This is a genomic window from Tsuneonella sediminis (assembly GCF_051912845.1).
Taxonomy (GTDB): Bacteria; Pseudomonadota; Alphaproteobacteria; order Sphingomonadales; family Sphingomonadaceae; genus Tsuneonella; species Tsuneonella sediminis.
The window spans coordinates 1956651-2067241 of the sequence record NZ_JBNCBU010000001.1 but is presented as its reverse complement, the minus strand read 5'-3'; the positions used below and the strand labels follow the sequence as shown (position 1 = coordinate 2067241).

Sequence of the window (110591 nt, the reverse complement as noted above, 5' to 3'; positions counted from 1 at the left end):
CCACGAACGTCGGCCAGTTGTTCTCGGCACCGTCGATCACTCCCTGAGCCAGGGACTGATAGATTTCACCGAAAGGGATCGGCACCGCGTTGGCGCCCAGCGCGTTGACCATCGCGATGTACAGGTCCGATGCCGGCACGCGGATCTTGAGGCCCTTCATGTCCAAAGGCGTGCGGATCGGCCGCCGGCCATTGTAGAAATTGCGCGCCCCGGAATCGTAGATGGCAAGGCCGACCAGTCCGTGCGGTTCGAGAGCTGCGAGCACCTCGTCGCCAAGTCCGGAGTCGACCGCGCGGCGCATGTGATCGACCGAATCGAAGACGAACGGCAACGAAAACGGCAGCGTCATGGGTTCAACCGAGTTGAGCGGCGCGAAGTTCACCCGGTTGAAGTCGATCCCCCCGAAACTCGTGATCTCAAGGGTGTCGGTCTCGTTGCCGAGCTGCCCTCCCGCAAATACCTTGATGGCGAGCCGGCCATCGGTTCTATCGGCGAGGTACCGTCCCATGAACTCGACCGCGCGCACGGTCGGATAGTCCGCAGGGTGCGCGTCGGCCCCGGTCAGGCGGTCGGATAGGACCGGCTTGCACGCCGGCAGCGCAGCCGCCGCGCCCAGCGACACCGCACCCCGCATCACCCCGCGCCGCGTTGGACTGAAAACCTTCATGAGGTGCATTGCTCCTACCCGATCCTAGAGCGCGGTGAACCGGAAGTCGCGGAACTTCGCCTCGCCCGGTGCCGCAGCGTAAAGTCCCGGCCGGAGCATCAGGAATCCCCCGCGCACGTTATGGTGATACCCCGATACCTCCATGCCGCGATCGAAACGATGCCAGGTCCGCCCCCCGTCGCCACTGGTATCGTAGGTCACGATATGGCGGTCGTTGGTGACCCGCATGCGCATGCGGGACCCGTGCGGATTGACCGGTCGTCCTCGCTCGATGCCATACTGGTGGGTAACGAAGCGCTCGGCATCGAATCCCAGGCCGCAATAGAGCTTGTCGTCGTAGAACAGGATCAGCCCCGCCCGCCCGCCCGGCTCGATCTCGATATCGCACTCGAACCTGTAGCTACGATCGCCCGCTGTCAGCAACAGCGGGGATCCGCTCGATGGTGCATCGCCCCTGCCCGCTAAATGGAGGACTCCGCCCTCGGTCCTGACCCGAGCTGTCTCTTGGTTCGACGGGCGGAAGAACGCCCACTTGCTGCCAAGCGCGAGCGGACCGGAAAAGTCGTCAGTCAGCTTGAGTCCATGCGGCTGCATTTGGCCGCCGCGGGGCTTGGCTATCGGTCGTGACAGATCGCCTCCCGTCATCTCGAACCAGCCGTCCGCGGTGAAGCGGACCGGGTCCAGAAGACATTGCCGGCCCAGCGTCCAGAACCCGTTCTCGAACCCGTGATAGAGCGACCACCAGCTACCGTCGGGCGCCTCCACAAGTGACGCGTGCCCGCGCGACCACCAGGCCTCGTCGATCGATTGGGTTCGTACGATCGGGTTGCCCGGATGATGCTCCCACGGGCCGTGCAGCGATCGCGACCGGGCAGCGATCACCATGTGCCCCGTGGGCGGCCCTGCGGTGCCGCCAACCGCGGTGATCATGTAGAACCAGTCGCCGATCCGGTGAATCTTGGGACCTTCGGGCGAGAATCCCTCGACGATCCAGTCGGACGGGTAGCGCCATGGATCGTAAACGTGCTCGACTTCACCGGCGAGCGACAGATTGTCGTCCGCCAGTCGCACACGGTCCCCGCCCGAAAGGAACAGCCACTTGCTGCCGTCCTCCGCCACCGCGTGGCAGGGATCGATGTGTTCGTGCAGTCCCAGCGGGACGGGATCGCTCCACGGGCCTTCGATTCGCTCGGCCCAGCTGACGAAGATGTCGTTGCGGGGCTGAGACTTGACGGGAATATAGAGCAGGTATCGGCCGCCGTCCTTGTGCAGGCTGGGAGCCCAGACGGAACCGATGTTGCGATGCAGGGCGGGCTTCAGCGGGCGCCAGTTGACGAGGTCGCGCGAATGCCAGATCGTCAGACCGGGATAGGCGTCGAACGTCGAGAACGTGACGAAATAGTCGGCTCCGTCCTTCAGAATCGCGGGGTCGGGCCGGTCACCCGAAATCACTGGGTTGATGAAGGTGCCATCGCCGAGATCCGGGATGCGCTGGTTGTCGAGCCCGCGCCGAGTGGCGATCCCCGATGGTGTCGTGTCAACCATTCCGGTCAGTGGCATCGAGCGGCATGACGCAAGCGATGTAGCGCCTATCGCGCCCGCTCCGGCAATGAGGGTTCGCCTGGTGCTGCGCATCAGCCCAGCCCGGCTCCGCGAGCCCATGCCCGCCAAAGGTCGGGCCAGACCTCGACCGGCTTTCCGATTGCCTTGCGCAGGCCGAAGCCGTGACCGCCATGCTCGAACAGATGCATTTCGACACGGATGCCCCGTGACTTGAGCGCGGCGTGGAGGAGAACACTGTTTTCGGCCGGCACGACATCGTCGTCCTCTGCATGGAGGATGAAGAACGGAGGCGCATTCACGGGCACGTTATGATGGGGCGAGTGTGCCGCTTCGAGTGCGGCCGACGGATTGGCGCCCAGCAGTCGCTCGCGCGAACCGGCATGCGCAGCCGGCCCGTGCATCGAGACGACCGGATAGATCGGCGCTGCGCATACCGGCTTTGCGCTTAATTCGTCGGCATCGTCGACGGGCGCGTAGGTTGCAGCGGCGAACCGGGTGCCGAGGTCGGCGCACAGATGCCCGCCCGCCGAGAAACCCATCGCCGCCACGCGTTCCGGGTCGATGGCGAACTCGCGATGACGGCTGCGGATCAGCCGGATGGCCCGCTGCGCATCGGACAGCGCCACGTTCGGTCCCGCCGACCAGCCGTCGTAGGGCAGCCGGTAGAACAGCACGAATGCGGTGAAGCCACGCGCCGTGAGCCAACGCGCCATCTCGTAGCCTTCCTTGTCGACCACGACGTGGCGATACCCCCCGCCCGGCATCAGCAGGACCGCCGCTCCGTTGGGACGGTCCGGGCGAAACACCGCCATGCGCGGAACCGATATACCGAGGACCGCGCGGTCGGTGACGAGGCTGTCGGTGGAGCGCTCCTCGACGGTCTCGACGGGACGGCGGGGGGGCATGCCGGGCGCGCCGTTCGGCCAGAGATCGATCGTCTCGACCGGCTGGGGCAGGCCCGGCGGCGATGCGCCCGCGACCGATGGCGGCGGTGCCTGGCCGAAGGCGCGACCCGCCCCGATCAGCGACAGGACCAGGCCCCCGCCCAGGATCGACCTGCGGTCACTCCTCATGCAGGGGCCCTTCATCCTAATGCGACCCGATAGCCGTCAGATCTTCACCCTGACGCCGGCCATGATCACCCGCCCGAAGTGGTTGTTCTCGTACCCGCGGGGCGATGGATCGTTGACGAAGCGCTCGCGGTATTCGTCGGTCAGGTTGGTGCCTTCCAGCGAAACCTCGATCTGCTCGGTCAGCTTGTAGCGCAGCGACGCGTCGACGTTGACCGTGCTCGCATACCCCTCGAAGATGTTGAGGTTACCACTAGTGCTGTCGAGGTATCCGTCGCGATAGGCGACCGATACGCGGGCGGAAAACTTCTCGTCCTCGTAGTAGAGCGTGCCGTTGGCGGCCTTCTTGGCGAGATCGAGCAAAGGCCGGGTAAAGACCGTTGCGGGGCCGGACACCGGATTGCCGCTGCTGTTGAGGGCGGCGGCGGGGGTCGCCAGCGTGTAATCGACGTCGCTGTCGACAAACGTCACGTTGCCGAGGATGCCGAAGCGCGAGAGGAATCCGCTTGCGAACGTGTCGAACGGCAATTGCAGCGATACCTCGACGCCCTTGAGGTTCGCACCCGGGCCGTTGACGCTGGTGCGGAACTCGATCGGAACGCTGGGATTGGTGCCGACCACGATCGCGTTGTGGAGCGGCGTGCCAGGCGTGAGGATCGACGTCGGTAGTCCGCTCTGGGCGTAGGTGCCCTGGAACGAGCTGGAGAGCGGGAAGCTGGCGATGTCCTTCTTGAACAATGCCACTGAAGCCAAGGCGCCCGGAGCGAAATACCATTCGAGCGCGGCATCATAGGCGACGGCCCGGAACGGATTCAGGAACGGGTTACCCGACGTAATGCGGAAGTTGAACTGGTCGACCGAGCCGCCCGGCGTGAGGTTGCCGAGCGAGGGACGGGTCATCACCTCGGCAATCGCGCCGCGCAGGATCAGGCTGTCGGTCAGAAAGAGATTGAGGTTACCCGACGGAAGCCAGTCGTCGTAGCTGCGCTCGACGGTCACTTCGGTACCGCTGTTGAAGCCGGTCGAGCTCTGCTCGGTCCGGACGTAACGCGTGCCGACGTTGCCGGTCACACGCATGCCCAGCAGGTCGTAGGTGTCGAAATTGAACTGCAGGTATCCGCCCTTGGTCTTTTCGGTGACCGAGCGGTCCTCTCCGGTCTGTGATACCGCGGGGCGGCGGTAGAGGCCCACCGCTTCGGCGGCCGGCCCGAGCACCGGCACCAGCCAGCTGTTCGAGTTGCCGGCCGGCTGTCCGGCCCGACCGAGATTGAAAATCTCGGAAATCGCGTCCGTAACCGGCAACCCGGTCTGGCCGGGCGCGCAGGTAAATGCACCGCAATAGGTGCTGTCGCGCCGGAAGCCCTGCGTGTCGTAGTCGTACCTGCGGTAGATGCCCCCCGCAGTCACGTTGAATCCGTCGGAAATGTCCCACTCTGCATCGAGACCGACCGTTTCGAACTTGTTCGTCAGGAAGGAAGGGCGGTCGCGGAACTCAGCCAGTTCGAACTGCGAGGGGGTCGAAGCGCCGCCGGGTCCGAAATTGAGCTGCGGCGTGGCCATCTCCCGGTAGTCGAAGGTATAGCCGTTGATCCGGTCGTCGAACAGGATCGTGGTTTCGAGCGGAATGTCCGCGTCCGAACGTGACTTGCCCCCACGCAGCGTGAGCGACAGCGTGTCGGTCACTTCCTGGTCGAGGCGTGCCGAGACCTGCCAGAACTCGGTTTCGCTTTCGCGAGAATAACGCTCCGTGCGCAGGTAGGCGTTGTTCAGGGTCGCGGCGACGAGGTTGTTGTTCGAATCGATGGTAAAGTTGGTGACGTCGATCGTCCGCTCGTTCGAACGGATGAGGATCTCGCCCCAGAATTCGTCGCGAATTTCCTTGAAGTTCGAATAGAGGCCATCGATTGACAGCTTGGTGCGGTCAGTCGGCGCCCACTGGATCGAGCCGGTAGCGCCCAGCCGTTCGCGATCGTGCGCGACGAGGCCGTAGCGCGGAATTCGCGGATGGAAGGCAAGGCCAACCTGGTTGCAGAGTGCGCTGGGCACGTAGGTCGAGCCGGTGAAACACGATGTGCCATTGACCGATCGGAATGCGCCCTGTGTCCAGCGCACCGTGTTGTTGCCCAGTTCGAACGTATCGTACTTCGAATAGGCGACCGAGGCGGCGACGCCGAACGTCTGGTCGATGTTGGTCCACGATACGAGCCCGGCGAGCCGTGGTCCCACGTCCTTCGACAGGTCGTTGTAGCGCGCCTGCGCAGACGCGACGACGTTGAAGCCGGGGTCATAGGCGAGGGGGTTGCCGGTGTTGAGGTCGACCACCGCGCCGAGGGAACCCTCGTCGAGCGAAGCCTCGGCCGTCTTATGGACGACGATCGAGTTGAACAATTCGGACGCGAAAACGTTGAAATCGAATCCGCGGTCGCGATTGGCGCTCGCCCCGTCGGTGGAGGTCGCGATCGCTTCCATGCCGTTGACGCGCACGCGGGTGAACTGCGCGCCGAGGCCGCGCACGGTGATCGCCCGACCTTCGCCGGCGTCCTTCTGGATCGATATGCCCGGAATGCGCTGGAGCGATTCTGCCAGGTTGGTGTCGGGGAACTTGGCGATGTCCTCGGCGACGATCACATCGACCTGCGAAGCGCTGTTCCTCTTCTGCGCGATCGCGGCATTGAGCGATTCGCGGAAACCCGTGACGACAATGACGTTGTCCTCTGGAGCCGCGCCGTCGACGTCCGCTGCATCCTGCGCCCACGCCGCCTGCGGCACGAGCGCGGCGCCGCCGAGCAAAAGAGCAATCTTCATCTGCGAAACCGTACGCACGTGAGCCATGCAAACCTCCCCTAGTCCTTCTGGGTTGGTGACACCGGTTTCCTAAATTGGCCAAGACATGGCCCTTCAGGCAGCATCCGACTCTCCAACCCGATTTTTGGTAACCGGTGTCATTAATCATTGCCTCAGTCGGTGCGCTCTGTCAAGTTGATGGCAACAAGCATGGGAGAGAGAGCCGGTATGCGCAGCGTCCTGACACGCATCATTCTGATTTTCATGGTGTTTGGTGTGGGAAGTGGCAGCCTCAGAGCCCAACCCGCAGACCCGACCGACGGCGGCCGGGGGGGCAAGATCATCCGAGTCACGACGCTCGCGAAGGATGGCCCGGGTAGCCTCGCCGCCGCATTGGCGATCAAGGGCAAGCGCATAGTGGTGTTCGAGGTCGGCGGCGCGATAGACCTTGAGCGATCGACCCTCACGATCGACCAGCCATTCGTCACGATCGCAGGCCAGACCGCGCCCTCTCCCGGGATCACGATCCTGCGCGGCGGCATCGACGTGAAAACGCACGACGTGAAATTGCAGCACCTGCGGATCATCACCGGTGCCGATGGCCAGGCCAAGCGCAGCGGCTGGGAGGCAGACGCCTTTTCGACCGCTGCCGCCTCCCGCGTGCTGGTCGAGAATTGCACATTCCTGTGGGCGATCGACGAGAACATGTCGGCGTCCGGCCCGCGTTTCACCGGCGAGACCGTGGCCGAATGGCGGAAGGGAACGAGCCACGACATCGTTTTCCGCCTCAATCTCGCGGCGGAGGGCCTGGCCGATTCGAGCCACCCCAAGGGCGAGCACTCGAAGGGATCGCTCGTCCACGACAACGCCACCGGGATCGTCTTCGATCGCAACATCTGGGCGCACAACGTTGAGCGCAGCCCGCTGGTAAAGGGCGGCGCGCAGGTACTGATGGTCAACAATTTGATCTACAACCCGCAACACCGCGCGGTGCACTACAACCTGATGGACCTAGAATGGGCGGGCCACGAGCCGGTCACTGGCGAGATCACCGCGATCGGCAACGTCCTGCGCGGCGGGAACGACACCATTCCCGGCCTGCCATTCCTGATGCTGGGCGGCGTGGGCGACCTTGCTTATTACGGAAAGGACAACCGCGCGGTGGATCGCCACGGCAACCCGTTGCCGATGTTCGGTCGCTATGGCGAGACCGGCGCCCGCCTGATCGAGGCAGATGCGCCGCTGGCTAACGTCGAGGGATACGACATCCTGCCAAGCGGGTCGGTGGAGACGACCTTGCTCGCCACTGCGGGCGCGCGCCCGTGGAACCGGGGGTCCGAAGAAATTCGGGTGCTGTTCTTCATCGCCGAAGGCCGCGGCGAAATCATCGACGACGAAAGCGAAGTCGGCGGGTATCCGGAGATCGAGGCGAGTTCGGCCCGCTTCGTGGAAGCCGATTGGGACGTCGCCAGGATGACTCCACGATCGGGCGTTTATCCTGGTCAGAAGCCCGGTGCACAGGAACACCTGTCGCCCCGCGATCGCGCGATGCGAAGCGGAGGACGCTGAGATGATCTGGCCCTTGCTCCTGCTGATGCAGGCACCACCCATGGTCGTGATCGACGAGCAGGACACGATGGTGCGCGAAGCCCCGCCCCACGGCGCACTGGGGATGTCGACGGCCTATCGCATCAGCGACGCGGCCCCCCAGCCGCGCACAATGGAGTTCCGCCGCCGCGTGCTCGATGTTGGCGCGGCGATCGGTGAACATCCGATTGCCCACGACGAGGTGTATTACGTCACCGCGGGCGCGGGCGTGGTGGTATCAGATGGCGTGGAAGCGGAATTGTCCGCGGGCATGGCCGCCTATCTCTACACCGGTGCAATTGTCGGTATCCGGCAAGTGGGAACAGAGCCCCTGTCTATAATCATAGCCTACCCCGTGACTGCCAAACCGGGGACCTAAGGCCGACGACGCTAGCTGCCCGGCTGAATGTAGGGTGCCCTGGACCAGAGCTGGCGCTGCCACCCGCGCGGATCGTTCTCGACCGCGATGCGGTCCTCCGCGACCATCAGGGTGGCGCGTTCGGGCAGCCGATAGGGCCGCCAGTCCGGCAGTCCCGGCACGCCGTGGCGGGCGAGCCCGGCGAACGCCCCCATCATCGCGCTGCTGATCTCGCGGGCGCGTTGGCCGGTTCCCGAGAAGCTACCCTCGGCATCGAGCGTGCCGAACACGTACGGCAGGTCGTCGGTGTGCGCTGCGCCCCGGTTCGGGTCGATCGGGCTTTCCCGATCGAGTTGATAGACCCATGTCTTCTCGGCGCCTGCCTTTGCCCGCTCGTCCGCCTCGATCAGTTGTCCCGGCCAGCTTCGCCCGTCGGTCGAGGCTGCGTAGAACACCTCCTCGGCGGTCCAGCCGGGAAAACGCGCCCGGTACTGGTCGACCACCCACTGGGGATTCAGGTCGATGCGGATCTGCGGACCGAGCCGGTCGGCGATGTTCGTCCAGTCGAGTCCCGTAACGACCGGTCCCGTCGGACTTATGAACGCGCGAGTTTCGTCGGTCGTATTGCCGAGGATCATCGGTATGTGACGCGACTGCGGAGCAGCGTCGGGCCAGAACGGATGGCGTCGCAGGTTCGTCATGTCGAGAGTGGGTCCGAAGTAGATCCCACCGCCGAGCAGCGGATCGCGCGCTTCAAGGCCGTCGAGGAGGCGTTCGGCGGGCAGCCCAAGCAGGCTCTCCACATCGCCGCCCGCGAGCCCGATGTGCTCCATGAACGCCTTCGTTCGCTTCCACGCGTTGCCGGGACCCTGCGCCGTCACCTGCTGCCCGCTCATCGTCGCGGCAGAGGCAAACAGGCCCTCGGCAGCGGGCATTGCCATGAGGGTAGCGATCTTCGCCCCTCCGCCCGACTGGCCGAAGACCATCACCCGCGCCGGGTCGCCGCCGAACGCCCCGATGTGATCGCGGATCCATTCAAGCGCGCAGACCAGGTCGAGCTGGCCCAGGTTGCCGCTGTCGCGGAAGCGCTCTCCGAATGGAGCCAACCAGCCGTAGCCGAAGACGTTGAGGCGGTGGTTGACCGTCACCACCACGACATCCTCCCGCGCAGCGAGATGGGGGCCGTGCGTCACCGGATCGGTGACCGAGCCCCAGTTGTATGCCCCGCCGTGAAAGTAGACCATCACCGGGCGCGCGGCACCGGCGCGGGCTTCGGGCGTCCAGATGTTGAGGAACAGGCAATCCTCGCTGATGTCTGGCGTGATCGGCCGCACTTGGGGGGCCAGCGGACCGAACCGATCCGCCCGCGTGCTTGCTGTCGGCAGCGGCTCGCGCACGGGTGGAGCGAAACGAGCGGCGCGAGCATATCGAATGCCCAGGAACGCGGGCGTACCCCGGTCGACGATTCCGAGCCAGGACAGCGCGCGCGGTTCGCGGGTCCGGGCTGCGAGCGGAACCGAAAGCGCCAGGCCCGCGCTGGCGCTTCCGGTCAGAAGCGAGCGGCGGGAAATACGGTCAGCGGCTGACATCGGATCCGGCCGGATCGAATGCCTCGAGTTCGCCGCGCGTCACGCAGATCGAATCGCCGCCGATGCCGTGCTTCATTACCGCCAGCGCCAGGCCGGTCGTCGCCATGCTCTCCGCGCTACCCCCTGCGATCCAGCGCGAGAGCACCCCCGCTGCGAAGGCGTCGCCGGTCCCGATGCGATCCACCACCGGGTCGATGCGAACCTCTTCCGTTTGCCATTGCTCGTTACGCAGGTCGACGCGGCCCGCCAGCCTCTGGGCCGTCGAGCTGTCGACATGACGCGCGGTCGAGGCGATCACCTGCAGCCGGGGGAACGCCTTGAAGGCTGCTTCCGCTGCCTCGCGTCGCCGATCGGGGCCGTCACCTGAAAACGTCTTGCCGAGCAGCAGCGAAATATCGCGATGGTTGCCGACGAGGACGGTCGCTTCGCCCACCAGGCGCGAGAGGATCTCGCGCGGATTGCTGTCCCACGCGTCCCACAGGTTGGCCCGGTAGTTGCCGTCGAAGCACACCGGCACTTCGGCGTTCCGGGCGGCTGCGACGGCCGCAAGGGCCAGCTCGGATCCCGAAGGGCCAAGCGCCGGCGTGATGCCCGACACGTGCAGCAGGCCAGCCCCTTCGAGTGCATGGGCAAAATCGATGTCGGAAGCGTTTGTGGCGGCGAAGGCGCTTCCCGCGCGGTCATAGGTAACACGCCCGCCGATCGGGCCTGACGGCTGTTCAAAGAAGTAAAGGCCAAGTCGCCCCTCGCCCTTGCGGATGAACCGGGTATCGACGCCTGCCTCTCCAAGCGCCGCGATCGCCCGTCGCCCAAGGGGATTGTCCGGCACGACCGTGAGCATTCGGGTGGAACACCCCAGTCCTGCGAGCGCGACGGCGACGTTCGCCTCCGCCCCGCCGACGGCAAGGTTGAGCGCGCCGGTTCTAGCCAGCGGAACGGCAGGGGGCGGCGAAAGACGCATCAGCATCTCTCCGAAGCAGACGACCGGACCCAGCCCCCTCGCCGCGCTCATCGCGCAAGCCACCCACCGTCGACAGCCAGGATGTGACCCTGGACGTAATCGGCCGCCCGGCTGGCGAGAAACACCGCGGCGCCGCCGATGTCCGCCGGGTCGCCCCAGCGGCCTTCGGGGATGCGCTCCATAATCTGGCGGTTGCGGTTCTCGTCGGCCTGCAACGCGGCCGTGTTGTTGGTCGCAATGTAGCCCGGCGCAATGGCATTGACGTTGATGCCCTTCGCGGCCCATTCGTTGGCGAGGAGCTTGGTCAGGCCTCCTACGCCGCTCTTTGATGCGGTGTAGCTTGGCACGCGGATGCCGCCTTGGAAGGTGAGCATCGATGCAATGTTGACGATCTTGCCTCGCTCGCCCGACTGGCTGGCCCAGCCGACCATGTGGCGTCCGACCGCCTGCGTCAGGAAGAACAGGACCTTGAGGTTCGTATCGACGACCGCGTCCCAGTCCTCCTCCGAAAAGTCGAGCGCGTCCTCGCGCCGGATGATCCCGGCGTTGTTGACGAGGATGTCGATTCTCCCGAGCTCATCGATCGCCTGCGCGACGACGTCCCCTGTGTGAGCTATGGAGGACAGGTCAGCGCGTATCTGGACGGCCTTGCGCCCCTCGCCTTCGATCAGCGCCTGCGTTTCGCTCGCGGTGCTGCGTCCGACGAGAGCGACATCGGCACCTGCCCGCGCCAGGGCAACGGCGATGCCCTGTCCGATGCCGGTGTTCGCGCCAGTCACGACCGCCTTGCGTCCGCTCAGGTCGAATGGATTGCCCGCCATGCCGGCCTCCCCTCGCGATCCGCTCACAACGAGCGCAGGTAGTCGCTGATAGCCGCGTCCTGCGAGTTGGCATAGAAGAGCTCGGAGAACTTCTCTCCCGCGATTGCCGACCGCAGCAGGTCCTGGTCTACGTTCTTGAGAACCGTGAGCATATCCTGGCAGGCAGCCGCCTTGAAATCCTTGAGGATTCCGCGGTTCGTGCGCATGATCTCGGCACGCTCCTTGGGGTAGCCCGCGCCGCCCTCGTTCTCGAAGATCTTGCGATAGCAGTCCTGCAGGTTGAGCTCGGCCGCCCAACCGAAGCCCTTGGCATAGGGCATCGACATGCAATTGCCATCGTTGATCTGGCTGAAAAGGAATGCATCGGTGGGATCGATGACGAGGCCGCAGAAAACGCCGGGCATCGAATTGCACGCGAGCATGGAACCCATGCCGGTGCCGCAACCAGTGACCACGAAATCGGCCGCTCCGGAATTCAGCAGAATCCCGGCCAGCAGGCCGTTCATGACGTAGGTCAGCTGCGCCCCGTCCTCGGCGGTATACATGCCGTAATGGTGCACCTCGTGCCCAAGGGGCTCGGCCACCGCGGTGAGAGCGTCGTGAATGGTGGTGCTCTTAGCGGCCTGGCTGTTCTCTATGACAAGTGCGATCTTCATCGTGCCTCTCTTCGGCTCGGCGAGCCCTTTTCGTTGGATTGGCCTCAGGGCATAAGCGCCCTTAGGAAACCGGTGTCATAAATCGTTCTGCGGCAAAGTCCGGCAAATTTCAACCTTCCTGTTCAGCTTCCGCCGGACGACGGCGGCGCGACCGACAATCGTTTGATCAATTGGGCGGGAAAACGGGAGTCCTGCGCCGCCTCGTCGGCCGGAGCGACCAGCTTGAGTGCTGCCGCCTTGCCCATCTCCCGGATCGGCCATCCGACCGTGGTCATCGGCGGCCAGATATGCGCGGCGATCGGCGAATCGTCGAAGCCGATGATCGACAGATCACCGGGGACTTCGATGCCGCGTTGACGAGCAGCATGCAGCGCTCCGGCGGCCATTTCGTCGTTGCTGCAGAAGATCGCGGTCGGCGGTACCGGGCGGTCGAGCAACCGGCCCGCCGCGGTCAGCCCCGAATCGAAGCGGTAGGTCCCTTGCCCGATGGCATCGGGGGGAACCGACAGCCCGTGCTTTTTCATCGCCGCCATGAACCCTTCGGCGCGCTCGGAAGCGGAGCGGAAGCCGTCGGGCCCCTTTATGATACCGATCCGGCGGTGACCCATCTCGACCAGGTAATCGACCGCGCTCTCGACCACCTCGCGGTCGTTGGAGGCGACCACGTGCTCCTCGTCATCCAGCATTGCCGAGCCCATGCGCACGTACCCGCATCCCATCTCGCGGCACAGTGCGGCGAGATCATCGTTTTCCGAGATCGGCGGCAGGATCAGCACACCGTAAAGGCGCTGCTGCTCGAGGAAGTGACGGATGTCGTCGAGCATGTGCGGGGAATGACGATCCACCGGTCGCACGACCAGCGCGAACTCGGTCGCCTTGATGGCGTTGAGCACCCCCTCCTGGAAATTCAACACGGTCTGCGCGTTGGGATTGTCGTGTAGCAGGCCGAGCAGGAAGTTCCGCCGCAACGCCAGCGCTCTTGCCTGAGGATTGGGCACGTAGCCCAAGTCCGCGATGACCGCCTCGATCCTCTCACGCGTATCCTTCTTGATCAGCGCCGACCGGTTGATAACCCGGCTGACGGTCTTTTTCGACACGCCGGCCGCGCGGGCCACGTCGTTGATCGTTGGTGTTCTGTTCGATCTGGCCATGGCGATTCCTCGCACTGCTGGCAGGAATGCCGGCATCCTGCAATCGGTCTCTCCGCGAAATCCTGAAGCGATTGCGCCCGCTACCGTTCGTGGAATTTCCTTTTTGACACCGGTTTCCTTTTTCGTCAAAATTGCCTTTGGCAGCAAGCAATGGGGATGGACCAGAGTGACAGTTCAAGAGTGCGCGATCGCGCAGGCGTTCGTCGAAGCGCGGCGCAAGGGAACGGCACTCGCCCGCTATCCGGGCAACCGTCCTGAGAGTCTCGCCGCCGCCTACGAGATCCAGGATCGCGCGCTTTCGATATGGGACCGCGCGATCGGCGGCTGGAAGGTGGGCAAGATCAACCCGCCTGACGACGCGCGCCTCGGCGCCAATCGCCTCGCCGGACCGGTGTTCGCGGACCTCATCAATTGGAGCGGCGACGCACCCAGCCGGTTCGACATCTTCCGCGGGGGGTTCGCCGCTGTCGAAGCCGAGTTCATGTTGCGGGTGGGGCCGACCGGCGGGCCGCTGCCCACGAACCGAAAAGACGCAGCCCGATGGATTGATGAAATCCGCATCGGCATCGAGGTCGCCTCGTCTCCCTATGCGGCGATCAATGCCGATGGACCGTGCGTGACCATTTCTGACCACGGCAATAACGCCGGCCTTCTTTTGGGACCGAAGGTGCCACACGACCTCTGGGCGGACCTCGACCAGATAGAGGTCTCGATGGAAATCGACGGTGCGATCGTGGGCCAGGCAACCACTGCGACGATGCTCGATGGTCCGTTTGGCGCAGCTGCGTTCCTCTTCGAAAACTTGCTGGAGCGTGGGATCACGCCGCAGGCAGGTTGGTGGATCTCCAGCGGGGCGATCACGGGTGTTCATCCCGTCTCCGTTGGACAAGTCGCTCGCGCACGCTTTGGTGGGGTCGGAGAAATGGCAGCCTGCATTGACCATTCATGACCAGATACTTCGGGCGGAGTAGAGGATCGTATTCAAATCGTAATTAGCCTCGATATCAGAATAATCCGCGAGCCTCTTTGGCCCCGCTAGCCGTGAAGCCTCGTCCTTCGCCAGATTTCTTGACTTGAAAGATCGCGACCAGATTACAGTTGTATTAGAACTACACCCCCCGGTCGGGAGGCAGGCCGGCGAAAATTGGGCCTTTGGGTTGCAGTACCCTGCTGGGCGCTAGAACCGCCGAAGGCGCGGTCCAGCTCTAAACTTTGGAGTCCTGGCTTCGCGCCGTTAGTATAGATGAGAACGCATAGCTCGCCACGGTGGGCGAGTATCCTATCACGGTCGCGCGGAGCGGACTGCTTGCGATGTCAATCGGCTAACGCCGTGGCACCCTAGTCTCAAAAGCAGGCGTTTTGCGGTCACCTTGATCGGGGTCTCGGGCAGAAAAGGGTCCCGGGGACCCAGATTGAAAACGAAGATGTCCTAACGCGAGCGATCAAACTGGCGATATTATTTCGCGAAATCAGGTGTTTTGCCGACCGTCTGCGGAAAACAAATGGTGCCCAGAAGAGGACTCGAACCTCCACGCCCTTGCGAGCGCCGCCACCTGAAGACGGTGCGTCTACCAATTCCGCCATCTGGGCACCGGATGCACGGGGCAGCAACGCAGCCGCCCGGCAGGTAGGGGCGCGCCGATACGAAGGGGGCGCGCGCTTGTCAACGTGGCAAAACCAAGGACATTGCGATGCGGTCGCGTTTCCGGCAGGGCAAACCGCGCAATTCGGAGAAGCAGGACTACGATGGCCAAGACCCACCCTCTCGACGGCAAACTGGTAACCGTGGTCGGCGGCAGCGGCTTCCTCGGCGATCATGTCGCGCAGGCGCTTCTCTCGCGCGGCGCGCGCGTGCGCATCGCCAGCCGCCATCCGGAGAAGGCATGGCACCTGAAGCCGCTTGCCCAGCTCGGCCAGCTGCAGTTCGCCCGGTGCGACGCCACCAGGCCCGCCAGCGCCGCTGCCGCGGTCGCGGGCGCGGACGCGGTGGTAAACCTCGTCGGTACGTTCGAGGGTGATCTCGTCTCGACCATTGTCGACAGCGCCGAGAACCTTGCCAGGGCCGCGGCCGACAATGCCTGCGCCGCGATGGTGCATGTGAGCGCCATCGGCGCCGACGCCGAGTCGCCTGCGACCTATGCCCGGGCCAAGGCCGAAAGCGAGGACGCGGTGAGGCAGGCCTTTCCCGGGGCGACGATCCTGCGCCCCTCGATCCTGTTTGGCGAGGACGACGGTTTCATCAACATGTTCGCCGGGCTGATCTCGGTGTTTCCCGTGCTGCCGGTGTTCGCGCCGAACGCGCCGATCCAGCCGCTATCGGTCGAGGACGCGGCAAAGGCCGTGGTCGCCGCCCTCGCCGATCCCTCCACGCACGGCGGCAAGACCTACGAAATCGCCGGACCCGAACCCGTTACGATGCGCGCCTTGAACGAGCGGATAGCAAGAGCGCAGAACCGCAGGCGCGGTTTCATCGATGTGCCCGATGGTGTTTCGGCGTTTTTCGCGATGCTTCCCGGCACGCCGATGAACACCGACCAGTGGACCCTGCTCAAGGGGGGCAATCGACCCTCGGGACGATTCCCTGGGATCGAGGATTTCGGCGTCACCCCCCGCCCCCTCGGGCTGTTCCTCGACCGCTGGATGATCCGCTACCGCAAGCACGGTCGGTTCAACGAGAAGCTCGCCAGCTAGCTAGGACGCATCCTTCGGCGGCGCGGTCCCCTCGTCCGACAGGAGCGTGAGCGGCTCGACGATCAGCGTGCCCCCGTCGAAGCCGATGATCCGCACCCGCGCCCCGGCGGCGAGTTCGGGTCCGCGGGCGGACCATTCGCTGTCGCCCTGCCGCACGCGCCCTTCGCCGTGTTCGATCGCCACTGCGACCGTCCCGGTCTGCCCGACGAGTCGCCCCATCCGGTTGTTGAGCAGCGGATCGGTACTGGCGATCGGCTGCTCGGTGAGGATGCGCCGTGCCGCGAACACGATGATCAGCGATAGGAAGACAAAGTTGACGATCTGGAGCGCGATACCCGGATCGAACACGTAGACGAGCGCGCCGGTGGCGAGCGCTGCCAGTGCCAGCCAGATCAGGTAGACGCCGGGCACCACCATCTCGAACCCTGCGAGTACGAGGCCGATGGCGAACCACACCCAGTGCGCGTCGAGGCCCTCGAGCCAGTCCATCGCCCCGTCCTAGGCGTCGCCGCGGCCGGACCGCGGGACCGCGCTGCGCTGGCGCTGGGATGGCAGCGCCATACCCGACTGGCCGGCCTCCTGCGCGGAGGACGGCATGCGCGGCGCCGGCGCGGTCACATCGCCGGGCTTTACCGCCTCGCGGACGAGTTCGCCGATCCCGCCGAGCGAGCCGATGAGCTGGGTCGCCTCGACCGGGAAGAGGATAGTCTTCGCGTTGGGGCTGGTCGCGAACTTGCCGACCGCCTTGGTATATTCCTGCGCGATGAAGTAGTTGATCGCCTGGTTGCCCGACTGCGCGATCGCATCGCTGACGACGCGGGTCGCCTGCGCCTCGGCCTCGGCGGCCCGTTCGCGCGCCTCCGCATCGCGGAAGGCCGCTTCCTTCTTGCCCTCTGCGGACAGGATCGCGGACTGCTTCTCGCCCTCGGCGCGCAGGATGCGGCTCGCGCGCTCGCCTTCCGCCTCGAGGATTTCGGCGCGCTTCAGGCGCTCGGCCTTCATCTGGCGCGCCATCGCCTCGGAGATGTCGAGCGGCGGCCGGATGTCCTTGATCTCCACGCGGGTGATCTTGACGCCCCACGGCGATGTCGCGTGATCGACCACGCCGAGCAGGCGGGCGTTGATCTCGTCGCGCTTCGACAGGGTTTCGTCGAGGTCCATGCTGCCCATCACGGTACGCAGGTTGGTAGTCGTGATCGCCATGATCGCGTTGTAGAGGTTGTGCACCTCGTACGCGGCCTTGCCCGCGTCGAGCACCTGGAAGAACACCACCGCATCCACCCCGACCATGGCGTTGTCACGGGTGATGATTTCCTGTCCGGGAATATCGAGCACCTGCTCCATCATGTTCACCTTCTGGCCGACGCGATCGACGAAGGGGATGATGACGTGCATGCCGGGATCGGCGGCCTTGGTATACTTGCCCAGCCGCTCGATCGTGTAGACGTAGCCCTGCCGCACGACCTTGATCGCCGACATGATGAAGATGAACAATACCGCCACGACGAGCGCGAGCGTGATCAAGGGACCCATTGCATTCCTCCTGCCTCACCGCATCGTAGCGGGCACCCGGCCGCGGGCAAGCGAAACCGGAACGCCGCGACAGCGTCTTCCGGTCGACGGCACCCGCTGCGGAGCGAGGATTTCGAAAGAAGGCGCTTCCTCCTCTTTCCGGGGGGCTGCGCGGATGATCCGTTGCCCCGGACGGCGGCTGCCCCTACCCACAAGGCGATGAAGATCGAAAGACGCGCGCTCGCCGGCAGACCGGTCCGTCCGATAGGTCTTGGCTGCATGAACCTGTCGTGGGCCTATGGCGACCCGCCGCCGCATGCGGACCGGATCCGGCTGCTCGAGCGCGCGATCGAACTTGGCTACGACCATCTCGATACCTCGAACATCTATGGCCTTGGCCGCAACGAGACGCTGATCGGCGAGGCGTTGTCGAGCTGCCGCGATGCCTATCTGCTCGCCAGCAAGACCGGGATCGTCGTGCGCGAGGACGGCAGGCGCGGGATCGACTGCTCGCCCCGTGCCATGACCCGCTCGATCGACGAGAGCCTGGCACGCCTCAAGACCGACCACATCGACCTGTTTTACATGCACCGGCTCGACCGCACCGTGCCGATCGCGGACATGGTCGGGGCGCTTTCGCGCGCGATCGAAGCGGGCAAGATCGGCGGCTACGGCGTGTCGGAGTGGAGCGCCGCGCACATTCGCGAGGCACACGCGGTCCACCCGATGGCCGCGCTGCAAACCGAGTATTCGCTGTGGACCCGTCAGCCCGAGATCGCGGTGCTCGAGACGACGCGCGAACTCGGAATCGCATTCGTCGCCTTCTCGCCGCTTGCGCGGGGCGCGTTCGGCGGCGAACTCGGCGAGGATCCGGGATTTGGCGAGCGCGACATTCGGCGCGACATGCCGCGCTTCACTGGCGAATGCTGGAAGGCCAACAGGGCGCTGATCCTTCGCTTCGAAGCGCTTGCGCAAGCGGCCGGCGTCGCGCCGGCGCAACTGGCGCTCGCGTGGGTGCTTTCACGGGGACCCCACGTCCACGTCATTCCCGGCACGACGAGCATCGCTCACCTCGAGGAGAACTTTGCGACGTTGGCCCTCGACATCCCGTGCGAGACGCTCGCCGCCGCGGGCGCGCTGATCGACCAGGCGACAGTCAGCGGAAACCGTTACAGCCCCGCGATGCAGTCCTCCATCGATACTGAGGATTTCTCCTAGAGCGCCCCCCTGTAGAGCGCGAGCATCCGCGTCCACGCGCGGTCCGCCTGGACCGGGTCGTATGCCGGACTGTCGGGCACGCACCACCCGTGGTCGGCAGGATAGACCTCGATCTCGGCCCGAACGCCTGCCGCGTCGGCGGCCTCGCGCAGGATGGTCTTGGCCTCCGGCTGCTTGGCATCGTCGTTTTGCGCGATCGCGATCAGGTAGCTCGTTCCCTTCTGGAGCACGCGGTGGGGACTCGTCGGCCGGTCGGTCGCGAGGCCGCCCCCGTGAAAACTCGCCGCCGCCTTTATCCGGCCCGGCACCGCGGCCGCGGAGTAGATCGTATAGGGTCCGCCCATGCAGTAGCCCTGGTTGCCGACGCCGCGCCGCCTATCGACGGCATCCTGTCGGTCAAGCCACGCGACGAGCGCCTGCGCATCGCGCTCGACGGCATCGGGCTTGCCGGCTTTCTCGCGCCACGGGCCGACCTTTTCGAACCCCTTTTGCGCCATGAAGTCGGCGAAGTCGGCAAACTGGGGCGCGGCGACGTCGCGGTAATAGGGATTGGCGACCAGCACGGCGTAGCCCTCGCCCGCAAGGCGGCGGGCCATCGCCTTCTTCGCTTCGCGCAAGCCCGCGATATCCGGCCAGAGGATCACCCCCGGCGAAGGCCGGGAAGGGTGGACGAAAAACCCATCCATGGTGCCGTCTGCGGTGGGGACGGTCACCATCGCTTCGCTCAGCGCGGAACCCTCGTCCACACCGCTTTCCATCGACGTGCAGGCGGCAAGTCCGGCAAGGACACCCGTGGCGGCGAACTGCCGCCGATTCACGCCCCGGCGCGCGAAGTCTTCAAGATCGCTCTGGTTGCACATGTGCTCGGCCCTTTTTCGCACTTCCCCTCGTCCGGCAGCCTAGCAGCGGCATGGCGCAGGTCCAGCCGATTGGCGGTATGCCGGTCCGCGCATCGGCGATACAACCGGAGAACGCCGGAACGAGGGAGAGTCTCATGCCAAGGTTGCTGCCTCTAATGGCTGCGCTGGTGCTTGCCGCATGCGGCGGCGCGAAGGACGATGCTGCCGGAAGCTCTGGCGTGGCACCCCCCACCGTCGGCGTGACCGATGCGATGATCGCCGCAGCCGGAGGCGGCGAATGGCTGACCTATGGCCGCGATTACAACGAACAACGCTATTCCCCGCTGAAACAGGTGGACGTCGGCAGCGTCGACAGGCTTGGCCTCGCATGGTTCGCCGATCTCGACACGGCGCGGGGTCAGGAAGCAACGCCGCTGATGCACGACGGCGTGCTCTACATCTCGACCGCGTGGAGCAAGGTGCTCGCATTCGACGCCGCGACCGGCAGGCAGATCTGGGCCTACGATCCAAAGGTTCCCCGCGAAACGCTGGTGCGCGCATGCTGCGATGCGGTGAACCGCGGCGTCGCGCTCTACGGCGACAAAGTGTACGTCGGCACTCTCGACGGACGGCTCGTCGCGCTCGACGCAAAAAGCGGCAGGGTCGCCTGGTCCAAGCTCGTCGTGCCCGACCAGAAAAGCTATACCATCACCGGAGCCCCGCGCGCGGCGAAGGGGCTGGTCCTGATCGGTAGCGGGGGCGCCGAATACAAGGCGCGCGGTTTTCTTGCCGCCTTCGACTGGGCGACCGGCAAGGAGGTCTGGCGTTTCCACGTCGTCCCCGGGGACCCCAGGGACGGTTTCGAAGGCGAAGGCGTCAATGCACGGGCGATGGAAACCGCCGCGAAGACCTGGGGCGGCGAGTGGTGGACGCTGGGCGGCGGCGGCACCGTGTGGGATTCGATCGTCTACGATGCCAAGACCGGCCTGGTGCTGTTCGGCACCGGCAATGCAGAGCCGTGGAACCCGGCCGCAAACGACCGCGGCGAAGGCGACGCCCTGTATACCGCATCGGTGGTCGCGGTCGATGCGAGTACCGGGCAGTACCGCTGGCATTTCCAGGAAACGCCCGAGGACCGCTGGGATTTCGACAGCAACGCACCCATCATGCTCGCCGACCTCGAGATCGGCGGCAAGCTGCGACACGTCGCGCTCCATGCCCCGAAGAACGGCTATTTCTACGTCCTCGATGCCGAGACCGGCGAGTTCCTGGGCGCGAAGCCCTTCGCGACGCAGAACTGGACGACCGGAATCGATCAGAAGACCGGCAAGCCCGCGATCAACCCCGAGGCGCGCTACGAAAAGACCGGCAAGCCGTTCATCGCCCTGCCGAGCGGCATCGGAGCCCATTCGTGGCATCCGATGAGCATGAGCCCGCAGACCGGCCTCGTGTACATCCCGGCGAACGAGGTCGCCTACCCCTACCTTGCGAAGAAGGACTGGAAGGAAAGCGACATCGGCTTCCAGACCGGGCTCGACGGAGCACCGGTTGCCATGCCCGCCGACAAGGCGGTCCGCTCGCAGGCCGCCGCAGCCACGACGGGATCGCTCCTGGCATGGGACCCGGTCAAGCAGGCGAGCGCCTGGGTCGTGCCGATGAAGGGTCCCTGGAACGGGGGAACGCTGGCGACCGCGGGGGGACTTGTGTTCCAGGGCAACGCGGGCGGAGAGTTTGTCGCCTATGAGGCCGGAAACGGCCGCAGGATGTGGTCCTTTCCCGCGCAGACCGGAATCGTCGCAGCGCCGATGAGCTATTCCATGGGCGGTGAGCAGTATATCGCCGTGCTTGCCGGATGGGGCGGCGTCTGGGATCTCGTCGCCGGAACTCTCGCCGGGAAAGCGGGACCCGTTCGCAACATCAGCCGGCTGCTGGTGTTCAAGCTCGGAGCGGACAGGAAGCTTCCCGATCCGCCCCCCTTGTCGGAATCGGTGCTCGATCCGCCTGCGTTCAAGGGCAAGCCCGAACAGGTCGCCCGCGGTGCGGACCTGTATGCACGCTACTGCTCGGTCTGCCATGGCGATGCTGCGGTCGCTGGGGGGCTCGTGCCCGACCTGCGTCACTCGGGGGCGATCGGCTATCCCGACACCATGAAATCCATCGTCATCGACGGTGCGCTGTCGCACAACGGCATGGTCAGTTTCGCAAAGGCCCTGCGCGCCCCCGACGCCGAGGCGATCCGCCATTACGTCGTGAAGCGGGCAAACGAGGACAAGGCGCTCGAGGCGGGCGGCACCTAGCTACGCCGCTTCGGCGATTGCCCTTGGGTTGCCGCGTACCGGCTGTTAGGTTGCCCGACAAAACCGATTCCAATCCGCGGAGAGAGACCCCATGGCCCACACATATCCCTGCCTGATCGACGGCGAACTCGTCACCACCGATGCGACGCTCGAAGTGCTGAACCCCGCCAATGAGCAGGTCGTCGGCCTGGTCCCGGCGTGCGGCGGGGACGAACTCGACCGCGCAGTCGCCGCAGCGCGGCGCGCATTCGGGACCTGGCGCAAGACTTCGCCCGAAGAGCGGCAGAAGGTCGTCCAGGGCATCGCCGCGGCGATCAAGGGCAACGCCGACGAACTCTTCCGCCTCCTGACCACCGAGCAGGGCAAACCGCACGCGCAAGCGCAGCAGGAGATCTACGGCGCGGCCGGGCTCGTCGCGGCGCAGTCGACCCTGACGCTCGACGACGTGATCAACCAGGACGACGACACCCGCCTGTCGCGCACGCGGCGGGTTCCCGTCGGCGTGGTCGGCGGGATCGTGCCGTGGAACTTCCCGGTGATGATGGCGATGCAGAAGATTGCCCCGGCGCTGATCGCTGGCTGCACGATCGTGCTCAAGCCCTCCCCGTTCACCCCGCTGACCACGCTCAGGATCGCCGAGCTGATCAGGGACGTGGTGCCCGCGGGCGTCGTCAACATCATCACCGGCGAGGACAGCCTGGGCCCGCTCATCACCGGGCATCCGGACATCGACAAGATTACCTTCACCGGCAGCACCGCCACCGGCAGGAAGATCATGGAGGGCGCGTCGAAGGACCTCAAGCGCATCACCCTCGAACTCGGCGGCAACGACGCCTCGATCGTGCTGCCCGATGCCGACGTCGAGAAGGTCGCCGAGCAGTTGTTCTGGTCGAGCTTCTCGAACGCCGGACAGGTCTGCATCGCCGCCAAGCGGATCTACATCCACGAGGACATCTACGACGAGCTTAGCCGGGCGATCGCTGAGTACGCGAAGCAGGTGAAGGTCGGCGACGGCAGCCAGCAGGGTACTGGCGTCGGGCCGATTCAGAACAAGAAGCAGTTCGACCGCGTCTGCGAGCTGATCGAGGACGCCAAGGAGAACGGCTACAAGTTCCTCGTCGGCGGCGATGTCGACCCAAGCGGGACCGGCTACTACGTGCCGATCACGATCCTCGACAACCCGCCCGAGGACGCGCGGATTGTCGCCGAGGAACAGTTCGGCCCGGTCATGCCGCTGATGAAGTTCTCGACCACCGAGGAGGCGATCGAGCGCGCCAACAATTCCGAATACGGGCTCGCGGGCGCAGTCTGGACGAGTGATCCCGACAAGGGCGTCGAGATCGCCGAGCAGCTCGAGACGGGCACGGTGTGGGTGAACGAGTTCATGCATCTGTCCCCGTTCGCCCCTTTCGGCGGCCACAAGCAGTCCGGCTTCGGGGCAGAATACGGGATCGAGGGCCTCAAGGAATTCACATATCCGCAGGTGATCACCGTCCGCCGCAATGCCTTTGCCTGACCGGTGGGCAGCGTGCGCGCGGGGCCTTGCGCGCCCGCGCGCCGCGGTTCATCATCCACGCCGGAGGGGGGCCGGTGCATGGCGACCGTTGAAACCGAACCGTTCGAACAATTCGGCGCGCTGGTAGGTTGGACGCACGAGGATTTCGGCGACCGGGTCATGGTCAAGGTGCAGTCGAAACGACCGGGATCCAGCGGCACGCGGGTCGACGAGGTGCGCTATTTCATGACCAAGAACCAGGCGGCGGTCCTCGCGAATTACCTGTTCAGTATCTCCGGCAGGCTGCCCCAGCCTGCCAAGAAGCGCCGCTGGTTCGGCTGACGGAATGGCTTCGATCCTGGGCCTCGGCGGGCTTTTCTTCAAATCGGAAGATCCCGCGGCAACGCGCGAGTGGTATGCCCGCGTCCTGGGCATCGAATTCGACCATTGGGGCGGAACCGTGTTTCTGCCGCAGGTAGCCGCGGCCCAGCCGGGCGCCGGCACCGTGTTCTGCCCCTTCGAGGCGTCGACCGACTACTTCGAGCCGTCGGGCGAACCTTTCATGATCAACCTGATGGTCGACGATCTCGAAGGCATGCTCGAGCGCTGCGCCCGTCACGGCGTCGAGCCGGTCGCGACCATGATGGGCGAGGCGAACGGCGACTTCGCCCACATCATGGACCCCGAAGGGCGCAAGCTCGAGCTCTGGCAGCCCAAGCCGATGGAATGACGCTCAGCGGCGCGAAAGCGCCGCCTCGCTTTCGGCCATCAGTTGCGCGATGATCTCGGCCACCGGCTCCTCCGCCTTGACCATGCCGACCGACTGGCCAGCCATGAGGCTGCCGTTCTCGACATCGCCGTCGATCACCGCGCGGCGCAGCGCGCCTGCCCAGTAATGCTCGATCTGCAGCTGCGCCTCGGCCATCGGCAGGCTCTCGCTGTCGAGCAGGTTCGCGACCTCGCGCTGCTTGGCGCTGAAAGCCTCGGTCCCCTTGTTTCTCAGCGCGCGAACGGGGATTACCGGCAGCCGGGGATCGACTTGCACGCTCGCTACCGCGTCGCGCGCGCCGGCGCGGAAAAAAGCCTTCTTGAAATTCGGGTGCGCGATGCTTTCGGTCGCGCAGGCGAAGCGGGTGCCGAGCTGCACGCCCACCGCGCCCATTTCAAGATAGCCCGCGATCGCCTCGCCGCGGCCGATCCCGCCGGCGACGAAGACGAGGTGATCGGCCGAAAGCTCGGGCAGGAATTCCTGCGCCAGGACGCTGGTGGAAACCGGGCCGATGTGTCCGCCCGCTTCCATGCCTTCGATCACCAGCGCATCGCCGCCCGACCGCAGCAGCTTTTTCGCGAGCGCGAGCGTGGGTGCAAAGACGATTACCCGGGCATCGAAAGCCTTGATCGCCTCGACGCTACCCTTGGGCGGAATGCCGCCCGCCAGCACGACGTGGCCCACGCCGTGCCTGCCGCAGACCTCGATCAGGTCGAACAGCTGGGGGTGCATGGTAATGAGGTTCACCCCGAACGGCCTGTCGGTCATCGCCTTCGTTGCGGCGATCTCGGCGTCGAGCAGCTCGGGCGTCATGGCGCCGCACGCGATCACGCCGAAGCCGCCTGCGTTGCTGATCGCGGAAACGAGGTTGCGCTCCGACACCCAGCTCATCGCGCCGCACAAGATCGCGTATTCGGTGCCGAGGAACTCGCGGCCGCGCGCCATCAGCGCCGAGGTCTTGGGATAGCTGGTCATGGGCGAGGCGCATAGGCGCGCACCCGCCGGGCGGCAAGCGGGCCTAGAACGACTTGCGCAGTTCGAACTGGACCGTTCGCCCCAACGCGTCGCGGCGGATCTTCTGGTACGCCTGCGGCGCGAAACCGTCGGGATCGGTCACGCTCTGCCGGCGATTGAACACGTTGTCGCTCGCCAGCGTGACGCGCGTGCCCTTGGCCAGCTTGCTCTCGCGGAAGAAGTCACCGAGATCGCTGTAGAGCTTCATGTCGAGCGTAGTCAGCTGGCCGAAGTCGAGCAGCTGCGGGTTGGCAAGCGACCCATAGAGCAACCGGCTCGGGCCACGGCGGCGGAAATCCATCCGCGCCCCGGTACCGCCCCGGGTCAGCGCGAAGTTGGCGCTCGTGGTGCCGCGCGGCTGCGCGCCCCCGAAGCCGATCGCGGCGCCGCCCAGCAAGTCGATCACCGGCAGGCCCGGGCGGATGACCGAAGTGTTCGACAGCAGTTCGGTGTGCAGGAGGGAGACCTGCAGCTTGGTCTGCTTGGTGCGATAGGCCGGCCGGCCTTCGCTTGCGGGGACGCGCCGCGGCGGCGCTCCAAGCGGCAGCGTGTAACGCACGCCGAGCCGCAGCCGTTCACTGCGCTCGCGGGTGAGGTTTATCGACCGGCTGTCGACAAGGATGAGCGTGCCCGAGGCATCGCGCACGAACCGGTCCGGAAACGCGGCGAGCACGGCCGGGCTCGGCTCGGGCAGCGCGCCGATCTGGTTGCGCAGGTCATCGACGCTGTATTCGGCGTCGAGCTGCATGTTGTAGGCCTTCCACGGCGTCGCCGTCAGAGCAATGCTGCGGGTGCGGCGGTCCTCGGGCAGGAGCCCGGCGACGCCCCCGAAGATCGCGGTCACGTCGACCGATTCACCGGTCACCGGGTCGAAATAGGGAAGGTCCTCCACCCGCGTCGCCGGGGCCGCCAGCAGGAACGGGCTGATCGCGGATTCGTCGCGGGTCGTCCGGGCCACGAGGCGCAGCCATTGGGCGGGCTGCCAGTTCAGCGACAGCGCGTTGCGGCTGAGCGATCCGAAGCCTTCGAGATCGACGTAGCCGACGTCGATGGCGACGTCGCTGTCACCCAGACCGCCCAGGGCGTTACGGTCACGGGAAGTCAGCGGCAGCGAGAGCCCCCCGCCTACGGTGAACTGGTGCTGGTCGAGCCCCTGGGTTCCGCTGGTGGTCGAGGTGCCCCGGTACGAATCCCACGCGTACGAGGTGGTCGCGCGCGCCTCGAGCGGGCCGGCCCACAGGTCGACGAGCGCGCCGGACGCCTCGGCCGAAATCGATGCCGTGAGGGTACGGCTGCGGTTGCGGCTCTCGGTAAGGGGGATTTGCGCCGCCAGCGTGCCGTCGAACGGGTTGGTCGTATTCGCCAGCGGAGACAGCGGCCCGGCGAAGGCGAACGCCGAGTCCGTTTCGCGCCGGTCGAACCGCGTGTTCAGGCTTCCGCGCCATTGCCCGATGAGCGCGTTGAGCGTCGTCGAGAAGTTCTGCGAGTTCGACTTCGACCGGCTGAGCAGCGGGCGATCGGGATCCTCGAGGTAGAGCGTCACCGGCACGCCGAACGGCGAGAACGCGTTCGCGGCGGGGACCGTTATCCGCGAGCGGACGAGGCCCGTCAGGCTGCGGCTGTCGCTCCAGCTCGCGCCGGCGTTGAACGACAGCGAGAACCGGTCGTCGAGCTGCCGGTTGCCCGACAGCGACAGGTTGATCGGCCGCGAGGCGCCGCGCAGCGAGCGGAAATCGGCGCGGTTGCTGGCATTGAGCGTGTTGGCCCCCGGCACCAGCGCGGCAAGCGTGGGCGCGGCCAGCCCCGCTGGCAGCGCGACCGTGGTCACCGGGCGGCCGGCAAGCGCGCTGAGCGCGGGGGAGACCTCGGCCCGGCCGAATGCGGGCAGAACGTTGCCCGCCGGCGCGTAGTACGTATCCTCGGTGCGAGGCACGAACGGCCGCTCGCTTTCCAGAAGGAAGCCCGAATCGCCACCGGTGAGCGACAGGTTCAGGCGGTTCTGGCCCTCGATGCGGGTCAGCTGCAACGCGCCGCGGACGTTCGACCAGCCGCCGTCGGTGGCGATCTCGTCGCTCGCGGTGACGACCGCGGTGCGCAGCTGGCGCTTCAGCACCACGTTGTAGGCGCGCTGTCCGGGCGCGCCGTTGACGCGCTGCGCGGCGCCGCGCGGCAAGGTCTCTATCCGCTGGATCGCCTCGGGCGGCAGGTCGGAAATGTCGCCGGCATCGGCCACCGGGCGTCCGTTGACGAGGAAGGCGGGGTTCTCGTCGCCGTTCTCCTCGCGGATCGCGTCGAGCACCTCGCCCACCGAGCCGGCCGCATACGAGCCGACGGCATCCTCGTCGTAGGTCTGCTCGACCGCGAAATCCTTGAGACTGGCGATGATCGCCCGGTCCCCGATGACGACGATCGTGCCGGGCGGGTCCGGGTCGGGGTCGGTGGAGGCTGGAGAGGGGGTAGGAGTAGGTGCTGGGGCTTCCTGCGCCACCGCGGGCCCGGCCAGCGCGATCGCGGCCGCCCCAAGCCACAGCGTCAAGGGTGCGCCGCGGCGGCGCCGGTTGCGGGCTTTGCTGTACATCCGCTTCGACCTCTGCCCCTGAAAAGGAACGCCCCGCCGGTTATGCACCGGCGAGGCGTAGTCTTGAAGTTCTTCCTGTCGGTTAACTCACGGGCAGCGAATTCGACGGGATGGGAGTTCCCGGCGGAATCCCGTTGAAGGTCGCAGTCGAGCACGCACCGCCAAGACCACCGTAGCCATTCTGTGCGCGCCATTCGCCGCCCTTCGATCCGGGCGAGATGCACACCACAGCGTGACCCAGCGCATTCGTATCGAAGTAAGTGTGCGGGCCGGCATTCGGATCGAGGAACGGTCCGTAGGTTTCCGGATCCGAAGTCTGCTCGATCGGGGCAAAGGCGCCCACTAGCCCAAGATCGTCCAGGGTGAAGAAGCCAGGCGCTCCCGGGATGGTAGTGTCGACAACACAGTTGCCTCTTGCTTGTCCGTAGTTCGGGTGGTCGAAGTCGTCGTCGAAGCGCGAACAGTCGTCGTTCGCCGGGCTACCGGGCTTCAGCTTGTAGGTGAACCGGGCCGGAGTAGGCGGCGTCCACTCATGCTCCGTGACGTCGCACTGGTACGTGAACGTCGTCGTCACGGTGCCGTCGATATTGTACTCGACCGAATTGTTGCTCCACGTTTCCGAGCTTGCGCGCACGTCGGTCGCGAAGATGTTCGGGCTCTTGCCGTTGCGGCGAAGTTGGGTCGACTGAGACGCATCGGGGCCATTCAGCGTCCGCGCGCTCGTCAGGTCCGGAGTCCAGGTGGTTTCATCGTTTACGCGCGTGGCCGGGTCGAAGACCGGGTCGGCATCGACACCGTCGAAATCGACTTCAAAGGAATAGTACGTGCTGTTGAGACTGGGCGTGATGGGACCGTAATTGGTCGTCACGAAAGCCGCGCAGTTCGCCTGCATGATCGCGGCATTGCTGGGGGTAGGATCGGCCGCATACGCGGGAGTAGTAAAAATCGGCGAGAGCGCGGTGGCGCACACCGCCACAAGGGCAATGGACTTCTTCATGGCTAGTGCCTCCAGTTGGGCCCTCGCCGGTATTTCCGTGCTGAAGGGCAACCAGGCAGCCCGCGACTCGAAAGTGCTGCCGGTAACCGAAGTTACTACGCCGTTAGTCTGTGCCTTACCAGCGACAAACCGCAGCTCGTGCCAAATTAAATCAACATTTTCAGAAACTTACTAACCTTGGATAGTGCTCCCAATCTCACTTAGGTTAATATCCTTTCCCCGTTCAGTCGCTCGCATCGAGGCCGTATGCGGTATGCAGCACACGGACCGCGAGTTCGGTCTCGTCCTCATCGATCATCACCGAAACCTTGATCTCGGAGGTCGAGATCGCCTGGATGTTGATCCCGCGTTCGGCGAGCGCCTTGAACATCGTCGCAGCGACGCCCGCGTGGCTCTTCATGCCGACGCCCACCACGCTGATCTTGGCGATCTTGCTGTCGGTGATGATGCGGTTAAAGCCGATGTCCGCGCGCTTGTCCTCCAGCAGCGCCTGCGCCCGGGCGAGGTCGGCCATCGGCACGGTGAAGGTCACGTCGGTCTCGCCCTTGTCGCGGCCGACGTTCTGGATGATCATGTCGACGTTGATCGAGGCGGCCGCGAGCGGCTCGAAGATGTGCGCCACCGCACCCGGCTTGTCGGGCACGCGGGTGAGGATCACCTTCGCCTCGTTCTTGTCGTGCGCGATGCCGGTGACGTGCTGGCGTTCCATTTCGCCGTTCTCCACTAGGTCGTTCATTTCCTCTTCCGACACGATCATCGTGCCGGGGAGGTCGTCCGCCGGGACGGCGTCGTCGCCGATGAAGCTGGAGAGGACCTGCACCCGCACGCCCTCCTTCATCGCCAGGCCGACCGAACGGGTCTGCAATACCTTCGCACCGACCGAGGCCAGTTCGAGCATTTCCTCGTACGTCACCGCCTTCAGCTTGCGCGCCTTGGCGACGATCCTGGGATCGGTGGTGTAGACCCCGTCGACGTCGGTGTAGATGTCGCAGCGGTCGGCCCCGATCGCCGCCGCCACCGCGACCGCCGATGTATCGGACCCGCCGCGCCCGAGGGTCGTCACCCTGCCGTCGGCGCCCATGCCCTGGAAGCCGGGGATCACCGCGATCTCGCCCGCCGCCATGCTGGCGAGTACGCCGTCGCTGTCGATCCCCTCGATCCGCGCCTTGGCGTGCGCCTCGATCGTGCGGACCGGAAGCTGCCATCCGAGCCACGAACGCGCCTTGCAGCCCAGCGCCTGGAGCGTGAGCGCGAGGAGGCCGCTGGTCACCTGCTCCCCGCTCGCCACCACGACGTCGTATTCGGCCGGGTCGTAGAGCGGGTTCGCCTCGCGGCAGAAATTGACGAGGCGATCGGTCTCGCCAGCCATCGCGGACACGACCACGGCAACCTCGTTCCCGCCCGCGGCCTGCCTGCGCACGATGTTCGCCACGCGCCGGATGCGCTCGGTCCCGGCCATCGAGGTGCCGCCGAATTTCATCACGATCCGGGCCAAGCGAAGATGCTCCTGCTGGATGACTTTCGCCCGCGCTGTTAGGGACCGGGCATGAGCGATGCAACAGCCCCGGCGGATACGAAATCTTCAAGCGCGCCAACGATCCGTCAGGACGAGGCCGCGCATTTCGGCAAGCTGGCGGCCGACTGGTGGGATCCGAAGGGGTCCTCGGCAATGCTCCACCGCCTCAATCCCGTGCGGCTCGCCTTCTTGCGAGAGGCAGTCGACGCGCACTGGACCTGCGACCCGGAAAGCGTCCGTCCGCTCTTGGGCAAGACCGCGCTCGACGTGGGCTGCGGTGCGGGCCTCCTCTGCGAGCCGCTCGCGCGGCTGGGCGGCGAGGTCACCGGGATCGACGCCGCGCCCGAGAACGTCGCGGCCGCAAGGGTGCACGCCAAAGGCGCGGGGCTGTCCATCCGCTATCTTGCGGGCGAGGTCGGCGCGCTCGACATTGGGCGGTTCGACCTCGTCACCTGCATGGAGGTGATCGAGCACGTGGGCGACAAGCCCGCCTTCGTGTCCGCGCTGGCTCGCAGGCTCGCGCCGGGCGGGCTCATGGTACTGTCGACACCCAACCGCACGGTCCGGTCGCGATTCCTCATGGTGGGCGCGGCCGAAGCGGTCGGGGTGGTGCCGAAGGGGACCCATCACTGGGACGACTTCGTCACACCCGACGAACTGCGTGACCTGCTGGCGTCGGCCGGTCTCGCGATGGGCGACCCCGTGGGCATCGCGTTCTCGCCGGCGAAAGGCCTGCACCTGTCGTCCGACCAGTCGCTGAACTACATTGTCACCGCGACGCGGTCTTCCTGATCTTCGCTGCTAGCGCTGGATCGTCGGTGAACAGCGCGTCCACCCCGGTCGCGGCGAGCAAGGCCCACGCCCCGGCAAAGTCGCCCATCGCCGCCTCGTCCGAACCGCGCCGGAAGGGAGACGGGAGAAACGCGTTCTCCTTGCGGACGGTCCAGCCGTGGGCCTCCAGGCCCGCCGCGTGCGCAGCCTCGACCAGTCCGGAGGGGCGGCCGTCCGTGCCCACCAGCATCCTCACGTCCGGCCCGATCGCGTCGGCGTACCGGGCGATCTGCGCCAGACCCGAAGGGGTTATCATCTCCGCATAGGACATGCCCGCTTCGTCTGCCGGACCGCCGGTCGCCGCGACGAGCTGGACGAGCGGCAGGTCGACGAGCCTGTGGAGCCGCTGGAGCGGTGCGACGTCGAACGCCTGGACGAACACGGGGACCTCGGTCCCGCCGAGCAACCCGTCCTTTTTCAGCGCAGCGACCAAAAGGTCCACGCTGTCGATCCCCTGCTGGAGCAGGAAGGTAGGGTGCTTGAGTTCGGGATAGAGGCCCACGGTCCTGCCGGTTTCAGCCTTCTTCGCGCGCACCAGTGCGACGATCTCGGCGAAGGTGGGAACCTGATAGAGCCCGTCGAACCGCGCGTTGGCAGGGCGCAGGCCGGGAATGCGCTCCCTCGCCCGGAGGGTACGCAGTTCGGCGAGGGTGAAGTCCTCGGCAAACCAGCCCGACACCAGCTCGCCGTCGATCTCCTTCGATTGCCGGCGACCGGCGAATTCGGCGCGCGAGGCCACGTCGGTGGTGTCGGACAGTTCGTTCTCGTGCCGCGCGACGAGGACCAGGTCCTTCGTCACCACGAGGTCCGGCTCGATGAAGTCGGCGCCCGCGTCGATAGCGCGCTCGTATGCCGCCAGCGTGTGCTCGGGCCGCTCACCGCTTGCGCCTCGGTGCGCGATGATCAACTGCGCCTGGGCAGGCATTGCGGCGACGAGCGCGGCGAGTACGAGGAAGAGTCGCATGCGGCGGCTTCTGGCGCTGGGCACCTGAATATCAACCGAGCGCGGCGGCGATGGCAGCGCGCGCCTGCGACGCGCGCGCCTTCCAGTCGCCCGAGATAAGCACGAAGGGCACTTGCTCGCGCTCGAGCAGGTCCGCGGCGATGCCGGCAAACTCGCGCCGCGCCTCGTGAAGACCGAAGAAGCGGGTGCCGTCATATACCCATGGCACGTCGGGAGAGAACAGGAGATAGAGTTCGGCCTTCGCGTAATCGAGCAGTCCGGGCGGAATCTCGCCGAACAGCATCTGCGCCCAGGCGGCGGTCATCAGCGGGTCGGTGTCGAGCAACACGAGAGGGGGATCCCCTTCGCAGGCGGCCCGCATCAGGCGGTCCTGCTCGCGCGCAATTCCCAAAAGGTCGTCGAGCGAGAAGTCCGTCCCGATCGTCTCAGCGTGAGTGCGCCCGTATTCGGGCACCAGCGGGCACCCGAATTCTTCCGCCAGCGCCGCCGCGAGCGAGGTTTTGCCGGTGCTTTCGGCACCGTGGAAACACACCCGGATCATGCAAGCTCCCTGCGTGCCGCGCGCGTCCATTCGCGCAGGCCGATTACCGACAGGACCAGGAACGCACCGTAGAGCACGGCCAGGAGCTGGAGGTCGCGCGCCAGATAGAGCGCGATCGAGGCGACGTCGATCCCGATCCACAGTACCCAGTTTTCCACCCTGCGAAAGCTCAGGAGGAACTGGGCTGCCACGCTTGCCCCGGCAACCGCACTGTCGGCCAGCGGCAGCGCGGCATCGGTCCACCGCGCCAGCGAAAGCCCGAGCGCGAGACTGAGGACCACGGTCGCCGCGCCCCACGCGAGCCGCGCGGGCCAGCCGAGCCAGCGCACCGGCACGGCGGCGCCCGGCTCCTTCGCACGGCTCCACAGCCACCAACCCCACGCGTTCACGACGAAGAAGAACACCTGCAGCCCCGCCTCGGCGTAGAGCCGGGCCTCGAACAGGACGATCCCGATGCAGGTGACCATCGCCATCGCGGCGGGGAAGTTCCACACCGACCGGCGGATGAGGAGAACGATGTTGACGAAGCCGAGGACGGCCCCGGCGACTTCGAGCGGGCTCACGCGAGCTTGCGCTCCCACTCGTCGGCGTCGAAGCCGACGAGCACGCCGCCCGAGTGACAGAGGACCGGCCGCTTGATGCACGAGGGCTGCGCGACCATCAGGCGGATCGCCTTTTCCTGGTCGAGGTCCTCCTTCTGCTCGGGTTCGAGCTTGCGGAAGGTCGTGCCCCTGCGATTGAGCAGCCGCTCCCACCCGACGGCGTGGACCCATGCCCGCACGAGGTCGGCGTCCGCGCCTTCCTTCTTGTAGTCGTGGAACGTGTACGCCACGCCGTTCGCGTCGAGCCAGCCGCGCGCCTTCTTCACCGTGTCGCACCCCGGTATGCCGTAAAATTCGATGCTCAAGCCGTGGGTCCCCCGAAGCGGTGCACCCGCACGTCGCCGCAGGCGAACAGCGTGTACCCGGCGTAGTATTCCTCGCGCCCCTTGTGCTGGACCGCGCGATGTTCGGCAAGCCGTCCCCACGCGCGCGCCGAGGCCTCGTCCTCCCATTCGCTGATCGCGACGACTTCGCCATCGTCCGCAGTGTACGACTTGAAGGCGCGATAACCCGGCTGCTGGCGCGCGAGCGCCTCCATCGCGGCGGCATCGGCGGCATAGGCGGTCCCGTCGATGTCGGCGCGCTTGCGATTGCGGAAGACGACGAGGAACATCAGGCGGATCCCCTGGCCGTGGAACCCGTGTCACACGTGTCACACTCTCCTGGATGAAAAGACCGGACTCCGGATTTCTCCCAACCCGGGCCGTGCAGGAGGAAGGTCGGGCAGGTCATTCGGCGGGCTCTATCAGGCAAACGCGGTGTAGGAAATCAGCCGCCGAGATGCGCGTCGGCGATCGCCACCGCGAGCGCGTCGGCCGCGTCGGCTCCCGCGAGCGCGACGCCCGGCAGCAGGACCTTGAGCATCGCCTGCACCTGCGCCTTTTCCGCCGCCCCGGTGCCGACGACCGCCTTCTTGACCAGCCGCGCAGCGTGCTCGCGCACCGGCACCCGGGCGCGCCCGCAGGCAGCGAGCACCGCGCCGCGCGCCTGCGCGAGTTTCAGCGTCGACTGCGGGTTCTTGTTGGCGAACACCTCCTCGACCGCGACCCGGTCGGGGGCATAGGCTGCGAGCACCGCCGCGACCGCATCGTGAAGGTGGTGCAGCCGATCCGGCATCGGCGCCTTCGCGTCGGTCGGCACCTCGCCGTTGGCGACGTGGCTCGTGCGCGATCCCTCGACCCGGATGACGCCCCAGCCGGTGCGCGACAGCGACGGGTCGAGGCCGAGGATCACCATCGGGCGGTGCGTGCTAGATCCGCAGGCCCAGCCGAGGCCCGGCCTGCATCATCGCGAGGTAGAGCACGACCGTCAGCGCGCATCCGGCCAGCAGCGCGAGCCAGAAGTTCATCCCGCTGCGCAGCAGGACCGGGATGAGGAGGAACATCGGCAGGCTCGGCAGGACGTACCAGAACGTCGCCGCCGAATGGACCGCCATGTTCTCCGCATCGGGCCGGGCGTGCCACAGGAAGATCATGCCCAACACCGACACCAGCGGCAGCGAGGCGACGATCGCAGCGGTCGCTGGAAGGCGGCGGCCGATCTCGGAAATCGTCGCGATCATCGCCCCGGCAAGCAGCGCCTTGGCAACGACCGCCCAGCTCATCAGCCGATCTTCTCGAGGATTTCGTCGGAGACTTCGTAGTTGCCCCACACCGTCTGCACGTCATCGTCGTCGTCGAGCGCGTCGACCAGCTTCAGGAGCGTGCCGGCGTTGGCTTCGTCGACCTCGACGGTGATATTCGGCTTCCAGGCGAGCTTGACCGATTCGGCCTCGCCCAGCGTTTTCTCGAGGTTGCCGGCGACTTCGTGCAACGCTTCCATGTCGGTCCAGATCGTGTGGCCATCCGCCGTGCTCTCGACGTCGTCGGCACCGGCCTCGATCGCGGCCTCAAGGACCTTTTCCTCGTCGCCCGCACCCGGCCCGTATTCGATCATCCCCTTGCGCTCGAACCCGTGGCTGACTGCGCCGGATGCGCCGAGGTTGCCGCCGTTCTTGCTGAAGGCGGTGCGCACGTTGGTCGCAGTGCGGTTGCGGTTGTCTGTCAGCGCCTCGACGATCAGCGCGACTCCGCCGGGACCATAGCCTTCGTAGCGGACTTCCTCGTAGTCCTCGCCGCCTGCCGCAGCCGCCTTGTCGATCGCGCGCTGGATGTTGTCCTTGGGCATCGAGGCGGCCTTGGCGTTGTTGACTGCCAGCCGCAGGCGCGGGTTCATGTCCGGGTCCGGCGCGCCCATTTTCGCCGCCACGGTAATCTCGCGCGAAAGCTTGCTGAACTGCGCCGAGCGCTTCTTGTCCTGCGCGCCCTTGCGATGCATGATGTTCTTGAACTTGGAATGGCCTGCCATAAGTCCGTTCTTGATGTGGAATTTCGGGAACGGGGGCGCATTAGCCGCATGAGCGGGCAACCGACAAGAGCGGGGTTGGCGGTGCGCGCGCCCGTCCACTGGCGCACGTGGGCCGGCTTCGTGCGCAGGCCCGCCCTGCCCGATCGCGCCGCGCTTGCTCCGCGACCGGCGTTGCGGGCCGTGTTCTCGCTGTTCGGGCTCGACCTGGCACTCATGGCGCTCCTGCTCGGCGTGCTTTCGCTGGCGTTGCAACTGGGCTTCCAGATGCCAGCACACATGCTCGATCAGGTCGATCTCAAGCCCGCGGTGATCGCCTTCATCGTGCTGGGCGCGCCGGTTGCCGAGGAAATCGTGTTCCGCGGCTGGCTGTCGGGCCGGATCGGCCATATCCTGGCCAGCCCGCTGGCGATCGCCGCCATGGTCGCGCTGCCTGCGGCCGGAACCGCCTTTGCGGCCGACGACATGGCGCGCGCGCAGACGTTCCTGCTCATCGGCGCGATCGCCGCCGCCCTGGCGGTCATGGCGCTGGTCCTCTTTCGCCGGCGGGGCGCGATCGGGTTCGTGCAGCGGCACTTCGCGTGGTTCTACTGGGCCAGCGTGCTGGCTTTCGCAGTCATCCACCTCACGAACTTCGCGGCCGCCGGCACGGCCGGGCTGCCGCTCGTGCTGCCGCAGCTGATGCTGGCGATGATCCTGGGGTACCTGCGGGTAACCTACGGGCTGTGGAGCGCGGTCCTGACGCACGTCCTCCACAACGCGCTGTTCATCGCCATCGTGCTGGCGGGCGCGGGTTGACCGTCAGATCGTCACCGCGGTGCCGCTGACGCTCACCATCAGCATCGATCCGTTCTGGCCGAGCACCTCGTAGTCGATGTCGACGCCAACCACCGCGTTGGCGCCGACGTCGCCCGCCTCGCGCGTCATCTCGGCGATCGCCTCCTTGCGCGCGCGGGCAAGCACCGCCTCGTACTTGCCCGAGCGCCCGCCGACGATGTCGGTGATCGAGGCGAACAGGTCGCGAAAGATGTTCGCGCCCACGATCACCTCGCCGGTGACGATGCCGTGGTAGCCGTGGATCGTGCGTCCCTCCACGGTGGGCGTGGTGGTCACGATCATGCCTCCGCCGCCGTCGGGACCGCCCGGCCGGCCACCGCCGGTGTCGCCCCAGGGATTGGGCCTGCTAGCCATTGACCACGGTTCCTCCGTTGGGATGCAGCACCTGGCCCGACATGTAACTCGAATCCTCGCATGCAAGGAAGAGGAATGCGGGCGCGACCTCGTTCGGCTGGCCCGGCCGGCCCATCGGGGTGTTCTCGCCGAAGTGCTCCATCTTCTCCTTCGACGAACCGCCGAACGGGTTGAGCGGCGTCCAGATCGGCCCCGGCGCGACGGCGTTCACGCGGATGCCGTCGCCAACGAGGTTTTCCGACAGCGAGCGCGTGAAAGCGGTGATCGCGCCCTTGGTGCTCGAATAGTCGAGCAGTTCCTTGCTGCCCTTGTACATCGTGATCGAGGTGCAGTTGATGATCGCGGCGCCCTTCTTCAGGTGCGGGCGCGCGGCCTGGACCATGTAGAACATCGAGAAGATGTTTGTCTGGAACGTGCGTTGCAGCTGCTCGACGGTGATATCCTCGATATCCTTGTCGGGGTGCTGCTCGCCGGCGTTGTTGACCAGCACATCGAGCCGGCCCCATTTGTCGACCGTCTTCTCCACCAGCGCCTGGCAGACCTCGGGATCGCCGAGGTCGCCCCTGTGCAGCAGCGCCTCGCTGCCCTCGTCCGCGATGCGGTCTGCCACGAAGCGGGCGTCGTCGTCTTCCTCGAGGTAGCTCACCGCGACTTTCGCCCCCTCGCGCGCGAAGAGGATCGCTGTCGCCCGCCCGATCCCGCTGTCGCCGCCGGTGACGATGGCCACCTTGCCCTTCAGGCGGCCCGAACCCGGATAGCGCGGCTGCCAGTCCGGCTTGTCGTCCATCTGCGATTCGTGCCCCGGCATGCGGGGTTCCTCGGCCGTTTCCTCGACAAAGGCCGTGTCGACGGTTTCGGGTTCTGTCGTGTCTGTGCTCATGATCATGATCCTCGAATGGGAGTTCGAGGATCCAATGAGCGAGGCGCGCGCGCCGTTCCGGCCGCGCGCCCCGTATGCGATCAGCCGAGGCCGAGCGCCGCCTTGTAAGTGTCGAGCACCATTTCCATTTCGGCGCGGTCGTCGGGCTTCATCTTCCTGAGGCGGACGATCTGGCGCATGATCTTGGCGTCGTAACCGACCGCCTTGGCCTCGGCGTAGACGTCGCGGATGTCGTCGGCGATGCCCTTCTTTTCTTCCTCGAGGCGTTCGATGCGCTCGATCAGAAGGCGCAGGCGGTCGTCGGTGGCGTCGGCCATTTTGGGTGTCAAAGCTCCGCTGAAACAGAATCGGCTGGCGGTCCGATAGCCAGACCGCCGAGGCGTTTGAAGCCCGCGAGTTCGGGGCGTGGAAAACTAATTGGACGCGTTCCGCCTGACACTCGCTTCCATGCGGTCGATCTGGGCCTGCGTCGCGGGCGACTGGCGGGTCGCCTTCCACTCATCGGCCGGCATCCCGTGGATCAGTTCGCGCGCGGCGGCCTTGTCACCGTCGTACCCCGCCTCGCGGATCCAGTCGGCAAGACAGTTGCGGCAAAACCCGGCGAGTCCCATCAGGTCGATGTTCTGCGCGTCGTGCCGATGCCGCAGGTGACGCACCAGCCGGCGGAAGGCGGCCGCCGCCTGAGCGTCGGGAAGCGCATCGAGCGGGTCCGAATTCGTATCCATTGAAACTGGCACTCCCCAAGCCGTCTTGTGTTGCGACCGCGCCATGCCATAGGCGGCGGGTCATGCAGAAGCTCGAACCGCGCAAGCGCAAGGTCAAGGTCCTCGCCACCATCGGGCCGGCAAGCCGCAACCCGGCCATGCTGGAAAAGCTGCTCCGCGCAGGCGCCGACGCGTTCCGGGTCAACATGAGCCACGGCGCGCACGCCGATCATGCCGCCACGATCAAGGCGATCCGCGATCTCGAGCGATCGAATGGCCGTCCGATCGCGATCCTCGCCGACCTCCAGGGACCCAAGCTGCGCGTCGGCACCTTCAAGGACGGGCAGGCGGTCATCCGGCATTCGGGCCACTTCACGCTCGATCGCAATCCCGAACCGGGCGACGAGACCCGTGTCGAATTGCCGCATCCCGAACTGTTCCGGGTGCTCGAGAAGGGCCAGCGCCTGCTGATCAACGACGGGAAGATCCGCCTCAAGGTGATCAAGGCCGAAGCCGACGCGATCCTCTGCTCGGCCGAGGTCGGCGGGGTCATCTCCGACCGCAAGGGCGTCAACGTGCCCGATGCCGAGGTGCCGATCCCGGCGCTGACCGAAAAGGACCGACGCGATCTCGCCTTCGCTGTCAGCCAGGGGGTCGACTGGATCGGCCTGTCGTTCGTCCAGCGGCCCGAAGACCTTGCCGAGGCGCGCAAGTTGATGGGCGGACCGGGTGGCACGGGCCCCGCGCTCTGCGCCAAGATCGAGAAGCCGAGCGCGGTGCGGCGCCTGCCCGAACTGCTCGAGCTGGCGGACGGGATCATGGTCGCGCGGGGCGACCTGGGGGTCGAACTCGATGCGTGGGAAGTCCCGCCGCTGCAGAAGAAGATCGTCAACGCCGCCCGCAACGCCGGCAAGCCGGTCATCGTGGCGACGCAGATGCTCGAATCGATGATCGAGAGCCCCAGCCCCACCCGCGCCGAGGTGTCCGACGTCGCCAACGCGGTCTACGACGGGGCCGACGCCGTCATGCTGAGCGCGGAAACCGCCGCGGGCGACTGGCCCGAGGAAGCGGTCGCGATCATGGACCGGATTGCCGCGCAGGTGGAGCGCGACGATGCCTACCTCGAGCGGGTGCGGCTGCTCGACACCCCGCCCGACCGGACCACCGCCGACGCGTTGAGCCATGCGTGCATGACGATAGCCGACACCGTGGCGGTGGGAGGGATCATCGTCTTCACCGGATCGGGCAGCACCGCCCGCCGCGTCGCGCGCGAGCGGCCGAGCGTACCGATGCTGGTGCTCACCCCCTCCACGAGGACCGCGCGCCGGGTCGGTCTGCTGTGGGGCGCGCACGCGGTGGTCACCAAGGACATCGGCAGCTTCGAGGAGATGATCGCCAAGGGCAAGCGCATGGCGCTGCGCCACGGATTCGGCGAAGCTGGCAGCAAGCTCATCGCGCTCGCCGGCGTGCCGTTCGGAACGCCGGGCAGCACCAACCTGCTCCACGTCGTGACATTGACCGGCGACGAGCTGGCACGCCATTCCGCGCAGGCCGGCTGAGCCGGATCGACCTAGAGCCCGAAGCTCTCGCGCAGCCCGTCGATCACGTATTGCGCGGCGAGCGCTGCCAGCAGCACGCCCAGCAGCCGGGTGATGACCGCTTCGACCCGCGCCCCGAACAGCTTCATGAGCGGGCTCGCCGCGATCAGCGCCAGCAGCGTAAGCAGCAGCACCGCGCCCAGCGCCGCGAGGACGACGAGCGTGTTCTCCCATCCCTCGGCCCGCGCGGTAAGCAGCATGATCGAGGCGATCGCGCCGGGTCCGGCGAGCATCGGCATCGCCATCGGGAAGACCGATACGTCCTCCACCTCGGGGGTCGCGGCGATCTTCTCGGCGCGCTGCTCGCGCCGCTCGGTGCGCTTTTCGAACACCATGTCGAGCGCGATCAGGAACAGCATGAGTCCCCCGGCGATGCGGAAGCTGTCGAGCTCGATGTGGAGCGCGCCCAGCAGGTCCTCGCCGAACAGCGCGAAGATCACGAGGATGATCCCGGCGATGAGGCACGCGCGCAGCGCCATCGAACGCGCCTGCGCGGGTGTCGCGCCCTTCGTCAGCCCGGCGTAGATCGGCGCGCAGCCGGGCGGGTCGATGACGACGAAGAGGGTGATGAAGGCAGAGAGGAACAGTTCGACCATCGTCGCGCTCAACAGGTCGCCGCCGGTGCGCCGACCGCCGCGTCGGGCGCCGGCGAGACGCGGCGGAACACTTCCTGCATCGCGCCGTCGACCCGCGCTTCGACCACCATCGTCCGGCGACAGTTCGCCGAAAGGTCGGTGCGCCACTCGAGGGTGCCGTCGTCCGACCGGCCCGACTGCCACGCCTCGCCGCGCCGGGCCCTGGGTTCCCGGCGCAGGCGGTTCGGGGTGCCGCTGGGACACTCGGCCTTGCGGCCCGAGATCATCTCGCGCTGGGTGTAGCCGTCCTCGAGGTCGAAACCCTGGTCGAGCACCCAGCGATAATCGCCATCGTTCTGGCGCTGCCAGATCGTCGCGAAGCGCGACTTGCGCCCCGACGGGTGGGTCGCCGGGCCGGTCGAGAGCGCGAAGCTGCCGTCGCAGCTGACCCACACCATGTCGGGACCCCAGACGATCGGCTGGGCCGGATCGGCCCGTCCCTTGAGGGCCGTCTGGACGCTTTCCCACTGCGGCCCGGGCCAGACGGCATCCGCGGTCGCGAACCTGCGGAACGCAGTCCAGGTGCCGTCCTCGCGCGCGGCGCGGGCGAATGCCAGTTCGGTCGCGATGACCGTGCTCGGCTCACCGCGCGGGGCAAGCGTGCGTTCGCCCGGCCCACCCGGGCCGGTCGTACACGCGGCAATGGACGCCGCGATCGCGGCAAGGATAAGCGCGCGGATCATCGTTGCGCGCCTAGCGCGCCGAACTCGATGTTCCAAGCGTCCCGCGGTCAAGGCAGGCCGGCTGCGGGCGGCAGGCCCGCGTTGCGGTAGGCGGCGACGACGGCATTGCGCAGGAGAACCGCGATCGTCATCGGGCCAACGCCGCCCGGAACCGGGGTGATCGACCCGGCCGTTTCGCTCGCCTCGTCGAAAGCCACGTCGCCGACCAGCTTGCCCTTCGCCGCGCCCGGTTCGGGCGCGAGCCGGTTGATGCCTACATCGATCACCGCGGCGCCGGGCGCGATCCAGTCGCCCCGCACCATTTCGGGCCGCCCGACCGCCGCAATCACGATATCGGCACCCCGGACCACGCCGGGCAGGTCCCTGGTCCGGCTGTGCGCGATGGTGACGGTGGCGTTGGCGTTGACCAGCAACTGCGCCATCGGCCGCCCGACGAGCTGCGAGCGGCCGATCACCACGGCATTCCGCCCCGACAGGTCTCCCAGGCGGTCCTCGAGCAGCATCATGCAGCCCACCGGAGTGCACGGGAACAGCCCGTCGCGCTGGTTGGCGAGCCTCGCGATATTCGTATCGGTCAGCCCGTCGACGTCCTTGTCGGGATCGATCAGCGCGATCACCGCCTTGTCGTCGAGATGCGCCGGCAGCGGCAGCTGGACGAGGATGCCGTCGACCGCCGAGTCGTCGTTCAATTGGCGCACGAGCGCCTCGAGCCGGTCCTGCGAGACGTCGGCGGGCAGGCGATGCTCGAAACTCGCCATGCCCGCGGCGATCGTCGCCTTGCCCTTGCTGGCAACATAGACCTGGCTCGCCGGGTCGTCGCCGACGAGCACCACCGCGAGGCCCGCCTTGCGGCCGGTTTCCGCCTCGAACGCGCGCGCGGCCTCGCCCACCTTCTCGCGCAGGGAGGCGGCGAAGGCCTTTCCATCGATGATCTCCGCCCTGATCCCGGACTGGGGCATCAGTACGGCCTCAGGCTCTCGAGCACGATGATGAGCGCATAGATCAGAAGCAGCAGCACCATCGGCGAAAAGTCGATCGCCCCGGTATCGGGCAGCACGCGGCGGATCGGTCGGAGCAACGGTTCGAACAGCCGCGCGATCGCGTCGTGCACTGCGGCGAAGAACGTGTTGTCCCGCCCGATCACGTTGAAGCTGAACAGCAACCCGATGATGAACCAGATGATGACGAGCATGTTCGCGGTGTTCGCGAGCATGATGAGAATCTGGAGGAGAGCGTCCATCGATGGTCCTTGGATTGCTGTGTCGCCTGCGCCTCTAGCCGAGCGCGCAGGGGTGTATCAATGGGGCAATACGCATCCGCATCAGGTGGCGCGGATCAGCGTTCCCGCGCCGGTCGCGGTGAAGAATTCGAGCAGCATCGCGTGCGGGACACGCCCGTCGAGCACCACCGCCGCCTCGCACCCCGCTTCGACCGCGTGGACGCACGTTTCGAGCTTGGGGATCATCCCGCCGCTGATCGTCCCGTCGGCCTTCAGACCAGCGATGTCCGCCGGGGTCAGGTCGGTCAGCAGCTCGCCCCGCTTGTCCATCACCCCGGCTACATCGGTCAGGAGGAACAGGCGCGCCGCGCCGAGCGCCGCCGCGACCGCACCGGCCATCGTGTCGGCGTTGATGTTGTACGTGTGCCCATCCGCGCCCGCTCCGATAGGAGCGATCACGGGGATCATCCCGGCGGCGACCGCGGTGTCGATCAGCGTCGTGTCGACATGGCGCGGCTCACCGACAAAGCCGAGATCGATCGCCTGCTCGATGTTGCTGTCCGGATCTTTCCTCGTCCGCTCGACCTTGGTCGCCGTGACCATGCCGCCGTCCTTGCCCGAGACGCCGAGCGCCTTGCCGCCAGCCTGCGCGATCCACCCGACGAGCTGCTTGTTGATCGCGCCCGACAGGACCATCTCGGCGACTTCTGCGGTGGCCTTGTCGGTCACCCGCAGCCCGTCGACGAATGTGCTTTCGACCCCCAGCTTCTTCAGCATCTCTCCGATCTGCGGGCCGCCGCCGTGGACCACCACGGGGTTGATACCGACCGCCTTCAGCAGCACGATGTCCTCGGCAAAATCACGCGCCGCCTGCGCGTCGCCCATCGCGTGTCCGCCGTACTTCACGACGAACGTCCGGCCGGCATAGCGCTGGAGATAGGGCAGCGCCTCGATCAGCACTTCCGCCTTGGCCAGCATCGCCTGGGTGTCGCCTTTCATACTCGGATTCCTTCGCTGGCCCCGCGGATCCACGTCGCGATGTGCCCGCGGGCCGCTTAGCGGCAAGCGCGGCGGGAGGAAAGCCGGTCACCCGCGGATGCCGCGGGGCATTCGCGCAGGATTTCTTCGCTGCCGGCATTGCCCCTTGCCGGTTCCCGATGATACGCGGGTTCCCGACACGACAAGAAAACGAATGGGTCGCAGGTGATTGATGATTTCCGGCAGCGGCTGGCCGCTGCCTACGACGCGTGGGGCACGAGTGCCGGCACCACGCCCGCGCAGTTCTTCGACCTGATGGACGAAGCGATCGAGTTCCATACCGTGCTCGAGCGCGAGTTCCCGTCCGATCCGCTGAGCGGCCCGTTCAGCGGCCGCGCGGCGGTGATCGGGTACTGGACCGCGATCGCCGAGTGCTGGGACCTCGTTTCGAGCAAGACCGATGCAATCGTTGCCGAAGGCGACCGGGTCGTGTGGATCGGGCGCGTGCGGTGGCGGAACCGGCGCACGCTGCGCGAGCTGGCGACGCCCAAGGTCGACATCTGGACGGTGTGGCGGGGCAAGGCGATCCGCTATCTCGAGATGTTCGACAGCGCCGGTTATGCGCGGGCGGCCGGGCTTGCCGAGGCCTTCGCGGCTTCCCCCGTGACAACCGCAGCACGCGGTTAACCGCGCGACAGCACTTTGGGCGTATCGTCTGCCTCACGCCCGGTCCCTTCAGGCCCGGTTCGCAGGAGGAGACGGCCCATGGCCGGGACCATCGACCAGCCCATGTCCGGCCCCGACAGGCGGAGCGGCGATCGGCGAGACATGCAGATACCCTTCCCCGGCGACGAAAAGCGGTGCGAGGAGCGCCGTTCCGGCAAGGACCGCCGCGCGCGGACCCGCTATCGCCTGACGCGCTGAGGCTTCCCGGCAGCGCAACGCAATCGGGCGGCGCGCCCATGCAGCGCACCGCCCCTAACATTTCACCGAAGGGCGATCAGTCGATCGCGTGCTTGATCTGGCTCATCTGGTCATGGCCGGCCTTGACCGAAGCCCAGGCTTCCTCGACCGCAGTGCGCGCCTCGAGCGGAAGGTCCTTGTGCTTGAGCGCGGTCTCGAACTTCTCCTTGAGATAGTCCTCGCCGCTCTCGACCGAGTTCACGATCGCCTCGTCGTCGCGGCCGACGACCGCTTCCTTGAGGTTGATCCACCCGCGGTGCATCGCCCCGGCGGTGGTGCCGTCGTCTTCCGGATTGCCGCCGAGCGCAGCGACCGCGGCCTGCAGCTTGGCGACGGCCGCCTGCCGTTCGGTAGCGCGGGCACGGAAGATTTCCGCAAAACGCGCGTTGTCGGTGTCTTCGGCCGCCTTGGTGTAACCATTGATCGAATCGATCAGCGTTCCGATCAGCGTGTTGAGCGTGGCGGTGTCGGCCGTGTTCGCGTCGGTGCGGGAGTCGTGGTCCATGGTGTCATGATGCGACATGTTGGATTTCCTTCAATGGGTTGGGTTTGCATGACCTAAGCGCGCGTGGCGCGGCTTCGTTCCGGCGGCCGGGCGATCATCGCGAACGGCCCGGCGCGCCGGACCCGGGTTTGCCTCCCGAAGCGGCTCTGGATAGGTTCCCGGCACCGCGCAAAGAGGGGATGCGGATGATGACCGGCACAATCGACCAGCTCGTCCACCTCGCCCACCTCGTGCTCGGCTTCGGCGCGGGTGCCGCGGCACTGGTCGCGCTGACCGTGCGGAAGGGCGGCCGTGTGCATCGCTGGGCCGGATGGACATTCGTCGGCGGGATGACCGTGGCGGCAATCACCGCGTGGCTGTTCATGATCGCCCGCCCGCTGCCGCTCGCAATGTTCGAGGCAACCGTCGCGCTGTACGCGCTCGGCACGGCAATCCTCGCGCTCAACCCGCGCTGGCGGGGGGCACGCCTGGCCGAGATCGCGCTGCTGGGCGTGCTGTTGCTGGTGATGCTGGCTGTCGCGGTGGTCGGCGTGCGCCTGACTCTTTCGGGTGCAGGGATCGGTCCCGCGCCGCTCGTCCTGTTGCTGATATTCACCTATTTCGCGATGCTCGACGTGCGCTGGCTTCGGCGCGGGACGATCGAGCGCATCGACCGGGTCCGCCGTCACGCGCTGCGCATGGCGCTTGCGGTGAGCGAGACCGTGCGCGCGCCGACGATCACCTTTGCCGACGACCTCGGCCTGCCAGTGCCCGCGATCGTCTTCGGCACGTTCGCACTGGTGCCGCTGATCTACTTCGCGTTCGCGCCGCAGGCGCGCCGCGCGGCCGCTGCCCTGCGGGCCTGACCGGACGCGGCGGCGCGCACCGACCGGGACGCCGGGGGTCAGCCGACGTCCCAGTCGCCGCGGGGGTGGCCCGAGCCTTCGTCGGCTTCGCCCTGCTCGGCCTGCCGCGCGTGTTCGCTTTCCGGTGCGATCCGGCCTTGCTGCTCCTCGCGGCCCGGCCAGTCGCGGCCGGCCCTGCGCTGCTCTTCCGGATAGGGAGCGCCGCCGCCGCGGCCCCGGTCGCCATAGCCCGGAGCGCCGGTATCGCCCGCCTGCTCGCCCGCGCCGACCTGCCCGGGTTCGAGCCGCTCGCGCTCGTGCCCGGTCGCTTGGTTGCCGGCCTGTTCGTACTGGGTGCCGACCGTTCCCTCGATGCCGTGGGGAGAGCCGTAGTCGTCGCGGTCGCTGCCGGGGTGAAGACCGCCGCCGGCGCGGTCGGTGTCGTCGACGAACGGGCCGTCGGTCCGGCGCTGGGATTGCTGCTGCTGGCCTTGGCTCTGCGATTGCCGGCCGTCGTTCTGCTGCTGGTTCATCGGTTGCGTCCTCTCTATCGTGATCCTGCCCGCGGCAGAGCGGCGGGCTCACTGGATGAAGCCCGGGGGCGCGCAGCGGTTCCGGCAGATGCGGCGGCGCGACGGGTGGATGCGCCGGACGGTCCATGGCGAGCGCAGGCGTGCGCGATTGGCAATGGCGCACCGGCGCGCGGCGCGATAGGCGGGGGCGATGGGCAGGATCGTCCGCTTTCGCCGCAAGAAGCGGTGGCGCCGCTGGACCACGGCGAAGGGCTATGGCGTGAAGCCCGCCCGGTTCGCCCGCCCGCCGAAGACCGCTCCGAAGACGTGGGCGCGGGCGTGGCACGAGACGCGGCCGTGGATCTTCCTGATCGCGCTGGTGACGGCGGCGCTCGTCTACCAGTCGCCCGGTTTCTACGAGCCGCCGGGGTTTCTCCAGGGCGAACCGATGGAGGTCGAGGGGACCTTCACCCGCTGCGGGCGCGGCCGGGGCCGCCTGTGCGTGGTCGACGGCGACACCTTCAGGATTGGATCGCGCACGTTCCGCGTCACCGGCATCGACACCGCCGAGATGCGCGCTCGCTGCCCGGCCGAGGCGGCGCAGGCCGACGCCTCCACGCAGGCGCTCCAGCGCTGGCTCAACCGGGGACCGTTCCGGATCACCACCCGCCTCGACGAACCGACCGACCGCTACGGCCGCACCCTCGCCATCGTAAAGCGCGACGCGCCGGGCGGCGGGGGCGGGGCCACCGAGGACCGGCTGGCCGACTGGATGCTGCGCGAAGGCGGCGCGCGGCGGTATGATGGAGGATTCAAGGGCGGGTGGTGTTGAGGACGGCGTCAGTAGGGAAGCGGTTCACAGGCGATCCCGTCGCCGTCGCCGTCCATCGTGTCGCGATATCCCGGCTCGCCGCGATAGATCGGGTCCTTGCCGAGCGCGCGTACTTCGTTGCAGCCCGAATAGGTCACGCTGTTCTCGATCGCGGCAATTTCCTCGGCGCTCATCATCATCGTCTGCACGCGGGGGTAGAGGAACCACACACCCGCGAACGCGATCAGCGCGTAGATCGCGATGTCGGCATAGCCGAGTTCGTCGCGCTTGCGGTTCCTGCTGCGAGCCATCGCGACAGGACTATGACGGGAATGGTTCGCGCTTGGTAAACGGCAGGTGAGCGATTGCGCGAGCCTATGCGCTCAAAAACCATCCCATCGCGCCGCCGATCACGAGCACCTGCAAGACGGCGATCGTGAACAGGTTGTTTGAGAACGGCTGCTTGCGGGTCTTGTGGCGGAACACGTGCCGCCCGGCATAGGCGCCGAGCGTCCCGCCGAAGAACGCGAGTTCGAGCAAGGTCGCCTCGGAGATGCGCCGCTCCTGCGCTTCGGCCAGCCGCTTGTCGATGCCGAACGCGGCGAAGGCGGCCAGGTTGATCGCGGCGAAGACGACCACGGCGAGCGCGATCAGGGAGAGGATGGTCGGGTCCATACGCGCGTGTAATCCGGAAATGGTTGCCGGATTTTCAACGTGGAGATTGGCCCGCCCCTCTACCTCCCACAGTTATGCGGGAAAATTCAGCGCAACCAACTGCGCTTTTCCGCCTGCCGGAAGGGCCGGGGTTAGAACCTGCAATTGGGGTCGCTTAAGCCGCACCCCTATTGGGGAGCGCCGGAAGCTCGTAAGCAGCGAGGGCCTTGTTGGCGGCTTCAGAAGTTATGCCCTTCTTGCCAACTTGGCTTTTTACGTACTGCGCGAACTTCCCTCCGCGAATATAGTCCTCACGAAGCCAGCGCTTGAATTCTCCAAGAGCGCACTCGGGATAAGCCCACGGCGTCTGAGGGTTGGAAGCTGCTTGCGGAAAATACCCTGGGTAGTGATGTTCGTAATCCAATCGGTCTCCAAATTCCTCGGACAGATTGTTCCTGCGCCAGTGGTCGCTCCAGCACCTCCCAATGCTGATGTCAGGGATAACGGCATCGTTGGCGTAAATACCGCCCTGCCCCAAGGTGACGGTAATCTCGGCACTCTCCTTAAAGATGCTGAAATAACCTTCGGGCGCATTATTATAAACTAGGGAAACGCGATCGTGGAAGGCTCGCCATCTATCATCAATGTCACGCGTGGGGGAGTAATCGAGCGACTCATAGATCGCATCACGAAACCCTTTTCGGGCGAGAACTCGGAAGTTATCCCGCGCCTCCTCTTGGCAAAACTGCCCGGCCTCGAATGCATAGTACTCAATAACGGCGAGTGAAATTTCTTCGCGATATGCGTAAATGGTTCGACCCCCGATATGGACGGGGACATGCGCGTCCGCGAGATGGTGACCATTCCTAGCAAGGATGTCGCGGATCTTATTGATCCGAGGCTTGGGAATCTCTTCAATCCATTGGGAACTGATGGTTCCGATGTGAGCGTTCTCGACACCACACAGGAAGGCCAAACCACGCTGGGTGAGGAAGGGGGTCCCGTCGCTCAATATTCCCATGCCGAAAGATCCCACACGCGAGCCATCCAACTCGTTGAGTTGAAGCTCCCCCTGCGTGTCATCCGGCCTCAGGCTCGCCGGCAGTCGAAATACCGAAACCATAAGAGTCCTCCTACTCCGCCGCCACGCTCCCGCTCGCGCCGTCGCCGAACATGTCCGGCTCGCCCTCGTCCGCGACGTCGTTCGCGCCTTCGCCCTTCTTCGCCTTCTGGCGCTTGTCGAAGCTCGACCAGACGTCGCCCCAGTTGCCTTTGGTCGCGGCCTTCGAATACTCGGTCGCGCGGGTTTCGAAGAAGTTGGCGTGCTCCACCCCGTTCAGCAGCGGGGCGAGCCAGGGGAGCGGGTGGTCCTCGACCATGTAGATCGCCGGCAGGCCGAGCTGGCTGAGGCGCCAGTCGGCGATGTAGCGGATGTAGCGCTTGATCTCCTTCGCGCTCATGCCCGGGACCGGCCCCTGCTCGAACGCGAGGTCGATGAAGGCGTCTTCCAGCCGCACCGTCTTCTGGCAGGCGTCGATGATGTCTTCCTTGACCGCCTTGGTCAGGCAGTTCCGCTCCGCGCAGAAGGCGTGGAACAGGCGGGTGATGCCTTCGCAGTGCAGGCTCTCGTCGCGGACCGACCAGCTGACGATCTGGCCCATGCCCTTCATCTTGTTGAAGCGCGGGAAGTTCATCAGCATCGCGAAGCTGGCGAACAGCTGCAGCCCCTCGGTGAAGCCGCCGAACATCGCCAGCGTGCGGGCGATGTCCTCGTCGGTGTCGACGCCGAATTCCTGCAGGTAATCGTGCTTGGCCTTCATCTCCTCGTATTCGAGGAACATGCCGTATTCGCTTTCGGGCATGCCGATCGTGTCGAGCAGGTGCGAATAGGCGGCGATGTGCACCGTCTCCATGTTGGAGAAGGCGGTCAGCATCATCTTGATCTCGGTCGGCTTGAACACGCGGCCATACTTGTCGTGGTAGCAATCCTGCACCTCGACGTCGGCCTGGGTGAAGAAGCGGAAGATCTGCGTGAGCAGGTTGCGCTCGTGATCGGAGAGCTTCTGCGCCCAGTCGCGGCAGTCCTCGCCCAGCGGCACTTCCTCGGGCAGCCAGTGGACCTGCTGCTGGCGCTTCCAGAACTCGTAGGCCCACGGATACTCGAACGGCTTGTAGGTCTTGCGGGCTTCGAGGAGGGACATCTGGTATCTCCGGTATCTGCGACCCCCACGATATAGCGAGTGAGGGCCGGAAATGGAATCGACTTCGCGCCGTTCGCAAGGGGTCCGCGGGCGCCTTGGCGCGCTTCCCGATTCGCTCCCCCGCGGCGAAGCTCCGAACGTATGGCGAAGGGCGACGGCGGCGAAGGCCGTACGCCCTTTCCACTGGGGATAAATAGCGCGGTAACCACGCGGAACCGGGCAGGGCCTTGCGGATTTACAAGAGAACGACGGCGGAGGGGCAAAACCCTTCCTGTCGCAATGAGGGAAAACGCGGGCGGTGTTCCGAATTTCCCCTTTTCGCGGGGCACCGTCCCGCACCCTCGCGCCCCTCCGGTCAACCGGGGGGGCGCTCTACATTTGGGGGTCGGAAACGCGCCGGCGCGCCGCTGCCGTCACTGGCAGGCGAGGCACTCGTCGTAGTCGGTCGTCGGCAGCTCGTACTTCGCCGCTTCGGAGGTGTTGTCGGCCTCGACGCCGCCGGCGAACCCGGCGCGCTGCACGCTCTTGGACCGCAGGTAGTAGAGGCTCTTGATGCCCTTCTCCCACGCCTGGAAGTGCAGCATGGCAAGGTCCCACTTGTCGACATCGGCGGGAATGAAGAGGTTGAGGCTCTGCGCCTGGTCGATGAACGGAGTGCGGTCGCCCGCGAACTCGAGCAGCCAGCGCTGGTCGATCTCGAAGCTGGTCTTGTAGACCGCCTTCTCCTCCGGCGTGAGGAAGTCGAGGTGCTGGACCGAGCCGCCCTTCTCGAGGATCGAGTTCCACACGTTGGTCGAGTTCTTGCTTTTCTTCTCGAGCAGCTTTTCCAGGTACGGGTTCTTCACGACGAAGCTGCCCGACAGCGTCTTGTGGGTGTAGATGTTCGCCGGGATCGGCTCGATGCAGGCGCTGGTCCCGCCGCAGATGATGCTGATCGACGCGGTCGGCGCGATCGCCATCTTGCAGCTGAAACGCTCCATCGCGCCGGCGTCCGCCGCGTCGGGGCACGGCCCGCGCTCTTCGGCAAGCACCATGCTCGCTTCCTCGGCCTTGGCGGCGATGTGCTTGAACATCTTGAGGTTCCACACCTTCGCCATCGGGCTTTCGAAACCGATCCCCTTCGACTGAAGGAAGCTGTGAAAGCCCATCACGCCCATGCCGACGCTGCGTTCGCGCGACGCGGAATACTTGGCGCGTGCCATCTCGTCCGGCGCGCGGTCGATGTAGTCCTGCAGCACGTTGTCGAGGAAGCGCATGACGTCCTCGATGAAGGCCTTGTCGCCCTCCCACTCGTCCCACTTCTCGAGGTTGAGCGAGGACAGGCAGCACACCGCGGTGCGGTCGTTGCCGAGGTGGTCGACCCCGGTCGGCAGGGTGATCTCCGAGCACAGGTTCGAGGTCGATACCTTGAGCCCAAGTTCGCGGTGATGCCTGGGCATCATCCGGTTCACGGTGTCTGAGAACACGATGTAGGGCTCGCCCGTCGCCAGCCGCGTCTCGACGAGCTTCTGGAACAGGCTGCGCGCATCGACGGTCGCGCGCGTCTCGCCGGTCTTGGGGCTGACGAGGTTCCACTCCTCGCCGTTGCGCACGGCTTCCATGAAGGCATCGGAGACCAGCACGCCGTGGTGCAGGTTCAGCGCCTTGCGGTTGAAGTCGCCCGAGGGTTTGCGGATCTCGAGGAACTCCTCGATCTCGGGGTGCGACACGTCGAGGTAGCACGCCGCCGAGCCGCGCCGCAGCGAGCCCTGGCTGATCGCCAGCGTCAGGCTGTCCATCACGCGCACGAACGGGATGATCCCGCTGGTCTTGCCGTTGAGACCGACCGGCTCGCCGATCCCGCGCACGTTGCCCCAGTATGTGCCGATGCCGCCGCCGCGGCTCGCCAGCCAGACGTTCTCGTTCCAGGTGCCGACGATGCCTTCGAGGCTGTCGGACACCGAGTTGAGGTAGCAGCTGATCGGAAGCCCGCGATTGGTGCCGCCGTTCGACAACACCGGTGTCGCGGGCATGAACCACAGCCTGGAGATGTAGTCGTAAAGCCGCTGCGCGTGGCCCTGGTCGTCGGCATAGGCATCGGCGACGCGGGCGAACAGGTCCTGGTACTTCTCGCCGGGCAGGAGGTAGCGGTCGTCGAGCGTTTCCTTGCCGAATTCGGTGAGCAGCGCATCGCGCGATTCGTCGGTGACGACGTTGAAGCGCCGGTCGGCGATCTTCTTGCTGTCCTCTTGCGGCTTCGCGGCGGCCTTCACCGCCTCGGCCATGGCGCCCGCCGCCATTTCGGCGACCAGCGCCTCGCTGCCCTTGTCCGCCTTGTCCATCTTCACCGCCGCGCGCTTGGGAGACGGCGTCTCGACACGAGTGCCCGAGCTGCCGCCGGTCTGATCGACAGTCGTTTCCTCGAGCCCCATGGCCGCCTCGTTCCCGGTCCTGAATTCCATTGTCGCCCCGTCCGTTCTCTCTGCCCGGAAAACCGGTCTTCCCCTCCCGGTGTTCCGCATTCGTTCGATTCGGAGCCGAAGGACCCCGACTAGCATTTCCGGGCACCGGGCGGGGATAAACTTTTCCCCAGATCGGTCCCCAGCAGCGGTCGGCGAAGGGCCTTGCAGGACGCAGTTCTGCCCGCCCCGCCCATATGGGGCAATCGCGGAGAAAAACTAGGTCTTGTGGGTCCCCCTCGGTGACCAACCACCATGGATAGTGAATCAAGCGCGACTGGCACGCAATAGGGTCAACGGGCCGGTTACCCTGTTCCGCACTCATTTCCGCCTGGTGTATTACATGTGTGCGACGCCGCGACGCGCCGGATTTCCACGGCTCGCGGCAAGCGCAAGAGCCAATCCGCTTTTTGCAAAATTTTTTTTGTCCCCGGTCCAGTGTGAATCGATCGAATCGACGGCCGCAATTTCCGAATCCGCGCCGGCAACCTCGCGCCGTGTTCTCCGCCGCCGGAACCGCCGGCGTCGGCCCGCGATTGAGCGAATCGGGCGGGCCAACAGGGAAAGGCAATCGATGGCGCGAAGTGATCCTGCGGTAGAGGCCCTATGTTCGGCGACCGTCGCCGACATATCGCTGATCGGGACCGTCGACGAGGCGATGGTAAGGCTCCTTCGCGACAAGCTGGGCGCGCTACCCGCCGACGGGGCGCCGGTCCTCCTCGACATGACCACCCTGGGCGGCGATCCCGAAATGGCGCGCCGGATGATTGCGGACCTCGATTCGGCCCGCTCGCGCTGCCCCGGGCGCCGGTTCCGCTTCCTCGGCCGCAGCGTGGTCTATTCGGCAGGTGCGACCTTCATGGCCGGCTTCCGCCGCGACGAGCGATATCTCGCCCGCGATGCCATGCTTCTCCTCCACTGCCGGCAGATCAAGAAGACGCTCGAGATGGACGGGCCGGTTCGCGCGATGGTGCCCCGCATGGAAGCGCTGCTCCACGAATTCCGGACCGGCATCGACCTCGAGGTGGAGAACTTCAAGCGCCTGATCGAAGGCAGCGACGTCACGCTCGACGAACTGCTCGAGAAGGCGCTCTACAACTGGTACCTGTCGGCCGAGGAAGCCGCGGCGCGCGGCCTGATCGCGGGCATCGTCAATCCCTGATCAGGCGGCCTGCGCCTCCCTGGCGTGCTCGGCGACCGCGTCGGCAATCTCGTCGACCAGTGCGAGCGGCAGGTCGTGGCCCATCCCCGGGATCGTCTTGAGCTTCGCGTCGGGTATGTGGCGCGCGGTGTCCTTGCCGCCCTCGACCGGCACCAGCGGGTCGGCCTCGCCGTGAATCACCAGCGTAGGCGCCCTGACCGACCGCAGCCGCTCGCGCCGGTCGCCGTCGGCGACGATCGCGGCGAACTGGCGCGGCATCCCGGCGGGGTAGAAGCTGCGCCGGATCAGCGCCCGGCTCCGCTCGCGTACGGCGTCCGGATCGGGCCGATAGCCGGGGCTGCCGATCGCATGGGCGACCTTTACCCCGTGCTCGACAAGCACGTCTTCCTCCATCGAGGCGGGGCGTCTTGTCAGCACCGAGATCGCCTCTTTCGTGCCGCCGGGCAGCTTGCGGTTCCCTGTGGTCGACATGATCGACGTGAGACTGATCACCCGCTCGGGATGGCTGAATGCCATGTGCTGCGCGATCATCCCGCCCATGCTCGCGCCCACCACGTGCGCCCGGTCGATGCCCAACGCGTCGAGCAACCCGATCCCGTCGTTCGCCATGTCGGCGAGAGTGTAGGGCACGCGCGGCCTGAACCCGAATCGGCTGAGCAGGAGCAGCCCGAGCATGCCAGGCGCCCTCGCCCCTTCGAACTTGTGGCTAAGGCCGATGTCGCGGTTGTCGTAGCGGATCACCCGGAAGCCGCGCGCGACGAGCGCTTCGACCAGTTCCGTCGGCCAAAGCGTCATCTGCGCGCCAAGGCCCATCACCAGCAGGAGCGGCGGCGCGGACGGATCGCCGTGCTCGTCGTATTCGAGTGTGATCCCGTTGGCTTCGATCTGGGGCATGCCGTGATTTCTCCTGCGAGAGCGATGCGGGTAGTATGCGTCCTCTTACGGCACCAGCACCGTGTCGCGCGCCACCGCGTCGGTTTCGGGGTAGTCGAGGATGAAGTGCAGGCCCCGGCTTTCGTGGCGGCGCAGGGCGCTGCGCACGATCAGGTCGGCGCACTGGTGCAGGTTCCTGAGCTCGATCAGGTCGGTCGTAACGCGGAAACTGCCGTAGTAGTCCTCGATCTCCTGCGCGAGCGTGGCGATGCGGTGCGCCGCGCGCTCGAGCCGCTTGGTGGTGCGCACGATGCCGACGTAGTTCCACATGAACCGGCGGATCTCGGTCCAGTTCTGCTTGATGACCACTTCCTCGTCGGAATCGGTCACCCGGCTTTCATCCCATTCGCGGATCGGCGGGGGATCATCCATCTCGTCCCACACCGCGAGAATGTCCTCGGCGGCCGCCTCGCCGAACACGAAGCACTCGAGCAGGCTGTTTGATGCGAGCCGGTTGGCGCCGTGCAGCCCGCTCTCGGTCACTTCGCCCGCCGCCCACAGGCCCGGCAGGTCGGTCCGCGCGTCGAGCCCGATCAGCACCCCCCCGCAGGTGTAGTGCTGCGCCGGGACGACCGGAATAGGCTCCTTCGTCATGTCGATGCCGAGGCCGGTCAGCTTCTCGTCGATGTTGGGAAAATGCTCGCGCACGAATTCGGGCGGCTGGTGGCTGATGTCGAGGTGGACGTAGTCGAGGCCGTGGCGCTTGATCTGGTCGTCGTTCGCGCGTGCGACGATGTCGCGCGGGGCCAGCTCGGCGCGCTCGTCGTACGTCGGCATGTAGCGCTCGCCGGTCTTGGGGTTCCTCAGCAGCCCGCCCTCACCCCGCACCGCCTCGGTGATGAGGAAGTTCTTGACCTCGAGGTTGTAGAGGCAGGTCGGATGGAACTGCATCATCTCCATGTTGGAGACCCGCGCGCCCGCGCGCCACGCCATCGCGATGCCGTCGCCGGTCGCGCCGCGCGGGGCGGTCGAAAACTGGTAGACGCGCCCCGCCCCGCCGGTCGCCAACACGGTAGCGCGGGCGACGTGTGCCTCCACTTTCCCTGTCGCCTCGTCGAGCGCGTAGACGCCCCACACGCGCCCCGACCCCGAATACTTGACGGCGTTGCGCCCGGTGATGAGGTCGATGCACGCCCGGCCGGGAAGCATGGTGATGTTCGGATTGGCCTCGGCAGCCTTTAACAGGGCCTCCTGCACCGCCCAGCCGGTCGCGTCGTCGACGTGAACGATGCGGCGATGGCTGTGCCCGCCCTCGCGGGTGAGATGGAGCGCGCCAGAATTCTTGTTGAACGGCACGCCGAGTTCGACCAGCCGGTCGATCGCCGCGGGCGCGTTCTCGATCACGAACTCGACCGTCTCGAGCCGGTTGAGGCCCGCACCGGCGACCATCGTGTCGCGGATATGGTTTTCGAACGTGTCGCCGGCATCGAGCACCGCCGCGATCCCGCCCTGTGCCCACGCGGTCGAACCGCCTGTAAGGGTGCCCTTTGCCAGGACTAGGACCCGGCGGTGCTCGGCCAGCGCCAGCGCGGCGGTCAGCCCGGCGGCGCCGGATCCGATTACGATGACGTCGTACCCGGCGTCGTGGGGGCTAGCGCTCATCGTGCCGCTTCAACACGGCTCGCCAGTCATGTGCAAGACCCGCCGGGCGAACGCGGCAGCAACCCGCCGAGTCCGGACATGCCGGGAAAGCCACGACTCGTCGATTCCGCGTTTACCGATAGCGCAAAGGAATTACCCCGGTGCGGGCAGGGGATGATGGACGGGAAGGGTCGCAAGAGACATGAAAATCGCTCACTTCGCGTGCGCGTTCGGCCGGCACAGCGTTGACCTCGAAAAGGTGCGCCGGATTCACGGCGGGTCGGTCAGCCGCTGCAAGCATTGCTCGACACCGATGGAGGAAAGCATGCCGCACCACTGGACTGTCCAGTACGTGCGCGATGCCGGCCTCGGGGGACGAATGCTCGGCTGATCACTGGCCGATTGGCCGGCGCCGGACCTCGGTCTAGTGACGGGCGATGCAACTCGCCGCGCTCGTCGTCGTTTTCCTGTTCTCTGCGTGGATCGCAGCCGCGGGGATCTTCGCGCTCGTTCGCCCCTCTGCGGCCCGCGCGGCGATCGGCCGTTTCGCGGCGAGCAACCGCGTCAACCTCATCGAGCAGGCCGGCCGGGCGCTTGCCGGTGCCGCGCTGGTCGTGCGCGCGCCGCAGGCGTTGACACCGGCGCTGTTCGCATGGGGCGGCTGGTTTCTTGTCGCGACGGCAGTCATGCTCGCGGTGCTCCCGCTTCACTGGCACGCGCAGTATGCGGTCTGGTGGTCGAAGAACCTGCCGTTGTGGGCAGCCCGCGCGGGGGGAATCGCGGCACTGGCGCTGGCCGCGGGCCTCGCGCGCTCGGCCCTGGGCTGAGCGCGCGAACGCACAGGCCCGTCAGCGCGAAATGACGAGCCGGTAGCCTGCGTCGAAAGATTCCCGCAAGAGCAGGTCGCCGTAGCGCGCTGTCCAGGCCCCGGATCGAAGGTCCTCTGCGAGCCGGTCCAGCCCCGCCCCGGCCCCGTCGATGCGCCAGAACGACGACATCGACCGGCGCACCGCCGGATCGAGATAGGCCTTCGGTCGCCGCCAGTAGGCATGGAGGAACCCGTCGGTGCAATCGTGCGCGATCGGCACCGGCACGGTTTCGACCGGCCCAAGGACCTCCTCGTAAAGCGCCATTTCGGGCATGATCGCGGCGTCGAGTTCGGCAAGCTGCGGCCAGTAATCGAGAATCCATCCCGCGCGGCACTCGGGATCGAAGGTGAGGAGCACCACCGGTCCGCGCGCGACGCGGCGCATCTCCGCCAGGCCCCGGGCGGGATCTGGCCAGTGGTGGATCGTGAGGACGCCCATCGCCGCATCGAAGCTCTGGTCGGCGAACGGCAGGTCCTCGGCCACACCCTGCACGCAAGGCGCGGCACCGGCGGGGCGCTGGGCGATCATTTCGGCCGACGGTTCGAGCGCGGTGACGGCGCGTCCGGGGGGCTCGTAGCTGCCTGCGCCCGCACCGACGTTGAGCACTGTCCGTGCGGAGCCCAGCGCCACCTCGATCAACGCGGCAATGCGCGGGTCAGCGCGGCGCAGCCTGGCGTAGTCGATCCCGATCGTGTCGTAGGCCGGATGCCGCCCTGCCTCAGGCGGCATCGCTAGTCAGGCTGACGAACACGTCCTCGAGGTCTGCCTCGCGGGTCGTGACGTCCTCGATCACGAAGCCCTGCTCCTGCACCAGCCCCAGCACCTGGCCGGCGGTGATCTTGTCCTTGTCGTAGGTGATCGCGACCGTCCGGTCGCCCTTCTTGTCGCTCTTCTTGAAGGCGGCGTGGACCGGCGGCGCTGCGAGGTCGCGATCGACGGTGACCTCGACCACCTTCTCCGCCATCATGCCGAGCATCTCGCGGGTCGGCTTGTTGGCGATCAGTTCGCCGTGGTTGATGATCGCGATGCGATCGCACAGCTGCTCGGCTTCCTCGAGATAGTGCGTCGTCAGGACCACAGTCACGCCCTCGCGGTTGAGACGGGTGACGAGTTCCCACAGCTGGCGCCGCAGGTCGACGTCGACTCCCGCCGTCGGCTCGTCGAGCACGAGGATCGGCGGGGCGTGGACCATCGCCTTCGCAACCAGCAGGCGCCGCTTCATGCCGCCCGAAAGTGTGCGGGCATAGGCGTCGCGCTTGTCGGACAGGCGAACCGCCTCGAGCAATTCCTCCGAGCGGCGCTCGCGCTTCGCAATGCCGTAGAACCCGGCCTGGTTCTCGAGCACCTCGAACGGAGTGAAGAACGGGTCGAAGACGATTTCCTGCGGCACGATGCCTATCGACCGCTTGGCGTTGCGTGGGGATGCATCGATGTCGAATCCCCAGATCTCGGCCTGACCCGCGGTCTTCATGACCAGCCCCGCCAGGATGTTGATCAGGGTCGACTTGCCCGCGCCGTTCGGACCCAGCAGGCCGAAGATCTCGCCCTGCGGCACGTCGAAGCTGACGCCCTTCAGCGCCAGCTTGCCCTCGTCCCCCTTCACCCCCGCATAACGCTTTACCAGGTTGTCGATGCGGATCGCCGGAGGTGTGGTCATGCGGGCCACGTAGGGCCGTTGCGCGTGGCCCGCAATATCGGTAACGGCGCATCGCATGAGCATCCCGCCGCCCGAAGTCAGCAAGGTCAACTCTACCCGCGTATGGTGCGACGGCGCGACCGACATCCGCAGCGGGTTGAACTATCGCCCCGCCGCGCTCGGCCATCCCAAGGTGTGGCTCGAGATCGACGAGCACGGCTATGTCGATTGCGGCTACTGCGACCGGCGCTTCGTGCTCGAGGGGGGGCCTGCCGACGGCGTCGACCACGCGACCCTGCCCGACATATCCGAAGGCGGTGATCCCGGGTATCGCTGAGGCGGGCTGGCGCGCGTGCGCCGAAGCGCCCATATCGGGCGCATGACAGTCGATCCCCACGCCCTGCTCTACGCCGCGGGCAAGCTCGATCCCGACGAGGCAAAGGCGCTCGCCGCCGACACGCTGGCGAACTGCGAGGATGGCGAGCTCTACCTCCAGTTCATGGCGACCGAATCGTTCGTTTTCGACGACGGCCGGCTGAAGACCTGCGATTATTCGCGCGATGCCGGCTTCGGCCTGCGCGGAGTGTCGGGCGAAATGACCGGCTTCGCCCACGCCAGCGAGATCAGCGCCTCGGCGATCCGCCGAGCTGGCGAGACGCTCCGGCTGCTCGATCCGGCGAGGAATCCGCTCGCGCCCCCGCCACCACGCTCGAACCGCCACCTCTACACCGACGCCAGCCCGCTGGACGCGATCCCGCTCGAAACCAAGATCCGCCTGCTCGAGGAGATCGACGCCGCGGCCCGCGCACGCGACCCGCGCGTGGTCCAGGCGACCGCGAGCCTCTCGGGCAGCTGGAGCGTAATCGAGATCGTCCGGCCCGACGGGTTCGTTGCCCACGACGTGCGCCCGCTGGTAAGACTCAACGTCTCGGTCGTCGCGGAGGCGAACGGGCGGCGCGAGACGGGCAGTTTCGGGTTTGGCGGGCGCTATCTCTACGATGAACTCTTCGAGCTTGCGAGCTGGCGCCGCGCGGTCGACGCGGCCGTCGACCAGGCAACGACCAACCTCGAAAGCGTGCCCGCACCGGCAGGCGAGATGACCGTTCTGCTGGGGCCCGGCTGGCCCGGCGTGCTGCTCCACGAGGCGGTGGGACACGGGCTCGAGGGGGACTTCAACCGCAAGGGTACGAGCGCGTTTTCGGGGCGTATCGGCCAGCGGGTCGCCGCGCCCGGGGTAACCGTGGTCGACGACGGCAGCATAGCGCACCGGCGCGGCTCGCTGAGCATCGACGACGAGGGCACGCCGACGCAGGAAACGGTGCTGATCGAGGACGGCGTCCTCAAGGGCTACATGCAGGACCGGATGAACGCCCGGCTAATGGGCGTCGCACCGACCGGCAACGGGCGGCGCGAGAACTACGCCCACGCACCCATGCCGCGGATGACCAACACCTTCATGCGCGGCGGCGAGGACGACCCGGCCGAACTGCTGTCGCGAGTCAGGAAGGGAATCTTTGCCAAGAGCTTCGGCGGCGGGCAGGTCGACATCGTCAGCGGGAAGTTCACATTCAGCTGCACCGAGGCCTATCTGGTCGAGGACGGACGGCTGGGTGCACCGATCAAGGGCGCGACGCTCATCGGCGACGGGCCGAGCGTGCTGACCAGGGTCGGCGGCATCGGCAACGACATGGCGCTCGACGAGGGGGTGGGCATGTGCGGCAAAGGGGGGCAATCGGTTCCCGCGGGGGTCGGCCAGCCGACCCTGCTGATCTCGGGACTCACCGTCGGCGGCACCGCCTGACCGCCGGTCAGCCACGGTTCAGCGCATCTGTGCGAGGATGCGACGCATGAACTCCACGTTTAAACGACTCGCAATCGCCGCAGCCCCGCTGGCGGCGCTTTCGGCAGTTCCCTCCGCCGCGTCCGACCGCCCGGCCGCGGGCGAAGCCGAACTGGCCGAACTGCTCGAAGGCCGCATCGCCGGCGAGCCGGTGAACTGCATCCGCGACGGCTCGAGCGATGCCGTGCGGATTGTCGACGGCACCGCAATGGTCTTTCGCCGCGGCAGCACGATCTACGTCAACCGTCCGGACGGCGCGCAGGTACTGGATCACTGGGACCTGCCGGTGTTCGAAAAGCGAGGCGGCACCGGCCTGTGCAGATACGACCACGTCGCGCTCTACGACCGCGGCGCGCACATCCCGGGCCCGACGCTTTTCCTGGCCGAGTTCGTGCCCTATACCAAGCCTGCACGCTGAGGAGATGCCCATGCGCACGCCCGCCCGCCTTGCCGCCATCGCCGCTTCCGCCCTCTTCGCCGTCGGCAGCCCCGCCGTTGCGGGCGAGCGCCTGACGGGTGAAGCCAAGCTGGAAAAAATGCTCGAGGGACGCGTCGCCGGCGAACCGCGAAGCTGCATCAACACCTTCCTCAACCGCAGTTCGACCATCGTCGACGGCACGGCGGTGGTCTACGGCACCGGCCGGACCATCTGGGTCAACCGCCCGGCCAACGCGCGCGATCTCGATTCGTGGGATGCCCTGCTGGTCCGCCAGTTCGGCACGCAGTTGTGCCGCCAGGATATCGTGACGACGTTCGACAGCGCCTCCGGGATGTACACCGGCAATGTCTTCCTGACCGAGTTCGTGCCCTACACCCGCGTCGACTGACCGCCGCCTGCTTGAAGGCAGTCCACTGCCCCGCCGCGCTGTCGTGCCCACCCCGAAGGCGGGCACGGCAAATCGCGGCGGGTAGCGCGCGAAAGACTACTATTGCATATCGCTCAACTGGCCGCGGATCGCGCCGTTGGGATAGGCGGCCGTATGGACATTGACATAGAAGTCGGCCGGGTTGCCTTGCAGGCGGTTCTCGGTCCACTCCTTGCCATCCTTGCAGCCCTGCCAGCGGCCCTCGTTCGACTTGGTCAGGGTGAAGACCGGCGGTCCGTTGATACCCGCGCGGCCGTAGTGGACGTGCGCCGCGGTGATCGGGTCGATCCCGCGCACGTCCTTCAACTCGTAGCAGATCTGGTTGAACGCGTCCGAAATCGAGATCTCGGCGCGCCCGTATCCGTCGGGATCGCCGCCGCCCACCTCGTTGGCGCCAGTCAGCACCGTCTTGTAGGTGTCCGACGTCGCGTCGACGACTTCTTCCTCGATCGTGGCGCAACCCGCCAGCGCGATCGAGCCGGCCAGTGCGGCCACTGTGAGCATGGATGTCCTGTTCATCGTCACGACCTCTCTCCTTGATGTCATGTTGCCACCGGCAGTTCCACCGCACGGCCGATGCCCGGTAACGGACCTTGGCCCGAGTCCGTTCCGCGAAGCGGAATTGACGCGTCCGGCACGCGGGCGCATGCCGAAGCCCGTGAGCAGGAGAGGAGTGACGCGATGACCGCCGTGCAACAGCCGCTCGGATCGCCCTTCGGCTATCGCTCGACAGCGCGCGAGGTCGTTGCAGGCATCGATCTTGCCGGTACGCGGATCGTCGTGACCGGCGGCTATTCGGGCATCGGCACCGAAACCGTGAGGGCACTGGCAGAGGCGGGCGCAAGCCTGATCGTGGGCGCACGCCGGACGGGCCGCGCCGAGGAGGTGCTGGGCGAGATGGACGGAACGATAGAGGTCCTTCCGCTCGACCTCGCCGATCCCGCCTCGATCGACGATTTCGCCGACGAGGTCGCCAGCCGATGGGACCGGCTTGACGTGCTGATTGCCAATGCCGCGATCATGGCGAGTCCGCTGTCGCGCGATTCGCGCGGCTACGAAAGCCAGTTCGCGACCAACCATCTCGGCCATTTCCAGCTCACCGCGCGGCTCTGGCCCCTGCTTGCTGCGGCCGGGTCAGCGCGCGTGATCGTGCTGTCGTCGATCGGCCACAGGCTCGGCCCGCCCGATCTCGACGATCCCAACTTCGAGCGGCGCGATTACGACAAGTGGCTTGCCTACGGCCAGGCGAAGAGCGCCAACGCGCTGTTCGCGCTCCATCTCGACAAGCTGGGTGAACCCCATGGAGTGCGGGCCTTCGCGGTCCACCCGGGCGGGATCATGACCCCGCTTCAGCGTCACCTTTCCAGGGACGAGCAAGTCGCGATGGGGTGGATGGATGCCGACGGCAACGTAAACGAGCGCTTCAAGAGCACCGAGGAAGGCGCCGCGACGACGGTTTGGGCGGCGACCTCACCGCTGCTCGATGGGCTGGGCGGCGTCTATTGCGAGGACTGCGACGTCGCCCGTCCGGCAAGCGCGGACCGCCCGTTGGGCGGCGTTCATCCCCACGTGCGCGACGAATTGCTGGCCGCGCGGTTATGGGACAGGTCGGAGATGCTCACAGGGGTCACTTTCCGTCCCCTCGTGGCGCACGCCTAGCCGACAGGTACCCGCCGGGGGTCGAGGTCGAGGACAAGGTCGGCGGGCGGGTCGGCGAGCATCGCGCGGGTGATTCGCTCGAAGTGCTGGACGAACCGGCGAAGCGCTGCTCGCGTCATGCCGCCGCTTCCAAGGTGCTCCTCCTGCTCGGCGCGCCAGCGCTCGACGACCGCGAAGTCCGGCGCGCGCAGCATCACGCCGTAATCGATCCGGCAAAAGAGCGCCGCATAGTCTCCGCCCAAGCGGCCGTTGACCCAGCGCCGCCAGCTTCCGTCCGCGTCCGCTTCGCGCTCGAGCGCGTTTATCGGCGCAATCAGACTGTCAGCGCCCTCGGCCCGCGCGCCGATGCACCATCCCTCGAGAAGGACGACGTCGCACCCGCCCGCAAGATCGCGCGTACCCGCGCGGTCATCGGCTGCCTTGTCGAACTGCGGGACGCGGGTCCCGCGTCCCGCGAGCAGCGCATCGAGCGCGTCTGCCAGAAGATCGGTGTCGTGCGTGCCCGGCACGCCGCGCGTGGCGAGCAGTGGATGGATTTCGCGCGCGAGCGCCGTTCGCTCGGCGCGGGTCAGGTAAAAATCGTCGAGCGCGAGGACCTCCGTGTGCAGGCCCCTTTCCGCCAGCTGCGCGGCGAGGCGCGGTGCCATCGTGCTCTTGCCCGACCCTTGCGCGCCGGCAAGGCCGGCGAGGACCGGACGCCCCGATCGGGCCTGGCACGCCGCGATCGCGCCGGCTGCCGCCTGGTCGGCCGCCTCCCAGCTCACGAGCGAGCCTGTCCCGTCGGGCACAGCGACAGCAACGGGCATTCGGGGCACCTGGGGTTCTTCGGCGTGCACACCTCGCGACCCAGTTCCTTCATCAATCGGTGATGTTCGTCGATCGTGGCGGCGTCCCAGCGGTCAGGAAGAAGCGGCATCAGTCGGTCGTAGATCCTCGCGCTGTCCTCCCCCTGTCCCGCCAGTCCGAGCCGCGCGAGGATACGCAGATGGTGGGTGTCGAGCACGAGCGCCGGCCGGTCGAGAGTAGTCGTATTGACGACCTGGGCGGCGATCTTGCGCCCCGCGCCGGGCAGCGTCTCGATCCACGCGATCGCGGCTGGCGTGTCCATGTCCGCAAGGCAGGCGAGGTCGACCTTGCCCTGCCTTTCGCGAATCGCGCCCAGGACGCCATGTACCCGCTTTGCCGACTGGTTGGGAAACCGCACGCCCTTCAGCGCCTTCGCCAGCGCCTCGGGAGGAAGGTCGGCAACGGCGTCCCACGATCCGCACTCGGAGACAAGCCGGTCGGCGACCGCGCTCGACGCCTCGCTCGGCATGCGGGATCCGATCAGGCCCTGAACCAGCGACCACTCGGGGGCGCGGCGGTCCTGGGGCAACCGTCTGATGTGTCCGAAGCGCTGGACCAGCGCGTCCTGCAGTCTCTGGAGTGTCTCGGTGACGGTCACGGCCACCGAACGCTCATTCCCACTCGATCGTGCCGGGCGGCTTGCTGGTGTAGTCGTAGACTACCCGGTTCACGCCCTTGACCTCGTTCACAATGCGCGTCGCCACGCGGGAAAGGAAGGCGCTGTCGAAGGGGTAGACGTCCGCCGTCATGCCGTCGGTGCTCGTCACCGCGCGCAGGGCGAGGACGTGGTCGTAGGTGCGGTAGTCGCCCATCACGCCCACGGTGCGGACCGGGAGCAGCACCGCGAAGGCCTGCCAGATCGCGTCGTAAAGCCCGGCATTGCGGATTTCCTCGAGGTAGATCGCGTCGGCCTTGCGCAGGATGTCGCAGCGCTCCTTGTCGACCGCGCCGGGGATACGGATCGCGAGTCCGGGGCCCGGGAACGGATGCCGGCCGACGAAGATTTCGGGCAGGCCAAGTTCGCGCCCCAGCGCGCGGACCTCGTCCTTGAACAGTTCGCGCAAGGGCTCGACGAGCGCCATGTTCATACGCTCCGGCAGGCCGCCGACGTTGTGGTGGCTCTTGATCGTCACCGACGGCCCGCCGGTGAACGAGACGCTCTCGATCACGTCGGGATAAAGCGTTCCCTGGGCAAGGAAATCGGCTCCGCCGATCTTGCGCGCCTCTTCCTCGAACACGTTGATAAACTCGGCGCCGATGAACTTGCGCTTCTTCTCGGGGTCGGTGACCCCGGCGAGGCCGGCCATGAACCGGTCCTCGGCGTCCACCACGACGAGCGGGATGTTGTAGTGATCGCGGAACATCCGCTCGACCTGCTCGCGTTCGTTCAGGCGCAGCAGGCCGTGATCGACGAACACGCAGGTGAGCTGGTCGCCGATCGCCTCGTGGATCAGGATCGCGGCGACCGAGCTGTCGACGCCGCCCGACAGGCCGCAGATCACGCGGCCAGGCCCCACCTGCTCGCGGATCTGCGCGATCTTGGTTTCCCTGTAGGCGGCCATCGTCCAGTCGCCGGCCAGCCCGCAGACCTTGTGGACGAAGTTCGCCAGCAGCTTCGCGCCGTCGGGAGTATGGACGACCTCGGGGTGGAACTGGGTGCCGTAGTACCGCCGCGCCTCGTCGGCGATCACGGCGAACGGCGCGCCGTCGCTGATCGCGACGATCTCGAACCCAGGCGCGAACTCGGTCACCTTGTCGCCGTGGCTCATCCAGACCTGGTGCCGCTCGCCGACCTGCCACAGGCCGTCGAACAGCGCGCAGTCCCTGGTCACGGTCAGGAACGCCCGGCCGAACTCGCCCTCCCATTCTCCCTGGTTGCCCGCCTCGACCGTGCCACCGAGCTGGTGTGTCATGACCTGCTGGCCGTAGCAGATGCCGAGGATGGGAAGCCCGCTGTCGAACAGCACCTGCGGGGCGCGGGGGCTGCCCTCCTCGGGCACTCCGGCGGGCGATCCGGACAGGACGATGCCCTTGGGACGGAGCCGCTCGAACGCCTCTTCGGCCTGCGTGAACGGAGCGATTTCGGAATAGACCCCCGCCTCGCGCACCCGGCGGGCTATGAGCTGGGTCACCTGGCTGCCGAAATCGACGATCAGGATGGAATCGGGAATGTGCGCTGCGTCCATGCCGCGCCGTTAGGCGGCGGGCCGGTTCAGGTCCAGTCCCCGGGGCCGGCCGCGACCTGGGAGCGATCTCCGTCGCAATGCAAGGCAATTGTCGCGCGGTCGCGCTCCCGTTATCTCGACAGGCGCGCCGCGATTGCCTGTGGCTCGTGCGTCAGCGGAGATTTCGATGCAGCGGCGCGCCAGCGTTTGGTTCGTTTTCATCGTCGTGCTGATCGACATGATCGGCTTCGGGCTGGTCATGCCTGTCCTGCCCGAGCTCATCATGCACCTCGGCCGGATGCCGGTCGACAGCGCGGCGGTCTGGGCGGGCTGGCTGGGCGCCGGTTACGCCGCGTTGCAGTTTCTCTGCGCGCCGGTCATCGGCAACCTGTCCGACCGGTTTGGACGACGTCCGGTCCTGCTTGCCTGCCTGTTCGCGTTCGGGTGCGATTACCTGTTGCAGGGCCTTGCCCCGAGCCTGGGGTGGCTGGTCGTGGGGAGGTTGATCGCGGGGCTGACGGGCGCGAGCTTCTCGGCCGCCTACGCCTACATCGCCGACATTACCGAACCAAAGGACCGCGCGGCTGCCTTCGGCACGATGGGCATGGCATTCGGCTTCGGGTTTATCATCGGGCCCGCGCTCGGCGGGTTTCTGGGCGAATTCGGCCCGCGCGTGCCGTTCCTCGCGGCGGCCGGCATGGCCTTTGTCAACGTGATCTTCGGCTTCTTCTTCCTTCGCGAGAGCCTGCCGCAGGAGCGTCGCCGGCCGTTTCGCCTGGCGCGGGCCAACGCGTTCGCCGCGCTTCGCGCATTGTCGGGCCAGAACCGCGCGGTGCTGTGGTTCGTCGCCGCGCTCGGGGTATGGAGCCTCGCGCATACTGTCTACCCGTCGATCTGGGCATTCTTCGCGATAGAGGCCTATGGCTGGAGCGCGGGGCAGATCGGCCTGTCGCTGACGGCGGTCGGGGTCGGTAGCGCACTCGTCCAGGGGCTGCTGATGCGCTGGCTGATCCCGCGTATCGGCGAAGTGCGGGCCATCGTGCTGGGAGTGGCGGCGCTCTTCACCGCGACAATGGTCTTTGCGTTCGTGCGTTCGGACCCCATCATCTTCGCGGCGCTGATCTTCAACGGACTCCAGGGTCTGGTCCAACCCTCGATGAATGCGCTGAGCAGCCGCGTCGTCGATGCCGAGAGCCAGGGCGAGCTGCAAGGGGCCACCCAGGCGATCGGCAGTCTCGCAATGATCGCGGGACCGCTGCTCTATACCGGGATATTCGCGAAGACTGCCGGGCCGCAGGCCATTATCGCGTTTCCCGCAATGCCCCTCGTGGTCGCTGCGGCCATCGCGGTCGGCGCAATGCTCATCGCAATTGCGGGCGCGCGGCGAGGGTCGGGCAGTACCGGCGCGACTATTGCGCCAAATGCAACATAGCGCGCGCTTTTCTCATTTGTGAAAACCAGCGCGTAACTTTATTTCGGGCGCCGTACCGGACGAAGCCTGTCCTCTCCCAAGAAAATCGGCTTCCCGGTGAGTGCCCTCGACCACGTCCCCCCCTGGTCCAGCGGCACCTTCGCCCCCGCCGCACGGCGGCTGCGAACCGAAAGCGGGGCGGCGGCACCTCTCCCTCCCAGCCGCCGCCTCGTCTTTCCCCCTTCGTATCGGGGTTTTTCGGGCGCGTTCGCTGCATCGTTTCGCAGCGATGTCGCTGGAGCGCGGGTGTTGAGCGGATCGCAACCTGTACCGAAATCCTGGAATCGGCCCTTCAGGCGGCGCGCCGCCGCTCTCCGCGCGGCTTGCGGAATGCCCGAACCTTCTCGCTGAAGGTGCGGTTGCGCCCGGCCTCCTTCGCTTCGTAGAGCAGCTTGTCGGCCATCACGTAGAGGTCGCCGAACCGGACCCGGGGTAGCGCCGCGTGCGGGGCCACGACCACGCCCATGCTGGCGGTCACCGGGGCGGCCAATCCTTCGATTTCGCGCGCAACACGGCGCGGGATCGCCCGGCGCACCCGCTCTGCCCGTTGGTCCGCGTCCGGTCCGTGGAGAAGCAGCAGGAACTCCTCTCCCCCCAGGCGCACCGCCACGCAGTCCGGTTCGGAAGCAAGCACCTCGGCCGTGGCAACGAGGACCGCGTCGCCCACGGCATGCCCATGGCGGTCGTTCACCGACTTGAAATTGTCGAGGTCGATCAGCGCGAACGTCTCGTAGCCGGTTTGACGCAAGTCCGCGAACCTGGGCTCGACCGCCCGCCTGTTGAGCAGCCCCGTCAGCGGGTCGCGTTCGACCAGGTCCTCGAGATCGCGGGCCTCCGATTGCGCCCTGTCGCGCTCGTCGCGCAGGGCGAGGAAGCGGGCCGCGACACCCAGCGCTGTCGCCCCGATCTCGATCACCATGCCCGCCTGGAACAGGCCGTTCGCCTCGAGCGTGGGGACCGATGGCAGCAGGAACGTCACCATGCGCAGGATCACGATCGCCAGCAGCGGCGCGAACCCGATCGCAATGAACCGCACCATCCGGCTCCCCGCCTTGTGCGCGGTCCACGCCGACCATGCGAAGATCATCGCAACGGGGATCCCCGACACGTAGAGCAGCTGAGACGAAAGCGTGCCGAAGGCGGTGAAGCCGGCGGCGTGAAAGGCGCAGACGGCGGCCATCCATACCGCGCCGATCCGAAGCGCGGCGACCTCGCGGCGACCGAGCGTTCCCTTCTCGACGAAGGCGACGAAGAACATCAGCGCCCCCGCCACCATCAGGCCGAAGCCGCCGACGGTGATCGCGCGCACGGCTCGCAAGCCCAGGTCGAAGGACGGCAGGTACAAGCCCGCGGTCATGTAGATCTGGAGGGCCATGCCCGCGACGAACGCCATGTGCCACAGGATGAACGGCTCGCGCAGCACGCGGTAGAACACCACGTCGAAGCAGAGCGGCATCGCGAGGAGGCCGAGCAGGAAGGCCGCTATCAGCAGCGCATCGCGTTCGGACGTCGTGGTCCCTGGTTTCTGGCGTGCAAGGGTCATGTATTCGAGCGGCAGAGCGTTGGTCGCCCCGTCGATTCCGACGACGATGCGGTCGGTACCGGGCGGGAGTTCGGGCAGGGGAAGAACGAACCGCCTGTCGAGGAAGGTGGGCTTGAGCCGGTCGAAGGGTCGCACCAGCGAGCCGTTCGCGCCGCCGGGGGTTTGCCATGCCACCGAAATGCTGTCGAAGGCGACAGCCCGGCTGACCACGAAACGCGGGGGCCGTGAGGGATCGAACTTCAGGAGGACCAGCTGGCGACTGTGCGACACGTGGTCCCATCGCCCCGGACATCGCCAGTCCAGCGGTTCCGCGAGCGTCCGCGCGATCGGGACCCTGTCGCTGCTCGTCGCCGAGCAGGGCGCCGCTGTGGGAGCGGCGAGCGCGTTCGAAGGCGCAAGCGCGCCCAGCAGCGCCGCGACGATCAGCGCGATCCAGAACCCCAGTCGTCCCACGACCGCAAAGCTAGTGAAGCGCGCCTAAACCGAGGTTAACACGCCAAATTCGCTCAATCAGGCGGCTCCATGACTGCCGCCATTTCGCGCAGATCGCTCTTGAGCAGCTTGCCGATGTGGCTGCGCGGCATTTCGTCGACGGCGTGGAGGGCGGCAAGGCGCTGGGTCTTGCCCAGCTTGCCGTTCGTCTCGGCGAGGATCGCTGCAAGGTGGCGCTCCCCGAAGCCGCGCGCCAACCGCACGAAACCCACCGGCGTCTCGCCCCAGGCCCGGCTCGGAACCCCGATCACCGCCGCCTCGGCCACGCGCGGGTCGGCCTCCAGCGCGGCTTCGAGGTCGGCGGGGTAGATGTTGAACCCGCCCGAGATGATCATGTCCTTGGCCCGGCCGACGAGCTCGACGAAACCGTCGGCATCGATCCGCCCGATATCGCCCATCCGCTGCCATGTTTCGCCGGTCGCCGGATCCGTCCAGTATCCCTCCCGCGTCTTGCCTGCCTGGTTGCGATAGCCCGACATCATCGTGCCCGATCGGCCGACGAGGTGCCCCGGAATGCCCGGCGGCACCTCGCGATCCTCGTCGTCGAGGACCTTGAGCTCGCTCCCGGGCGCCGGCCGGCCGACGGTGTGCAGCTTGTCGGGGAATTCGTGCGCGGGCAGCAGGCAGACCACCCCGCCCTCGGTCATCGAATAAATCTCGATCAGGGCGCCCGGCATTCGTGCCAGCACCTCGCGCTTGAGCTCGGCCGAGAACGGAGCGGACGTGCAGTACTTCAACCGCAACGCCGACAGATCGAAGTCGTCGAAATCCGCGAAATCCATCAGCCGCTGGTACTGGACGGGCACCAGCATGGTCATCGTCGTGCGGTCGGCCTGCGCGTGCGCGAGCCAGCGACCGCAGTCGAACTTGCCGATGACGCGCACCGTTCCCCCCGCGAGAAGCGGGGCGAGGAATGCGACCATCGTCGTGTTCGAATAGAGCGGGGTGGACGCAAGGCTGATTACCGGTCCGCCGCCTTCGAGAAGGCTCGTCGCGGTGCGCGCGAACTGGCGCCACCGCATGAGGTGCGACTGCACGATGCCCTTGGGCGTACCCGTCGTGCCCGATGAATAGATGATGTTGAAGGGATCGGCCGGATCGCGCGTCGCCGGCTCGGCGCGGGCGCCCGCGGGGGCCATCCATTGGTCGAGGTCCTCGTCGAGCACGACCCGCGCCAATCCGGGAAAGCAGTTATCGCCCAGCTCGGCCAGCTTGGCCCGGTCGACGAAGATTTGCGCCGCGCCGCTGTCGGCGGCCATCGCGGCAAGCTGTTCGGCGGTAGCGCTCGTGGTGAGCGGGGCAGCGACCCCGCCCGCACGGACCGCGGCGAGGAACACGAGCGCGTATGCGTTGGTCGAAGTCCCGAGGATCGCCACAGACTGGCCTGGCGCGAGGCCATCGGCTTGCAGCCGCGCTGCGATCCGCTCGACCCGGTCGTCGAGCTGGGCCCAGGTCAGTTTGCCGGTTTCATCCAGCAGCGCCGGCTTGTCGGGCTGGAGCGCAGCCCAGTCGGCGAGCACCTGCGAGAAGGAACCGAACGGTTCGGCAAGGCGGGCGGAGATGTCCTCTGCTGTCATGGGCGCGACCCTATCGCGGCACCTCGCGATGGCAAGCGGCCACGACGCGCTTCAATGGGGCTCGCCGCTGTTCTCGGTGTCGCGGCGCGGGGCGATGAAGGCGATCTGCGCGACCCGCCACGGCGCGCCCGGGTCCATCAGCTCCGAATAGTCTATCGGACCGACCGGCTCGCGGACGCCCTTGACGTCGACCAGGATGTAACGCCCCGATTCGCGCATCCGCACTTCGGCCTCGGGCCAGCGCGCCTTGATGCGGTTCTCGAGATTTGCGGCTTCTTCCGAGATGCCGTTGCCTTCAAGCTGCCGCGGGGCCCCGTCGAGAAGCTCGGCCGAAGCGCGGCGAACGCTGTCGAACCCGTCCTTGACGATCGACAGCGCGATCAACAGCGCGGCCAGCGCGTCGGCCCACCACAGCCCGAAGCCGATGCCCAAGACCCCGGCCACGCCTGCAAGCCCGGTCCGCCAGTCCGCCTTCTGCATCAGCGCATCGGTATAGAGCACCTTGTCGCGGAGCCTGTGCGCGAGCGGCATCTTCAGCCGGCCGAGGATCATCGGCGGGACGACCGAGTAGACGAGCCCGGCGATCATCAACCAGCCGAGCCAGACCGTCTCGCCCAGCAGTGCTACCGGGCCGATCGTCGGATGCTCGGCGTTCACCAGGGCCCGTGCGCTTTCGAAAATGAGGAACAGGCCCATGGTCAGCAGCACGACTGCCGATGCGAGGAACGCGAGCGTGTTGGCTCTCACGAAGCCGAATGGATACTTTCTGGTGGGCCCACGCGGCTCGAGGTGGGCCGACATGAGGAAGGTCACCGCAGGCACCAGGCTCAGCAGATCCTCGAGGAACGCGGTCTTCATCGCCTGGCTCGCGCCCATGACGAGATACATCACCACCACCACCGAGGCCATCCAGCCGAGCGTCCACCATTCGAGCTTCTTGGCGCGCTCCAGGTCGCGACTGATGGCTTCGGGCGGGCCGTTCATTCGCCGCTCCGCGCGATGATCATGATCAAGCCGTTCTCGCCCAGCATGGTCGCGAAGCGCGGCACCGGTTCGCTTTGGGCAGGCTCGCCGAGCATCCCAGGCGGATCGGCCAGGTGGATCCGCTCGGCCCACGGCGAATCGGCGGCAAACCGCCCGTAGACGAGGTCGATCTCCCCCCGCTCCAAGGCCGCGAACAGCTCCTCGCTGTCACCTACCCGCAACTCGGTTCGCGCACCGGTGCGATCCTGCAGATTTGCAAGAACCGTCCCTGCCGCCCGGTCGAGACGCGCACCGGCGACGAGCCCGAACCGCAGAGTGCCGGTGCGTTTGATCCGCTGTGTCGTCCCGGCCGGGTCGCGCGGCAGGTCAGCGCAACCGGCCAGCAGCCAAAATGCCGAAAGAACCGCGAGTGTTCGGGCCGGTCCGCGCATTCCCTGTCCCTTTCGGGAAGGAAAACGCGCGACCGCGCTCCGGTTCCTATTGCGCCAGCGCCTTCACCAGGTCGAACAGGTAGTCGCGGCCCGTGTAGACCCCGCGAACGTTGAGCCGCTCGTTCAGGCCGTGGGTACCGTTCCCGTCGGGATCGGTCCACGCGCTCGGGACGCCGTATGTCGGGATGCCCGCGCCGCCGGTGTAGACCCCGTCGGTCGCGCCGGTCGACATCGTCGGGATGACCGGAACGCCGGGAAAGTGCTTTGCCGCAAGCTTCTCGACCGGTCCGATGATCTTCGGGTCGAGCGGCGGGTTCACGGCGACCGGCTTGTCGTCGCGCCCGTACGAAATGGCGATCCGGTCGTTTCCGATGATCCGGGCAATCTCGCCGCGGATCTCCTCGCGCGTGTGGCCCGGGAATATGCGGCAGTTGACGTTCGCCTCGACCCTTTGGGGCAGCGCGTTGAGGGCATGACCGCCGTCGATCAGCGTCGCGACGCAGGTGGTGCGCAGCATCGAATGGAGCGCCTTGTCGCGGTTGACGATTTCCATCGCCTGCGAATTGCCCAGGTCCTTCGTCAGCGCGACCATCGCCTTTCCGGTATCGTCCCCGCGCAGAGCGCCGGCCTTGGCGAAGAAGGCACGGGTAGTGTCGTTGAATTCGGCTGGAAACTCGTGCGCGGCGATCTTCAGAAGCGCCTGCGACATGTCGTAGATGGCGTTGTCGGGGACGGGCTGGCTGCTGTGCCCGCCCGGATTTGTCGCGACCAGCTTGTAATCCTGGTAGATCTTCTCGCCGACCTGGACCGTCTGGACGAGGAGGCGACCCTTGCCGTCGGTGCGTCCGCCGCCACCTTCGTTGAGCGCGAAGGCGGCGTCGATCAGCGGGAGCCGCTCCTTGGCCAGATACTCGGCGCCGTTGAAGGCGTTGTCGGTCTCCTCGCCGCAGGTCAGCGCCAGCTTGATCGTGCGCTTGGGCTTGTGCCCGGCTTCCTTGAGGCGGATCAGCGTGTCGGTCCACACCGCGGCCTGGAACTTGTCGTCGAGGATACCGCGGGCGTAGTAGTACCCGTTCTCCTCCACCAGCTTGAACGGATCGCGTTCCCAGTCTGCGCGCTTGGCGGCGACGACATCGATGTGCGCGAGCAGGAGCATCGGCTCCAGCGTCTTCGACGTGCCCGGCAGGACCGCCACGAGCCCGCCGTCCTCGGGATGCTCGGGGACCGAGAACCGCGTCAGCTGATCGTCGGCGAAACCGGCCGCCTTGAGCCGGTCCGCGAGCTGCGCGGCAGCCCTGGTGCAGCTGCCGTCCGGCAGCGACGTGTCGGTTTCGACCAGTTCCTTGTACAGTTCGAAGAACCGCGCCTGGTCCGGACGCAGCGGCCCCATCGGCTCGATCGTCATCTGAGCCGCCACCGGGGAGGCCGCAAGGACGCCTGCAATAGCCGTAAGCACCACGTTTTTCATCGGAATCTCCCCCTGGGACGTGCCCGCCTTTCAGCACCAATCGGCTGTGGATGGAAGGGGGTGCGAAAGGTTCCTAAATGCCCCCTCGATGCCTATATGATCGGCATGGACGAAAACACTTCCGGGCAGGGCGCAAATTCCCCCCAGACCAGCGGCGCGAACCAGTCCGGTTACGGCGCCGATTCGATCAAGGTCCTCAAGGGCCTCGACGCCGTGCGCAAGCGCCCCGGCATGTACATTGGCGACACCGACGACGGGTCTGGCCTCCACCACATGGTGTTCGAGGTCAGCGACAATGCGATCGACGAAGCGCTCGCCGGCCACTGCGACCTCGTGCTGATCGAGCTCAACCCGGACGGATCGGTGTCGGTCGAGGACAACGGCCGCGGCATCCCGGTCGACATGCACAAGGAAGAGGGCGTGTCGGCGGCCGAGGTCATCATGACCCAGCTGCACGCAGGCGGGAAGTTCGAGAACACCAGCGACGACAACGCCTACAAGGTATCGGGCGGGCTCCACGGCGTGGGCGTGTCGGTTGTCAACGCGCTGTCCGAATGGCTCGAGCTGACCATCTGGCGCGACGGCAAGGAACACTGGATGCGGTTCGAGAACGGCGACGCGGTCGGACCGCTCGTCGTCAAGGGGCCGGCCGGGCGCGACCGGAACGGCACCCGGGTGACCTTCATGGCCTCGACCGACACGTTCAAGAACGTCACCGAATACGATTTCGAGAAGCTCGAGCACCGCTACCGCGAGCTCGCGTTCCTGAACTCGGGGGTGCGCATCAAGCTGCGCGACCTTCGCCACGAGGAGCCGGTCGAGCACGACCTGTTCTACGAAGGCGGGATCGCCGCGTTCGTGAAGTACCTCGACCGCAACAAGCAGCCGCTGGTGCCCGAGCCGATCTCGGTCTCGGCCGACAAGGACGGCATCGGCATCGACGTCGCTCTCGAGTGGAACGATTCGTATTACGAAAACGTGCTCTGCTTCACGAACAACATCCCGCAGCGTGACGGCGGGACGCACCTCGCCGCTTTCCGCGCGGCGCTGACGCGCACGATCAACAACTACGCCGAGCGCACGGGCCTCCTGAAAAAGGAAAAGGTCTCGCTCTCGGGCGAGGACATGCGCGAAGGCCTGACAGCGATCGTTTCGGTCAAGCTGCCCGACCCCAAGTTCGGATCGCAGACCAAGGACAAGCTGGTGTCGTCCGAGGTTCGCCAGCCGCTCGAATCGCTGATGAGCGAGAAGATGACCGAGTGGCTCGAGGAAAATCCCGCCGACGCCAAGCAGATCATCCAGAAGATCGTCGATGCCGCCGCCGCGCGCGAGGCCGCCCGCCGAGCGCGCGAGATGAGCCGCAAGGGCGCGATGTCGGTCGCCTCGTTGCCCGGCAAGCTGTCGGACTGCCGCGAACGCGACCCGGCCAAGTGCGAGCTGTTCCTGGTCGAGGGAGACAGCGCCGGCGGCTCGGCCAAGTCGGGCCGCGACAGCAAGTACCAGGCGATCCTCCCCCTGCGCGGCAAGATCCTCAACGTCGAGCGCGCGCGGTTCGACCGGATCATCAGCTCCAAGGAAGTCGGTACGCTGATCCAGGCGATGGGCACCGGCCTGCGCGACGAGTTCAACCTCGAGAAGCTGCGTTACCACAAGATCGTCATCATGACCGACGCCGACGTCGACGGTGCGCATATCCGCACGCTGCTGCTGACGTTCTTCCACCGCCAGATGCCCGAGATCGTCAAGGCCGGGCACCTGTTCATCGCCCAGCCGCCGCTGTTCAAGGTGAGCAAGGGGCGCAGCGAGGTCTATCTCAAGGACCAGGCCGCGCTCGACCGGCATCTCGTCGACGCGGGGCTGCAGGGCCGCGTGCTCGAGACCGCCGACGGGGCCCGCTCGGGGGAGGACCTCAAGAGCCTTGTGGACTACGCGCTGCGGATCCGCAGCCTGATCGGCTTCGTGCCGCGCAAGTACGACCCCGCCGTGATCGAGCAGATGGCTCTTGCCGGGGCGTTCGATCCTTCGCTTGACCCGGACACGCGCATGCGGGCGCTTGAGTACGCCGCGCAGCGCCTTGGCATGGGCGATCCGGAAGCCGACTGGTCGGTCGTCCGCCGCGACGACGGATCCATCGCCTTTGCGCGCCGCTGGCGGGGGGTTACCGACGCCCACGAGATCGAGGGCAAGTTCATCGACAGCGCCGAAGCCCGTAAGCTTCACCGGATCGCCGCGGAGCACGCCGAGGCTTTTGCCCAGCCGAGCCGCTTTGCCCAGGGCAGCGCCGTGAGCCAGGCGGAGCCCGAGCCGGAGTCTGCGCCAGAGGACACGGGCGAAGAGGAAACCGCCGCCCCGGTGCAGGCCGACGGGGCGATCACCCGGCCGACCCAGCTGCTCGACGCGGTGCTGGCCGCGGGCCGCAAGGGCCTGTCGATCAGCCGCTACAAGGGTCTGGGCGAGATGAACGCCGAGCAGTTGTGGGAAACCACGCTCGACCCGGAAAACCGCGCGCTTCTGCAGGTCAAGGTCGAGGACGCCGACGTGACCGACGAGATCTTCACCCGCCTCATGGGCGACGTGGTCGAGCCACGCCGCGAATTCATCCAGGAGAATGCGCTCAACGTCGCCAACCTCGACGTCTAGCCGCAGCGAAGGCCGGTGCGAAGCGTCAGGTGCCGCAGGTCGGCGGCGTTGAAGCCGGCAATCAGCGACGCCCGCGAAACAACGCGAGGAGAATCAGGCCGACCGCCAGGACCAGCGCGAGAAGCGCGGCTATGACGAGTGCGTCGGCCTGCATTTCCTGTCCTTTCTTCCGGTCGTTACCGGCTCGTGACTAACAAGAGTGACGCCCCGAACGTTCCGTTCGCCGTCGAATAACATCCGCTTGCGGTCGAGCGCGGTCGCGGGCATTCGCGGGTCATGTCGCTGCACCTGCCCGCCCGGCTCCCCACCCTCCGCCCCGCCCGCTCCTTCGCTGTGGTCCTGTCCGCGTCCCTCGCGGCCTGCGCGACGGTGCCCGCCGCCCCGCCTGCCCCGGTCGAGGTCGGGATCATCGCCCTCAACGATTTCCATGGCGCGATCGAACCGCCGAACCAGTCGGTGTTCTTACCCGGGCCGGACGGAGAGCTTGTTGGCGTGCCGGCCGGCGGTGCGGCCTATCTCGCCTCGGCGGTCGACTCGATCCGGGCGCGGCACCAGCATTCCGTCACGGTGTCCGCTGGCGACATGACCGGGGCGTCGCAATTCGCCTCGTCGCTCTATCTCGACGAGCCGGCGGTGGGCGCGATGAACCGCATCGGGCTCGATTTCAACGCTGTCGGCAACCACGAATTCGACCGGGGGCGCGCCGAGCTCCTGCGGCTTCAGAACGGCGGCTGCGACGTGCACACCCGGCGCGAGCCCTGCGCGGTGGAGCCCTTTACCGGCGCCCGGTTCAGGTATCTTGCGGCGAATGTCGAAACCGAGAGCGGCCAGACACTATTTCCCGCAACCGGAACCCGGACCTTCGGAGAGGGATCGCGCGAAGTCACTGTGGGCTTCGTCGGGCTGACGCTGAAGGATACCCCGGGCCTCGTGCTGCCCGAAGCGGTCGCCGGCCTGACCTTCGGCGACGAGGCGGAGACGATCAACCGCGCAGCGGACGATCTGCGCGCAAACGGTGCCGACGCCGTCGTCGTTCTCCTCCACCAGGGCGGGCGGACGGCGGGGGAGCCCGACCCGCAGGGCTGCAACGATCTCAGCGGTGCGATCCTGCCGATACTCGATCGCCTTTCGCCCAAGGTCGATGTCATCGTATCGGGTCATACGCACTGGGCATACGTGTGCGAGCGCGACCTGCCCGGCCGCTCAAGCCCGCTGCTGCTGACGAGCGCCGGGGTCTATGGCGCGCTGGTTACCGACATCACCCTCGCGATCGATCCGGTCGCGGGCAACGTCGTATCCAGAAAAGCGAAGAACGTGATCGTCCAGAGCGCGCCCTACACGGCGTCGCGCGGGCCGGTGGCGAACACCGACCTGGTGCCCCGGTTCGAGCCGCGGGCGGACGTCGCGACCTACGTCGCGAAGTTCGTCGACGCATCGAAGGCCTTTTCAAGCCGGAAGGTCGGCTGGATCGCGGGGACCGCGAGCCGTCCCGGTGAAGGCGGCGGCAACACCGGAGGGTCGCTCGGCAACCTGATCGCAGACGCCCAGCTGGCCGCGACCCGCGCGGCCGGCGCGCAAATCGCGTTCATGAACCCGTTCGGCATCCGTGCCCCGGCCGTGATCGCACCTTCCCCGGACGGGTCGGTCACGTTCGGCGCGCTTTACCAGATCCAGCCGTTCAACAATGAACTGGTGACGATGAGCCTGACCGGGGCCGAGCTGAAGGCGGTGCTCGAACAGGGTTTCGATGACCAGGCGCCGGTCCAGGTGCTGACCCCGTCGCAAGGGTTCGTCTATCGCTACGACATGGCCAGGCCGATCGGGCAACGGATCGTGGGACTGTCCCTCAACGGAGTGCCGATCGATCCGGCCACGACCTACCGCGTGACGGTAAGCAATTTCCTTGCCCAGGGCGGAGACAGCTTCGGCCTGTTCGCCAAGGGACGCGACGTGGTTCGCGGAGCGATCGACATCGACGCGCTGCAGGATTGGCTGGCGGTCAGACCCGCGCGCGCCGTGCCGACGGAAGATCGCACCATTGACGTGACGCCCCGGTAGGGCGCACGGGTCAGGCGGCTCGCAGCCCCGCGACCCCGCGCGCCCCGCCGTCGGTCGCGCTCAGCCCTGCGAACAACGTGTCGATTATCCGCGCGAGCTTCTCCTCGCTCAGGCGGGGTTCCATGTAGGTGAGGATATCGGCCATCGTGTAGGGCAGGACCATCTGGTTGATCAGGCTCAGCGCCTCGTCGATCGCAAGTCCCTCGAATGCACCCTCCGCCTGAGCCTGTGCGATCAGCTCGCACAGGTAGTGATCCGCCAGGTCGACATAGCTGCGCACGCGCTCGAAATGGGCGGCGCCAAGCTCGCAGTAAATCTTGAACGCGGCCGGGTCCGCCCGAAACCGTTCGCGCTGGAGGCGGAAACGGCGGGCGAAGAATTCATACATCTTGCGATTGGGAGGGAGATCGCTCGCCAGAACGTCTTCCATGATCGCGACGTGGTCGGCGAACCAGCGTTCGACAATCGCGTCGAAAAGGTCGGTCTCTTCGGGAAACAGGACTTCCACGCGCGAGCGCGGGACCCCGGCGCCCGCGGCAAGCGCCGTGCGCGTCACATCGTCACCCCGCTCCTCGATCATGCGCATCGCAGTCCGGACCAGCCGGTCCTTCTCGCTTCGGGGATCGATCCCGCTTCCGCTCATTTCATACTCCCGCTTGAACTGGTGAGTGTAAGCGTGCGGGCAGGCGGTTTGAAGGGGCTATCGCGCCGTCGCTGTACCGGTGGCTGACGGCGCGGAACCGCTGACCCGACGATAGGTCTGTTCTTCGGTCATCGTGCCGGTGGTCGGAGCGTTTTCGTCGGGCATGCGATAGAGCGCGCCGTCGGCGATGGCATAGACCTCGTTCCTGCCGTCGACCTTCATGAGGATCCGGCTGTTATCGGCGTACCAGTTGTACGTGCCGGTGGTCTCCGCTCCCCCCGGTTCGCGCAACACGTAGGTTCCATCGGTGTTGAGCGAAATCGACCGCTGGCCGTCAGCGACGGGCTGCGCGTAGGTGCCCGCATAGTTGACGCTGGTGCGCGCGTCGGGCGCGACCGAGGGAAACCGCGGGTCTACCTGAGGCAAATCGACGTCAACGCCGGCGCTGTCAGCGTCGGCGCGCTCGGCGGGCGCTGTGTCGCCGCAGCTCGCGAGCGAGAGGGCAAGCGGCGCGGCAAGGGGGATGGCATAGGCAAGGCGCATGAAAACTCTCCGGATCGATCGTCTGTGAAGATCCAACGGGCGAGTGCGCCCGATGTTTCAGGTCTTCCTGGGCGGCAGCGGAAAGAAGCCCGACGTGCGCCGGACGTATTCGGCATACCCCGGCCGGCGCTTTGCCATGCCGGCTTCCAGCAGCGGCTTGCCCGACCAGCGCGTGAGCGTGAAGGTGAGGAACAGCGGGCCCGCGACCGTCCATGCGGCGATCCACCACCCCGCGCTGGCGGCGACGAGCCAGATGCCCCACCACGCGCAGGCGTCGCCAAAATAATTCGGGTGGCGCGTATAGCGCCACAGGCCGCGATCCATCACCTCGCCCTTGTTCGCCGGGTCGGCCCGAAACCGCGCAAGCTGCCAGTCCCCGACCCACTCGAACACGATGCCGACCAGCCACAGCGCGAAACCGAGGAGGGCCAGTCCGCTGATCGGCTGCACCCCGCCCGCCGCGACGATCCCCGCCTGCGCCGGACTGGAAACGACGAACAGCAGCACCGCCTGGCCGAGGAACACTTTGGTCAACGCCGCGATCGCGAAACGGCCCTGCTCGCGCGGTTTGCGCATCATCCGTGCATAGCGCGGGTCCTCGCCCTCTCGCCGCCAGCGGCGATAGAGGTGGATCGCGAGGCGCCCTCCCCACAGCACGGTCATCACCATGAGGAGGGTCGCAAGCGGCCCCGGCTCGGCCAGCCGCAGCCAGCTGACGAGCGCAAGCAGCGCCATCCCCCCGCCCCAGAAGCTGTCGATGAACGAGACGTCGTCGATCTGGAGCGAAATGACCCACAGCAGGAGCACGAGCCCCAGGAGTATCGCGGCATTGCCCGCCAGCGCTTCAATCATCGCTCTTCATCCTTTGCGCCTCCTCGGCGAGCCGCAGGAACCGCGGGCAGCCGGGCATTCTGGAAAGATAGAAATCGGCGAGCTTCGCCAGGTCCGCGGCAAGGTCGCCGCTGGGCCAGATCGGCGCGCCGAGCCCGCCCTTCATCGTCGCATGGTCGACCCATGCCGGCACGATCGGCACTCCCGCGGCGCGGGCGATGTGCCAGAAACCGGTCCGCCAGGTGCCGTCGCTCGTGCGCGATCCTTCGGGCGCGACGACAAGGGCCAGCTCGTCTCGGCAGGCAAATTCGCGGGCGACCTGATCGACGTAGTTCGAGCCCCGCCTCGACCGGTCGACGCCGATCCCGCCCATGTCGTGCATGAACCTGGTCATCGGCCACTTGAACAGGGTGTGCTTGCCCATGAAGCTCGGGCGAATGCCGAGCTGATGGGTCGTGCCGATGAAGAACACGAAGTCCCAGTTGGACGTGTGCGGAGCGCCGGTGATGATGAACTTGGGCACGCCGGGGTGCCCCCCTTCGATCCGCCAGCCCTTCCAGCGGTAGAGCGCTACGAGGATGCGGCGCACGATGCGCGAAAGCAGCGAGGCGCCGCTGCCGGCCAGTGAGCGTTGCCCCGTCACCGCATCCTTTCTCCCTGTCGCGGTGCTTCGCACGCCCGTTTCCGCCGAGCAAGCGCGCGCTTTCGCTACATCCGGAACACGCCGAACGCGGGCCGTTCGGGGATAGGCGCCTCGAGCGTGGCGGCAAAGGCGAGGCCGAGCACGTCGCGCGTCTGGACCGGGTCGATCACCCCGTCGTCCCACAGCCGCGCGGTAGCGTAATAGGGGTTGCCCTCGTCCTCGTACTTCTGGCGAATCGGCGCCTTGAAGGCCTCGGCCTCTTCCGGCGTCCACTTTTCGGCATCGCGGTGGACTGTCGCCAGCACCGACGCTGCCTGCTCGCCGCCCATCACGCTGATGCGCGCGTTGGGCCAGGTGAACAGGAAGCGCGGGGAATAGGCGCGGCCGGCCATGCCGTAGTTGCCCGCGCCGAAACTGCCGCCGATCACCACGGTGATCTTGGGCACGGTCGCAGTGGCGACCGCGGTGACGAGCTTGGCGCCGTGCTTGGCGATCCCTTCCGCCTCGTACTTGCCGCCGACCATGAAGCCGCTGATGTTCTGGAGGAACAGCAGCGGCACGCGCCGCTGGCACGCCAGTTCGATGAAATGCGCACCCTTCATCGCGCTTTCGGAAAACAGCACGCCGTTGTTGGCGAGGATCGCGACCGGCATCCCCCAGATGTGGGCAAAGCCGCACACCAGCGTCGATCCGTAGAGTGCCTTGAACTCGTGGAATTCGCTTCCGTCGACGATCCGCGCGATGACCTCGTGCACGTCGTACGGCGCGCGAACGTCGTCCGGGATGAGGGCATAGAGGTCTTCAGCATCGAACTTTGGCGGGCGCGGTTCGCGCAAGGCCACGCCGGTTGCGGCACCGGTGTTCGCGCCGAGATGGCAGACGATATCGCGCACGATGGTGAGCGCGTGCCCGTCGTTCTCGGCGAGGTGATCGACAACGCCCGATTTCTTAGCGTGGAGGTCGCCCCCACCAAGGTCCTCGGCCGAGATTTCCTCGCCCGTCGCCGCCTTCACCAGCGGCGGTCCGGCGAGGAAGATCGTGCCCTGTTCGCGCACGATCACCGTCTCGTCGCTCATCGCAGGGACGTAGGCGCCGCCCGCGGTGCAGCTTCCCATGACGCAGGCGATCTGCGGGATACCCCTGGCCGACATCTGCGCCTGGTTGAAGAAGATGCGCCCGAAGTGCTCGCGATCGGGAAACACCTCGGCCTGGTAGGGCAGGTTCGCGCCGCCGCTGTCGACAAGATAGATGCAGGGCAGCCGGTTCTCGGTCGCGATTTCCTGCGCGCGCAGGTGCTTCTTGACCGTCATCGGGTAATAACTGCCGCCCTTCACCGTGGGATCGTTAGCGACGATCATCACCTGCCGCCCGCTGACCCGGCCGATGCCGCAGATCATCGAGGCGCCGCTCACGTCGCCCTCGTACATCCCGTTCGCCGCGAGCTGTCCGATCTCGAGAAAGGGAGAGCCGGGATCGAGCAGCTGCTCGACCCGCTCGCGCGGGAGCAGCTTGCCGCGGCTCACGTGCCGCTCGCGGTGCTTGGCCGGCCCGCCGAGCGCAGCCTCCGCGACGCGCGCGCGCAAGTCATCGGCAAGGGTCCTGTTGTGGTCGAAGCGAGCCTTCGCCTCGGGGCTTTCACGGTCGAGCCGGCTGGTCAGAACGGGTGCTGTCATGGCCGGGGGACTAGCCCGCCAAACCGGCGCTGCAAAGCCGCATCGAGACCGATTTGATCGCCAGCCTCCAGCGGTGGTAATATCGACCCTTAGTTCTCCAGCCGCGCGCCAACGTGACTGGTGTTTATGGAGGATTTCGATGACCTACTGGAAGCTCAAGGGCAGGCAGCTCGTCAACTGCACCTGCGACTACGGCTGCAACTGCCAATTCGGGGGGGTGCCCGACAAGGGGCACTGCCACGCGGTGTTCGGGATGGAGATCGACGAAGGCAGGCACGGAGACATCGACCTGTCCGGCCTCAGGATCGGCGCGGTGTTCAAATGGCCGGGGCCCATCCACGAGGGCCGCGGGGAAGCCGTCGCCTTCGTCGACGAGCGCGCATCCGGCGAGCAGCGCAATGCCCTGCTGACGATAATGACCGGCGGCGACACCGACCCAATGGCGACCATGTTCGCGGTATTCTGCTCGACCGTCGAGACGATGCACCCTCCGATGTTCGTGCCCATCGACTTCGAAGTCGACGTGGATGGCCGCAAGGGCCGCATGCGCATCGCGGGGCACGTCCAGATGGTCGGCGAGCCGATCCGCAGCCTCGTCGACGGGTCCGAAATCCGCGCCCGCATCCACCTGCCCGACGGGTTCGAGTACGAATACGCCGATATCGGCTCCGCTTCCAGCAAGTCGGAAGGCCCCGTCCCGGTCGAGATGACGGCGAGCTACGGCCAGTTCGCTCACCTCCATCTCGACAGCCACGGGGTCGTCCGCGCCGCATGATGCGCACCTGATGGGAAAGCTGGCGGAAGGCGCGCTGCGCCGGCACCGTGCGATCACGGTCATCGCGCTGGGACTGCTCGTGGCCCTCGCGTGGGGCTGGCTGGCGGCGGGCGCCGGCATGGGTTCAGGCAGCGGAACGGCGGCCGATGCGATGGACGGCGCCTCGATGCGCGTGGACGGCGCGATTGTCTTCTCGATGTGGCTGGTGATGATGGTGGCGATGATGCTGCCTTCGGCGGCACCGGTCGTCCTCCTCTACGCCCGTGCGGCCGCGCACCGGGCGCCGGCCGGGGCGCCGCTGCCTTCGACCGCTGCCTTCCTGTCCGGCTACCTCATCGTCTGGGCGACGTTCGCAGCCATCGCGGCGGGCGCTCAGCTCTGGCTCGAGGCGGCTGGGCTCGTATCGCCGGCGACGATGGGTTCGGTGAGCCGCCTGCTGTCGGGGGCAGTGCTGGTCGCGGCGGGCATCTACCAGTTCACCCCGCTCAAGCGGGCCTGCCTCGGCCATTGCCGTTCTCCGGCCGGGTTCCTCGCCCGTCATTACCGGCCGGGCCCGGCGGGCGCACTACGCCTGGGGGTCGTCCACGGGGCCTACTGCCTCGGTTGCTGCTGGGCGCTTATGCTGCTGCTGTTCGTGGGCGGGGTCATGAACCTGGCGTGGATCGCCGGCCTCACCCTGCTCGTCGCGGCCGAGAAGCTGCTGCCCCGGGGCCGCGCGATCGCGATCGCCGGCGGGACGGCGATGATCGCGGGGGGCGGCGCGCTCCTGCTCGGCTAGCCGGCCGCCCCGATCAGTTCGCGCCCGATGAGCATTCGCCGGATCTCGTTGGTGCCCGCGCCGATGTCGAGCAGCTTGGCATCGCGCAGGTAGCGTTCGACCGGCCAGTCCTTGGTATACCCTGCCCCGCCGAGCGCCTGCACCGCCTCGCCCGCGACGCGGAAGGCATTCTCGCTCGCCAGGAGAATCGCTCCGGCGGCATCGAAACGCGTGGTCTGGCCCGCGTCGCAGCTCTTGGCGACGGCATAGGTGTAGGCGCGCGCCGATTGGAGGGCGACGTACATGTCGGCCACCTTCGCCTGCATCAACTGGAACGCGCCGATCGGCTTGCCGAACTGCCTGCGCTCGCGAAGGTAGGGGATGACCGTGTCGAGACACGCCTGCATGATCCCGAGCTGCAGGCCCGCCAGCACCACGCGCTCGTAATCGAGACCGCTCATGAGGACCCCGACGCCGCCGTTCACGGGACCCATCACCCGCTCCTCGGGGATTTCGCAGTCGTCGAACACCAGCTCGGCCGTGGGGCTGCCGCGCATGCCCATCTTGTCGATCTTCTGGCCGATCGAGAAACCCGGGTCGTCCTTCTCGATGAGGAATGCGGTGATCCCCCTGCTACCCGCGCTGCCGTCGGTCTTGGCATAGACCACCAGCGTATCGGCATAGGTCGCATTGGTGATCCAGAACTTCGTGCCGTTGAGAACGTAGCCGCCCTGCACGGCGTCGGCCTTCAGTTTCATCGAGACGACGTCCGATCCGGCGCTCGCCTCGCTCATCGCGAGACTGCCGACGTGCTCCCCGCTGATGAGTCCCGGAAGGTACTTTGCCTTCTGCTCGTCGTTGCCCCAGCGACGGATCTGGTTGACGCACAGGTTCGAATGCGCGCCGTAGCTGAGGCCGATGCTGGCCGATGCGCGGCTGATCTCCTCGACCGCGATCACGTGCTCTAGATAGCCGAGACCGAGGCCGCCCCATTCCTCCTCGACCGTGATGCCGTGAAGGCCGAGTTCGCCCATCTTCGGCCACAACTCTTCCGGGAACCAGTCCTCACGGTCTGCCCTGTCGGCAAGAGGGGCTACCTGCTCGTCGGCGAAGCGGGCAACCGCCTCGCGAATCATCTCGGCGCTTTCGCCCAGCTGGAAGTCGAAATCGGGTGTTGCTCGCATGGATTTTCCTTCTCGTCGCCGCGCATAGCGGAGGGCGCCAAGGGCGCAAACCCCGATAAAGCCGTTCCCTGTCCGTAGGTTAACCGGGGACGTCTAAGTCCTTTTGGTCTCGGGGAAATATTGCTAGGAGAGCGTCAGGGACGTAACGCTTGGCCTATTCCGATCTCATTCATTCGCCCGCCGAAGAGCCGCGGTCGCTCGCCGTGGGCGGGAGCGAACGCGTCGGCGTGCTTGCCAGCCTGGATGCGGATTCGCTGAACGACGATCCCGAACTCAAGCGGATCGTACAGTTCGCCGCCCGGCTTTGCGATGCGCCGTTCGCGCTGGTCAACATAGTCGGACCGGACACGCAGAGCTTCATCGCGCGAGAGGGTATCGAAGCCCAGCGCTCCCCCACCGTTCCGAGTTCCTTCTGCGTGCACACGATGCAGGGAGCGTCGCGCACGATCGTCCCCAACGCGACCGAGGATGCCCGCTTCGCGGACAACAGCTTCGTCACGGGCGAGCCGCACATCCGGTTCTATGCCGGCCAGCCACTTTACTCGCGCGAGGGCACCCCGCTGGGCGCCCTGTGCGTTCTTGACCCAAATCCCCGCGCCGAGGGGCTGTCCGCATTCCAGGAAGAGGGGCTCGCCGTGCTCGCCCAGGCAGCGATGCGGCGCCTCGAATCCCATCGCGCAGGCCGCGAGGCGATCGCCCGCGAACTCGAAAGCGCGCGGGCCATGCGCGAGATCGCCGATCTGCTGCCGGCGATCATCTGGTCGGCCGACAGCGAAGGGCGGTTCGACTACTTCAATTCGCGCTGGCGCGAGGTGACGGGGACCGAGGAACCGCGCCACACCGACGACTGGCGGCCAGCCGTGCATCCGGACGATTCGGAGCGTGTGTTCGGCGACTGGGACGAAAGCTACAAAGCGGGACAGGTCTTCGAAAGCGAGTACCGGCTGAAACAAGCCGACGGATCGTTTCGCTGGACGCTCTCGCGCGCGCTGGCGATGCGCGGTCCCGATGGCGCTGTGCGTCGGTGGTACGGGACCCTGACCGACATCGATGCCAGCCACCGGATTTCCGAAAGCCGCGACCTCCTGGCGCGTGAACTGTCGCACCGTATCAAGAACATCTTCGCGGTCGTCGCCGGACTGGTCTCGATCCGCGCACGCCGGCACGACGCCGCGCGCGAGTTTGCCGACGAACTGATCGACGCGATCCGGGCACTGGGCCGCGCGCACGACTTCGTAAGACCCGTCGAGGGCGCAAAGGGCGACAGTCTGCGAGGCCTCCTGACCGAGTTGATGGCGCCTTACTCCGACGGGAACGAGCGGATCGCGATCGGCGGCAAGGACTGTTCGATCGGGCCGCGCGCGGCGACCCCGCTGGCGCTCATTTTCCACGAATTGGCCACCAATTCCGCCAAGTACGGCGCGCTCTCGGTCGCAGGCGGCCGGGTCTCGATCGAGATCGACTGCCCCGAAGGCGACGGCGAGGCCGGCATCACCTGGCGCGAAAAAGGTGGCCCGCCAAGCAGCGGACCGGGTGCCGAAGGCTTCGGGTCGCGACTGGTGCAGATGTCGATCGAGGGGCAGCTCGGCGGCCGAATGGAGCGCCGCTTCCTTCCAGCCGGGCTCGAGGTCGACCTGACGATCCCGGTATCGTCGATCCGCAGCTAGGCGGCGGGTGCCGCGCCGGTTAGGCTGGCGGCGATGCTCTCGTTCGAGAACGTGACCCGGCGCTTCGGCGCAGTGGCCGCCGTCGACGGCGTTTCAGTCGCGGTTGTGCAAGGCCAGTTCGTCGCGCTGGTGGGGGCCTCGGGATCGGGCAAGTCGACGCTGCTCGGCATGGCCAACCGTCTCGTGGAGCCGGACGAGGGCCGCGTGCTGGTGGCCGGAGAAGACGTGCGCGGTCAGCCGTTGGCTGCCCTCCGGCGCCGGATCGGATACGTCTTCCAGTCGATCGGCCTGTTCCCGCACATGGACGTCGCCGCCAATGTCGGCATCGGGCCGCGGGTCGCCGGAGCGCCGCTCGGCGACGCACGGGTTGCCCAGCTGCTCGACCTCGTCGGCCTGGAGGCCGATCACGCCCTGCGCATGCCCGATGAGCTGTCGGGCGGTCAGCGCCAGCGCGTGGCCGTCGCCCGCGCGCTGGCGCCCGGGCCGCGCCTGCTCCTCCTCGACGAGGCGTTTGGCGCGCTCGACCCGGTCACCCGCGACGCGCTGGGAAAGCGGGTGCGCCACCTGCATGACCGGCTGAAGCTGACCACCGTGCTCGTCACCCACGACATGGCGGAAGCTCTCCTGCTCGCTGACCGCGTGCTGGTGATGGATGCAGGCCGCGTCGTCGCCGATCAAACGCCGCAGGCGCTTCTTCGCGGCGCGGGCGGGGCTATGGCGCAAGCGCTGGTGGCGGTACCGCGCGAGCAGGCCGACGCGCTCGAGGCGCTCCGCCGGTGAACGGGATTCTCGCGACCCTGGCGACCCTTGGCGACGAGCTTTCGCAGCACGTCCTCCTGGCGGCATCGGCCCTTGCGCTCGGCATCGCCGCAGCCCTGCCGCTGGCGGTCTGGGCCAGCCGCTCCCGCGCCGTGGCACGCACTGCGCTGGGTCTGGCGAGCCTTGTGCAGACGATCCCGGCGCTTGCCCTGCTGGCGCTTTTCTTCCCCGTGCTGCTGAGCCTGCGCGCGGTTTTCGGGGAGAGCCTGCCGACGCTGGGCTTCCTTCCCGCGCTGCTTGCACTCGCGCTCTATGCGCTGCTGCCGATCCTGCGCAACGCGGTCACGGCGCGCACCGAGATGGAACCCGGCGTGCTCGACGCGGCCGACGCGGTGGGGATGACAGGGTGGCAGAAGCTTTGGCTGGTCGAGGCGCCGCTGGCCGCCCCCTTCGTCATGGCAGGCATACGCACCGCCGCGGTGTGGACGATCGGGGCCGCGACGCTGTCGACGACCGTGGGTCAGCCGGGCCTGGGCGACCCGATCTTCGCCGGACTGCAGACCCAGAACTGGTCGCTGGTGCTCGCCGGGTGCATTGCCGCAGCAGCGCTGGCGCTCGCGACCGATGCGCTGCTGGCGCTCGTGGAAAGCGGCCTCAGGACCCGCCGCCCCGGGCGCGCATGGATCGGTGTCGCCCTCATCGCCATCGGTCTGGCCGCGGCGCTCTGGCAGGGAAGAGGCCGTGCCGGCGAGGAGACGATCGTCATCGGCGCGAAGACGTTTTCCGAGCAGTACGTTCTCGCGCGGCTCATTGGCGACCGGCTGGAGGAATCCGGGTTTCGGGTAGCCTATCGCGACGGGCTGGGTTCGGCGGTGGTGCAGAGCGCGCTCGAGGGCGGAGCGATCGACGTGGCTGTCGACTACACCGGCACGCTCTGGGCGAACCAGTTGAAGCGCGATGACCGCGTACCCCCGGACGAGATGCTGGCGATCCTGTCGCGCTGGGAAGCCGAGCGCGGCGTCGCGCTGCTCGGGCGGCTGGGGTTCGAGAACGCCTATGCCTTCGCGATGCGCAGCGACCGAGCTTCCGCCCTCGGCGTGACGTCGCTCGACGACCTGGCCGCCGTGGCCCCGAGGCTCGTCGTCGGCGGCGATCCCGAATTCTTCGAACGACCCGAGTGGCGCGCGGTGGAGAGCGCCTATGGCCTGCGGTTCGCCCGCCGGCGGACGTTTTCGCCGACCTTCATGTACGACGCGCTCGCCTCGGGGGAAGCCGACGTGATCAGCGCCTATACTTCCGACGGCCGGATCGCCGCGGACGGACTGGCGGTCCTCGCCGACCCCCGGCGGGCCCTGCCGAACTACGACGCGGTCGTGCTCGTACGCTCGGCGCATGCCCGGGACCAGCGCCTGCTTTCCGCGATCCGCCCCCTGATCGGCGCAATCGACGTCGAGGACATGCGCGAAGCGAACTTCATGGTCGACAGGGACCGGGACAAGAAAACGCCGGCAGAGGCCGCCCGATGGCTCGCCGCACGACTGGAGAACTGATCAGTCGGCGCGCTTCCACAGCTGCGTCTGGCAGAACGGCCCGAGACAACCCTTGACCTCTAGCGTGGCGGCGTCCCTGCGCCGCAACACCGAACGATACGAGCGCCCGCTCTTGGGATCGTAAATGGATCCCCGCCAGAGATCGCCGTCGGCGCGAAAGCCGCTGAGGATAGCCAGGCCGAGGACGCGCCGGTTGCGCAGCGCCCTGTCGGGATTGTTGACGTCGCGCTGATCGACGCCTTGCGGCGGGACCTCGAGGAAGCGGACCAGTCGCCCGCAGCGCGCCGAGCCGCAATCCGCGATGCGGACCTGTCCGCTCTTCTCCTCGGTGGTCCACAGCCCGTCGATCGGTGCGGCCGCCGCGAGCGGGGCCGACAGGATGAGCGCGGCGAGGGCAATGGGAGCCTTCAGCAACCGATTCACTCCTCTTCGAAGCCGACGCCATGCGGCCATCCACGTGCGGCAAGGCCCATGACCTTGAACAGGTGGCCCATCTGGTCGTCGGCGACAAGCCGGTCGCGCGCGGCCATGAGTTTGGCGCGCTGGCCGGGCGCGCGGGCGGCGAGCGCGTCGGTCCGCGTGTCGATGCCGAGCGCCCTGAGCCATTGCCCCTGGGTCGGTGTTCCCATCCACCTTGCGCCGTGCGCCTGAGCCACCGCGGCCAGCGTGGCGAAATCCACGTGCGCGGTCAGGTCCGCCTCGCCCGGAGCCGAGAACGGGTCGACCTTGCGGTGCGCGCGAACCGCCTGGAGTGTGGAGCCTGAGCGGTTATCCGCGTGGCCGTAGTCGATCAGCAGCGCGCACCCGCCCTGCGCGGCCAACCGTCCGGCGATTTCGCCGACGACCGTGGAGGCCGCTGGGCTCGTCTCGATGATCGTTCCCTGGCGCCCATCGCGCCACTCCGGCGGGACTGCCGCGTCCATCGGCTGCGCGCCGATCGTGTAGACGAAGCTTTCGCCGTCGAGGCCGACCATGCGCTCGCGCCACCCCTCGGCCGCGCGCACCAGCTGGCGCACAGGCAGCGCGTCGAGAAATTCATTGCCGACCACCAGCAGCGGGCGGTCGGCGGGCAGCGTCGCGAGGTCGCCGTGAAACCGTGCCTGCGGAACCGCCTCGCGCTGGATACTCGCCAGCGCGGGCGAGCTTTCGACGAAGTGCACCTCGGGCGAGAAGCCATACCGGTTCATCGCGCGCAGCGCGTCGAGGCTCAACGTCCCGCGCCCCGGGCCCAGTTCGACATAAGCGACCGGGTCGGGCCGACCTGCCCGGATCCAGATATCCGCCAGCCACAGCCCCACGAGCTCACCGAACATCTGGCTGATCTCGGGCGCGGTGACGAAATCGCCGGCCGCGCCCAGCGGGTCGCGCGTGGTATAGTACCGCGCGTTCGATTCCGCCATGAAGTGCGCGAGGCTGATCGGCCCCGCCGTCCGGATCAGCCGGCGGAACACGTCGGCCAGCGGGCGCGCGTGCGGGGTCGCGGGCGCGCCCGTCATGCCGCGGCGGGTTGCGCCGGCTGGCTCCCCAGAGGCGGCCGGGTCAGGGCGCGGACCACGAAGAACACCCCGACGAGGATCAGGGGGATGGTCAGCCACTGGCCCATGCTGAGCCCGGTCGAACGGGCGAATTCCTGCAGTTGGGCGTCGGGTTCGCGGAAGAACTCGGTCACGAAGCGCGCCATGCCGATCCCGGCGGTGAAGGCGCCGACCAGAAGTCCCGGCCGCCAGCGCGCGCGGGTTTTCCAGAATAGCAGCAGCATGACGACGACCATGAGCGCGCCCTCGAGCCCCGCCTGGTAGAGCTGGCTCGGGTGGCGGGCGAGCTGAGTCGGATCCTCGGGAAAGATCATCGCCCACGGCACGTCCGGCCCCGCGACGCGGCCCCACAGTTCGCCGTTCACGAAATTCGCCAGCCGTCCGAACAGCATGCCGAACGGTACGCAAACGGCGATGTAGTCGGCGGTGCGCAGGAAGCTGATCTTGCCCTGCCGGCAGACCCAGGCGATCGCCGCCAGCACGCCCAGCACGCCGCCGTGAAAGCTCATTCCTCCTTCCCACAGCTTGAAGAACTCGAGAGGATGAGTGAGCAGGTAGAAATCGGGCGAATAGAACAGCGCGTAGCCGAGCCGTCCGCCCAGGATGATCCCGATCGTGCAGTAGAAGAACAGGTCGTCGGCGTGGCGCTGGGCCATGGGGCTGCCGGGTGCCTTGATCATGCGGGTCAGGTGCCAGTACCCCAGCACGATCCCGGCGAGGTAGGCGAGCGAATAGAACCTGAGCTCGAAGAACCCGAGGTCGATTCCCCTACGGAGTCCGAGGTCCTCGAAATGGAGGTAGTTCCCGGCGTCCTGGCCCGCTTGCTGAGCAGCGGCGGCGAGTAGTGACAGCAGCACGTTTGATCCTTACCGTTGGAGCATCCCGCACGGTGGATGTCCGTTGTTGCGCGCGTCTTTGGCATAGCGCGGCGACGGACGAAACCCCGGCGGCAAGAAGCGGAAGAGGAATCGATGGCGACAGAGCTCGACAGGGACATCCAGCGCATTTCGGACCAGATGACCGGGGCCGGCCAGATGTTCGAAACCCACATGATCGAGCGGCGCGGCGTTGCGATGCCCGCCTTCGTCAATGCCCCGCCGACGCTGGCGCACTACGTCGCCCACTTCGCGAACCTTCACAAGGACAAGCTGTTCATCGTCGATGGCGATCATCGGATGACCTTCGGTGAGGTGTACGATGCTGCGGCCCATGTCGCGCACGGCCTTGTCACCCGCCACGGGATGCAGCGGGGCGACCGCGTGGGCATTGCGGCTCGCAATTCGGCCAACTGGATCGTCGCCTATCTCGGCGTGCTGATGGGCGGGGGCTGCGCCACGCTTCTGAACGGATGGTGGACCGGCGAGGAACTCGCCTTCGGAATCGACTTGTGCGAATGTTCGCTGGTCCTTGCAGACCCGCAGCGCGCCGCGCGGCTCGACGGAATCGAGCGCGGTGGCAAGACGATCGTGTTCACCCACGACGGCCCGCCCTCGGCCGGACTCGAACCGATCTGGGGCGAAGGCGATACCGCCGCGAAAATGCTCGGAGTCCTCGGCCCGAACGATCTGGCGACGATCCTCTATACCTCGGGCAGCACCGGCTCGCCCAAGGGGGCCTATTCGGATCACCTCGGCGTCGTCAGCGGGGTGATGAACTACGTCGCGCAGACCGCGATGATACTCCAGATCCTGACCGAGCGTGACGAGGCGCCGACAGTGCAGCCGAGCGCACTCGTCGCGGTGCCCCTGTTCCACGTCACGGGAGAGATCCCGCTGTTCCTGCAAAGCTTCGCGCTGGGCCGCAAGCTGGTGCTCATGCCCAAGTGGGACGCGTCCGAGGCGCTGCGCCTGCTCGACGAGGAGAAGATAACCTATTTCGTCGGCGTGCCGCTGATGAGCTTCGAACTGGCGACCCACCCGGACCGCGACAAGTACGACCTGTCGCAGTGCAAGAGCTTTGCCGCCGGCGGCGCGCCGCGCCCACCCGAGCATGTCAACCGGATTCGCGAGGCGTTTCCCGACGGCTATCCGCTGCTGGGCTATGGCCTGACCGAAACCAACGCGGTCGGCGCCGGCAATCTCAACGAGAACTACATGGCAAAACCCGGCTCGACCGGCACCGCTTCGAGGCCGCTGGTCGACCTCGCCATACTCGACGACGTCGGCAAGCCGGTCGCGCAGGGGCAGGTGGGCGAGGTCTGCATCCGCTCGGTGTGCAACTTCCTTGGCTACTGGAAGAACGAGGACGCCACCCGCAACGCCTATACCGACGACGCCTATTTCCGCACCGGCGACCTCGGTTACCTCGACGAGGACGGCTACCTGTTCATCGTCGACCGCAAGAAGGACATCATCATCCGCGGGGGCGAGAACATCAGCTGCATCGAGGTCGAGCAGGAGATCTACGCCCACCCGCACATCGCCGAATGCTCGGTCTTCGGCCTGCCGGACGAGCGGCTCGGAGAGATCCCCGCCGCGGTCTACGTCGCCAAGGACGGCCACTCGGTCGAGCCTGACGACCTCAAGGAATTCCTTGCCGAGCGCCTCGCCAGGTTCAAGATCCCGCAATACCTGTGGGCGACCGACGAAGCGCTGCCGCGGCTAGGCACCCAGAAGATCGACAAGCGGGCGCTGCGATCGCGCTTCGAGAACCGCGCCGAAGAGACGGGAGCCGCTTGAACCAGCCGCGCATCCCGAACCAGCGCGAGGTCGTCGACCGCCGCGCCCTCGCCGACGACATCACCAGGCTTGCCGCCGAAAGGGGCGACAAGGCGCGGCCCGACATCGTCAGGGCCCTGAAGGCCGCGCTCGAGGCCGGCCGCGCCGAGCTCGACCGGCGGCTCGACGAACGGCCGAGCGCAGGTCACGAAATCGCCGGGGGCCATTCGTTCCTGGTCGACCAGGTCGTCCGCACGATCCACGACCACGTCGTCACCGACGTCTACCCGGCGGTGAACCGGTCCACCGCCGAGCGGCTGACCCTTGTCGCGGTCGGCGGATACGGCCGCGCCGAGATGGCCCCCCATTCGGACGTCGATATCGCTTTCATTCACCCCACGCGGCAGGCCCCCTGGTGCGAACAGGCGATCGAGGCGATCCTCTATTACCTGTGGGACCTGGGCCTGAAGGTCGGCCATTCGAGCCGGTCGGTCGACGAGACCATCCGGATGGCAAAGTCCGACCTCACGATCCGCACGGCGCTGCTCGAAGGGCGTTACGTCTGGGGCGATCAGGATCTGTACGACGAGGTCAGCCGCCGCTTCGCCGACGAGGTGGTCAAGGGCACCGAGCGCCAGTTCGTCGCTGACAAGCTCGAGGAACGCAATGCGCGGCACCGGCGGATGGGCGACAGCCGCTACGTCGTCGAACCCAACGTCAAGGACGGCAAGGGCGGCCTGCGCGACCTCCAGACGCTCTACTGGATCGGCAAGTACATCCACAAGGTGCGCGTCGCCGCCGACCTCGTCGACGTCGGCCTGTTCACCCAGGCGGAATACCGCAGCTTCCGCCGGGCCGAAGGGTTCATGCTCGCGGTCCGCTGCCACCTGCACACGATCACCGGACGCGCCGAGGACCGGCTCACGTTCGATCTCCAGCGCGCCGTCGCCGCGAGGATGAACTTCGCCGACCGCCCCGGCAAGAGCGCGGTCGAGCGGTTCATGCAGTTCTATTTTCTGCAGGCCAAGCGGGTCGGATCGCTGACCGGCGTTTTCCTCGCCCATATCGACGAACAATTCGCCCGGTCGCGCATGCGCAAGGGACTGCTTGCCGGGTTCACGCCGCGCGCCCGCGACCTGAAGGGATACAAGGTATTCGGCGGCCGCATCGCGAGTCCCGGCGACGACTGGTTCCGCAAGGACCCGGTCCGGCTGATCGAGGTCTTCCAGCTTGCCGAGGCCAACGGGCTGGAAATCCACCCCGAGACGATGCGCCAGGCCGCGCGCGATTCGGGGCTAATCCGGCGCGAGGTGCGCGAGGACCCGCGCGCGAACGCGCTGTTCCTCGACCTGCTCGCGGGTCGCAACGATCCCGAAACGGTGCTGCGCTGGATGAACGAGACCGGCGTGTTCGGACGTTTCGTGCCCGATTTCGGACGGGTCAACGCGCAGATGCAGTTCGACATGTATCATCATTATACGGTCGACGAGCACACGATCCGGGCGATCGGCCTGCTGTCCCGGATCGAGAGGGGAGAGCTGACCGCCGACCACCCGCGCGCCAGCCGGCTGATCCACGAGATCGCGAGCCGCCGGGCGATCTATGTCGCGGTGCTGCTGCACGATATCGCGAAGGGGCGCGGCGGCGATCACTCGGTGCTGGGGGCGGAGGTGGCAGAGGAACTGTGCCCACGCTTCGGGCTCGACGGCGGCGAGACCGCGCTGGTCGCCTGGCTCGTGCGGGCGCATCTCCTGATGAGCGCGACCGCGTTCAAGCGCGACCTGACCGACCCCCAGACGATCGAGGATTTCGTCAGCCAGGTGCAGAGCGTCGAGCGCTTGCGCAACCTGATGATCCTGACCGCGGTCGACATTCGCGCGGTCGGTCCGGGCACCTGGAACAGCTGGAAGGGCCAGCTGCTCGGCGAACTGAACGACCAGGCGATGGAGCGCCTGCGGCTTGGCCACATGAAGCACGGGCGAAAGGAACGCGTTGGCGCGAAGAAGGAGGCGGTAGCCGGATTGCTCGGCGACAGGAAGGACCTGTTGCGGCTCTATGCCGATCGATTCGACGACGCCTACTGGATCGCCGAGCCTGAGGACATCATCGCGCTCAACATCGCCCATTACGATGCCGCGCACGAGGAACAGGACAACCTGTCGGTCCACTGTGAGGTCTATCCCTCGCGCGGGGCCACGCTGGTGACCGTGATCGCCGCCGATCATCCGGGGCTGTTCTACCGCATTGCCGGGGGGATTCACCTCGCGGGCGCGAACATCATCGATGCGCGCATTCACACCACCCGGACCGGCTGGGCGGTGGACAACTTCCTGGTCCAGGACCCCCATGGGTTGCCATTCAGCGAGGAAGCCCAGCTCAGGCGCCTCGAGGTGTCGATCGCCGATGCGCTGGCCAACCGGCGCGCGCTCGTTCCCGAACTGGCGAAACGCCCGTTACCGCACAGCCGCGCCAGGGCGTTCGATGTGAGCCCGGTGGTAACGTTCGACAACCAGGCGTCGGGCCGCTTCACGGTGATCGAGGTGAACGCGCGAGACCGCGCAGCCCTGCTCAATCGCCTCGCGCGCGCGCTGTTCGAAAGCCGGCTGGTGGTCCACTCGGCGCACATCACCAACTATGGCGAGCGCGCGGCGGACACCTTTTATGTGACGGACCTTACCGGAGGCAAGGTAACCAGCCCGGCGCGGCTGAAGACGATCGAGGAGACCCTTCTCGCCGCGTCGAGCGACGAGCGGCAGGCGGAACTCGAGAACGCCTGATCAGCGGGCGCTGGCGAGCTGCCGAGCCTGCGCGGCGCCGAAAATGCGGCGACCGTTCGCAATGTCCGCTTCGGTCTCGCTGGCCGCTTGTGCCTCGCTGAGGCCGCGCGCAACGTGCAGCCGGACGCTATTGATCCGATAGGCCGTTTCCTGCGCGAGGCAGCGGCTCTCGAGTGCCGCGGCACCGCCGTCAGCGGCGGACACTGCGAGGCAGGCGTTGAAGCTGCGGGCGGCACGCGAAAAGGCGTGTTCGGCGTCCGCATCGACCTGCGCGAACGCAGGGGCCGACACGGCGAGGACGGCGGTAGCGGCTCCGAAAAGGGCAAAGCGAATCATGGCGCACTCCTTGTCTGGAGCGGCGGGTATGCGGGTCTGCCGTTAACACCGGCCCCCTACCTGTCCCTAACGGGCCGTTAGATGTTTCGCGCACCGAACAGCGCGCTGCCCACCCGGATGTGCGTGGCGCCGAGCATGATGGCGGTCTCGAAGTCATCGCTCATGCCCATGCTGAGACCGGCGATCCCGTTGTCGCGGGCGAGTTTGTCGAGCAGGGCGAAGAACGGCGCCGGCTCGATCGCCGCCGGCGGCACGCACATGAGGCCGATCACCGGGATTTCCGCGGCACGCGCCTGGGCGAGCAGCGCCGGCAGGTCGGCGACCGCGCAGCCCCCTTTCTGCGGTTCCTCCCCGACATCGACCTGGACGAAGCAGGGCACCGGCTTTCCTGTCCGGTCGAAAGCCTTTGCGAGCGCCGTCACCAGGCTCGGCCGGTCGAGCGAGTGAATGCAATCGAACAGCCGGGCGGCATCGAGCGCCTTGTTCGACTGGAGGCTGCCGACGAGGTGCAGCACCGCGTCCGGATAGCGCTCGCGCAAGGACGGCCACTTCGTCTGTGCCTCCTGTACCCGGTTCTCGCCGAAATCCGTCTGACCTGCCGCCAGCAGCGGTTCGATGGCATCGGCTCCGTGGGTCTTGCTAACCGCCACGAGCGTGACTTCGCCCGGTTCGCGCCGGGCGATCCGGCAGACGCTGGCGATACGGTGGTGGATTTCGCTCAGGGACAACGCTGCATTCATGACGGCTGTGCGCTATAGCGAGGTCATGGCCGACCGCCAGTCCCTGCCCGACCTGTGGCTCCTTTCGGATGCCCGCAACGACGAATTGCTTCCACGCGCCCTGCGGGCACTGCCGCCGCGGTCGGCGTTCGTCTTCCGGCATTACCATCTCGACCCGCGCGCGCGCCGGGCGCGCTGGGACGAGCTTCTGCCGCTGGCGGCTGGATGCGGCCACCTCGCGGTTCTCTCGGGAAGCGATGACGAGGCGCGCGCCTGGGGCGCCGCGGGTTCCTATGGCCCGCCCGAAGCTATCGGCGAGGCGCCCGAACTGCTGCGCATCGCCGCTGTCCACGACGGGCACGAGATCGCCCACGCCAACGCGGCTGGAGCCGACGCGGCGATGCTTTCGCCGGTCTTCGAAACGCGCACGCATCCCGGCGCGGTCCCGCTCGGGCCGGAAAAGTTCCACGCGCTCGCGGCGCTTGCGGAAATGCCGGTGATCGCGCTCGGCGGCATGACCTTCGATCGCGCCCGCGAGCTGGGCTGGACCCGCTGGGCGGCGATAGACGGCCTGGCGCTGAAACAGGATTCCTGACGCGAGGATTCTTGACGGGCGAGTCCCCCGCCTGCGATAACACCGGAAGGACGAGGGGGCCTCGGGCGAAGGCGGCGCTTTCGCGGGCCCGCATCAGGGGAAGCAGCGATGGCAACACGCGCGATGAGCCGCCCGGGCGGAAGAGCGCCGGCGACCGACTGGCGCGCGGCGCTGCGCCGTTCGCTGCGCCGCGCGGGCCAGATCGCGGGCGCCGCGGGGCTGCTGACCGCGATGCTGTTCCTCGGCCTGGCTCTCGCCAGCTACACGCAGACGGATCCGAGCGCGTCGACCGCGGCGGCGGGCGACGACGTCCGCAACTGGATGGGTCCGTCCGGCGCCTGGCTATCGGAGCGGGTATTCTTCCTGTTCGGCGTGACCGGGGTGCTGTTCTTGCCGATGCTCTACATCGCGGCGCGCAAGCTCTGGCGGGACGTGGAGGAGGAAGACCGCGAGGACCACACGCGCTGGTGGCGTCCGGTCGGGCTATTGCTGTTCTCGATGGCCCTGCTCGGGACGGTCCTGGCGCTGGCGTTCGACGGGCCGGGCGGGTCGCTTCCCGCGTCGATGGGCGGCATCGCGGGCCTGCTGGGAGCGGGCGCCATCGAAGCGGTCGCGGCGCGGCTGGGCGAAGCGGCGAGCGGGTGGGTGGTACTCGGGCTTGCGCTCGTCGCGCTCGCCGGAGGGGTCGCCGGGGTGACGCGCGTCTTCGCGCTCGACTGGGTGCAGCTTCTCACGCTGCCGCGTTTCCTCAGGCGCGCCCCCAGCCTGCCTCCGCAGTTGACCGACCTCGACATCATCCCCAAGCCCCGCGCGCGGCGCGAGCGGGAGCGAGAGGAAGCCGATCTCCCGCAAATCGCCGAGCGACGGGCACCGGAGATCGCCGATCCGGCCGCCGCGCCCCGCGCCGCGCGGCCCGCCGGCAAGAAGGCGCAGACCGATCTGTTCGCCAACTACCAGCTGCCCAGCCTCGACCTGTTGGAAGAACCACCCGTCCACGCGGCGCCCAAGCTCGACAGGCTGGCGCTGGAACGCAACGCGCGGCTGCTCGAGACCGTGCTCGACGACTTCAACGTGAAGGGCGAGATCACCGCCGTCCGCACAGGCCCGGTGGTCACCATGTACGAGCTGGAGCCCGCCCCCGGCATCAAGGCGAGCCGGGTGATCGGCCTTGCCGAAGACATCGCCCGCAACATGAGCGCGATCAGCGCGCGTGTTTCCTCGATCCCCGGCAAGACCGTGATGGGCATCGAGCTGCCCAACGCCGACCGCCAGATGGTCGCATTGAAGGAACTCGCCGCGTGTGACGCCTTCGTCAATGCGAAGGGTTCGCTGCCGATCATCCTGGGCAAGGACATCGCGGGCGAACCGATCGTCGCAGACCTCGCCGCGATGCCGCACCTGCTCGTCGCCGGCACAACCGGCTCGGGCAAGTCGGTCGGCCTCAACTGCATCCTGCTGTCGCTGCTCTACAAGTTCACTCCCGACGAGTGCCGCCTGATCCTGATCGATCCCAAGGTGCTGGAGCTCAAGAGCTACGACGACATCCCGCACCTGCTCTCGCCGGTGGTCACCGAGCCGTCGAAGTCGGTTCGCGCGCTGAAATGGGCGGTCGAGGAGATGGAGCGCCGCTACCGCATGATGAGCAGCATCGGCGCGCGCAACATTTCGGGCTTCAACGAGCGGGTGCGGAGCGCGATCGCCAAGGGCAAGCCATTGGGCCGCCGGGTCCAGACCGGGTTCGACCCCGACACCGGAGAGGAGATCTTCGAGGAAGAGCAGCTCGACTACGCGCCGCTGCCCCAGATCGTCCTGATCGTCGACGAACTCGCCGACCTGATGGTTACCGTTGGCAAGGAGATCGAGGTACTGATCCAGCGGCTCAGCCAGAAGAGCCGCGCGGCGGGCATCCACCTGATCATGGCGACGCAGCGCCCCTCGGTCGACGTCATCACCGGCGTGATCAAGGCCAACCTGCCCACGCGCATCAGCTTCAACGTGACCAGCCGGATCGACAGCCGCACGATTCTGGGCGAACAGGGCGCCGAACAGCTGCTCGGCAAGGGCGACATGCTCTACAAGCCCTCGACCGGCGCTCTCGTGCGCGTGCACGGCCCGTTCGTTTCGGACGAGGAGGTGGAGGCGGTCGCCGAGCACTGGCGCGGCCAAGGCAAGCCCGATTACGTCGATGCCGTGACCGAGGAGCCGGAAGACGGCTTCGGCTTCAGCTTCGACGACGAGCTTACCGCCAGCGACAATCCCGAGGAGCGTAAGTACCGGCAGGCCTGCCAGATCGTGTTCGAGCACCAGAAGGCGAGCGGATCGTGGCTCCAGCGCCAGATGGGAGTCGGGTACAACACCGCCGCCAAGTGGATCGAGCGGATGGAGGAAGACGGGCTCGTGGGTCCGGCCAACCATGTCGGCCGGCGCGACATATACCGCGATAAGGACGGCAATCCTCTGTAAGCGACGCGTAACGTCGTGCCATCGCGTGCATAATAACCGAAGTTACATGTAGCGTTTGCGCAACATCGGGCTTCAAATCGACGACCGAAAATCCCGGATAATTGCGCGCATCCGATGACCAGGCGTAACTTCCTGACTTCGAACAGGGAGGTTCACTGCATGACTTCGTATCGCACCCGGCTCCTCGCCGGAACGGCCGCCACGCTCGCCGCGCTCTCGGCGCAACCCGTGATGGCCCAGAGCACCAGCACCACGCCCGCCGCCGACGAGGACGAATCCATCGTCGTCATCGGCACGCGCCGGACCGACAGGTCGGTGACCGACTCCCCGTCCCCGATCGACGTCATCGGCTCGCAGGAGCTGACCGCGCAGCCCGCGGTCGACATGCTCGACACCGTGCGCAACATCGTGCCTTCGTTCTTCGTCCCGCAGAACACGATCTCGGACGCGTCGACCTTCGTTCGACCGCCCTCGCTGCGCGGGCTGGGTGCGGACCAGATCCTCGTCATGGTCAACGGCAAGCGCTACAATCGCGCTGCGCTGGTGCAGGTATATTCGGGCGCGGACACCGCGCTGTCGTACGGCTCGCAGGGCGCCGACATTTCGAATATTCCCGCGATCTCGGTAAAGAACCTGCAGATCCTGCGCGACGGTGCGACCGCCCAGTACGGCTCGGACGCGATCGGCGGCGTCATCAACTACCAGATCCGCGACGACGCCGGCTTCGAACTCACCGGACTGTGGGGCGAGACCTACGAAGGCGATGGTGATCGCATCCAGGTCGGCGCTTACGCGGGTTTCAACTTCGCCGATTCCGGGTTCCTGTCGCTTTCGGGCGAATGGTACGACACCGATGGCACCAGCCGCGGCCGCACCCGCCCGACGGCGGTCAACTTCGCGACTCTCAACCCTTCGCTCGCGAACACCATCCCCAACTTCACCGAAGGTCTTCCCGCGCAGATCTGGGGGTCCTCGCCGGGTGACGGGATCAAGCTGTTCGGCAACGCCGGAATCGATCTCGCGGGCGACGCGGCGCAGCTGTACCTGACGGTCAACTACGCGGAGAGTACCGCCAACCAGAGCTTCAACTACCGTCCTTCGCTCACCGCGACCGGGCTCGTCGTCAACGACGGCTCGGGCACTCCGGCGACGCGCACGAACAACCGCAACGGCTCGTTCAACACGATCTACCTGACACGCTGCCCCACCGGCAACGCGACGTGCCCGGCGACCGGATTCGTGCAGGACGCCAACACCTTCAGCTTCGCCTCGATCTATCCGGGCGGCTTCACCCCGCGCTTCATCGGCGATGTCGAGCAGCGTTACGGCACCGGCGGGGTCAAGGGCGAACTCGGCGGCGGCCTGACATACGACCTGTCCGCAACGCTGGCGCGCAATTCGCTGTCGCTGTCGATGACCAACTCGCTCAGCGCCTCGTTCGGTCCGCAGAGCCAGACCGAGTTCTTCTTCGGCGACCTGATCCAGCGCGAGCAGATGGTGAACCTCGACCTGACCTATCCGCTCGAGGTCGGCTTCGCGAGCCCGATCACGCTGTCGGGCGGCGCGGAATACCGGCGCGAGGAGTACGAGAAGACGGTCGGCGACACGCAGTCCTACGCTGCGGGTCCCTATGCCCGGCAGCCGCTTTACGTGCAGGTCTCGCCCGGCGTCTACCAGCCCGCCCTCAACAGCAGCGGCCAGCAGATCGTCGCCACGCAGTCGCCCGCGGCAAGCGGATACGGCGGCGTGAGCCCGGCGTTCGCGGGCAAGAGCGACCAGGACAGCTACGGCATCTACGTGGGTGCGGAAGCCGACATCACCGAGGCGTTCACCATGGGCGTCGCGGGCCGGTACGAGGATTACAGCACCTTCGGCAGCGCGTTCGTGTGGAAGGCCAATGCGCTGGCCGAGCTGAGCCCGGCGTTCTCGGTTCGCGCCACGGTGGGCACGGGCTTCCACGCTCCGTCGCCGGGCCAGAACAACACCCAGATCGTCACCACGAACTTCCGCAGCGGCAACCAGGTGCAGACCGGCACCTATCCGACAACGAGCGCGATCGCGCAGTTCTACGGCGCCCAGTCGCTGCGCCCGGAACGTTCGAACAACTACGGCGCGGGCTTCATCTTCAAGCCGATGGACGCTTTCACCCTCACCGTCGATGGATACATCATCGACGTCCGCAACCGCATCGGCATCTCGCAGACGTTCCGGGTCACTGCTGCCGACGTCGCGGCGCTGCCCGCGCTGGCGATCGTGGGCGTCGACGGCGACGTGAACTATTTCACCAACGGCTTCGATACGTCCACCAAGGGCATCGACGCGGTGGCGAGCTACCGCACCGGCCTTGCCGGGGGTTCGCTCAACACCACGCTCGCCTACGCCTACAACAAGAGCAAGGTGACCGACTTCGACCCGTCGGTGATCAGCGCGGCGCAGCGGTTCAACATCGCCAACCTGCCGCCCAAGCACCGCCTCAACGCGTCGGCCAACTGGCAGATGGGCGATTTCCAGCTCAACGGCCGGGTGAACTATTTCAGCTCGTGGGCGAACCAGCTCGAATACCCGGGCCAGCGGTTCAGCGGAAAGGCGACCGTCGACCTCGACGCCAGCTACACCTTCATGGACCACTTCACCCTGACGGTGGGCGCGAACAACCTGTTCGACACCTATCCCGACCGCATCGCGCCGACGACCACCAACCCGATCTACGCGCTGACCGACAGTCTCGCAGATGGCCAGGTCTATCCGCGCTCGGGCGGTCCGTTCGGCATCAACGGAGGGTTCTACTACGTGCGGTTGCGCGTAAAGTACTGAGCTTCGCGGCACGCACCACCAAAAGGAAGGGCCCCGCCGGAGCGATCCGGCGGGGCCCTTTTTCGTTGGCCTTGCGCGCGGCGCTTACTTGAGTCCCTCGGCCGTCATCGTCGTGCCATCGGCGATCGTCCTGGCGTTGGCGGCGCGGACGTCTTCCGGCGCGGCGACGAAACCGATCTTCGCCAGCGGACCGTCCTTGTCCCACACCTTCGGCCAGACCGCGAGGAACTCGGCAAGACCCGGGATGACGCCCACGTGCGCCTTCTTGACGTAGAGGTAAAGCGGGCGGGCGCCGGGATAGGTGAAGTTCGAGATGTTCTCGTACGTCGCCTCGACCCCGTTCATCGGCAGGTCCTGCAGCTTCTGGATGTTCTCCTCGAGATAGGAATACCCGAAGATGCCCACGGCCTTGGGGTTGCTCTCGATCTTCTGGACGATGAGGTTGTCCTGCTCGCCCTGGTCGACATAGGCGCCGTCGGCCCGCACCTCGGTGCAGATCTGCTCGTACTTGTCCTTGTCGCTGTCCTTCATCGCCTTCATCGCCGGGTCGCTCTCGCAACCCTTCTGAAGGACGAGTTCCTTCAGCGCGTCGCGGGTGCCCGAGGTCGACGGCGGGCCGTAGACGAGGATCTTTTCAGCCGGCAGCGAAGGGTCGACGTCCTTCCAGGTCCTGGCAGTCTGGTCCTTGCCGAACGGCTTGGCGGCGATCGCCTTGTAGACGATTTCGGGGCTCAGGTTCATCATGATGCCCCCCTTGGCAGAGGCAAAGGCGATGCCGTCGAGGCCGACCTGGATCTCCTGGATCTCGGTGACGCCATTCTTCCGGCAGTCCTCGAACTCGCTCGCCTTCATCCGGCGCGAGGCGTTGGCGATGTCGGGGTGCTGCGCGCCGACGCCGGCACAGAACAGCTTGATGCCGCCGCCGGTGCCGGTCGATTCGATCAGCGGGCTCTTCATGCCGGGGTTCGCGGCGACGAATTCCTCGGCGACCTTCTTGGCGAACGGATAGACGGTGGACGATCCGACCGCGCGGATCGAATCGCGGCTCGCCGAAGCACCGCCGCCGCTGCCGCCGCACGCGGCGAGCGCGACGGTGGAAAGAGTGACGAACGCGATGGTCTTGAACTTGCTCATTTCAAAAGGCCCTCTGTTAGGTCGTGCGCGCCGCTACCGGCGTTGTGTGACAGGCTCATGACGGTCTTGCCGCGCCATCAGAAATCGATCTGGGCGCGCATCCCTACGACGTTAACGCGGTACGAACGATCCCCGCCCGCGGCGGGATGGACCGCGTCGGTATACTGCATCCGGCCGTAGTTGAGCATGAGCTTGGTATAATCGGTCAGGGTCCAAACGATGCTGCCCTGGTAACCGTCCTGCTTGCCGCCGACTATGCCAGCGTCGACGAGATCGAGGTGGTCGTAGCGCAGGTTCACCTGCACCGCGCCGAAACCGCCCTTGCCGACAGCGTTCTTTGGTTTCACCCGGTCGAAGGTTCCGCCCTTGTACCCGCGCGTATCGCCCTTGGTGAGGAACAGCCCGACCTCCGCGTACCCGCCGAAGAACGTGGGATCGGCCAGCGCGCCGGGTCGGTCGACCCGTTGCCAGAAGGCTTCGCCCGCCACGTGCAGCGGCCCGCCGATATAGGCTGCCTCCAGCCCGTATCCGAACTCACCATCGGCGGTTATGTTGCCGGTGTTGATGAACCTTTCGGAGGTGAACGCCACCAGCGGCCGCTGGCGATAACGGACCGAGGACCCGGCATTGTCTATCGTGTACCGATGGACCGATCCGCCGAGGTGGAGCTGACCCTTGCCGATCTTCGGCGCGAAGACCGCGCGGCCGTCGAAGCCCACGTTGCCAGTCGGCAGCGCGCTGTTGTTGTCGGTGAACACCCCGCCCTGGAGCACCAGGTCGCCCTTGGCGAGTTCGGCCGATACGCCCAGCCTCCGCTCGAAACCGAAGGCATCGGTAAATGCCGCGCGCTCGATGAACGAGGTGTGCAGACTGCTGGTGAGCTCCTCGAGCGATTGGAAGCTGTTGTGCTGGCCCGCCGTGACCGTGAGGGACCCGTCCTTGTAGGTCAGAAACGCGTCCGTCAGCGTCACAGCATCGCCCGCGAAATCGACCTCGAACTTGTAGCCGAACCCGCCGGGGATGTCGCCCTGCATGCCCAGGCGCGCGCGGCGCAGGGTGCTGCCGAAACCGTCCGGGCGCCCGGTGCTGTCGGGCGCGTCGACGAAGCCGGTGTCCATCTGGACGCGGCCGCGCGGCTTGAAGCTCCAGCCGCCCTTGCCGGTGATCTCGGGCGCGCCCTTGAAGGCGATCATGGTTGCCGGCTCGGCCTTGGCAGCGTCGGCTGCCGCCGCCGCGCTCGCGGTAGCCGCCCCGGCCGCAGTCGTCGCCGCCTGCGCCTCGGCCTTGGCGGCGACGAGCTGCGCCTCGAGACTGTCGATACGAGTCGCCATCGCTGCCACCTGCGCGCGCATCTGCGCCAGTTCCTGCGCGACGGCGGCGGTATCCTGCGCGGCGGCGGGCATCGCCCAACCGGCCGAGACCGCGATCGCTAGCGCCGAAATCGTGAGTTTGGTCCTTTTCACTTCCATTGCCCTTGTGAAGCCTGCGTTACTCTCGCGCCGCCCCTAGGCGGCTTGCATGACAGGTGTGTGACGGTTTCGGCCCGTGCCGGGGTGCGTTCCGTCTCATGTAGGCGCTTGCCCGCAACTGGTTGCAACTGTAACGGCACCCGCCGAAGGAGTGCCTCCCATGCGCATCGGTTGCCCGAAGGAAATCAAGAATCACGAGTACCGTGTCGGACTGACCCCCGAGAGCGTCCGCGAACTGACTGCGCACGGGCACGAGGTCTGGGTCGAGACCGGTGCCGGCATGGGCATTGGTGCGACAGACATGGATTACCAGGCGTGCGGCGCGAAGATCCAGCCCGACGCGAAGACCGTTTTCGACGGCTGCGAGATGATCGTTAAGGTCAAGGAGCCGCAGGCGGTCGAGCGGGCGATGCTGCGCGAGGGACAGGTCCTCTATACCTACCTTCACCTCGCTCCCGATCCCGAGCAGACCGCTGACCTCGTCAAGTCGGGCGTCACCGCGATCGCCTACGAGACAGTGACCGGTCCCGGCGGTTCGCTGCCGCTGCTCAAGCCGATGAGCCAGGTTGCCGGGCGGATGAGCATCCAGGCCGGCGCCACCGCGCTGGAAAAGGCGCACGGCGGCCGCGGCGTGCTGCTCGGCGGCGTGCCGGGCGTCCTGCCGGGCCGCGTCATGGTGATCGGCGGCGGCGTGGTCGGCTTCAACGCGGCGCAGATGGCGGTCGGCCTCGGCGCCGACGTGACCATCCTCGACCGCGATCCCGAAGTGCTGGAGAAGCTAGGCATCTACTTCGAAAGCCGCGCCAAGACGCGCTTTTCCAACAAGGCGAACATCGAACAGATGATCTGCGAGGCCGAGCTGGTGATCGGCGCGGTGCTCATCCCCGGCGCGGCCGCTCCCAAGCTCGTCACCCGCGACATGCTCAAGTGCATGAAGCCCGGCGCGGTGCTGGTCGACGTCGCGATCGACCAGGGCGGCTGCTTCGAGACAAGCCGGCCGACGACCCACGCCGATCCGACCTACGTGATCGACGACGTCGTTCATTACTGCGTCGCCAACATGCCGGGCGCGGTAGCCCGCACAAGCACCTATGCGCTCAACAACGTGACCCTGCCCCATGCACTGCGCATCGCGGAACTGGGCTGGAAAGCGGCGCTGCGCGCAAACCCGCACCTGGCCGAAGGACTCAATGTCCATTCCGGGAAGGTAACCTACAAGGCGGTCGCCGACGAACTCGGCTACGACTACCTGCCGGTGGCCGAGGCGATCGCCTGAGCGATCAGTCCGGCTTCCAGCCGATCTCCACGAACCGGGCGGACTTGGGAATGTCGGTGACGGCCTCGTTGATCGTCACCGTCTCGCCCGGCGCGAGCTCGGGCTTGGGCGGGGCGATCTCCCAGGTATAGACGATCCGGTCCCGGGCATCGCTGAGAACGATCAGGATCGAGGGGACCTTGCGGGTCTCGCGCCCGACGTTCTTCACCGTGCCGCTGGCGCCGAAGTATTCGGTGCCATTGGGCAGCGTGCGCCGTTCCTGCTGGTCGCGCGGAAAATCGAGCACGAGGTCGGGCTGCTCTAGTGCGAAGGTCGGCCGGTTGATCGGCACCCAGTCGGGCAGGCCCCAGTAGCTGACCGCCCCGATTGTGCCCAGCGCGATCGCCGCGAACAGCCCCGCCGCGATGGTCCACACCCGGACCATGTTGCGCCGCGGGCGAAACGGCGGTTCGTAGTCGAACGCCGAAACTTCGTCTCCGTAATGCTCGCTCTCGGCCGCCGGGGCGGGCTCGGCCTCGACCACGGTCGGGGCGGCTGGCTCGCGCGGCGCGGGCTCAGGGGCGATAGCCGGTTCCGGCCGATCAGGAGATGGCGAGGCGTGATCCGCTGCATCGCCTTGCGCGGCCACCGGAGGCGGGGGAGGCGGTAGATGCTCCTCCTCATCATCGATCGCCGGTGGCCGAGCAGGCTGGCCCTGGTCCGGGAGGGCCGCCGTGGGTGGAGGCGGCGCAGGAGGCTGGGCTTCCTGTGCGGGTACCTGTCCGGGTGCTGGCGTGGCCACCGCCAATTCGAGGTCGGGTCCGTCCTGGAACCAGCTGTGGCGGCACTTCGCGCAGCGCACGGTTCTGCCTTCTGCGCCTATGGCGCTGTCCGGCACGACGTAGCGCGTCGCGCAGGCGGGGCAGGCGATGATCATCTCGCGCGAGAATCTGGCCCATGCGGCGAACCGGCACAAGAGTCGCGGCGGGCAAGTTGCGCCGCTGACGGCTTTTTTCCACACTGAAGCGCGGCTATAGCCGCCGCGTCGATGCGCAACCTTCCCTTCCCGACCGTCCAAGAGCGCCCCGCGCCATGGCTCCTGCCATGAGCGGGGCTCGTGACCGCAGGCCCGGCGACATCGTCACCTTCGACAATGTCGGCCTGCGCTACGGGGCCGACCGCGAGGTGCTGAGCGACGTCTCGTTCACGCTGCACCCTGGCGGCTTCTACTTCCTCACCGGAGCGAGCGGAGCGGGCAAGACCTCGATGCTCAAGCTGCTCTACCTCGCCCAGCGCCCCTCGCGAGGGGCGATCCGGATGTTCGGCACCGACGTGATCACGCTTCCCCGCGACCGCTTGCCGCGGTTTCGTCGGCGGCTGGGGGTCGTGTTTCAGGACTTTCGCCTGGTGCCCCACCTCTCCGCGTTCGACAACGTCGCGTTGCCGCTGCGCGTTTCGGGCGTGCGCGAGGCCGAACTGCGCCAGCCGGTGGCCGACATGCTCGAATGGGTCGGGCTGTCCGAACGCATCGATGCGCGGCCCGCGTCGCTCTCGGGCGGCGAACAGCAGCGGGTCGCCATCGCGCGGGCGGTGATCGGGCGCCCGGACATGCTCGTCGCCGACGAGCCGACCGGGAACGTCGATCCCGACATGGCGCTGAAGCTGCTGCGCCTGTTCGAGGCGCTGAACAGGCTCGGCACCACTGTCGTCGTCGCAACGCACGACGTCCACCTGCTGCGCAAGGTCCCCGATTCGCTGATCATGCGGCTCGACAAGGGGCGCCTCAGCGACCCGACCGGCGCGCTGCGCTTTCCGCCCCGGCGCGAACAGCGACCGGGCGACGAGAGCATATCGGCATGAAGCGGCCGCCCGTCCTTGCCCACGCGGTCGCCCGCAGCCTCGTGCCGTTCCGGGGCAGCCGCGCAGCGCAGCTCGTGCCGCATGCGCGCCTCGCCGGGCCGATGCCCTGGGTGATCGCGATCATGGTCGCGCTCACCACGGTGGCGGCGGCTGGCGGGCTGGCGCTCAACAACCTCGCCGCCACCGCGCGCGGCGACCTGTCGGGGGCGGCGACCGTGCAAATCGTCGAGCCGCTCAAGTCCGAGCGCGACCGGCAGGCGCGAGCAGCCGAGGCCGCGCTCGCCGCGCTGCCCGACGTGGCGAGCATCCGCATCGTGCCCGACCGCGAACTCGACGAGCTTCTTGCGCCATGGCTCGGCGCGGGGAGCGACGGCATCGAGGCGGTCCCCGTCCCCGCGCTGATCGACGTCGAGCTGCGCGCCCCGGCCAACGAGACGCGGCTCGCAGCGATGCGCAGCGCCCTCGCGGGCCCCGCGCCGGCCGCGCGGGTCGACGCGCAGTCGACGTGGCTCGCCCCGGTCTTCGCCGCGATCCGCTCGCTCCAGTATCTCGCGCTCGCGCTTGTCGTGCTTCTCGGCGTGACGAGTTCCGCCGCGGTCCTGCTCGCGGCGCGCAGCGCGCTTGGCGGCAACCGCGGGACGATCGAGATCGTGCACCTCCTCGGAGGCACCGACACGCAGATAGCCCGCATCTTCCAGCGATCGATCGCATTCGACGCTGCCGTCGGCGGCGCGGCGGGACTGGCGCTCGGGATGGCGGCGATCCTCGTGCTCGGCCGTCAATTCGCCGCGCTCGGTTCCGGAATGGTCGCGGGAGGCGGACTCGGAACTGCCGACTGGCTGGTGATCGCGACGATCCCCCTCGCCGGGGTCGGCATCGCCATGCTGACCGCGCGGCTCACGGTCCTTGGCGCGCTGAGGAAAATGCTGTGATCTCCCGTTTCGTCGCTTTCGTCGTGATCCTTTACGCGTTCGGCTTCCTGTGGTTCGCCGCGGCGCTGCCGCAACCGGTCGGGCGGATGCGGACCGACGCCGTCGTCGTCCCGACGGGTGGCGCGGGCCGGATCGACCGCGGCCTCGAACTGCTCGCGCGGGGCGAGGCGCGCGAACTGCTCGTCACCGGCGTCGACCGCGAGGTGAAGCCGAAGGAGTTCGCCGCGCAGTACGACGTGTCGGCAGGAACCATGGCCTGCTGCATAACGCTCGGTTTCGCGGCGGTCGATACACGCAGCAACGCTGCCGAGACCGCCGCGTGGGTGCGGCATCACAAGATCGGGTCGATCCGCCTCGTGACCACCGACTGGCACATGCGACGCGCGGCGAGCGAGCTTGACCTTGCGTTGCCGGACGATGTCACGGTCGTGCGCGACGCGGTGCCATCCCGGCCCCGGCTGGGGACCCTCTTTCTCGAATACAACAAGCTGATCGCCTCGACGCTGGCGCGGCTGCTCCCGGACTGACGCGATGGCCGTGCTGCGCAGCCTCGCGTTCTACGTCGTGTTCTACCTGGGCTCGGTATGGT

109 protein-coding genes and 1 tRNA gene (2 of these 110 cut by a window edge) are annotated in these 110591 nt (G+C 67.0%); 42 read left to right on the top strand and 68 right to left on the bottom strand.

Features of this window, described 5'->3' with window-relative positions:
* The 4 genes from ACPV3N_RS10430 to ACPV3N_RS10415 form a co-directional block, all read right to left on the bottom strand.
* Positions 1-667 carry the 5' portion of a TRAP transporter substrate-binding protein gene (locus ACPV3N_RS10430; protein WP_440117312.1) on the bottom strand. 338 nt of this gene lie to the left of the window's left edge, so the window shows 667 of its 1005 coding nt (coding positions 1-667); the start codon lies at positions 665-667; the stop codon falls past the left edge of the window.
* A gap of 24 nt (positions 668-691) precedes the next feature.
* Entirely contained in the window at positions 692-2212 is a 1521-nt protein-coding gene (locus tag ACPV3N_RS10425) for a family 43 glycosylhydrolase (RefSeq protein ID WP_440117310.1), read from the bottom strand.
* Between the two features lie 89 nt (positions 2213-2301).
* Complete coding sequence (locus tag ACPV3N_RS10420; RefSeq protein ID WP_440117308.1) at positions 2302-3303, bottom strand: alpha/beta hydrolase; 1002 nt, start codon at positions 3301-3303, stop codon at positions 2302-2304.
* Between the two features lie 36 nt (positions 3304-3339).
* Positions 3340-6132, bottom strand: a complete 2793-nt coding sequence (locus tag ACPV3N_RS10415; protein WP_440117306.1) for a TonB-dependent receptor — start codon at positions 6130-6132, stop codon at positions 3340-3342.
* 216 nt (positions 6133-6348) lie between these two features.
* Here ACPV3N_RS10415 and ACPV3N_RS10410 point away from each other — a divergent pair, with 216 nt between their 5' ends.
* Positions 6349-7653: a pectate lyase gene (locus ACPV3N_RS10410; RefSeq protein ID WP_440117533.1), complete on the top strand. Its 1305-nt coding sequence runs from the start codon at positions 6349-6351 to the stop codon at positions 7651-7653.
* A 1-nt stretch (position 7654) separates the two neighbouring features.
* Positions 7655-8050, top strand: coding sequence for a cupin domain-containing protein (locus ACPV3N_RS10405; protein ID WP_440117304.1), 396 nt, complete (start codon positions 7655-7657; stop codon positions 8048-8050).
* An 11-nt stretch (positions 8051-8061) separates the two neighbouring features.
* On the opposite strand, the gene ACPV3N_RS10400 is transcribed toward ACPV3N_RS10405, so the two are convergent.
* From ACPV3N_RS10400 to ACPV3N_RS10380, 5 genes are all read right to left on the bottom strand, one after another.
* Entirely contained in the window at positions 8062-9618 is a 1557-nt protein-coding gene (locus tag ACPV3N_RS10400) for a carboxylesterase/lipase family protein (RefSeq protein WP_440117302.1), read from the bottom strand.
* Positions 9605-10630, bottom strand: a complete 1026-nt coding sequence (locus ACPV3N_RS10395; protein ID WP_440117300.1) for a sugar kinase — start codon at positions 10628-10630, stop codon at positions 9605-9607. Before ACPV3N_RS10395 ends, ACPV3N_RS10400 begins: the two co-directional genes overlap by 14 nt.
* Positions 10627-11400 carry a 2-dehydro-3-deoxy-D-gluconate 5-dehydrogenase KduD gene (gene kduD, locus ACPV3N_RS10390; RefSeq protein WP_440117298.1) on the bottom strand — a complete coding sequence of 258 codons (774 nt, stop codon included), beginning with the start codon at positions 11398-11400 and terminating at the stop codon, positions 10627-10629. The genes ACPV3N_RS10395 and kduD overlap by 4 nt, the downstream gene beginning before the upstream one ends.
* Positions 11401-11423: 23 nt before the next feature.
* Complete coding sequence (locus tag ACPV3N_RS10385) at positions 11424-12056, bottom strand: RpiB/LacA/LacB family sugar-phosphate isomerase (RefSeq protein WP_440117296.1); 633 nt, start codon at positions 12054-12056, stop codon at positions 11424-11426.
* A gap of 122 nt (positions 12057-12178) precedes the next feature.
* Positions 12179-13207 carry a LacI family DNA-binding transcriptional regulator gene (locus tag ACPV3N_RS10380; RefSeq protein WP_440117294.1) on the bottom strand — a complete coding sequence of 343 codons (1029 nt, stop codon included), beginning with the start codon at positions 13205-13207 and terminating at the stop codon, positions 12179-12181.
* On the opposite strand from ACPV3N_RS10380, the gene ACPV3N_RS10375 reads away from it, so the two are divergent.
* Positions 13122-14156 carry a 2-keto-4-pentenoate hydratase gene (locus ACPV3N_RS10375; protein ID WP_440117537.1) on the top strand — a complete coding sequence of 345 codons (1035 nt, stop codon included), beginning with the start codon at positions 13122-13124 and terminating at the stop codon, positions 14154-14156. The two genes, ACPV3N_RS10380 and ACPV3N_RS10375, sit on opposite strands and share 86 nt — an antisense overlap.
* 554 nt (positions 14157-14710) lie before the next feature.
* On the opposite strand, the gene ACPV3N_RS10370 is transcribed toward ACPV3N_RS10375, so the two are convergent.
* Positions 14711-14797 (bottom strand) — tRNA-Leu (locus tag ACPV3N_RS10370).
* A gap of 156 nt (positions 14798-14953) precedes the next feature.
* Between ACPV3N_RS10370 and ACPV3N_RS10365 the strand changes: the two genes are divergently transcribed.
* Positions 14954-15898 (top strand): NAD(P)H-binding protein, encoded by a 945-nt coding sequence (locus tag ACPV3N_RS10365; protein ID WP_440117292.1) that lies wholly within the window; start codon positions 14954-14956, stop codon positions 15896-15898.
* On the opposite strand, the gene ACPV3N_RS10360 is transcribed toward ACPV3N_RS10365, so the two are convergent.
* Positions 15899-16387 carry an NfeD family protein gene (locus tag ACPV3N_RS10360; RefSeq protein WP_440117290.1) on the bottom strand — a complete coding sequence of 163 codons (489 nt, stop codon included), beginning with the start codon at positions 16385-16387 and terminating at the stop codon, positions 15899-15901.
* A 9-nt stretch (positions 16388-16396) separates the two neighbouring features.
* Entirely contained in the window at positions 16397-17431 is a 1035-nt protein-coding gene (locus ACPV3N_RS10355; protein ID WP_440117288.1) for an SPFH domain-containing protein, read from the bottom strand.
* 198 nt (positions 17432-17629) lie between these two features.
* Between ACPV3N_RS10355 and ACPV3N_RS10350 the strand changes: the two genes are divergently transcribed.
* Positions 17630-18628 (top strand): aldo/keto reductase, encoded by a 999-nt coding sequence (locus ACPV3N_RS10350; protein WP_440117286.1) that lies wholly within the window; start codon positions 17630-17632, stop codon positions 18626-18628.
* Here the strand turns inward: ACPV3N_RS10350 and ACPV3N_RS10345 are convergent.
* Positions 18625-19488, bottom strand: a complete 864-nt coding sequence (locus ACPV3N_RS10345) for a dienelactone hydrolase family protein (RefSeq protein WP_440117284.1) — start codon at positions 19486-19488, stop codon at positions 18625-18627. The two genes, ACPV3N_RS10350 and ACPV3N_RS10345, sit on opposite strands and share 4 nt — an antisense overlap.
* Before the next feature lie 134 nt (positions 19489-19622).
* Here ACPV3N_RS10345 and ACPV3N_RS10340 point away from each other — a divergent pair, with 134 nt between their 5' ends.
* The 4 genes from ACPV3N_RS10340 (at position 19623) to ACPV3N_RS10325 (ending at position 23989) form a co-directional block, all read left to right on the top strand.
* On the top strand, positions 19623-21764 hold the full coding sequence (locus ACPV3N_RS10340) for a PQQ-dependent dehydrogenase, methanol/ethanol family (RefSeq protein WP_440117282.1): 2142 nt from the start codon (positions 19623-19625) through the stop codon (positions 21762-21764).
* 91 nt (positions 21765-21855) lie between these two features.
* Positions 21856-23280 carry an aldehyde dehydrogenase family protein gene (locus tag ACPV3N_RS10335; RefSeq protein ID WP_440117280.1) on the top strand — a complete coding sequence of 475 codons (1425 nt, stop codon included), beginning with the start codon at positions 21856-21858 and terminating at the stop codon, positions 23278-23280.
* 78 nt (positions 23281-23358) lie between these two features.
* A complete protein-coding gene (locus ACPV3N_RS10330) occupies positions 23359-23601 on the top strand; it encodes a hypothetical protein (RefSeq protein WP_440117278.1) in 243 nt (80 codons plus the stop codon).
* A 4-nt stretch (positions 23602-23605) separates the two neighbouring features.
* Positions 23606-23989, top strand: coding sequence for a VOC family protein (locus tag ACPV3N_RS10325; RefSeq protein WP_440117276.1), 384 nt, complete (start codon positions 23606-23608; stop codon positions 23987-23989).
* 3 nt (positions 23990-23992) lie between these two features.
* Here ACPV3N_RS10325 and ACPV3N_RS10320 read toward each other — a convergent pair whose 3' ends face one another.
* The 4 genes from ACPV3N_RS10320 to ACPV3N_RS10305 form a co-directional block, all read right to left on the bottom strand.
* Positions 23993-25003, bottom strand: coding sequence for an NAD(P)H-dependent flavin oxidoreductase (locus tag ACPV3N_RS10320; RefSeq protein ID WP_440117274.1), 1011 nt, complete (start codon positions 25001-25003; stop codon positions 23993-23995).
* Positions 25004-25046: 43 nt separating this feature from the next.
* Positions 25047-27620, bottom strand: a complete 2574-nt coding sequence (locus ACPV3N_RS10315; RefSeq protein WP_440117272.1) for a hypothetical protein — start codon at positions 27618-27620, stop codon at positions 25047-25049.
* Positions 27621-27702: 82 nt separating this feature from the next.
* The gene (locus ACPV3N_RS10310; protein WP_440117270.1) at positions 27703-28617 is read right to left on the bottom strand and encodes a cytochrome c family protein; all 915 of its coding nucleotides are present in this window, start codon (positions 28615-28617) and stop codon (positions 27703-27705) included.
* Between the two features lie 223 nt (positions 28618-28840).
* On the bottom strand, positions 28841-30112 hold the full coding sequence (locus ACPV3N_RS10305; RefSeq protein WP_440117268.1) for an aspartate kinase: 1272 nt from the start codon (positions 30110-30112) through the stop codon (positions 28841-28843).
* A 51-nt stretch (positions 30113-30163) separates the two neighbouring features.
* Here ACPV3N_RS10305 and ubiG point away from each other — a divergent pair, with 51 nt between their 5' ends.
* Positions 30164-30925 (top strand): bifunctional 2-polyprenyl-6-hydroxyphenol methylase/3-demethylubiquinol 3-O-methyltransferase UbiG, encoded by a 762-nt coding sequence (gene ubiG / locus ACPV3N_RS10300; protein ID WP_440117266.1) that lies wholly within the window; start codon positions 30164-30166, stop codon positions 30923-30925.
* Here ubiG and ACPV3N_RS10295 read toward each other — a convergent pair.
* From ACPV3N_RS10295 to ACPV3N_RS10260, 8 genes are all read right to left on the bottom strand, one after another.
* Positions 30903-31928, bottom strand: coding sequence for a glycerophosphodiester phosphodiesterase family protein (locus ACPV3N_RS10295; RefSeq protein WP_440117264.1), 1026 nt, complete (start codon positions 31926-31928; stop codon positions 30903-30905). The two genes, ubiG and ACPV3N_RS10295, sit on opposite strands and share 23 nt — an antisense overlap.
* Positions 31929-31959: 31 nt before the next feature.
* Entirely contained in the window at positions 31960-32469 is a 510-nt protein-coding gene (locus ACPV3N_RS10290; protein ID WP_440117262.1) for an AAA family ATPase, read from the bottom strand.
* Positions 32466-33032 carry a nicotinamide riboside transporter PnuC gene (pnuC, locus tag ACPV3N_RS10285; protein ID WP_440117260.1) on the bottom strand — a complete coding sequence of 189 codons (567 nt, stop codon included), beginning with the start codon at positions 33030-33032 and terminating at the stop codon, positions 32466-32468. The genes ACPV3N_RS10290 and pnuC overlap by 4 nt, the downstream gene beginning before the upstream one ends.
* Entirely contained in the window at positions 33029-33376 is a 348-nt protein-coding gene (locus ACPV3N_RS10280) for an ArsC family reductase (RefSeq protein WP_440117258.1), read from the bottom strand. The genes pnuC and ACPV3N_RS10280 overlap by 4 nt, the downstream gene beginning before the upstream one ends.
* Positions 33373-33684: an antibiotic biosynthesis monooxygenase family protein gene (locus tag ACPV3N_RS10275; RefSeq protein ID WP_440117256.1), complete on the bottom strand. Its 312-nt coding sequence runs from the start codon at positions 33682-33684 to the stop codon at positions 33373-33375. The genes ACPV3N_RS10280 and ACPV3N_RS10275 overlap by 4 nt, the downstream gene beginning before the upstream one ends.
* A gap of 155 nt (positions 33685-33839) precedes the next feature.
* Entirely contained in the window at positions 33840-34307 is a 468-nt protein-coding gene (ruvC, locus tag ACPV3N_RS10270) for a crossover junction endodeoxyribonuclease RuvC (protein ID WP_440117254.1), read from the bottom strand.
* Between the two features lie 13 nt (positions 34308-34320).
* Entirely contained in the window at positions 34321-34674 is a 354-nt protein-coding gene (locus tag ACPV3N_RS10265; RefSeq protein ID WP_440117252.1) for a DUF3147 family protein, read from the bottom strand.
* Positions 34674-35417 carry a YebC/PmpR family DNA-binding transcriptional regulator gene (locus ACPV3N_RS10260; RefSeq protein WP_440117250.1) on the bottom strand — a complete coding sequence of 248 codons (744 nt, stop codon included), beginning with the start codon at positions 35415-35417 and terminating at the stop codon, positions 34674-34676. Before ACPV3N_RS10260 ends, ACPV3N_RS10265 begins: the two co-directional genes overlap by 1 nt.
* A 48-nt stretch (positions 35418-35465) precedes the next feature.
* Here ACPV3N_RS10260 and ACPV3N_RS10255 point away from each other — a divergent pair, with 48 nt between their 5' ends.
* Positions 35466-36212: a CPBP family glutamic-type intramembrane protease gene (locus ACPV3N_RS10255; RefSeq protein WP_440117248.1), complete on the top strand. Its 747-nt coding sequence runs from the start codon at positions 35466-35468 to the stop codon at positions 36210-36212.
* 3 nt (positions 36213-36215) lie between these two features.
* Here ACPV3N_RS10255 and ACPV3N_RS10250 read toward each other — a convergent pair whose 3' ends face one another.
* From ACPV3N_RS10250 to ACPV3N_RS10235, 4 genes are all read right to left on the bottom strand, one after another.
* On the bottom strand, positions 36216-36533 hold the full coding sequence (locus ACPV3N_RS10250; protein ID WP_440117531.1) for a heavy metal-binding domain-containing protein: 318 nt from the start codon (positions 36531-36533) through the stop codon (positions 36216-36218).
* A 64-nt stretch (positions 36534-36597) separates the two neighbouring features.
* Entirely contained in the window at positions 36598-37413 is an 816-nt protein-coding gene (locus ACPV3N_RS10245) for an SDR family oxidoreductase (protein WP_440117529.1), read from the bottom strand.
* Positions 37414-37565: 152 nt separating this feature from the next.
* Positions 37566-37802, bottom strand: a complete 237-nt coding sequence (locus tag ACPV3N_RS10240) for a DUF2312 domain-containing protein (RefSeq protein ID WP_067676531.1) — start codon at positions 37800-37802, stop codon at positions 37566-37568.
* Between the two features lie 96 nt (positions 37803-37898).
* Positions 37899-38210 carry a DUF1244 domain-containing protein gene (locus ACPV3N_RS10235; protein WP_440117246.1) on the bottom strand — a complete coding sequence of 104 codons (312 nt, stop codon included), beginning with the start codon at positions 38208-38210 and terminating at the stop codon, positions 37899-37901.
* A 62-nt stretch (positions 38211-38272) separates the two neighbouring features.
* Between ACPV3N_RS10235 and pyk the strand changes: the two genes are divergently transcribed.
* On the top strand, positions 38273-39748 hold the full coding sequence (gene pyk, locus ACPV3N_RS10230; RefSeq protein WP_440117244.1) for a pyruvate kinase: 1476 nt from the start codon (positions 38273-38275) through the stop codon (positions 39746-39748).
* An 11-nt stretch (positions 39749-39759) separates the two neighbouring features.
* Here the strand turns inward: pyk and ACPV3N_RS10225 are convergent, their stop codons facing one another.
* The 5 genes from ACPV3N_RS10225 to argB all read right to left on the bottom strand — a co-directional run bounded on the left by ACPV3N_RS10225 (position 39760) and on the right by argB (position 43323).
* On the bottom strand, positions 39760-40383 hold the full coding sequence (locus tag ACPV3N_RS10225) for a MarC family protein (RefSeq protein ID WP_440117527.1): 624 nt from the start codon (positions 40381-40383) through the stop codon (positions 39760-39762).
* An 8-nt stretch (positions 40384-40391) separates the two neighbouring features.
* A complete protein-coding gene (locus tag ACPV3N_RS10220) occupies positions 40392-41105 on the bottom strand; it encodes a hypothetical protein (protein ID WP_440117242.1) in 714 nt (237 codons plus the stop codon).
* Between the two features lie 47 nt (positions 41106-41152).
* Positions 41153-42049, bottom strand: coding sequence for a bifunctional methylenetetrahydrofolate dehydrogenase/methenyltetrahydrofolate cyclohydrolase FolD (gene folD, locus ACPV3N_RS10215; protein ID WP_440117525.1), 897 nt, complete (start codon positions 42047-42049; stop codon positions 41153-41155).
* Positions 42050-42063: 14 nt separating this feature from the next.
* Positions 42064-42345, bottom strand: coding sequence for a YggT family protein (locus ACPV3N_RS10210; protein ID WP_440117240.1), 282 nt, complete (start codon positions 42343-42345; stop codon positions 42064-42066).
* A gap of 81 nt (positions 42346-42426) precedes the next feature.
* Positions 42427-43323, bottom strand: coding sequence for an acetylglutamate kinase (argB, locus tag ACPV3N_RS10205; protein WP_440117238.1), 897 nt, complete (start codon positions 43321-43323; stop codon positions 42427-42429).
* A gap of 204 nt (positions 43324-43527) precedes the next feature.
* Here argB and ACPV3N_RS10200 point away from each other — a divergent pair, with 204 nt between their 5' ends.
* Both ACPV3N_RS10200 and ACPV3N_RS10195 read left to right on the top strand, forming a co-directional pair.
* Entirely contained in the window at positions 43528-43989 is a 462-nt protein-coding gene (locus ACPV3N_RS10200; RefSeq protein ID WP_440117236.1) for a nuclear transport factor 2 family protein, read from the top strand.
* A gap of 78 nt (positions 43990-44067) precedes the next feature.
* Positions 44068-44226 (top strand): hypothetical protein, encoded by a 159-nt coding sequence (locus ACPV3N_RS10195; protein ID WP_440117234.1) that lies wholly within the window; start codon positions 44068-44070, stop codon positions 44224-44226.
* A 76-nt stretch (positions 44227-44302) separates the two neighbouring features.
* Here the strand turns inward: ACPV3N_RS10195 and ACPV3N_RS10190 are convergent, their stop codons facing one another.
* Positions 44303-44770 (bottom strand): PA2169 family four-helix-bundle protein, encoded by a 468-nt coding sequence (locus ACPV3N_RS10190; RefSeq protein ID WP_440117232.1) that lies wholly within the window; start codon positions 44768-44770, stop codon positions 44303-44305.
* 185 nt (positions 44771-44955) lie between these two features.
* Here ACPV3N_RS10190 and ACPV3N_RS10185 point away from each other — a divergent pair, with 185 nt between their 5' ends.
* Complete coding sequence (locus ACPV3N_RS10185; protein ID WP_440117230.1) at positions 44956-45615, top strand: hypothetical protein; 660 nt, start codon at positions 44956-44958, stop codon at positions 45613-45615.
* Positions 45616-45653: 38 nt separating this feature from the next.
* Here ACPV3N_RS10185 and ACPV3N_RS10180 read toward each other — a convergent pair whose 3' ends face one another.
* Positions 45654-46127: a hypothetical protein gene (locus tag ACPV3N_RS10180; protein WP_440117228.1), complete on the bottom strand. Its 474-nt coding sequence runs from the start codon at positions 46125-46127 to the stop codon at positions 45654-45656.
* 190 nt (positions 46128-46317) lie between these two features.
* On the opposite strand from ACPV3N_RS10180, the gene ACPV3N_RS10175 reads away from it, so the two are divergent.
* Positions 46318-46938: a thermonuclease family protein gene (locus ACPV3N_RS10175; RefSeq protein WP_440117226.1), complete on the top strand. Its 621-nt coding sequence runs from the start codon at positions 46318-46320 to the stop codon at positions 46936-46938.
* 8 nt (positions 46939-46946) lie between these two features.
* On the opposite strand, the gene ACPV3N_RS10170 is transcribed toward ACPV3N_RS10175, so the two are convergent.
* The 5 genes from ACPV3N_RS10170 to ACPV3N_RS10150 all read right to left on the bottom strand — a co-directional run bounded on the left by ACPV3N_RS10170 (position 46947) and on the right by ACPV3N_RS10150 (position 52213).
* Positions 46947-47228, bottom strand: coding sequence for an excalibur calcium-binding domain-containing protein (locus tag ACPV3N_RS10170; RefSeq protein WP_440117224.1), 282 nt, complete (start codon positions 47226-47228; stop codon positions 46947-46949).
* Between the two features lie 64 nt (positions 47229-47292).
* Positions 47293-47592, bottom strand: coding sequence for a DUF1294 domain-containing protein (locus tag ACPV3N_RS10165; protein WP_440117222.1), 300 nt, complete (start codon positions 47590-47592; stop codon positions 47293-47295).
* Between the two features lie 154 nt (positions 47593-47746).
* Complete coding sequence (locus ACPV3N_RS10160; protein WP_440117220.1) at positions 47747-48694, bottom strand: BstA C-terminal domain-containing protein; 948 nt, start codon at positions 48692-48694, stop codon at positions 47747-47749.
* Positions 48695-48704: 10 nt separating this feature from the next.
* Positions 48705-49772, bottom strand: a complete 1068-nt coding sequence (locus ACPV3N_RS10155) for a ribonucleotide-diphosphate reductase subunit beta (RefSeq protein WP_440117218.1) — start codon at positions 49770-49772, stop codon at positions 48705-48707.
* Positions 49773-50185: 413 nt separating this feature from the next.
* The gene (locus ACPV3N_RS10150; RefSeq protein WP_440117216.1) at positions 50186-52213 is read right to left on the bottom strand and encodes a ribonucleoside-diphosphate reductase subunit alpha; all 2028 of its coding nucleotides are present in this window, start codon (positions 52211-52213) and stop codon (positions 50186-50188) included.
* Between the two features lie 571 nt (positions 52214-52784).
* Here ACPV3N_RS10150 and ACPV3N_RS10145 point away from each other — a divergent pair.
* Positions 52785-53372, top strand: a complete 588-nt coding sequence (locus ACPV3N_RS10145; protein WP_440117214.1) for a peptidase S14 — start codon at positions 52785-52787, stop codon at positions 53370-53372.
* Here ACPV3N_RS10145 and ACPV3N_RS10140 read toward each other — a convergent pair whose 3' ends face one another.
* Both ACPV3N_RS10140 and nadB read right to left on the bottom strand, forming a co-directional pair.
* Positions 53373-54266, bottom strand: a complete 894-nt coding sequence (locus tag ACPV3N_RS10140; RefSeq protein WP_440117212.1) for an alpha/beta fold hydrolase — start codon at positions 54264-54266, stop codon at positions 53373-53375. It lies immediately after the preceding gene.
* A gap of 45 nt (positions 54267-54311) precedes the next feature.
* Positions 54312-55907 (bottom strand): L-aspartate oxidase, encoded by a 1596-nt coding sequence (nadB, locus tag ACPV3N_RS10135; RefSeq protein WP_440117210.1) that lies wholly within the window; start codon positions 55905-55907, stop codon positions 54312-54314.
* Between the two features lie 181 nt (positions 55908-56088).
* Between nadB and ACPV3N_RS10130 the strand changes: the two genes are divergently transcribed.
* Positions 56089-56277: a hypothetical protein gene (locus ACPV3N_RS10130; RefSeq protein WP_440117208.1), complete on the top strand. Its 189-nt coding sequence runs from the start codon at positions 56089-56091 to the stop codon at positions 56275-56277.
* A gap of 46 nt (positions 56278-56323) precedes the next feature.
* Complete coding sequence (locus tag ACPV3N_RS10125; RefSeq protein ID WP_440117206.1) at positions 56324-56713, top strand: hypothetical protein; 390 nt, start codon at positions 56324-56326, stop codon at positions 56711-56713.
* A 21-nt stretch (positions 56714-56734) separates the two neighbouring features.
* Here ACPV3N_RS10125 and ACPV3N_RS10120 read toward each other — a convergent pair whose 3' ends face one another.
* Both ACPV3N_RS10120 and ACPV3N_RS10115 read right to left on the bottom strand, forming a co-directional pair.
* Positions 56735-57484: a class I SAM-dependent methyltransferase gene (locus ACPV3N_RS10120; protein ID WP_440117204.1), complete on the bottom strand. Its 750-nt coding sequence runs from the start codon at positions 57482-57484 to the stop codon at positions 56735-56737.
* Positions 57474-58412, bottom strand: a complete 939-nt coding sequence (locus ACPV3N_RS10115) for an ABC transporter ATP-binding protein (protein ID WP_440117202.1) — start codon at positions 58410-58412, stop codon at positions 57474-57476. The genes ACPV3N_RS10120 and ACPV3N_RS10115 overlap by 11 nt, the downstream gene beginning before the upstream one ends.
* Positions 58413-58467: 55 nt before the next feature.
* Here ACPV3N_RS10115 and ACPV3N_RS10110 point away from each other — a divergent pair, with 55 nt between their 5' ends.
* The 4 genes from ACPV3N_RS10110 to ACPV3N_RS10095 are packed head-to-tail and all read left to right on the top strand — an operon-like array spanning position 58468 to position 61058.
* On the top strand, positions 58468-58728 hold the full coding sequence (locus ACPV3N_RS10110; protein ID WP_440117200.1) for a zinc-finger domain-containing protein: 261 nt from the start codon (positions 58468-58470) through the stop codon (positions 58726-58728).
* 42 nt (positions 58729-58770) lie between these two features.
* Entirely contained in the window at positions 58771-60192 is a 1422-nt protein-coding gene (gene tldD / locus ACPV3N_RS10105; protein ID WP_440117198.1) for a metalloprotease TldD, read from the top strand.
* A gap of 46 nt (positions 60193-60238) precedes the next feature.
* Positions 60239-60649 carry a hypothetical protein gene (locus tag ACPV3N_RS10100; RefSeq protein WP_440117196.1) on the top strand — a complete coding sequence of 137 codons (411 nt, stop codon included), beginning with the start codon at positions 60239-60241 and terminating at the stop codon, positions 60647-60649.
* A 10-nt stretch (positions 60650-60659) separates the two neighbouring features.
* Entirely contained in the window at positions 60660-61058 is a 399-nt protein-coding gene (locus tag ACPV3N_RS10095) for a hypothetical protein (RefSeq protein ID WP_440117194.1), read from the top strand.
* Positions 61059-61157: 99 nt separating this feature from the next.
* Here ACPV3N_RS10095 and ACPV3N_RS10090 read toward each other — a convergent pair whose 3' ends face one another.
* Positions 61158-61616, bottom strand: coding sequence for a CHRD domain-containing protein (locus tag ACPV3N_RS10090; protein WP_440117192.1), 459 nt, complete (start codon positions 61614-61616; stop codon positions 61158-61160).
* A gap of 162 nt (positions 61617-61778) precedes the next feature.
* Here ACPV3N_RS10090 and ACPV3N_RS10085 point away from each other — a divergent pair, with 162 nt between their 5' ends.
* Positions 61779-62756, top strand: coding sequence for an oxidoreductase (locus ACPV3N_RS10085; protein WP_440117190.1), 978 nt, complete (start codon positions 61779-61781; stop codon positions 62754-62756).
* Here the strand turns inward: ACPV3N_RS10085 and ACPV3N_RS10080 are convergent.
* The 3 genes from ACPV3N_RS10080 to guaA are packed head-to-tail and all read right to left on the bottom strand — an operon-like array spanning position 62753 to position 65788.
* The gene (locus tag ACPV3N_RS10080) at positions 62753-63562 is read right to left on the bottom strand and encodes a kinase (RefSeq protein WP_440117188.1); all 810 of its coding nucleotides are present in this window, start codon (positions 63560-63562) and stop codon (positions 62753-62755) included. The genes ACPV3N_RS10085 and ACPV3N_RS10080 overlap by 4 nt on opposite strands.
* The gene (locus ACPV3N_RS10075) at positions 63517-64206 is read right to left on the bottom strand and encodes an endonuclease III domain-containing protein (RefSeq protein ID WP_440117186.1); all 690 of its coding nucleotides are present in this window, start codon (positions 64204-64206) and stop codon (positions 63517-63519) included. The genes ACPV3N_RS10080 and ACPV3N_RS10075 overlap by 46 nt, the downstream gene beginning before the upstream one ends.
* 7 nt (positions 64207-64213) lie before the next feature.
* The gene (gene guaA, locus ACPV3N_RS10070; RefSeq protein WP_440117184.1) at positions 64214-65788 is read right to left on the bottom strand and encodes a glutamine-hydrolyzing GMP synthase; all 1575 of its coding nucleotides are present in this window, start codon (positions 65786-65788) and stop codon (positions 64214-64216) included.
* Between the two features lie 166 nt (positions 65789-65954).
* On the opposite strand from guaA, the gene ACPV3N_RS10065 reads away from it, so the two are divergent.
* On the top strand, positions 65955-67199 hold the full coding sequence (locus ACPV3N_RS10065) for a TCR/Tet family MFS transporter (RefSeq protein ID WP_440117182.1): 1245 nt from the start codon (positions 65955-65957) through the stop codon (positions 67197-67199).
* A 331-nt stretch (positions 67200-67530) separates the two neighbouring features.
* On the opposite strand, the gene ACPV3N_RS10060 is transcribed toward ACPV3N_RS10065, so the two are convergent.
* Genes ACPV3N_RS10060 through ACPV3N_RS10040 form a run of 5 tightly spaced genes read right to left on the bottom strand, consistent with a single transcriptional unit; the run spans position 67531 to position 73733 of the window.
* Positions 67531-69234 carry a sensor domain-containing diguanylate cyclase gene (locus ACPV3N_RS10060; RefSeq protein WP_440117180.1) on the bottom strand — a complete coding sequence of 568 codons (1704 nt, stop codon included), beginning with the start codon at positions 69232-69234 and terminating at the stop codon, positions 67531-67533.
* A 53-nt stretch (positions 69235-69287) separates the two neighbouring features.
* Positions 69288-70850: a class I adenylate-forming enzyme family protein gene (locus ACPV3N_RS10055; RefSeq protein WP_440117178.1), complete on the bottom strand. Its 1563-nt coding sequence runs from the start codon at positions 70848-70850 to the stop codon at positions 69288-69290.
* A 51-nt stretch (positions 70851-70901) separates the two neighbouring features.
* Positions 70902-71834, bottom strand: a complete 933-nt coding sequence (locus tag ACPV3N_RS10050) for a cation diffusion facilitator family transporter (protein WP_440117176.1) — start codon at positions 71832-71834, stop codon at positions 70902-70904.
* Positions 71831-72265 (bottom strand): transglycosylase SLT domain-containing protein, encoded by a 435-nt coding sequence (locus ACPV3N_RS10045; RefSeq protein WP_440117175.1) that lies wholly within the window; start codon positions 72263-72265, stop codon positions 71831-71833. The genes ACPV3N_RS10050 and ACPV3N_RS10045 overlap by 4 nt, the downstream gene beginning before the upstream one ends.
* 46 nt (positions 72266-72311) lie before the next feature.
* The gene (locus tag ACPV3N_RS10040; protein WP_440117173.1) at positions 72312-73733 is read right to left on the bottom strand and encodes a M20/M25/M40 family metallo-hydrolase; all 1422 of its coding nucleotides are present in this window, start codon (positions 73731-73733) and stop codon (positions 72312-72314) included.
* A 105-nt stretch (positions 73734-73838) separates the two neighbouring features.
* On the opposite strand from ACPV3N_RS10040, the gene gyrB reads away from it, so the two are divergent.
* On the top strand, positions 73839-76373 hold the full coding sequence (gyrB, locus tag ACPV3N_RS10035; RefSeq protein WP_440117171.1) for a DNA topoisomerase (ATP-hydrolyzing) subunit B: 2535 nt from the start codon (positions 73839-73841) through the stop codon (positions 76371-76373).
* A 276-nt stretch (positions 76374-76649) separates the two neighbouring features.
* A complete protein-coding gene (locus ACPV3N_RS10030; protein WP_440117169.1) occupies positions 76650-78431 on the top strand; it encodes a bifunctional metallophosphatase/5'-nucleotidase in 1782 nt (593 codons plus the stop codon).
* Positions 78432-78441: 10 nt separating this feature from the next.
* Here the strand turns inward: ACPV3N_RS10030 and ACPV3N_RS10025 are convergent, their stop codons facing one another.
* The 5 genes from ACPV3N_RS10025 to ACPV3N_RS10005 form a co-directional block, all read right to left on the bottom strand.
* A complete protein-coding gene (locus ACPV3N_RS10025) occupies positions 78442-79074 on the bottom strand; it encodes a hypothetical protein (protein WP_440117167.1) in 633 nt (210 codons plus the stop codon).
* A 57-nt stretch (positions 79075-79131) separates the two neighbouring features.
* A complete protein-coding gene (locus ACPV3N_RS10020; protein WP_440117165.1) occupies positions 79132-79617 on the bottom strand; it encodes a hypothetical protein in 486 nt (161 codons plus the stop codon).
* 57 nt (positions 79618-79674) lie between these two features.
* Positions 79675-80469, bottom strand: a complete 795-nt coding sequence (locus ACPV3N_RS10015) for a DUF1295 domain-containing protein (protein ID WP_440117163.1) — start codon at positions 80467-80469, stop codon at positions 79675-79677.
* Positions 80462-81091 (bottom strand): 1-acyl-sn-glycerol-3-phosphate acyltransferase, encoded by a 630-nt coding sequence (locus tag ACPV3N_RS10010; protein WP_440117161.1) that lies wholly within the window; start codon positions 81089-81091, stop codon positions 80462-80464. The genes ACPV3N_RS10015 and ACPV3N_RS10010 overlap by 8 nt, the downstream gene beginning before the upstream one ends.
* Before the next feature lie 65 nt (positions 81092-81156).
* Positions 81157-82764 (bottom strand): carboxyl transferase domain-containing protein, encoded by a 1608-nt coding sequence (locus tag ACPV3N_RS10005; RefSeq protein ID WP_440117159.1) that lies wholly within the window; start codon positions 82762-82764, stop codon positions 81157-81159.
* Between the two features lie 139 nt (positions 82765-82903).
* On the opposite strand from ACPV3N_RS10005, the gene ACPV3N_RS10000 reads away from it, so the two are divergent.
* Both ACPV3N_RS10000 and ACPV3N_RS09995 read left to right on the top strand, forming a co-directional pair.
* Positions 82904-83539, top strand: a complete 636-nt coding sequence (locus ACPV3N_RS10000; RefSeq protein ID WP_440117157.1) for a DUF1326 domain-containing protein — start codon at positions 82904-82906, stop codon at positions 83537-83539.
* Positions 83540-83549: 10 nt separating this feature from the next.
* Positions 83550-84317: a DUF2182 domain-containing protein gene (locus ACPV3N_RS09995; protein WP_440117155.1), complete on the top strand. Its 768-nt coding sequence runs from the start codon at positions 83550-83552 to the stop codon at positions 84315-84317.
* On the opposite strand, the gene ACPV3N_RS09990 is transcribed toward ACPV3N_RS09995, so the two are convergent.
* A complete protein-coding gene (locus ACPV3N_RS09990; RefSeq protein WP_440117153.1) occupies positions 84314-85480 on the bottom strand; it encodes an isovaleryl-CoA dehydrogenase in 1167 nt (388 codons plus the stop codon). The genes ACPV3N_RS09995 and ACPV3N_RS09990 overlap by 4 nt on opposite strands.
* A gap of 149 nt (positions 85481-85629) precedes the next feature.
* Between ACPV3N_RS09990 and ACPV3N_RS09985 the strand changes: the two genes are divergently transcribed.
* From ACPV3N_RS09985 to ACPV3N_RS09975, 3 genes are read left to right on the top strand one after another with little or no spacing between them, the layout of a single operon-like run.
* Positions 85630-87147, top strand: coding sequence for a PAS domain-containing protein (locus tag ACPV3N_RS09985; RefSeq protein ID WP_440117151.1), 1518 nt, complete (start codon positions 85630-85632; stop codon positions 87145-87147).
* A gap of 33 nt (positions 87148-87180) precedes the next feature.
* Positions 87181-87927, top strand: a complete 747-nt coding sequence (locus tag ACPV3N_RS09980) for an ATP-binding cassette domain-containing protein (RefSeq protein WP_440117149.1) — start codon at positions 87181-87183, stop codon at positions 87925-87927.
* On the top strand, positions 87924-89456 hold the full coding sequence (locus tag ACPV3N_RS09975) for an ABC transporter permease/substrate-binding protein (RefSeq protein ID WP_440117147.1): 1533 nt from the start codon (positions 87924-87926) through the stop codon (positions 89454-89456). Before ACPV3N_RS09980 ends, ACPV3N_RS09975 begins: the two co-directional genes overlap by 4 nt.
* Here ACPV3N_RS09975 and ACPV3N_RS09970 read toward each other — a convergent pair whose 3' ends face one another.
* The 3 genes from ACPV3N_RS09970 to lgt are packed head-to-tail and all read right to left on the bottom strand — an operon-like array spanning position 89457 to position 91845.
* The gene (locus tag ACPV3N_RS09970) at positions 89457-89879 is read right to left on the bottom strand and encodes a DUF2147 domain-containing protein (RefSeq protein WP_440117145.1); all 423 of its coding nucleotides are present in this window, start codon (positions 89877-89879) and stop codon (positions 89457-89459) included.
* Positions 89876-90952, bottom strand: a complete 1077-nt coding sequence (locus ACPV3N_RS09965; RefSeq protein WP_440117143.1) for a class I SAM-dependent methyltransferase — start codon at positions 90950-90952, stop codon at positions 89876-89878. The genes ACPV3N_RS09970 and ACPV3N_RS09965 overlap by 4 nt, the downstream gene beginning before the upstream one ends.
* Positions 90949-91845 carry a prolipoprotein diacylglyceryl transferase gene (lgt, locus tag ACPV3N_RS09960; protein ID WP_440117523.1) on the bottom strand — a complete coding sequence of 299 codons (897 nt, stop codon included), beginning with the start codon at positions 91843-91845 and terminating at the stop codon, positions 90949-90951. Before lgt ends, ACPV3N_RS09965 begins: the two co-directional genes overlap by 4 nt.
* A gap of 117 nt (positions 91846-91962) precedes the next feature.
* Here lgt and ACPV3N_RS09955 point away from each other — a divergent pair, with 117 nt between their 5' ends.
* Positions 91963-93669, top strand: coding sequence for a class I adenylate-forming enzyme family protein (locus tag ACPV3N_RS09955; RefSeq protein ID WP_440117141.1), 1707 nt, complete (start codon positions 91963-91965; stop codon positions 93667-93669).
* Complete coding sequence (locus ACPV3N_RS09950) at positions 93666-96425, top strand: [protein-PII] uridylyltransferase (RefSeq protein ID WP_440117138.1); 2760 nt, start codon at positions 93666-93668, stop codon at positions 96423-96425. The genes ACPV3N_RS09955 and ACPV3N_RS09950 overlap by 4 nt, the downstream gene beginning before the upstream one ends.
* On the opposite strand, the gene ACPV3N_RS09945 is transcribed toward ACPV3N_RS09950, so the two are convergent.
* A complete protein-coding gene (locus ACPV3N_RS09945) occupies positions 96426-96761 on the bottom strand; it encodes a hypothetical protein (RefSeq protein ID WP_440117134.1) in 336 nt (111 codons plus the stop codon).
* A gap of 77 nt (positions 96762-96838) precedes the next feature.
* Positions 96839-97501 (bottom strand): YggS family pyridoxal phosphate-dependent enzyme, encoded by a 663-nt coding sequence (locus ACPV3N_RS09940; protein WP_440117132.1) that lies wholly within the window; start codon positions 97499-97501, stop codon positions 96839-96841.
* Between ACPV3N_RS09940 and ACPV3N_RS09935 the strand changes: the two genes are divergently transcribed.
* From ACPV3N_RS09935 to ACPV3N_RS09925, 3 genes are all read left to right on the top strand, one after another.
* Positions 97500-98075, top strand: coding sequence for a thiamine phosphate synthase (locus ACPV3N_RS09935; RefSeq protein WP_440117130.1), 576 nt, complete (start codon positions 97500-97502; stop codon positions 98073-98075). The two genes, ACPV3N_RS09940 and ACPV3N_RS09935, sit on opposite strands and share 2 nt — an antisense overlap.
* Positions 98076-98183: 108 nt before the next feature.
* Complete coding sequence (locus ACPV3N_RS09930) at positions 98184-100538, top strand: DNA translocase FtsK (RefSeq protein WP_440117128.1); 2355 nt, start codon at positions 98184-98186, stop codon at positions 100536-100538.
* Positions 100539-100697: 159 nt separating this feature from the next.
* A complete protein-coding gene (locus ACPV3N_RS09925) occupies positions 100698-103352 on the top strand; it encodes a TonB-dependent receptor plug domain-containing protein (RefSeq protein WP_440117126.1) in 2655 nt (884 codons plus the stop codon).
* Positions 103353-103436: 84 nt separating this feature from the next.
* Here the strand turns inward: ACPV3N_RS09925 and ACPV3N_RS09920 are convergent, their stop codons facing one another.
* Positions 103437-104486: a substrate-binding domain-containing protein gene (locus ACPV3N_RS09920; protein ID WP_440117124.1), complete on the bottom strand. Its 1050-nt coding sequence runs from the start codon at positions 104484-104486 to the stop codon at positions 103437-103439.
* 77 nt (positions 104487-104563) lie between these two features.
* Complete coding sequence (locus ACPV3N_RS09915) at positions 104564-105949, bottom strand: OprO/OprP family phosphate-selective porin (protein WP_440117122.1); 1386 nt, start codon at positions 105947-105949, stop codon at positions 104564-104566.
* A gap of 166 nt (positions 105950-106115) precedes the next feature.
* Here ACPV3N_RS09915 and ald point away from each other — a divergent pair, with 166 nt between their 5' ends.
* Entirely contained in the window at positions 106116-107231 is a 1116-nt protein-coding gene (ald, locus tag ACPV3N_RS09910) for an alanine dehydrogenase (protein ID WP_440117120.1), read from the top strand.
* A 4-nt stretch (positions 107232-107235) separates the two neighbouring features.
* Here the strand turns inward: ald and ACPV3N_RS09905 are convergent, their stop codons facing one another.
* The gene (locus ACPV3N_RS09905; RefSeq protein WP_440117118.1) at positions 107236-108147 is read right to left on the bottom strand and encodes a zinc-ribbon domain-containing protein; all 912 of its coding nucleotides are present in this window, start codon (positions 108145-108147) and stop codon (positions 107236-107238) included.
* A 167-nt stretch (positions 108148-108314) separates the two neighbouring features.
* Between ACPV3N_RS09905 and ftsE the strand changes: the two genes are divergently transcribed.
* The 4 genes in view from ftsE to ACPV3N_RS09885 are tightly spaced (at most 4 nt apart) and all read left to right on the top strand, a layout consistent with a single transcriptional unit that may run on beyond the window.
* On the top strand, positions 108315-109070 hold the full coding sequence (gene ftsE / locus ACPV3N_RS09900) for a cell division ATP-binding protein FtsE (protein WP_440117116.1): 756 nt from the start codon (positions 108315-108317) through the stop codon (positions 109068-109070).
* Positions 109067-110002 carry a cell division protein FtsX gene (locus tag ACPV3N_RS09895; RefSeq protein WP_440117114.1) on the top strand — a complete coding sequence of 312 codons (936 nt, stop codon included), beginning with the start codon at positions 109067-109069 and terminating at the stop codon, positions 110000-110002. Before ftsE ends, ACPV3N_RS09895 begins: the two co-directional genes overlap by 4 nt.
* Entirely contained in the window at positions 109999-110529 is a 531-nt protein-coding gene (locus tag ACPV3N_RS09890) for a YdcF family protein (protein ID WP_440117112.1), read from the top strand. Before ACPV3N_RS09895 ends, ACPV3N_RS09890 begins: the two co-directional genes overlap by 4 nt.
* 4 nt (positions 110530-110533) lie before the next feature.
* Positions 110534-110591, top strand: the 5' portion of a protein-coding gene (locus ACPV3N_RS09885) for a lysophospholipid acyltransferase family protein (protein WP_440117110.1). 623 nt of this gene lie beyond the right edge of the window; only the first 58 of its 681 coding nucleotides appear in the window; the start codon lies at positions 110534-110536; its stop codon lies off the right edge, out of view.

Coding starts and splice junctions, on each gene's coding strand:
- ACPV3N_RS10425 (WP_440117310.1), bottom strand. CDS start 2,212: ATGGTTGACACGACACCATCGGGGATCGCCACTCGGCGCGGGCTCGAC.
- ACPV3N_RS10420 (WP_440117308.1), bottom strand. CDS start 3,303: ATGAGGAGTGACCGCAGGTCGATCCTGGGCGGGGGCCTGGTCCTGTCG.
- ACPV3N_RS10415 (WP_440117306.1), bottom strand. CDS start 6,132: ATGGCTCACGTGCGTACGGTTTCGCAGATGAAGATTGCTCTTTTGCTC.
- ACPV3N_RS10410 (WP_440117533.1), top strand. CDS start 6,349: ATGGTGTTTGGTGTGGGAAGTGGCAGCCTCAGAGCCCAACCCGCAGAC.
- ACPV3N_RS10405 (WP_440117304.1), top strand. CDS start 7,655: ATGATCTGGCCCTTGCTCCTGCTGATGCAGGCACCACCCATGGTCGTG.
- ACPV3N_RS10400 (WP_440117302.1), bottom strand. CDS start 9,618: ATGTCAGCCGCTGACCGTATTTCCCGCCGCTCGCTTCTGACCGGAAGC.
- ACPV3N_RS10395 (WP_440117300.1), bottom strand. CDS start 10,630: ATGAGCGCGGCGAGGGGGCTGGGTCCGGTCGTCTGCTTCGGAGAGATG.
- kduD (WP_440117298.1), bottom strand. CDS start 11,400: ATGGCGGGCAATCCATTCGACCTGAGCGGACGCAAGGCGGTCGTGACT.
- ACPV3N_RS10385 (WP_440117296.1), bottom strand. CDS start 12,056: ATGAAGATCGCACTTGTCATAGAGAACAGCCAGGCCGCTAAGAGCACC.
- ACPV3N_RS10380 (WP_440117294.1), bottom strand. CDS start 13,207: ATGGCCAGATCGAACAGAACACCAACGATCAACGACGTGGCCCGCGCG.
- ACPV3N_RS10365 (WP_440117292.1), top strand. CDS start 14,954: ATGGCCAAGACCCACCCTCTCGACGGCAAACTGGTAACCGTGGTCGGC.
- ACPV3N_RS10360 (WP_440117290.1), bottom strand. CDS start 16,387: ATGGACTGGCTCGAGGGCCTCGACGCGCACTGGGTGTGGTTCGCCATC.
- ACPV3N_RS10355 (WP_440117288.1), bottom strand. CDS start 17,431: ATGGGTCCCTTGATCACGCTCGCGCTCGTCGTGGCGGTATTGTTCATC.
- ACPV3N_RS10350 (WP_440117286.1), top strand. CDS start 17,630: ATGAAGATCGAAAGACGCGCGCTCGCCGGCAGACCGGTCCGTCCGATA.
- ACPV3N_RS10345 (WP_440117284.1), bottom strand. CDS start 19,488: ATGTGCAACCAGAGCGATCTTGAAGACTTCGCGCGCCGGGGCGTGAAT.
- ACPV3N_RS10340 (WP_440117282.1), top strand. CDS start 19,623: ATGCCAAGGTTGCTGCCTCTAATGGCTGCGCTGGTGCTTGCCGCATGC.
- ACPV3N_RS10335 (WP_440117280.1), top strand. CDS start 21,856: ATGGCCCACACATATCCCTGCCTGATCGACGGCGAACTCGTCACCACC.
- ACPV3N_RS10330 (WP_440117278.1), top strand. CDS start 23,359: ATGGCGACCGTTGAAACCGAACCGTTCGAACAATTCGGCGCGCTGGTA.
- ACPV3N_RS10325 (WP_440117276.1), top strand. CDS start 23,606: ATGGCTTCGATCCTGGGCCTCGGCGGGCTTTTCTTCAAATCGGAAGAT.
- ACPV3N_RS10320 (WP_440117274.1), bottom strand. CDS start 25,003: ATGACCAGCTATCCCAAGACCTCGGCGCTGATGGCGCGCGGCCGCGAG.
- ACPV3N_RS10315 (WP_440117272.1), bottom strand. CDS start 27,620: ATGTACAGCAAAGCCCGCAACCGGCGCCGCCGCGGCGCACCCTTGACG.
- ACPV3N_RS10310 (WP_440117270.1), bottom strand. CDS start 28,617: ATGAAGAAGTCCATTGCCCTTGTGGCGGTGTGCGCCACCGCGCTCTCG.
- ubiG (WP_440117266.1), top strand. CDS start 30,164: ATGAGCGATGCAACAGCCCCGGCGGATACGAAATCTTCAAGCGCGCCA.
- ACPV3N_RS10295 (WP_440117264.1), bottom strand. CDS start 31,928: ATGCGACTCTTCCTCGTACTCGCCGCGCTCGTCGCCGCAATGCCTGCC.
- ACPV3N_RS10290 (WP_440117262.1), bottom strand. CDS start 32,469: ATGATCCGGGTGTGTTTCCACGGTGCCGAAAGCACCGGCAAAACCTCG.
- ACPV3N_RS10275 (WP_440117256.1), bottom strand. CDS start 33,684: ATGTTCCTCGTCGTCTTCCGCAATCGCAAGCGCGCCGACATCGACGGG.
- ruvC (WP_440117254.1), bottom strand. CDS start 34,307: ATGGTGATCCTCGGCCTCGACCCGTCGCTGTCGCGCACCGGCTGGGGC.
- ACPV3N_RS10265 (WP_440117252.1), bottom strand. CDS start 34,674: ATGAGCTGGGCGGTCGTTGCCAAGGCGCTGCTTGCCGGGGCGATGATC.
- ACPV3N_RS10260 (WP_440117250.1), bottom strand. CDS start 35,417: ATGGCAGGCCATTCCAAGTTCAAGAACATCATGCATCGCAAGGGCGCG.
- ACPV3N_RS10255 (WP_440117248.1), top strand. CDS start 35,466: ATGAGCGGGCAACCGACAAGAGCGGGGTTGGCGGTGCGCGCGCCCGTC.
- ACPV3N_RS10250 (WP_440117531.1), bottom strand. CDS start 36,533: ATGATCGTGACCACCACGCCCACCGTGGAGGGACGCACGATCCACGGC.
- ACPV3N_RS10245 (WP_440117529.1), bottom strand. CDS start 37,413: ATGCCGGGGCACGAATCGCAGATGGACGACAAGCCGGACTGGCAGCCG.
- ACPV3N_RS10240 (WP_067676531.1), bottom strand. CDS start 37,802: ATGGCCGACGCCACCGACGACCGCCTGCGCCTTCTGATCGAGCGCATC.
- ACPV3N_RS10235 (WP_440117246.1), bottom strand. CDS start 38,210: ATGGATACGAATTCGGACCCGCTCGATGCGCTTCCCGACGCTCAGGCG.
- pyk (WP_440117244.1), top strand. CDS start 38,273: ATGCAGAAGCTCGAACCGCGCAAGCGCAAGGTCAAGGTCCTCGCCACC.
- ACPV3N_RS10225 (WP_440117527.1), bottom strand. CDS start 40,383: ATGGTCGAACTGTTCCTCTCTGCCTTCATCACCCTCTTCGTCGTCATC.
- ACPV3N_RS10220 (WP_440117242.1), bottom strand. CDS start 41,105: ATGATCCGCGCGCTTATCCTTGCCGCGATCGCGGCGTCCATTGCCGCG.
- ACPV3N_RS10210 (WP_440117240.1), bottom strand. CDS start 42,345: ATGGACGCTCTCCTCCAGATTCTCATCATGCTCGCGAACACCGCGAAC.
- argB (WP_440117238.1), bottom strand. CDS start 43,323: ATGAAAGGCGACACCCAGGCGATGCTGGCCAAGGCGGAAGTGCTGATC.
- ACPV3N_RS10195 (WP_440117234.1), top strand. CDS start 44,068: ATGGCCGGGACCATCGACCAGCCCATGTCCGGCCCCGACAGGCGGAGC.
- ACPV3N_RS10190 (WP_440117232.1), bottom strand. CDS start 44,770: ATGGACCACGACTCCCGCACCGACGCGAACACGGCCGACACCGCCACG.
- ACPV3N_RS10185 (WP_440117230.1), top strand. CDS start 44,956: ATGATGACCGGCACAATCGACCAGCTCGTCCACCTCGCCCACCTCGTG.
- ACPV3N_RS10180 (WP_440117228.1), bottom strand. CDS start 46,127: ATGAACCAGCAGCAGAACGACGGCCGGCAATCGCAGAGCCAAGGCCAG.
- ACPV3N_RS10175 (WP_440117226.1), top strand. CDS start 46,318: ATGGGCAGGATCGTCCGCTTTCGCCGCAAGAAGCGGTGGCGCCGCTGG.
- ACPV3N_RS10170 (WP_440117224.1), bottom strand. CDS start 47,228: ATGGCTCGCAGCAGGAACCGCAAGCGCGACGAACTCGGCTATGCCGAC.
- ACPV3N_RS10165 (WP_440117222.1), bottom strand. CDS start 47,592: ATGGACCCGACCATCCTCTCCCTGATCGCGCTCGCCGTGGTCGTCTTC.
- ACPV3N_RS10160 (WP_440117220.1), bottom strand. CDS start 48,694: ATGGTTTCGGTATTTCGACTGCCGGCGAGCCTGAGGCCGGATGACACG.
- ACPV3N_RS10155 (WP_440117218.1), bottom strand. CDS start 49,772: ATGTCCCTCCTCGAAGCCCGCAAGACCTACAAGCCGTTCGAGTATCCG.
- ACPV3N_RS10150 (WP_440117216.1), bottom strand. CDS start 52,213: ATGGAATTCAGGACCGGGAACGAGGCGGCCATGGGGCTCGAGGAAACG.
- ACPV3N_RS10145 (WP_440117214.1), top strand. CDS start 52,785: ATGGCGCGAAGTGATCCTGCGGTAGAGGCCCTATGTTCGGCGACCGTC.
- ACPV3N_RS10140 (WP_440117212.1), bottom strand. CDS start 54,266: ATGCCCCAGATCGAAGCCAACGGGATCACACTCGAATACGACGAGCAC.
- nadB (WP_440117210.1), bottom strand. CDS start 55,907: ATGAGCGCTAGCCCCCACGACGCCGGGTACGACGTCATCGTAATCGGA.
- ACPV3N_RS10130 (WP_440117208.1), top strand. CDS start 56,089: ATGAAAATCGCTCACTTCGCGTGCGCGTTCGGCCGGCACAGCGTTGAC.
- ACPV3N_RS10125 (WP_440117206.1), top strand. CDS start 56,324: ATGCAACTCGCCGCGCTCGTCGTCGTTTTCCTGTTCTCTGCGTGGATC.
- ACPV3N_RS10120 (WP_440117204.1), bottom strand. CDS start 57,484: ATGCCGCCTGAGGCAGGGCGGCATCCGGCCTACGACACGATCGGGATC.
- ACPV3N_RS10115 (WP_440117202.1), bottom strand. CDS start 58,412: ATGACCACACCTCCGGCGATCCGCATCGACAACCTGGTAAAGCGTTAT.
- ACPV3N_RS10110 (WP_440117200.1), top strand. CDS start 58,468: ATGAGCATCCCGCCGCCCGAAGTCAGCAAGGTCAACTCTACCCGCGTA.
- tldD (WP_440117198.1), top strand. CDS start 58,771: ATGACAGTCGATCCCCACGCCCTGCTCTACGCCGCGGGCAAGCTCGAT.
- ACPV3N_RS10100 (WP_440117196.1), top strand. CDS start 60,239: ATGAACTCCACGTTTAAACGACTCGCAATCGCCGCAGCCCCGCTGGCG.
- ACPV3N_RS10095 (WP_440117194.1), top strand. CDS start 60,660: ATGCGCACGCCCGCCCGCCTTGCCGCCATCGCCGCTTCCGCCCTCTTC.
- ACPV3N_RS10090 (WP_440117192.1), bottom strand. CDS start 61,616: ATGAACAGGACATCCATGCTCACAGTGGCCGCACTGGCCGGCTCGATC.
- ACPV3N_RS10085 (WP_440117190.1), top strand. CDS start 61,779: ATGACCGCCGTGCAACAGCCGCTCGGATCGCCCTTCGGCTATCGCTCG.
- ACPV3N_RS10080 (WP_440117188.1), bottom strand. CDS start 63,562: ATGCCCGTTGCTGTCGCTGTGCCCGACGGGACAGGCTCGCTCGTGAGC.
- guaA (WP_440117184.1), bottom strand. CDS start 65,788: ATGGACGCAGCGCACATTCCCGATTCCATCCTGATCGTCGATTTCGGC.
- ACPV3N_RS10065 (WP_440117182.1), top strand. CDS start 65,955: ATGCAGCGGCGCGCCAGCGTTTGGTTCGTTTTCATCGTCGTGCTGATC.
- ACPV3N_RS10055 (WP_440117178.1), bottom strand. CDS start 70,850: ATGACAGCAGAGGACATCTCCGCCCGCCTTGCCGAACCGTTCGGTTCC.
- ACPV3N_RS10050 (WP_440117176.1), bottom strand. CDS start 71,834: ATGAACGGCCCGCCCGAAGCCATCAGTCGCGACCTGGAGCGCGCCAAG.
- ACPV3N_RS10045 (WP_440117175.1), bottom strand. CDS start 72,265: ATGCGCGGACCGGCCCGAACACTCGCGGTTCTTTCGGCATTTTGGCTG.
- ACPV3N_RS10040 (WP_440117173.1), bottom strand. CDS start 73,733: ATGAAAAACGTGGTGCTTACGGCTATTGCAGGCGTCCTTGCGGCCTCC.
- gyrB (WP_440117171.1), top strand. CDS start 73,839: ATGGACGAAAACACTTCCGGGCAGGGCGCAAATTCCCCCCAGACCAGC.
- ACPV3N_RS10030 (WP_440117169.1), top strand. CDS start 76,650: ATGTCGCTGCACCTGCCCGCCCGGCTCCCCACCCTCCGCCCCGCCCGC.
- ACPV3N_RS10025 (WP_440117167.1), bottom strand. CDS start 79,074: ATGAGCGGAAGCGGGATCGATCCCCGAAGCGAGAAGGACCGGCTGGTC.
- ACPV3N_RS10020 (WP_440117165.1), bottom strand. CDS start 79,617: ATGCGCCTTGCCTATGCCATCCCCCTTGCCGCGCCGCTTGCCCTCTCG.
- ACPV3N_RS10015 (WP_440117163.1), bottom strand. CDS start 80,469: ATGATTGAAGCGCTGGCGGGCAATGCCGCGATACTCCTGGGGCTCGTG.
- ACPV3N_RS10005 (WP_440117159.1), bottom strand. CDS start 82,764: ATGACAGCACCCGTTCTGACCAGCCGGCTCGACCGTGAAAGCCCCGAG.
- ACPV3N_RS10000 (WP_440117157.1), top strand. CDS start 82,904: ATGACCTACTGGAAGCTCAAGGGCAGGCAGCTCGTCAACTGCACCTGC.
- ACPV3N_RS09995 (WP_440117155.1), top strand. CDS start 83,550: ATGGGAAAGCTGGCGGAAGGCGCGCTGCGCCGGCACCGTGCGATCACG.
- ACPV3N_RS09990 (WP_440117153.1), bottom strand. CDS start 85,480: ATGCGAGCAACACCCGATTTCGACTTCCAGCTGGGCGAAAGCGCCGAG.
- ACPV3N_RS09980 (WP_440117149.1), top strand. CDS start 87,181: ATGCTCTCGTTCGAGAACGTGACCCGGCGCTTCGGCGCAGTGGCCGCC.
- ACPV3N_RS09965 (WP_440117143.1), bottom strand. CDS start 90,952: ATGACGGGCGCGCCCGCGACCCCGCACGCGCGCCCGCTGGCCGACGTG.
- ACPV3N_RS09955 (WP_440117141.1), top strand. CDS start 91,963: ATGGCGACAGAGCTCGACAGGGACATCCAGCGCATTTCGGACCAGATG.
- ACPV3N_RS09945 (WP_440117134.1), bottom strand. CDS start 96,761: ATGATTCGCTTTGCCCTTTTCGGAGCCGCTACCGCCGTCCTCGCCGTG.
- ACPV3N_RS09935 (WP_440117130.1), top strand. CDS start 97,500: ATGACGGCTGTGCGCTATAGCGAGGTCATGGCCGACCGCCAGTCCCTG.
- ACPV3N_RS09940 (WP_440117132.1), bottom strand. CDS start 97,501: ATGAATGCAGCGTTGTCCCTGAGCGAAATCCACCACCGTATCGCCAGC.
- ACPV3N_RS09930 (WP_440117128.1), top strand. CDS start 98,184: ATGGCAACACGCGCGATGAGCCGCCCGGGCGGAAGAGCGCCGGCGACC.
- ACPV3N_RS09925 (WP_440117126.1), top strand. CDS start 100,698: ATGACTTCGTATCGCACCCGGCTCCTCGCCGGAACGGCCGCCACGCTC.
- ACPV3N_RS09920 (WP_440117124.1), bottom strand. CDS start 104,486: ATGAGCAAGTTCAAGACCATCGCGTTCGTCACTCTTTCCACCGTCGCG.
- ald (WP_440117120.1), top strand. CDS start 106,116: ATGCGCATCGGTTGCCCGAAGGAAATCAAGAATCACGAGTACCGTGTC.
- ACPV3N_RS09905 (WP_440117118.1), bottom strand. CDS start 108,147: ATGATCATCGCCTGCCCCGCCTGCGCGACGCGCTACGTCGTGCCGGAC.
- ftsE (WP_440117116.1), top strand. CDS start 108,315: ATGAGCGGGGCTCGTGACCGCAGGCCCGGCGACATCGTCACCTTCGAC.
- ACPV3N_RS09895 (WP_440117114.1), top strand. CDS start 109,067: ATGAAGCGGCCGCCCGTCCTTGCCCACGCGGTCGCCCGCAGCCTCGTG.